The 113,371-nt window shown below is 66.0% G+C and carries 97 protein-coding genes, 1 tRNA gene and 1 pseudogene (2 of these 99 cut by a window edge); 54 read left to right on the plus strand and 45 right to left on the minus strand.

All coding sequences use genetic code 11. The annotated features are described in order from the left end of the window. The 3 genes in view from N0B28_RS10775 to N0B28_RS10785 are tightly spaced (at most 13 nt apart) and all read right to left on the minus strand, a layout consistent with a single transcriptional unit that may run on beyond the window. Window positions 1–354 carry the 5' portion of a TetR/AcrR family transcriptional regulator gene (locus tag N0B28_RS10775; protein WP_043861757.1) on the minus strand. It extends 252 nt beyond the left edge of the window, so the window shows 354 of its 606 coding nt (coding positions 1–354); the start codon lies at window positions 352–354; its stop codon lies beyond the left edge, outside the window. 9 nt (window positions 355–363) lie between these two features. Further along, on the minus strand, window positions 364–1,212 hold the full coding sequence (locus tag N0B28_RS10780) for a 3-hydroxybutyryl-CoA dehydrogenase (protein ID WP_275731765.1): 849 nt from the start codon (window positions 1,210–1,212) through the stop codon (window positions 364–366). Between the two features lie 13 nt (window positions 1,213–1,225). Continuing rightward, window positions 1,226–2,410 (minus strand): acetyl-CoA C-acyltransferase family protein, encoded by a 1,185-nt coding sequence (locus N0B28_RS10785; RefSeq protein WP_043861759.1) that lies wholly within the window; start codon window positions 2,408–2,410, stop codon window positions 1,226–1,228. A 180-nt stretch (window positions 2,411–2,590) separates the two neighbouring features. Here N0B28_RS10785 and N0B28_RS10790 point away from each other — a divergent pair, with 180 nt between their 5' ends. Beyond that, window positions 2,591–3,601 carry an AraC family transcriptional regulator gene (locus tag N0B28_RS10790; protein ID WP_058540352.1) on the plus strand — a complete coding sequence of 337 codons (1,011 nt, stop codon included), beginning with the start codon at window positions 2,591–2,593 and terminating at the stop codon, window positions 3,599–3,601. On the opposite strand, the gene N0B28_RS10795 is transcribed toward N0B28_RS10790, so the two are convergent. Continuing rightward, window positions 3,543–4,466, minus strand: a complete 924-nt coding sequence (locus N0B28_RS10795) for a LysR substrate-binding domain-containing protein (protein ID WP_229590210.1) — start codon at window positions 4,464–4,466, stop codon at window positions 3,543–3,545. The two genes, N0B28_RS10790 and N0B28_RS10795, sit on opposite strands and share 59 nt — an antisense overlap. Before the next feature lie 113 nt (window positions 4,467–4,579). Between N0B28_RS10795 and N0B28_RS10800 the strand changes: the two genes are divergently transcribed. Genes N0B28_RS10800 through N0B28_RS10815 form a run of 4 tightly spaced genes read left to right on the plus strand, consistent with a single transcriptional unit; the run spans window position 4,580 to window position 7,211 of the window. Further along, window positions 4,580–5,224 (plus strand): ankyrin repeat domain-containing protein, encoded by a 645-nt coding sequence (locus tag N0B28_RS10800; protein WP_043864086.1) that lies wholly within the window; start codon window positions 4,580–4,582, stop codon window positions 5,222–5,224. Between the two features lie 19 nt (window positions 5,225–5,243). After that, a complete protein-coding gene (locus N0B28_RS10805; protein ID WP_078481169.1) occupies window positions 5,244–5,699 on the plus strand; it encodes a nucleoside deaminase in 456 nt (151 codons plus the stop codon). Then, window positions 5,699–6,916 (plus strand): cyanate transporter, encoded by a 1,218-nt coding sequence (locus N0B28_RS10810; RefSeq protein WP_275731768.1) that lies wholly within the window; start codon window positions 5,699–5,701, stop codon window positions 6,914–6,916. The genes N0B28_RS10805 and N0B28_RS10810 overlap by 1 nt, the downstream gene beginning before the upstream one ends. Before the next feature lie 55 nt (window positions 6,917–6,971). Next, the gene (locus N0B28_RS10815; RefSeq protein ID WP_078481167.1) at window positions 6,972–7,211 is read left to right on the plus strand and encodes a DUF2790 domain-containing protein; all 240 of its coding nucleotides are present in this window, start codon (window positions 6,972–6,974) and stop codon (window positions 7,209–7,211) included. On the opposite strand, the gene dkgB is transcribed toward N0B28_RS10815, so the two are convergent. Beyond that, window positions 7,212–8,015: a 2,5-didehydrogluconate reductase DkgB gene (gene dkgB, locus N0B28_RS10820; protein ID WP_275731769.1), complete on the minus strand. Its 804-nt coding sequence runs from the start codon at window positions 8,013–8,015 to the stop codon at window positions 7,212–7,214. Window positions 8,016–8,174: 159 nt separating this feature from the next. On the opposite strand from dkgB, the gene N0B28_RS10825 reads away from it, so the two are divergent. Further along, window positions 8,175–8,795, plus strand: a complete 621-nt coding sequence (locus N0B28_RS10825) for a TetR/AcrR family transcriptional regulator (RefSeq protein WP_275731771.1) — start codon at window positions 8,175–8,177, stop codon at window positions 8,793–8,795. 98 nt (window positions 8,796–8,893) lie between these two features. On the opposite strand, the gene N0B28_RS10830 is transcribed toward N0B28_RS10825, so the two are convergent. Together N0B28_RS10830 and metH are read right to left on the minus strand one after the other, a co-directional pair. Beyond that, window positions 8,894–9,112 carry a DUF2970 domain-containing protein gene (locus N0B28_RS10830; RefSeq protein ID WP_043864080.1) on the minus strand — a complete coding sequence of 73 codons (219 nt, stop codon included), beginning with the start codon at window positions 9,110–9,112 and terminating at the stop codon, window positions 8,894–8,896. A gap of 54 nt (window positions 9,113–9,166) precedes the next feature. Continuing rightward, a complete protein-coding gene (metH, locus tag N0B28_RS10835) occupies window positions 9,167–12,874 on the minus strand; it encodes a methionine synthase (protein WP_058540347.1) in 3,708 nt (1,235 codons plus the stop codon). Window positions 12,875–13,030: 156 nt separating this feature from the next. Between metH and N0B28_RS10840 the strand changes: the two genes are divergently transcribed. The 3 genes from N0B28_RS10840 (at window position 13,031) to nfuA (ending at window position 17,116) form a co-directional block, all read left to right on the plus strand. Beyond that, window positions 13,031–15,328, plus strand: coding sequence for a fatty acid cis/trans isomerase (locus N0B28_RS10840; RefSeq protein ID WP_275731774.1), 2,298 nt, complete (start codon window positions 13,031–13,033; stop codon window positions 15,326–15,328). Between the two features lie 111 nt (window positions 15,329–15,439). Beyond that, on the plus strand, window positions 15,440–16,474 hold the full coding sequence (locus N0B28_RS10845) for an acyltransferase (RefSeq protein WP_058540346.1): 1,035 nt from the start codon (window positions 15,440–15,442) through the stop codon (window positions 16,472–16,474). A 57-nt stretch (window positions 16,475–16,531) separates the two neighbouring features. Then, window positions 16,532–17,116 carry a Fe-S biogenesis protein NfuA gene (gene nfuA / locus N0B28_RS10850; protein ID WP_043864076.1) on the plus strand — a complete coding sequence of 195 codons (585 nt, stop codon included), beginning with the start codon at window positions 16,532–16,534 and terminating at the stop codon, window positions 17,114–17,116. A gap of 220 nt (window positions 17,117–17,336) precedes the next feature. Here nfuA and N0B28_RS10855 read toward each other — a convergent pair whose 3' ends face one another. From N0B28_RS10855 to N0B28_RS10875, 5 genes are all read right to left on the minus strand, one after another. After that, the gene (locus N0B28_RS10855) at window positions 17,337–18,761 is read right to left on the minus strand and encodes a TolC family protein (protein WP_043864075.1); all 1,425 of its coding nucleotides are present in this window, start codon (window positions 18,759–18,761) and stop codon (window positions 17,337–17,339) included. Further along, entirely contained in the window at window positions 18,758–21,937 is a 3,180-nt protein-coding gene (locus N0B28_RS10860; RefSeq protein WP_054914324.1) for an efflux RND transporter permease subunit, read from the minus strand. The genes N0B28_RS10855 and N0B28_RS10860 overlap by 4 nt, the downstream gene beginning before the upstream one ends. 12 nt (window positions 21,938–21,949) lie before the next feature. After that, on the minus strand, window positions 21,950–23,182 hold the full coding sequence (mexE, locus tag N0B28_RS10865) for a multidrug efflux RND transporter periplasmic adaptor subunit MexE (protein WP_043864073.1): 1,233 nt from the start codon (window positions 23,180–23,182) through the stop codon (window positions 21,950–21,952). Window positions 23,183–23,378: 196 nt separating this feature from the next. Beyond that, the gene (locus tag N0B28_RS10870; RefSeq protein WP_058540344.1) at window positions 23,379–24,692 is read right to left on the minus strand and encodes an MFS transporter; all 1,314 of its coding nucleotides are present in this window, start codon (window positions 24,690–24,692) and stop codon (window positions 23,379–23,381) included. 70 nt (window positions 24,693–24,762) lie between these two features. Next, window positions 24,763–26,073: an L-fuconate dehydratase gene (locus N0B28_RS10875; RefSeq protein WP_043864071.1), complete on the minus strand. Its 1,311-nt coding sequence runs from the start codon at window positions 26,071–26,073 to the stop codon at window positions 24,763–24,765. A gap of 101 nt (window positions 26,074–26,174) precedes the next feature. On the opposite strand from N0B28_RS10875, the gene N0B28_RS10880 reads away from it, so the two are divergent. The 8 genes from N0B28_RS10880 (at window position 26,175) to N0B28_RS10915 (ending at window position 35,712) form a co-directional block, all read left to right on the plus strand. After that, complete coding sequence (locus tag N0B28_RS10880) at window positions 26,175–27,122, plus strand: LysR substrate-binding domain-containing protein (protein ID WP_100632624.1); 948 nt, start codon at window positions 26,175–26,177, stop codon at window positions 27,120–27,122. A 38-nt stretch (window positions 27,123–27,160) separates the two neighbouring features. Beyond that, complete coding sequence (locus N0B28_RS10885) at window positions 27,161–28,132, plus strand: LysR family transcriptional regulator (protein WP_043864069.1); 972 nt, start codon at window positions 27,161–27,163, stop codon at window positions 28,130–28,132. Between the two features lie 158 nt (window positions 28,133–28,290). Beyond that, entirely contained in the window at window positions 28,291–29,841 is a 1,551-nt protein-coding gene (locus N0B28_RS10890) for an altronate dehydratase family protein (RefSeq protein WP_043864068.1), read from the plus strand. A gap of 36 nt (window positions 29,842–29,877) precedes the next feature. Continuing rightward, complete coding sequence (locus N0B28_RS10895) at window positions 29,878–31,464, plus strand: aldehyde dehydrogenase (NADP(+)) (RefSeq protein ID WP_104573182.1); 1,587 nt, start codon at window positions 29,878–29,880, stop codon at window positions 31,462–31,464. Continuing rightward, window positions 31,457–32,515: an Ldh family oxidoreductase gene (locus tag N0B28_RS10900; protein WP_275731778.1), complete on the plus strand. Its 1,059-nt coding sequence runs from the start codon at window positions 31,457–31,459 to the stop codon at window positions 32,513–32,515. The genes N0B28_RS10895 and N0B28_RS10900 overlap by 8 nt, the downstream gene beginning before the upstream one ends. 26 nt (window positions 32,516–32,541) lie before the next feature. Continuing rightward, window positions 32,542–33,759, plus strand: coding sequence for a fumarylacetoacetate hydrolase family protein (locus N0B28_RS10905; protein ID WP_275731780.1), 1,218 nt, complete (start codon window positions 32,542–32,544; stop codon window positions 33,757–33,759). An 86-nt stretch (window positions 33,760–33,845) separates the two neighbouring features. After that, entirely contained in the window at window positions 33,846–35,159 is a 1,314-nt protein-coding gene (locus N0B28_RS10910; protein WP_054914329.1) for an MFS transporter, read from the plus strand. 172 nt (window positions 35,160–35,331) lie between these two features. Next, a complete protein-coding gene (locus N0B28_RS10915) occupies window positions 35,332–35,712 on the plus strand; it encodes a hypothetical protein (RefSeq protein WP_043864065.1) in 381 nt (126 codons plus the stop codon). 46 nt (window positions 35,713–35,758) lie between these two features. Here the strand turns inward: N0B28_RS10915 and N0B28_RS10920 are convergent, their stop codons facing one another. From N0B28_RS10920 to N0B28_RS10945, 6 genes are all read right to left on the minus strand, one after another. Further along, entirely contained in the window at window positions 35,759–36,979 is a 1,221-nt protein-coding gene (locus N0B28_RS10920; RefSeq protein ID WP_196932836.1) for a zinc-dependent alcohol dehydrogenase, read from the minus strand. A gap of 74 nt (window positions 36,980–37,053) precedes the next feature. Further along, on the minus strand, window positions 37,054–37,848 hold the full coding sequence (locus tag N0B28_RS10925) for a DUF3618 domain-containing protein (protein ID WP_275731782.1): 795 nt from the start codon (window positions 37,846–37,848) through the stop codon (window positions 37,054–37,056). Continuing rightward, window positions 37,845–38,273, minus strand: coding sequence for a phage holin family protein (locus N0B28_RS10930; RefSeq protein WP_078481157.1), 429 nt, complete (start codon window positions 38,271–38,273; stop codon window positions 37,845–37,847). Before N0B28_RS10930 ends, N0B28_RS10925 begins: the two co-directional genes overlap by 4 nt. Beyond that, on the minus strand, window positions 38,273–38,854 hold the full coding sequence (locus tag N0B28_RS10935) for a hypothetical protein (RefSeq protein ID WP_116053692.1): 582 nt from the start codon (window positions 38,852–38,854) through the stop codon (window positions 38,273–38,275). The genes N0B28_RS10930 and N0B28_RS10935 overlap by 1 nt, the downstream gene beginning before the upstream one ends. A gap of 185 nt (window positions 38,855–39,039) precedes the next feature. Beyond that, window positions 39,040–39,513, minus strand: coding sequence for a hemerythrin domain-containing protein (locus N0B28_RS10940; RefSeq protein WP_043864060.1), 474 nt, complete (start codon window positions 39,511–39,513; stop codon window positions 39,040–39,042). Window positions 39,514–39,738: 225 nt separating this feature from the next. Beyond that, window positions 39,739–41,529, minus strand: a complete 1,791-nt coding sequence (locus N0B28_RS10945) for a thiamine pyrophosphate-requiring protein (RefSeq protein ID WP_275731785.1) — start codon at window positions 41,527–41,529, stop codon at window positions 39,739–39,741. A gap of 176 nt (window positions 41,530–41,705) precedes the next feature. Here N0B28_RS10945 and N0B28_RS10950 point away from each other — a divergent pair, with 176 nt between their 5' ends. Further along, window positions 41,706–42,746 carry a GlxA family transcriptional regulator gene (locus N0B28_RS10950; protein ID WP_229590272.1) on the plus strand — a complete coding sequence of 347 codons (1,041 nt, stop codon included), beginning with the start codon at window positions 41,706–41,708 and terminating at the stop codon, window positions 42,744–42,746. 124 nt (window positions 42,747–42,870) lie between these two features. After that, window positions 42,871–42,945, plus strand: a tRNA-Gln gene (locus N0B28_RS10955). 153 nt (window positions 42,946–43,098) lie between these two features. On the opposite strand, the gene N0B28_RS10960 is transcribed toward N0B28_RS10955, so the two are convergent. Continuing rightward, the gene (locus tag N0B28_RS10960) at window positions 43,099–44,328 is read right to left on the minus strand and encodes a DUF3422 domain-containing protein (protein ID WP_054914334.1); all 1,230 of its coding nucleotides are present in this window, start codon (window positions 44,326–44,328) and stop codon (window positions 43,099–43,101) included. Window positions 44,329–44,333: 5 nt separating this feature from the next. Further along, on the minus strand, window positions 44,334–44,936 hold the full coding sequence (locus N0B28_RS10965; RefSeq protein WP_054914335.1) for a TetR/AcrR family transcriptional regulator: 603 nt from the start codon (window positions 44,934–44,936) through the stop codon (window positions 44,334–44,336). Between the two features lie 97 nt (window positions 44,937–45,033). On the opposite strand from N0B28_RS10965, the gene N0B28_RS10970 reads away from it, so the two are divergent. The 9 genes from N0B28_RS10970 to N0B28_RS11010 all read left to right on the plus strand — a co-directional run bounded on the left by N0B28_RS10970 (window position 45,034) and on the right by N0B28_RS11010 (window position 56,974). Further along, a complete protein-coding gene (locus N0B28_RS10970; protein WP_043864056.1) occupies window positions 45,034–45,783 on the plus strand; it encodes an SDR family oxidoreductase in 750 nt (249 codons plus the stop codon). Further along, window positions 45,776–46,534 (plus strand): SDR family oxidoreductase, encoded by a 759-nt coding sequence (locus N0B28_RS10975; protein WP_275731787.1) that lies wholly within the window; start codon window positions 45,776–45,778, stop codon window positions 46,532–46,534. Before N0B28_RS10970 ends, N0B28_RS10975 begins: the two co-directional genes overlap by 8 nt. Before the next feature lie 160 nt (window positions 46,535–46,694). After that, window positions 46,695–48,770 carry a hydantoinase/oxoprolinase family protein gene (locus N0B28_RS10980; RefSeq protein WP_275731789.1) on the plus strand — a complete coding sequence of 692 codons (2,076 nt, stop codon included), beginning with the start codon at window positions 46,695–46,697 and terminating at the stop codon, window positions 48,768–48,770. A 40-nt stretch (window positions 48,771–48,810) separates the two neighbouring features. Then, window positions 48,811–50,463 (plus strand): hydantoinase B/oxoprolinase family protein, encoded by a 1,653-nt coding sequence (locus N0B28_RS10985; RefSeq protein ID WP_236171901.1) that lies wholly within the window; start codon window positions 48,811–48,813, stop codon window positions 50,461–50,463. A gap of 3 nt (window positions 50,464–50,466) precedes the next feature. Continuing rightward, window positions 50,467–51,669 (plus strand): aminotransferase class I/II-fold pyridoxal phosphate-dependent enzyme, encoded by a 1,203-nt coding sequence (locus N0B28_RS10990; RefSeq protein WP_043864052.1) that lies wholly within the window; start codon window positions 50,467–50,469, stop codon window positions 51,667–51,669. A gap of 33 nt (window positions 51,670–51,702) precedes the next feature. Beyond that, window positions 51,703–52,515 carry an NAD(P)-dependent oxidoreductase gene (locus N0B28_RS10995; protein WP_104572562.1) on the plus strand — a complete coding sequence of 271 codons (813 nt, stop codon included), beginning with the start codon at window positions 51,703–51,705 and terminating at the stop codon, window positions 52,513–52,515. 33 nt (window positions 52,516–52,548) lie between these two features. Continuing rightward, entirely contained in the window at window positions 52,549–53,745 is a 1,197-nt protein-coding gene (locus N0B28_RS11000; protein WP_275731793.1) for an FAD-dependent oxidoreductase, read from the plus strand. Between the two features lie 27 nt (window positions 53,746–53,772). Then, a complete protein-coding gene (locus N0B28_RS11005; RefSeq protein WP_102063820.1) occupies window positions 53,773–55,458 on the plus strand; it encodes a thiamine pyrophosphate-binding protein in 1,686 nt (561 codons plus the stop codon). 64 nt (window positions 55,459–55,522) lie between these two features. Further along, entirely contained in the window at window positions 55,523–56,974 is a 1,452-nt protein-coding gene (locus N0B28_RS11010) for an NAD-dependent succinate-semialdehyde dehydrogenase (RefSeq protein WP_275731796.1), read from the plus strand. A 27-nt stretch (window positions 56,975–57,001) separates the two neighbouring features. Here N0B28_RS11010 and N0B28_RS11015 read toward each other — a convergent pair whose 3' ends face one another. Then, a complete protein-coding gene (locus tag N0B28_RS11015; RefSeq protein WP_043864047.1) occupies window positions 57,002–57,727 on the minus strand; it encodes a FadR/GntR family transcriptional regulator in 726 nt (241 codons plus the stop codon). A gap of 363 nt (window positions 57,728–58,090) precedes the next feature. Between N0B28_RS11015 and N0B28_RS11020 the strand changes: the two genes are divergently transcribed. The 5 genes from N0B28_RS11020 (at window position 58,091) to N0B28_RS11040 (ending at window position 63,064) form a co-directional block, all read left to right on the plus strand. Then, window positions 58,091–59,239, plus strand: coding sequence for a branched-chain amino acid ABC transporter substrate-binding protein (locus N0B28_RS11020; RefSeq protein ID WP_052504315.1), 1,149 nt, complete (start codon window positions 58,091–58,093; stop codon window positions 59,237–59,239). Between the two features lie 143 nt (window positions 59,240–59,382). Next, entirely contained in the window at window positions 59,383–60,321 is a 939-nt protein-coding gene (locus N0B28_RS11025; protein WP_043864046.1) for a branched-chain amino acid ABC transporter permease, read from the plus strand. Between the two features lie 12 nt (window positions 60,322–60,333). Further along, complete coding sequence (locus N0B28_RS11030; RefSeq protein ID WP_043864045.1) at window positions 60,334–61,575, plus strand: ABC transporter ATP-binding protein; 1,242 nt, start codon at window positions 60,334–60,336, stop codon at window positions 61,573–61,575. Then, window positions 61,572–62,345, plus strand: coding sequence for an ABC transporter ATP-binding protein (locus tag N0B28_RS11035; RefSeq protein ID WP_043864044.1), 774 nt, complete (start codon window positions 61,572–61,574; stop codon window positions 62,343–62,345). The genes N0B28_RS11030 and N0B28_RS11035 overlap by 4 nt, the downstream gene beginning before the upstream one ends. Before the next feature lie 2 nt (window positions 62,346–62,347). Beyond that, on the plus strand, window positions 62,348–63,064 hold the full coding sequence (locus tag N0B28_RS11040) for an ABC transporter ATP-binding protein (RefSeq protein ID WP_043864043.1): 717 nt from the start codon (window positions 62,348–62,350) through the stop codon (window positions 63,062–63,064). A gap of 7 nt (window positions 63,065–63,071) precedes the next feature. Here N0B28_RS11040 and N0B28_RS11045 read toward each other — a convergent pair whose 3' ends face one another. Beyond that, the gene (locus tag N0B28_RS11045; RefSeq protein ID WP_078481144.1) at window positions 63,072–63,746 is read right to left on the minus strand and encodes an SOS response-associated peptidase family protein; all 675 of its coding nucleotides are present in this window, start codon (window positions 63,744–63,746) and stop codon (window positions 63,072–63,074) included. 92 nt (window positions 63,747–63,838) lie between these two features. Beyond that, window positions 63,839–65,023: an acyl-CoA dehydrogenase family protein gene (locus N0B28_RS11050; RefSeq protein WP_100632636.1), complete on the minus strand. Its 1,185-nt coding sequence runs from the start codon at window positions 65,021–65,023 to the stop codon at window positions 63,839–63,841. A gap of 255 nt (window positions 65,024–65,278) precedes the next feature. Between N0B28_RS11050 and N0B28_RS11055 the strand changes: the two genes are divergently transcribed. Both N0B28_RS11055 and N0B28_RS11060 read left to right on the plus strand, forming a co-directional pair. After that, on the plus strand, window positions 65,279–66,235 hold the full coding sequence (locus N0B28_RS11055) for an ABC transporter substrate-binding protein (protein WP_275732047.1): 957 nt from the start codon (window positions 65,279–65,281) through the stop codon (window positions 66,233–66,235). A 14-nt stretch (window positions 66,236–66,249) separates the two neighbouring features. Next, window positions 66,250–67,212: pseudogene (locus tag N0B28_RS11060) on the plus strand (aliphatic sulfonate ABC transporter substrate-binding protein). Between the two features lie 163 nt (window positions 67,213–67,375). On the opposite strand, the gene N0B28_RS11065 reads toward N0B28_RS11060, so the two are convergent. Next, a complete protein-coding gene (locus tag N0B28_RS11065) occupies window positions 67,376–68,959 on the minus strand; it encodes a rhodanese-related sulfurtransferase (RefSeq protein ID WP_275731798.1) in 1,584 nt (527 codons plus the stop codon). Next, complete coding sequence (locus N0B28_RS11070) at window positions 68,956–69,564, minus strand: cysteine dioxygenase (protein ID WP_088514431.1); 609 nt, start codon at window positions 69,562–69,564, stop codon at window positions 68,956–68,958. The genes N0B28_RS11065 and N0B28_RS11070 overlap by 4 nt, the downstream gene beginning before the upstream one ends. A gap of 253 nt (window positions 69,565–69,817) precedes the next feature. Here N0B28_RS11070 and N0B28_RS11075 point away from each other — a divergent pair, with 253 nt between their 5' ends. The 4 genes from N0B28_RS11075 to N0B28_RS11090 all read left to right on the plus strand — a co-directional run bounded on the left by N0B28_RS11075 (window position 69,818) and on the right by N0B28_RS11090 (window position 74,008). Then, on the plus strand, window positions 69,818–70,900 hold the full coding sequence (locus N0B28_RS11075; RefSeq protein WP_275731800.1) for an LLM class flavin-dependent oxidoreductase: 1,083 nt from the start codon (window positions 69,818–69,820) through the stop codon (window positions 70,898–70,900). Between the two features lie 83 nt (window positions 70,901–70,983). Then, window positions 70,984–71,484, plus strand: a complete 501-nt coding sequence (locus N0B28_RS11080; RefSeq protein ID WP_235384379.1) for a tripartite tricarboxylate transporter TctB family protein — start codon at window positions 70,984–70,986, stop codon at window positions 71,482–71,484. Between the two features lie 10 nt (window positions 71,485–71,494). Continuing rightward, window positions 71,495–72,997: a tripartite tricarboxylate transporter permease gene (locus tag N0B28_RS11085; protein WP_043864035.1), complete on the plus strand. Its 1,503-nt coding sequence runs from the start codon at window positions 71,495–71,497 to the stop codon at window positions 72,995–72,997. 36 nt (window positions 72,998–73,033) lie between these two features. Then, window positions 73,034–74,008 carry a tripartite tricarboxylate transporter substrate binding protein gene (locus N0B28_RS11090; protein ID WP_054914351.1) on the plus strand — a complete coding sequence of 325 codons (975 nt, stop codon included), beginning with the start codon at window positions 73,034–73,036 and terminating at the stop codon, window positions 74,006–74,008. Window positions 74,009–74,047: 39 nt separating this feature from the next. On the opposite strand, the gene N0B28_RS11095 is transcribed toward N0B28_RS11090, so the two are convergent. The 4 genes from N0B28_RS11095 to N0B28_RS11110 all read right to left on the minus strand — a co-directional run bounded on the left by N0B28_RS11095 (window position 74,048) and on the right by N0B28_RS11110 (window position 80,172). After that, window positions 74,048–74,938, minus strand: coding sequence for a LysR family transcriptional regulator (locus N0B28_RS11095; RefSeq protein WP_054914352.1), 891 nt, complete (start codon window positions 74,936–74,938; stop codon window positions 74,048–74,050). Window positions 74,939–75,027: 89 nt separating this feature from the next. Further along, the gene (locus N0B28_RS11100; RefSeq protein ID WP_275731805.1) at window positions 75,028–77,427 is read right to left on the minus strand and encodes a response regulator; all 2,400 of its coding nucleotides are present in this window, start codon (window positions 77,425–77,427) and stop codon (window positions 75,028–75,030) included. 9 nt (window positions 77,428–77,436) lie between these two features. After that, entirely contained in the window at window positions 77,437–77,898 is a 462-nt protein-coding gene (locus tag N0B28_RS11105) for a response regulator (protein WP_043864031.1), read from the minus strand. A gap of 18 nt (window positions 77,899–77,916) precedes the next feature. After that, on the minus strand, window positions 77,917–80,172 hold the full coding sequence (locus N0B28_RS11110; RefSeq protein WP_275731807.1) for an ATP-binding protein: 2,256 nt from the start codon (window positions 80,170–80,172) through the stop codon (window positions 77,917–77,919). Between the two features lie 295 nt (window positions 80,173–80,467). Here N0B28_RS11110 and mqo point away from each other — a divergent pair, with 295 nt between their 5' ends. Then, entirely contained in the window at window positions 80,468–82,114 is a 1,647-nt protein-coding gene (mqo, locus tag N0B28_RS11115; protein ID WP_058540324.1) for a malate dehydrogenase (quinone), read from the plus strand. Between the two features lie 35 nt (window positions 82,115–82,149). On the opposite strand, the gene N0B28_RS11120 is transcribed toward mqo, so the two are convergent. The 8 genes from N0B28_RS11120 to N0B28_RS11155 form a co-directional block, all read right to left on the minus strand. Continuing rightward, the gene (locus N0B28_RS11120; protein WP_100632642.1) at window positions 82,150–83,517 is read right to left on the minus strand and encodes an ATP-binding protein; all 1,368 of its coding nucleotides are present in this window, start codon (window positions 83,515–83,517) and stop codon (window positions 82,150–82,152) included. Then, on the minus strand, window positions 83,514–84,176 hold the full coding sequence (locus N0B28_RS11125; protein ID WP_054914356.1) for a response regulator: 663 nt from the start codon (window positions 84,174–84,176) through the stop codon (window positions 83,514–83,516). Before N0B28_RS11125 ends, N0B28_RS11120 begins: the two co-directional genes overlap by 4 nt. A gap of 11 nt (window positions 84,177–84,187) precedes the next feature. Continuing rightward, window positions 84,188–84,832, minus strand: coding sequence for a tetratricopeptide repeat protein (locus N0B28_RS11130; RefSeq protein WP_100632643.1), 645 nt, complete (start codon window positions 84,830–84,832; stop codon window positions 84,188–84,190). Further along, on the minus strand, window positions 84,829–85,638 hold the full coding sequence (locus N0B28_RS11135; RefSeq protein WP_058540321.1) for an SDR family oxidoreductase: 810 nt from the start codon (window positions 85,636–85,638) through the stop codon (window positions 84,829–84,831). Before N0B28_RS11135 ends, N0B28_RS11130 begins: the two co-directional genes overlap by 4 nt. Then, window positions 85,625–86,296: an iron-containing redox enzyme family protein gene (locus N0B28_RS11140; protein ID WP_058540320.1), complete on the minus strand. Its 672-nt coding sequence runs from the start codon at window positions 86,294–86,296 to the stop codon at window positions 85,625–85,627. The genes N0B28_RS11135 and N0B28_RS11140 overlap by 14 nt, the downstream gene beginning before the upstream one ends. After that, on the minus strand, window positions 86,293–87,774 hold the full coding sequence (locus tag N0B28_RS11145) for an AMP-binding protein (protein ID WP_058540319.1): 1,482 nt from the start codon (window positions 87,772–87,774) through the stop codon (window positions 86,293–86,295). The genes N0B28_RS11140 and N0B28_RS11145 overlap by 4 nt, the downstream gene beginning before the upstream one ends. Next, complete coding sequence (locus N0B28_RS11150; RefSeq protein WP_100632645.1) at window positions 87,764–88,441, minus strand: thermostable hemolysin; 678 nt, start codon at window positions 88,439–88,441, stop codon at window positions 87,764–87,766. Before N0B28_RS11150 ends, N0B28_RS11145 begins: the two co-directional genes overlap by 11 nt. A 119-nt stretch (window positions 88,442–88,560) precedes the next feature. Beyond that, a complete protein-coding gene (locus N0B28_RS11155) occupies window positions 88,561–89,379 on the minus strand; it encodes a LysR family transcriptional regulator (protein ID WP_054914362.1) in 819 nt (272 codons plus the stop codon). A 101-nt stretch (window positions 89,380–89,480) separates the two neighbouring features. Between N0B28_RS11155 and N0B28_RS11160 the strand changes: the two genes are divergently transcribed. Beyond that, complete coding sequence (locus N0B28_RS11160) at window positions 89,481–90,206, plus strand: SDR family oxidoreductase (RefSeq protein WP_043864027.1); 726 nt, start codon at window positions 89,481–89,483, stop codon at window positions 90,204–90,206. A gap of 18 nt (window positions 90,207–90,224) precedes the next feature. Here N0B28_RS11160 and N0B28_RS11165 read toward each other — a convergent pair whose 3' ends face one another. The 6 genes from N0B28_RS11165 to N0B28_RS11190 form a co-directional block, all read right to left on the minus strand. Then, window positions 90,225–92,729: a TonB-dependent receptor gene (locus N0B28_RS11165; protein WP_157811392.1), complete on the minus strand. Its 2,505-nt coding sequence runs from the start codon at window positions 92,727–92,729 to the stop codon at window positions 90,225–90,227. A 126-nt stretch (window positions 92,730–92,855) separates the two neighbouring features. Further along, complete coding sequence (locus N0B28_RS11170) at window positions 92,856–93,836, minus strand: FecR domain-containing protein (protein ID WP_054914364.1); 981 nt, start codon at window positions 93,834–93,836, stop codon at window positions 92,856–92,858. Between the two features lie 55 nt (window positions 93,837–93,891). Beyond that, window positions 93,892–94,389 carry an RNA polymerase sigma factor gene (locus N0B28_RS11175; protein ID WP_104572552.1) on the minus strand — a complete coding sequence of 166 codons (498 nt, stop codon included), beginning with the start codon at window positions 94,387–94,389 and terminating at the stop codon, window positions 93,892–93,894. Between the two features lie 147 nt (window positions 94,390–94,536). Then, on the minus strand, window positions 94,537–95,067 hold the full coding sequence (locus N0B28_RS11180; protein WP_078481125.1) for a cupin: 531 nt from the start codon (window positions 95,065–95,067) through the stop codon (window positions 94,537–94,539). A gap of 92 nt (window positions 95,068–95,159) precedes the next feature. Next, entirely contained in the window at window positions 95,160–95,990 is an 831-nt protein-coding gene (locus tag N0B28_RS11185) for an alpha/beta hydrolase (RefSeq protein ID WP_275731813.1), read from the minus strand. Window positions 95,991–96,136: 146 nt separating this feature from the next. Further along, window positions 96,137–97,996: an ABC transporter ATP-binding protein gene (locus N0B28_RS11190; RefSeq protein ID WP_275731815.1), complete on the minus strand. Its 1,860-nt coding sequence runs from the start codon at window positions 97,994–97,996 to the stop codon at window positions 96,137–96,139. Window positions 97,997–98,216: 220 nt separating this feature from the next. Here N0B28_RS11190 and N0B28_RS11195 point away from each other — a divergent pair, with 220 nt between their 5' ends. Together N0B28_RS11195 and N0B28_RS11200 are read left to right on the plus strand one after the other, a co-directional pair. Beyond that, window positions 98,217–99,002: a PhzF family phenazine biosynthesis protein gene (locus N0B28_RS11195; RefSeq protein WP_275731817.1), complete on the plus strand. Its 786-nt coding sequence runs from the start codon at window positions 98,217–98,219 to the stop codon at window positions 99,000–99,002. Between the two features lie 81 nt (window positions 99,003–99,083). Then, on the plus strand, window positions 99,084–99,302 hold the full coding sequence (locus tag N0B28_RS11200) for a hypothetical protein (RefSeq protein ID WP_043864019.1): 219 nt from the start codon (window positions 99,084–99,086) through the stop codon (window positions 99,300–99,302). Between the two features lie 45 nt (window positions 99,303–99,347). On the opposite strand, the gene N0B28_RS11205 is transcribed toward N0B28_RS11200, so the two are convergent. Then, on the minus strand, window positions 99,348–100,223 hold the full coding sequence (locus N0B28_RS11205; RefSeq protein WP_052504313.1) for a helix-turn-helix transcriptional regulator: 876 nt from the start codon (window positions 100,221–100,223) through the stop codon (window positions 99,348–99,350). A 218-nt stretch (window positions 100,224–100,441) separates the two neighbouring features. Between N0B28_RS11205 and N0B28_RS11210 the strand changes: the two genes are divergently transcribed. From N0B28_RS11210 to N0B28_RS11240, 7 genes are all read left to right on the plus strand, one after another. Continuing rightward, entirely contained in the window at window positions 100,442–101,296 is an 855-nt protein-coding gene (locus N0B28_RS11210; protein WP_275731820.1) for a hypothetical protein, read from the plus strand. 163 nt (window positions 101,297–101,459) lie between these two features. Then, window positions 101,460–102,695 carry an MFS transporter gene (locus tag N0B28_RS11215; RefSeq protein ID WP_229590189.1) on the plus strand — a complete coding sequence of 412 codons (1,236 nt, stop codon included), beginning with the start codon at window positions 101,460–101,462 and terminating at the stop codon, window positions 102,693–102,695. 186 nt (window positions 102,696–102,881) lie between these two features. Next, window positions 102,882–103,712, plus strand: a complete 831-nt coding sequence (locus N0B28_RS11220; RefSeq protein ID WP_043864016.1) for a dihydroorotate dehydrogenase electron transfer subunit — start codon at window positions 102,882–102,884, stop codon at window positions 103,710–103,712. Further along, window positions 103,712–104,647 (plus strand): dihydroorotate dehydrogenase, encoded by a 936-nt coding sequence (locus N0B28_RS11225; RefSeq protein ID WP_043864015.1) that lies wholly within the window; start codon window positions 103,712–103,714, stop codon window positions 104,645–104,647. Before N0B28_RS11220 ends, N0B28_RS11225 begins: the two co-directional genes overlap by 1 nt. Continuing rightward, entirely contained in the window at window positions 104,644–105,900 is a 1,257-nt protein-coding gene (locus tag N0B28_RS11230) for a Zn-dependent hydrolase (protein ID WP_275731823.1), read from the plus strand. Before N0B28_RS11225 ends, N0B28_RS11230 begins: the two co-directional genes overlap by 4 nt. Further along, complete coding sequence (locus N0B28_RS11235; protein WP_123753119.1) at window positions 105,897–107,255, plus strand: dihydroorotase; 1,359 nt, start codon at window positions 105,897–105,899, stop codon at window positions 107,253–107,255. Before N0B28_RS11230 ends, N0B28_RS11235 begins: the two co-directional genes overlap by 4 nt. A gap of 26 nt (window positions 107,256–107,281) precedes the next feature. Beyond that, window positions 107,282–107,611 (plus strand): hypothetical protein, encoded by a 330-nt coding sequence (locus tag N0B28_RS11240; RefSeq protein ID WP_054914373.1) that lies wholly within the window; start codon window positions 107,282–107,284, stop codon window positions 107,609–107,611. Window positions 107,612–107,650: 39 nt separating this feature from the next. Here the strand turns inward: N0B28_RS11240 and N0B28_RS11245 are convergent, their stop codons facing one another. Next, the gene (locus N0B28_RS11245; RefSeq protein WP_058540305.1) at window positions 107,651–108,553 is read right to left on the minus strand and encodes a LysR substrate-binding domain-containing protein; all 903 of its coding nucleotides are present in this window, start codon (window positions 108,551–108,553) and stop codon (window positions 107,651–107,653) included. Between the two features lie 148 nt (window positions 108,554–108,701). Here N0B28_RS11245 and N0B28_RS11250 point away from each other — a divergent pair, with 148 nt between their 5' ends. The 4 genes from N0B28_RS11250 to N0B28_RS11265 all read left to right on the plus strand — a co-directional run. Next, window positions 108,702–110,285: a hypothetical protein gene (locus N0B28_RS11250; RefSeq protein ID WP_058540304.1), complete on the plus strand. Its 1,584-nt coding sequence runs from the start codon at window positions 108,702–108,704 to the stop codon at window positions 110,283–110,285. Window positions 110,286–110,379: 94 nt separating this feature from the next. Further along, window positions 110,380–112,116, plus strand: coding sequence for an amidohydrolase (locus N0B28_RS11255; RefSeq protein WP_043864009.1), 1,737 nt, complete (start codon window positions 110,380–110,382; stop codon window positions 112,114–112,116). 14 nt (window positions 112,117–112,130) lie between these two features. Beyond that, window positions 112,131–113,132: a GTP-binding protein gene (locus tag N0B28_RS11260; RefSeq protein ID WP_275731827.1), complete on the plus strand. Its 1,002-nt coding sequence runs from the start codon at window positions 112,131–112,133 to the stop codon at window positions 113,130–113,132. A gap of 186 nt (window positions 113,133–113,318) precedes the next feature. After that, window positions 113,319–113,371, plus strand: the beginning of a protein-coding gene (locus tag N0B28_RS11265; protein ID WP_275731828.1) for a 5-guanidino-2-oxopentanoate decarboxylase. 1,549 nt of this gene lie beyond the right edge of the window; only the first 53 of its 1,602 coding nucleotides appear in the window; its start codon is at window positions 113,319–113,321; its stop codon lies off the right edge, out of view.

Genomic DNA, 113,371 nt, shown 5'->3' on the forward strand with positions numbered 1-113,371 from the left:
TTGTTCCTCGCTCAGGCAGCACAGGTCACGCTCGGCCAGGCGAAACTGCAACGGGCGCTCGGCATGCAGCGCCCAGTGTGCCTTTATCACCCGGCTCAACGCCGTGGCCTCGGGCTTGCCGCGCCCACGGGGCTGCAGGGTGGCCAGCAACTCCTCGAACAGCTCTTCGATCAGGTCGAACAGCAGGTGCTGCTTGCTCGGGAAGTGGTGATACAGCGAGCCCGCCGTCAGCCCCAGGTGGCTGGCCAGTTCACGCATGCTGACCTGGCCGAACCCCTTGACCGCAAAGAGTTCGAGTGCCTTGTCCCGACGTTCTTCAAAGTTGGCGCAACGTTCGGCGCAGGTCTGCGGCATGCCCGTACCTCAGTAGGTGAAGAAGCCGCGGCCGCTCTTGCGCCCCAGGTAGCCGGCGGCGACCATTTCCTTGAGCAGGGCAGCGGGGCGGTACTTGCTGTCGTTGAAGCCGTCGTGGAACGACTCGATGATCGCCAGCAGCGTGTCCAGGCCGATCAGGTCGGCCAGGGCCAGCGGGCCGATGGGCTGGTTGCAGCCCAGGCGCATGCCGGTGTCGATGTCATCGGCGCTGGCCAGGCCTTCCTGCAGCACCATGATCGCCTCGTTGATCATCGGCACCAGGATGCGGTTGACCACGAAGCCCGGGCGGTTGCCGGCACTGATGGCGGTCTTGCCCACGCGCTCGGTCAGGGCCATGGCGCTGGCGTAGGTGGTGTCGCTGGTCTGCAGGCCGCGAATGATCTCGACCAGCGCCATCATCGGCACCGGGTTGAAGAAGTGCACGCCGATGAAACGTTCGGGCTGGCTCACCGATGCGCCCAGCTGGGTGATCGACAGCGACGAGGTGTTGGTGGCGATGACGCAGTCGTCGGCCACGCTGGCGGCCACCTGCTGCAGAATCTTCACCTTCAGGGCGAGGTTCTCGGTGGCTGCCTCGATCACCAGCTGCGCGCCCTTGAGCTGCGCGTAGTCGGTGCTGGTGGCGATGCGCGTCAGGGCTGCCTCGGCTTGTTCGGCCTGCAGGGTCTGCTTGCTGACCTGGCGCTCCAGGTTCTTGCGCAGGGTGGCCAGGCCACGCTCCAGCGCGGCCTCGGACACGTCGATCAGGGTGACCTGGTAGCCGGCCACTGCACACACCTGGGCAATCCCGTTGCCCATGGTGCCGGCGCCGATCACGGCGATGTTTTCAATACTCACGGTTAACTCCGACTCAAACACGTTCGAACACGACGGCGATACCCTGACCGCCGCCGATGCACATGGTGGCCAGCGCGTAGCGGCCCTGGATACGTTGCAGCTCATGGATCGCCTTGGTGGCGATGATGGCCCCTGTGGCCCCCACCGGGTGGCCCAGGGAAATGCCCGAGCCGTTGGGGTTGACCTTTTCGGGGTCCAGGCCCAGTTCCCGCGACACGGCGCAGGCCTGGGCAGCGAAGGCTTCGTTGGACTCGATCACGTCCAGGTCGGCGACGCTCAGGCCGGCCTTTTCCAGCACCTTGCGCGTGGCCGGCACCGGGCCCAGGCCCATCAGCTCGGGCTCGACGCCTGCATGTGCATAGGCCACCAGGCGCGCCAGCGGGCGCAGGCCCAGGCGCTCGACCATTTCGCCGGTGGCCAGCACCAGGGCGCCGGCGCCGTCGTTGAGGCCGCTGGCGTTGCCGGCGGTGACGGTGCCGTCCTTCTTGAAAGCAGGCTTCATGCCGGCCAGTTGCTCGGCACTCACATCGCCACGCACATGCTCGTCCACCTCGAAACGTACCGGACCTTTGCGGCTCGGGATCTCGATGGGCACGATCTGGCTGGTGAAGCGGCCTTCGGCGATGGCGCGGGCGGCGCGCTGCTGGCTGGTCAGGGCCACCTCGTCCTGCATCTGGCGCGTGATGCCGTTTTTCGCCGCCACGTTCTCGGCGGTGATGCCCATGTGAAAGCCTTCGAACGGGTCCTGCAGAATGCCCAGCATGTAGTCGACACCCTTCAGGTCACCCATGCGCGCGCCCCAGCGCGCCTGCGGCAGCAGGTACGGGCCGCGGCTCATGGATTCGGCGCCGGCGGCAATCACCGCCTCGGCCTCGCCCAGCAGCAGGCTCTGCGCGGCCGAGACGATGGCCTGCAGGCCCGAGCCGCACAGGCGGTTGACGTTGAATGCCGGGGTTTCCTTGGGCACGCCGGCGTTCATCGCGGCCACGCGGCCCAGGTACGCGTCACGCGGCTCGGTGGGGATCACGTTGCCCATGACCATGTGGCCGATCTGTTCGGGGGCAATGCCGGAGCGTTCGATGGCGGCGCGGGTCACCTGGGTGGCCAGGTCGGCCAGGGGCAGGTCCTTGAGCGAGCCGCCGAAGGTGCCGATGGCCGAGCGAACGGCGCTCACTACATAGATTTGCGGGGTGTTCATACGCGACTCCAGTGTGCGAAAGCGTGGCGGGGCGCTGCCTGGCTCTGCCAGAATGGCGCCCGGGGCCACGCTCGGGATGGGTTCGAGTCTAGGCAAAGGTCACGCCTGGGCCTATGCCATAACTGCCCAGCGAGGCTGGCACTTTTTGCCATATTCTTACGCTGCATAGCGGAAACAGTCATGCGGGAAAACGATTCGGTCGCGGTGTACTTCGTGCACATCATGCTGCACACACTGCGCCAACAGCCGGCGCGCGCCAGTGCGTTGCTGGTGCAGGCGGGCATCGACCCGGCGGTGGTGGACGCACCCGATGCACGGGTGCCGGCCAGGGCGTTCGCACGGCTGTGGCTGCTGCTCATTGAAGACCTGGGCGACGAATTCTTCAACCTCGACAGCCACGGCATGCCGCTGGGCAGTTTCGCCCTGATCTGTCGTGGGCTGATCCAGGAGCCGACGCTGGAAAAGGCCTTGCGCCAGTGCCTGAGCAACTTCGGCCTGTTCCTGCGTGACGTGCGCGGGCGCCTGGTGGTGCGTGGGCAGCGTGCGGTGATCAGCCTGGAGTCGCATTTCGACGATGCGCAGACTCGGGTATATGCAGAGGAGACCTTCCTGGTGCTGGTGGTCAGCCTGCTGTGCTGGCTGGGGGGGCGGCGCATCGCCATCGACCGTACCGAACTGCGCGACGGGCGTGCGGTGCTGGAGGACGACGCGTTGCTGTGGGGGCCGAACCTGCAGTTGGGCAGTGGCCGCACCCAGGTCGAGTTCTCGGCGCACTACCTGCGCTTGCCGGTGGTGCAGGACCTGGGTGCGCTCAAGACCTTCCTGCGCAGTGCGCCGCAGTGGCTGGTGGTGCGCTACCGCAACCAGAACGGATTGGCGGCGCGGGTATACCGGCATCTGCGCGGGCGTCAGTACGGGCAGTGGCCAACCTTGCTGGGCATGGCGGCAGCCGAGGGCCTGAGCCCGAGCAGTTTTCGCCGGCAGTTGGAGCGTGAAGGGTGTTCGTACCAGCAGATCAAGGACGAGGTGCGCCGTGCACTGGCGTTCGAATGCTTGCGCGATGGTGTGTTGAGCGTGGCGCAGATTGCCGAGCAGACCGGCTTCCAGGAGCCCAGCGCGTTTCATCGCGCGTTCAAGAAATGGACGGGGGAGAGCCCGGGGAGCTACCGGGCGCGGGTGGCGGGGGAGTAGGGGGCTGGCCCCCTCGATACCCTGCGCGCTGCTCGCACAGGGCCTGTAGCAGCTCGCGCAGCGCCAGGCCATCGGCGTCCAGCCCCTTGCGCCCGTACAACGCCAGCTCCAGGCCCTGGACCGGGGTAAACCCCTGCGCCTCACCCAGCACCCGATGGGTCGGCAACACGCTGCGGGTCGGTATCAGGCTCACGCCCAACCCCGCACTCACCGCCGCCCCCAGGCTGGCCAGACTGGTGCTCGAATAGCTGATACGCCAGCTGCGCCCACGGGCCTCCAGCGCATTGATCATTTCCTGCCGGTACAGCGCCCCCACCGGAAACACCACCAGCGGCACCGGGTCGGCCAGCTGCGTCTGCCCGGCACTGCACACCCACGACAACGGCTCGTGCCAGCCGGCATGGCGGTCGCGGTCCGCACCCCATTGCTTGACCAGCAGCAAGTCCAGCTCGCCATCACGGTACAGGCGCAGCAGCGGGCTGCTCAGCCCGCTCTCGACCTCCAGGCGCACATGCGGGCGCTCGCCGATGAACCGGCTCAATGGCTCGGTCAGCACTTCCCCGGCCAGGTCTTCCGGCACCCCCAGACGTAGCGCCCGTTGCGCCTGCACCGGGCTGAACGCCTGGCGCGCCTCTTCGTCCAGGCGCAGCAGGCGCCGGGCATACCCCAGCAGGCGCTCGCCGTCTTCGGTCGGCCACACCTGGCGCTGGCTGCGATCCAGCAGGCGCACCCCCAGGTGCTGCTCCAGCCGGATGATCTGCTGGCTGATGGTCGACTGGGTCAGGTGCAGGCGCTCGGCGGCGCGGGTGAAATTGCCGGTTTCCACCACGGTCACGAAGCTGCGCAGCAGTACAGGGTCAAGCATTCGATTACCCACTGGTATGCATGAAATCAATTAATTTCATGCTACACCCCAAGCCTCGGATAATCCCGCTTCATTGCACCAAAGGAGGCGCCATGTCATTGCTCAGACACTGGATGTACGGGGTTGCCGGGCTGTGCGCCAGCCTCGGCATCGCCGGGGCCGCCGGGGCGGCCGACACCTTGCTCGAAGCCGCCGCCAGCGGCAACCCCACCCGCGTCGGCGCCTTGCTGGCCCAGGGTGCCGACGTCGATCAGCGCGACTCGCGCAACAATACGCCGCTGCTGCTGGCCACTGCCGGTGGGCATGTGGCGGCGGCGCGCCGGTTGATCGACGCCGGCGCTGACGTCAACGCCAGCAACTGGATGCACGACAGCCCGTATCTGCTGGCCGGCGCCGAAGGCCAGTTGCAGATTCTGGAGATGACCCTGGCCCATGGCGCGGACCTCAAGAGCACCAACCGCTATGGCGGCACGGCGCTGATCCCCGCATGCGAGCGCGGCCATGTCGAGGTGGTCGCCCGCCTGCTGGCCGCCGGCGTTGCACCCGACCACGTGAACTCGCTGGGCTGGACCGGGCTGCTCGAAGCCATCCTGCTCAGCGATGGCGGCCCGCGTCACCAGGCCATCGTGCAACTGCTGATCGACGCCGGTGCCGACGTCAACCTTGCCGACCGCCAGGGCGTGACGCCCCTGCAGCACGCCCGGGAACGCGGCCAGCAGCGGATCGTCGAGTTGCTGCTGGCCCACGATGCCCATTGAACCTGACAGGAGCCTGACCATGGCCAACGAACATTTCATGCAGCAAGCGCTGGGGCTGGCCCGGGCGAACATCCAGGCCGGCGGCCGCCCGTTCGCGGCGGTGCTGGTGCACCAGGGCCGGGTGATCGCCGAGGCGGTCAACCAGATCCACCTGACCCAGGACCCGACCGCCCACGCCGAACTGCAGGCCATCCGCCTGGCCAGCCAGGTACTCGGCAGCCCGCGCCTGGAGGGCTGCGAAATCTACGCCACCGGCCACCCCTGCCCGATGTGCCTGGCTGCCATGCACCTGTGCGGTATCGAGCGCGCCTGGTTCGCCTACAGCAACGAAGACGGCGAGCCCTATGGCCTGTCGACGGCAGCGGTGTACGCGCAGATGGCACGCCCGCCGCAGCAGCAGTCGCTGCCCCTGGCACCCCTGAAGCCAGCCGGCGAGCAGGGCCTGTACGCTGCCTGGCAGCAGGTGCAGGGGTGATGCGCGAGCAGGCTCGCAGTACCTTGCTGCTGTTGCTGGTGGTGGTGATGGCGCTGAACCTGCGGCCCATCCTCACCAGCATCGGCCCATTGCTGGAGGCCATCCGCCAGAGCACCGGCATCGGCTACCAGCAGGCCGCGCTGCTGACCGCCTTGCCCGTGCTGTGCATGGGGCTGGTGCCCTTGCTGCAACCCTGGTTGCGCCGCTGGGTCAGCGAGCAGGGCGCGATGCTCGCCGGGCTGGCCGCCATCGCGCTGGCCTGCGCCTGGCGCCTGACCCTCGACTCCGCCGCTGCGCTGATCGCCAGCGCGGCATTGGCCGGGCTTGGGGTGGCCTGCATTCAGGCGTTGATGCCGGGGCTGGTCAACCGCTGGTTTCCTCACCGCCTGGCCATGGCCATGGGTGTGTATTCGGCAGCCCTGATGAGCGGCGGCGGGGCCGCCGCCGTGCTCGGGCCGCGGGTGGCCGAGCAGTTCTCGCACTGGCAGGCAGGCCTGGGCATCTGGCTGTTGCCGGCCTTGCTGGCGTTCGCGGTATGGGCCTGGGTGCGCCCGCAGCTCGAAGCGGCGGTCGGCGGCGCAGGTGCCAGCGGGCACCCGTTCGGCAGCCGTCGGGCATGGCTGCTGGCGGTCTATTTCGGGCTGATCAATGGCGGCTACACCAGCATGGTGGCGTGGCTGCCGGCCTACTACCAGCAGGTCGGCGGCAGTGCCCAGGGCGGTGGCGAGCTGGTGGGGCTGATGACCGTGTTCCAGGTGGCCGGCGCCCTCGGGCTGCCCTTGCTGCTGCGTCGCCTGGTGGATCGGCGCCCCGGCCTGTGGCTGGCGTTGACCGTGCAACTGGCAGGCTTTGTCGGCCTGCTGCTGGCCCCGGCGATCGCCGGGCTATGGGTGGCCCTGATCGGCTTCGGCCTGGGCGCGTGCTTCAGCCTCAGCCTCACGCTGACCCTCGAACACCTCAAGGCCCCGGCCAGTGCGGGGGCGCTGGCGGCGTTCGTGCAAGGCGTGGGCTTCATCATCACCGGCATCGTGCCTTACGTCACCGGCTGGTTGCGCGACGTCAGCGGCGACTTCCAGGCCTCCTGGCTGCTGCTGAGCGTGACGGTGCTGCTGATGCTGCTGGTGACCTGGCGCTTCGCCCCCAGCGGCTATGCGCAGGCGATGGGCATGCCGTTGATCCGCGAAAGCGACGCCAGGGCAGGCATGGCACCACACTGAAAGGGTCGGCGCGCGCCGGTGCCGGGCGTGCCTTCCATTTCACGGGAGAACTGTCATGACGCTGCGAACGCTGCTGCCCCTGGCGCTGTTGCTGGCCGGTGCCGCCCAGGCCCAGACGACCACGGTCTATCAGTACGGCATGCCACTGGACGTGGCGCGCGTGGTGCAACTGGACGAGCCGGCCACCGAGGTCTGCGACGTGGTGAAGGCGTACATGACCTACGTGGACTCTGCCGGCCGGCAGCACACCGTGCAGTACCTGAAACTGGCCAAGGTGTGCACCGACCGCGGTTGATCAGTCCCAGGCGGGTGCAAGCGACTCGGGGTCGACCAGGCGCTCGCCCTTGTCCAGGCCGGCAATCTGCGCCATGTCCTGTTCGCTCAGGCGCAGCTGCGCTGCCTTCAGGTTGCTGGCCAGGTTTTCACGCCGGGTCGAGGAGGGGATCACCGCATAGCCCAGCTGCATCGCCCAGGCCAGGGCCACCTGTGCCGGGGTGGCGCCATGACGTTCGGCGATCTGCTGGATCAGCGGATCGTGCAGCACCTTGCCATAGCCCAGGGTCATGTAGGAGGTCACCGCGATGCCCTGTTCGTGCATGAAATCCACCAGCGTGCGGTTCTGCAGGTAGGGGTGCAGCTCGATCTGGTTGGTGGCGATCTGTTCGGCACCCACCACCTCGATGGCCTGACGCAGCAAGGCGATGGTGAAGTTGGACACGCCGATCTGGCGGGTCAGGCCCTGGCGCTTTGCTTCGAGCAGGGCGCCCATGAACTCGGCCACCGGCACGGCGCCCTTGGGCGACGGCCAATGGATCAGGGTCAGGTCCAGATAGTCGGTGCCCAGCTTGTGCAGGCTTTCTTTCAGGCTGGGGATCAGCTTGTCGGCGCCCAGGTTCTCGGTCCAGATCTTGCTGGTCAGGAACAGCTCGTTGCGTGCAACGCCGCTGGCGGCGATGGCGTGCCCGACGTCGGCCTCGTTGCCATAGATCTGCGCAGTGTCGATGGCCCGGTAGCCCAGTTCGAGGGATTGGCTGACCGAGTCGATGACCACCTGGTCCTTGAGCCGGAAGGTGCCCAGGCCGAGCAGGGGAATAGTCATGGAGTGCGTCCTCTTGTGTGGGATGTAATGCGGTGAGGCGCAGTATCGGACAGCGCACGGCGCTGAAAAACACCGCCCGCGGCACAACTTTTTTGAGCGTGCGGCACGAATCGCCCTGGCGGTGGTAGCCTTGCAGGGTCATCCGTAACGGACCCGCCCATGGCCGCGCACAAGCACAGCATTCGCCAACGCAATGTCGACAGCATCCTGCTGGCAGCAGAAAGGGTCTTTGCCGAGAAGGGCTTTGCCGGCACGGCCATGGCCGACATCGCCGAGGCCGCCGCGCTGCCGCGCAGCAACGTGCACTATTACTTCAGCACCAAGGCCGAGCTGTACCAGGCGGTGCTGTTCGGCTTGCTGGAAGTGTGGAAGCAGGACGCCCTGTGCTTCGAGCTCTACGATGACCCGCGCATCGTGCTCAGCACCTATATCCGCGCCAAGATGAACCATTCCTGGACCCGCCCGCACGGTTCCAAGGTGTGGGCGAACGAGATCATCCATGGTGCGCCGCACCTGGGGGCGGCGCTGGATGACAGCCTGTACGGATGGGCCAAGCTCAAGGAGGGCAAGATTCGCCAGTGGGTCGAGGACGGGCGGATTCTGCCGGTGGAGCCCTCGGGGCTGCTGTACATGATCTGGGCCTCGACCCAGCACTACGCCGACTTCAGCCACCAGGTGAACCTGCTCAACGCGCACCAGCCGCTGAGCGAACCGCAGTTCGAGCGGGCGTTGCAGACGGTGACCAGTGTGATACTGCGCGGGATCGGGCTGGAGCCCTGAGGCTGTACCGGCCTTTTCGCCGGCAAGGCCGGCTCCCACAGGGCCACACATGACCTGTAGGAGCCGGCGTTGCCGGCGAAGGCGCCAACGCGGTCGCCTCAGCGGGCGGTGAGGTGCATCGCCAGCTGAACCAGCCCTATCAGCACCAGGATGAACACCAGCGTGAAGGCCGTGCCCAGCGCAATGAAGTGCGCGGGCTTGCCGTGGGTGAAGTCGCGGGCGCGGTTCTTGCCGGTCTGCACGCCAAAGGCTGCAGCCAGCACGCTGTGCAGCATTTGCCAGAAGGTCGGCGGTTTGTGTTCGGCCGGGTCTTCCATGATCTGCTCCTGTAAAAGGCTTCAGCTCAGTGTAGACCCTTACCTCACCAGCGCTTAGTTGTCGTACCCCAGGTTGGGCGCCAGCCAGCGCTCGGTTACCGCCAGGTCCTGCCCCTTGCGCGCGGTGTAGCTCTGGACCTGGTCCTTGTCGACCTTGCCCACGGCAAAGTACTGCGCCTGTGGGTGGGCAAAGTACCAGCCGCTGACCGCCGCCGCCGGGAACATCGCGAAGTGCTCGGTGAGGAACACGCCGCTCGGGCCGGTCTCGCCGATCGCCGTGCCGTCGAGCAGGCGGAACAGGGTTTCCTTCTCGGTGTGGTCCGGGCACGCCGGGTAGCCCGGGGCAGGGCGGATACCCGCGTACTGCTCCTTGATCAGCGCCTCGTTGTCCAGGTGCTCGTCCTTGGCATAGCCCCAGTACTCCTTGCGCACCTGCTCGTGCAGCCACTCGGCGCAGGCCTCGGCCAGGCGGTCGGCCAGGGCCTTGACCATGATCGAGCTGTAGTCGTCGCCCTTGTCCTGGTAGGCCTTGGCCACTTCCTCGGCGCCGATGCCGGCGGTGGTGATGAAGCCGCCCACGTAGTCGGTGATGCCGCTGTCCTTGGGCGCCACGAAGTCGGCCAGGCAGAAATTGGGCTTGCTGTCGGGCTTGATCGTCTGCTGGCGCAGGTGGTGCAGCAGGGCCAGGGGCTGGCCGTCATCGCCGTACACCTCGATGTCGTCGTGCGCCACCTGGTTGGCCGGCCAGAAGCCGAACACCGCGCGGGCACTGATCAGCTTCTCGTCGATCAGCTTGGCCAGCATTTCCTGTGCATCGGCGAACAGGGCGGTGGCCGCTTCGCCCACCACCTCGTCGTTGAGGATGCGCGGGTACTTGCCAGCCAGGTCCCAGGAGATGAAGAACGGCGTCCAGTCGATGTACTCGGCCAGCACCTTGAGGTCGATGTTCTCCAGCACGCGGGTACCGGTAAAGGTTGGTGCCACCGGCTGGTAGGCAGACCAGTCGTATTTCGGCTTGGCCTCGATCGACTGCGCATAGCTCAGGCGCTCGGTGCGCGCGCTGCGGTTGGCGGTGCGTTCGCGCACCTCCACGTAGTCCTCGCGGGTCTTGTGCACGAAGGCCGGCTTGAGCTCTTTGGACAGCAACTGCGTGGCCACGCCCACCGCACGCGAGGCGTCGGTCACGTAGACCACCGCGTCGTTGCTGTACTTGGGCTCGATCTTCACCGCGGTATGCGCCTTGGAGGTGGTTGCCCCCCCGATCATCAGCGGCAGGTGGAAGTCCTGGCGCTGCATCTCGCGGGCCACGTGCACCATTTCGTCCAGCGACGGGGTGATCAGCCCCGACAGGCCGATGATGTCGCACTTCTGCTCGCGCGCCACCTGCAGGATCTTCTCGGCCGGTACCATCACGCCCAGGTCGACGATGTCGTAGCCGTTGCAGCCGAGCACCACGCCGACGATGTTCTTGCCGATATCGTGCACGTCGCCCTTGACCGTGGCCATCAGGATCTTGCCCTTGGCCTCGGGCTTGTCGCCTTTTTCCAGTTCGATGAACGGGATCAGGTGAGCCACCGCCTGCTTCATCACCCGCGCCGACTTGACCACCTGGGGCAGGAACATCTTGCCTGCGCCGAACAGGTCGCCCACCACGTTCATGCCGCTCATCAGCGGCCCCTCGATCACCTCGATGGGGCGCGCGCACTGCTGGCGGCACTCCTCGGTGTCCTCGACGATGAACGCGGTGATGCCTTTGACCAGGGCGTGCTCGAGGCGCTTGTCCACCGGCAGCGAACGCCACTCCTCGTTCTCGACCTCCTTGACCGCGCCGCCGCCCTTGTAGTCGTCGGCAATCGCCAGCAGCGCATCGGTGCCGTCGGGGGTGCGGTTGAGCACCACGTCCTCGACCTTCTCGCGCAGCAGCGCCGGGATCTCGTCGTAGATCTCCAGCTGGCCGGCGTTGACGATGCCCATGGTCAGGCCGTTCTGGATCGCGTGGTAGAGGAACACCGAGTGGATCGCCTCGCGCACCGGGTTGTTGCCACGGAACGAGAACGACACGTTGGATACCCCGCCGGAGGTCAGTGCATACGGCAGGTGGTCGCGGATGTAGGCACAGGCCTCGATGAAGTCCACCGCGTAGTTGTTGTGTTCCTCGATGCCGGTGGCCACGGCGAAGATGTTCGGGTCGAAGATGATGTCTTCGGGCGGGAAGCCTACCTCATCAACCAGGATGTCGTAGCTGCGCTTGCAGATCTCGCGCTTGCGGGCGGCGGTATCGGCCTGGCCGACCTCGTCGAAGGCCATCACCACCACGGCGGCGCCGTAGCGCTTGCACAGGCGGGCATGGTGCTTGAACGCCTCGACACCTTCCTTCATCGAGATCGAGTTGACGATGCCCTTGCCCTGGATGCACTTGAGGCCGGCCTCGATCACTTCCCACTTGGAGGAGTCGATCATGATCGGCACCCGGGAGATGTCGGGTTCGCCGGCGATCAGGTTGAGGAACTTGACCATGGCCGCCTGGGAATCGAGCATCCCTTCGTCCATGTTGATGTCGATCACTTGGGCGCCGGCCTCGACCTGCTGCAGCGCCACTTCCAGCGCCTCGGTGTAGTTCTCTTCACGGATCAGCCGCGCGAAGCGGGCGGAACCTGTGATGTTGGTGCGTTCGCCGACGTTGACGAACAGCGAGCTGCGGTCGATGGTGAACGGCTCCAGGCCCGACAGGCGGCAGGCCCTGGGAATCTCGGGGATCGCCCGTGGCGGGTACTTGGCCACTGCCTCGGCGATGGCCTGGATATGCCCCGGGGTGGTGCCGCAGCAACCGCCGATGATGTTCAGAAAGCCACTGGCGGCGAACTCTTCGATCACCGCGGCGGTTTCGGCCGGGGTCTCGTCGTACTCGCCGAAGGCGTTCGGCAGGCCGGCGTTGGGGTGCGCCGAAACGTGGGTGCCGGCCTTGTTCGACAGCTCTTCGAGGTAGGGGCGCAGGTCCTTGGCGCCCAGTGCGCAGTTCAGGCCCACCGAGATCGGGTTGGCGTGGCGCACCGAGTTCCAGAACGCCTCGGTGGTCTGGCCCGAGAGGGTACGGCCCGAGGCGTCGGTGATGGTGCCCGAGATCATGATCGGCAGCTCGATGCCGTCGTCCTCGAACACCTGCTGCACGGCGAAGATCGCCGCCTTGGCATTGAGGGTGTCGAAGATGGTCTCGATCAGGATCAGGTCGGCGCCGCCCTCGATCAGGCCGCGGGTGGCCTCGATGTAGTTTTCCACCAGCAGGTCGAAGGTGACGTTGCGGTAGCCGGGGTCGTTGACATCCGGGGAGATCGAGCAGGTCCGGCTGGTGGGGCCCAGCACCCCGGCGACGAAGCGCGGCTTGTCGGGGGTTTCGAGGGTCTTGGCATCGGCCACCTGGCGGGCGATGCGCGCACCTTCCACGTTGAGTTCGTACACCAGCGATTCCATGCCGTAGTCGGCCTGGGATACCTGGGTGGCGTTGAAGGTGTTGGTTTCGAGGATGTCGGCGCCGGCATCCAGGTAGGCTTTCTCGATGGCCGCGATCACGTCGGGGCGCGAAAGCAGCAGCAGGTCGTTGTTACCCTTGACGTCGCTAGGCCAGTCGGCAAAGCGCGTGCCACGATAGTCGTGTTCCTCCAGGCGGTAGCTTTGGATCATAGTACCCATGCCGCCATCGAGGATCAGTATGCGCTCTTTGAGGGCTTGCTGAAGTGCTTGGTAACGGGCGCTGCGGTCAGACATAGGACTACCTGGTCGGGCAAATACAAAAGTTGCGGAATAATAACAAACCTGCGCGGTTTTTAGGCGTGTTGCCGGTTTGCATGAATTTGATTCATGTTGGCACGCTGCCGCCACCGGTAGAATCGTGAAGCTATCAATACCCAGGACATTCGGCACATGGTGCATCGTTTACTTGCCGGCGCCTTCGCACTGCTCATCAGCGGCGCGGCGCTCGGACAAGCCCCCGTCACAAGCCCGGCTATTTCCTATACCCGGGACATCCAACCGATCTTCACCGAGAAGTGCGTTGCCTGCCATGCCTGCAACGACGCGGCCTGCCAGCTGAACCTGGGCAGTGCCGAGGGCGCCGCGCGCGGTGCCTCCAAGGTGCCTGTGTATCAGGGCGACCGCAGTACGGCGGTCGCGCCGACCCGGCTGTTCTACGACGCGCACAGCGTCGAGGCCTGGCAGCGCAAGGGCTTCAGTTCGGTGCTCGACAGCCAGGGCAGCCAGGCCGCGCTGATGGCGCGCATGCTCGAGCTGGGCCACAACACGCCGCTCACCCCCAATGCCAAGCTGCCCGAGGAGATCGTGCTGGGGCTCAACCGCAACAACATGTGCCCGCTGCCCGGCGAGTTCGACGCCTACGCCGGCGCCCACCCCAGGGAGGGCATGCCGCTGGCCGTCACCGGCCTTACCGATGCCGAGTACCAGACCCTGCAGCGCTGGTTCGTCGCCGGTGCGCCGGTGGAGTACAACCCGATCCAGCCAAGTGCCAGCGAGGCCGCGCAGATCACCGAGTGGGAGGCGCTGCTCAACCGCCCCGGGTCCACCGAGGCGCTGGTGGGGCGCTGGCTGTACGAGCACCTGTTCCTGGCGCACATCTACTTTGTCGGCGGCGAGCAGGGCCACTTCTTCCAGTGGGTGCGCTCGCGCACGCCCAGTGGCCAGCCGATCGACCTGATCGCCACACGCCGCCCCAACGATCCGCCCGGCACCGACTTCTACTACCGCCTGATGCCCGTGCAGGGCGTGATCGTGCACAAGACCCACATCACCTACCCGATGGGGCCGAACAAGCTCAAGCGCGTCAAGCAGCTGTTCTACAGCGGCGACTGGCATGCCACGGCCTTGCCCGGCTACGGCCCGCGCCACCGCGCCAACCCGTTCGAGACCTTCGAGGCGATCCCGGCGATAGCGCGCTACCAGTTCATGCTCGATAACGCCGAGTATTTCGTGCGCACCTTCATTCGCGGCCCGGTATGCCGTGGGCAGATCGCCACCGACGTGATCCGCGACAACTTCTGGACCCTGTTCCAGGAGCCGGCACACGACCGCTACATCACCGATGCCGAGTACCGCGGCAAGGCCACGCCACTGCTGGCGATGCCCGGTCAGATCGACGACGTGGGCAGCATCCTGACCCTGTGGCACGCCTACCGCGACAAGCGCAACGAGTACGAAAAACTGCGCCGCGACGCCTATGCCGACCTGCCGCCACCGAGCTGGTCGAGCCTGTGGGCCGGCAACGACAACGCCTTGCTGACCATCTTCCGCCACTTCGACAGCGCCTCGGTGAGCAAGGGCCTGATCGGCGATGTGCCCAAGACCCTGTGGCTGTTCGACTACCCGCTGTTCGAGCGCACCTATTACCAGCTGGCGGTGAATTTCGACGTGTACGGCAACGTCTCGCACCAGGCGCAGACACGCCTGTACTTCGACCTGATCCGCAACGGGGCCGAGGTCAACTTCCTGCGCCTGATGCCGGCCAAGCAGCGCAGCGACATCCTCGGCGACTGGTACCAGAACAGCGGCAAGGTCAAGATGTGGCTGGACTACGAGGCGATCGACAGCAAGACCCCGACCGCCCTCAAGCTCGACCCGCGCGACCCCAAGCGCGACTTCGGCCTCAAGCTGGTGGAGCGCACCGGCAGCCTGAACGCCGCGCCCGACCCGATCAACCGCTGCCAGGGCGCGTACTGCTCGCTGCCCGGCAGCGAGGAGTTCCGTGACGTGGAGCAGGCCCTGAGCCGGCTGGCCTCGCGCCCGGCGGCCGGGCTCAAGGTGATCGGCCAGCTGCCCGAGGCGACCATGCTGCGCATCGAAGGGCAGGGCGGCCAGCGCAAGGTCTACAGCCTGCTGCGCAACCGCGCCCACAGCAACGTGGCCTTCATGCTCGGCGAGGCCTACCGCTACCAGCCGGGGCTGGACACCCTGACCCTCTACCCGGGGGTGATGAGCAGCTACCCCAACTTCATGTTCAACATTCCGGCCAGCGACGTGCCCGAGTGGGTCGAGGACATGGAGGCGGCGCGGGACGATCCGGCCCGCTTCGAGCGCATCGTCATGCGCTGGGGCGTGCGCCGCAGCCACCCGCAGTTCTGGCAGTACTTTCATGACCTGAGCCGCTACATCCAGCAGACCGATCCGGTGGAGGCCGGCGTGCTCGACATGAACCGCTACGAGAACCTCTGAAGCAACCGCCGGGCAGATCGGGCTGATCTTTCCCGGCCTTTCGTAGTCCCACCCGCAAGCGGTCCCGATTTGTGCGGGGCCAGGGTGGGGTAACGAGAGACGGGAATCGACATGCTGTTTTCGCTTCAGGCATTGAGGGCGCTCGCCGCCTGGGTGGTGGTCTGTCACCACTTCATGCAGATCTTCTTCGACTTCAAGGCCAGCGGCCCGGTAGGGCAGTTTCTGGCCGATCGCGGTGCGGTCGGGGTGGACATCTTCTTCGTCATCAGCGGGCTGGTGATCTACCTCTCGACCCGCGACAAACCCATGGCGCCCAGGCGCTTTCTGCTCAACCGGGTGCTGCGCATCGTGCCGGCCTACTGGTTCTATACCGGCCTGATGGCGCTGCTGCTGGTGGTGGCCAGCCAGTGGATGCCGCATCAGACCCTGGAGCTGTCGCACCTGCTGCTGTCGCTGCTGTTCATTCCGGCGGAAAACCCCGGCGGCTACGGCCTGTACCCCACGCTCAACGTGGGCTGGACGCTGAACTACGAGATGTTCTTCTACCTGCTGTTCTCGCTGGTGTTCCTGGTGCGCCAGCGCCATCACCTGTGGCTGGTGGCGCTGGCGCTGTTCGCGGTCAGCGAGGTGCTCACCGGCCTGGGCGTGCTGGGGCGGTTCTACAGCAACAACATCATCTACGAGTTCCTGCTGGGCGTAGCCATCGGCGTGCTCTACCGACGCGGCTGGATTGCCCAGGGGCTGTGGCTGCCGTTGCTGACCCTGGCTGCCGCATCGGTGGCGATCTACCGCCTGGATGCCTCGTCACGCCTGCTGCACTGGGGCCTGCCGAGTGCGCTGATCGTGCTGGCGTGCATCTCGCTGGAGCCGTATTTCAAGGGCAACCGGGTGCTCAAGGCCCTGGGCGACTGCTCCTATTCGGTGTACCTGATCCATGTGCTGGTGCTGTACGGCGGCTGGTTTGCCAGCGAGCGTCTGGGGCTCAACCCCTACCTGGTGTTCGCGCTGTGCGTGCCGCTGATCGGCGGGGCGTCGTGGGCCAGTTACCGCTGGTTGGAAAAGGGCCTGTACCGGCGCATGAGCGGCTGGTTCGAGGCGCGTCTGGGCCCGGCGGTGCCGGTGGCACTTTCCCGACAGAATTACTAGGACTTTGTTCGCCGGCCGTGTTGGCGTAAACTGCGCACAAGTCTGTGAGGAACTTACATGAGCGCCATAACGATTACCGACGCCGCGCACGATTACCTGGCCGATCTGCTGGAAAAGCAGAATACCCCAGGCATTGGCATTCGCATTTTCATTACCCAGCCGGGTACGAGCTACGCCGAAACCTGCATTGCCTACTGCAAGCCAGGTGAAGAAAAGCCGGAAGACGAAGCGGTGGGGCTCAAGTCCTTCACCGCCTACCTGGATGCGGTCAGCATCCCGTTTCTGGAGGATGCTGTGGTGGACTACGCCACCGACCGCATGGGCGGCCAGCTGACCATCAAGGCGCCGAACGCCAAGGTGCCAATGGTCAATGCCGACAGCCCGATCAACGAGCGCATCAACTACTACCTGCAAACCGAGATCAACCCGGGGCTGGCCAGCCACGGCGGTCAGGTCAACCTGATCGAAGTGGTCGAGGACGGCATTGCGGTGCTGCAGTTCGGCGGTGGTTGCCAGGGTTGCGGCCAGGCCGACGTTACCTTGCGCGAAGGCATCGAGCGCACCTTGCTCGAACGCATTCCGGAGCTCAAGGGCGTGCGTGACGTGACCGACCATTCGCAGAAAGAAAACGCCTACTACTAAGCAGTTGTAGCGTTCTGGCGGGCCCCTTCGCCGGCAAGGCCGGCTCCTACAGGTTTACCGTGACCTGTGTAGGAGCCGGCCTTGCCGGCGAAGGGGCCCGCTGCATTTCAAGGGCCAAGAAGGCAGATGTGCCGGCGAAGAGGCCCGCAAGGTCACAAAAAAAAGCCCCGCCAATGGCGGGGCAAAGTGGTCGGTGCTAACCAACCAAAGGAGCTCTGAATCAGTTCGCCGCAGCCACGCTGTCGGTTTGCCAGCCACCACCGAGTGCCTTGTAGATCGCCACGATCCCGCGATACAGGTCCACCTCGCCCAACGCCTGCGCGTCCTCGGCAGTAAGCCGTTCACGCTCGGCATCCAGCAGCACCAGGTAATCCACCGTACCCTCGCGGTAACGAATCGACGCCAGGTCCGCGGCCTTGCGGCTCGCCTCGCTCTGGCGCAGCAGCGCCATCAGCCGTTGCTGACGCTTGGCGTAATCGCTGAACGCATTCTCCGACTCTTCCAACGCCAGCAGCACCTGCTGCTCATAGGTCGCCAACGCACCCTCGGCCTCGGCATTCGCGCCGCGCAGACGCGCCCGCACACTGCCCAGGTCGAACGCCGCCCAGGTGATGCTCGGGCCCAGTGCCCACGCCTGCGCCGCACTCGACCCCAACTGCGAACCACGCCCTGCGGTAAAGCCCAGGAAGCCGCTCAGGCTCACCCGCGGGAACAGGTCGGCCGTGGCCACCCCAACATTCGCCGTGGCCGCCGCCAGCTGGCGCTCGGCACTGCGCACATCCGGGCGACGCTTGAGCAGTTCGCCCGGGTCGCCAATCGGCAGGGCCTTGGCAATCGCCGGCAACTGCGCCGGCGACAGGTCGACACTCAACGCATCCGGCCGCTGCCCCAGCAAGGTGGCGATGCGGTTGCGCGCACGCACCTGCTCGGCCTGCAGCTGCGGCACGCTGGCCTCTACCGCCGCCAGGCGCGCATCGGCGCGCACCACGTCCAGTTCGTTGCCAACCCCTGCATCACGCAGGGTTTCGGTAATGCCGCGCGAATCCTGCTGGGTCTTGAGGTTGGCCAGGGCTATCTTCTCGCGCAACTGCGCACCGCGCAGTTGTCCATAAGCATCAACCAGCTCGGCAATCAGGCTCACCTGCAATTGTTGCAGGTCGGCCTGGGCCGCGGCCTCCTGCGCCTCGCTGGCTTCCAGCTGGCGCTGAATGCGGCCGAACAGGTCAAGCTCCCAGGCCATGTCCAGGCCCAGGTCGTAGCGCTCGCTGTTGACCCGGCGGTCGGTCTGGCCAGGTATCTGACCCTTGCCCAGGTCGCTGCTGGCGCGGCTGGTGACGGTGGGCAGCGCATCGTTGCTCACATCGTCACGAATCGCCCGCGCCGCCTTCAGGCGCGCAAACGCCACGCGCAGCTCGCGGTTGTCGGCCAGCGACTGGCTCACCAGCTGGTTGAGGACCGGGTCGTCGAACTGACGCCACCAGATCGCATCGAAGCGGGTGCGGTCGAAGGCCGCCTTGGCCTCCTGCGCATCGGCCGCCGCCAGGTGCGCGGCGTCGGTGTGCGGGGCCTGGTAGTCCGGGCCGACCGCACAGGCGGCCAGGGCCAGCACCAGCAGGCTCGGTGCCCACAGTTTCAAGTGGTTCATGCCTGGTTCTCCAGCTGCAGCTGGCGGGCCGCCTTGCGGGCCTCGCTGCGCTCTACATAACGACGGATCAACACAAAGAACACCGGGGTCAGCAACAGGCCGAAAATCGTCACCCCGATCATCCCGGAGAACACCGCCACACCCATGGCATGGCGCATTTCGGCGCCGGCCCCGGAGGAGAACACCAGCGGCACCACACCCATGATGAAGGCGAACGAGGTCATCAGGATCGGGCGCAGCCGCAGCCGGCAGGCTTCCAGCACCGCAGCCAGCGGGTCGAGCCCTTCGGCCTGCTTGTCCTTGGCGAACTCGACGATAAGAATCGCGTTCTTGCACGCCAGCCCCACCAGTACGATCAGGCCGATCTGGGTGAAGATGTTGTTGTCGCCACCGGACAGGATCACCCCGGTAATGGCCGACAGCAGGGTCATCGGCACGATCAGGATCACCGCCAGCGGCAGGCTCCAGCTCTCGTACTGGGCAGCCAGTACCAGGAACGCCAGCAGCACGCACAGCGGGAACACGAACAGCGCGGTGTTGCCGGCCAGGATCTGCTGATAGGTCAGCTCGGTCCATTCGAAGGTCATGCCGTTGGGCAGCTCTTCCTTGAGCAGTTTTGCCATGGCCTGTTCGGCCTGGCCGGAGCTGTAGCCGGGTGCTGCGCCACCGTTGATCTCGGCGGTGATGAAGCCGTTGTAGTGCATCACGCGGTCCGGCCCGGAGGTGTCGCTGACCTTGATGAAGGTCGCCAGCGGGATCATCTCGCCCTGGTTGTTGCGCACCTTGAGCTGGCCGATCTGCTCGGCATCCAGGCGGAACTGCTGCTCGGCCTGCACGTTGACCTGGTAGGTACGGCCAAAGCGGTTGAAGTCGTTGGCGTACAGCGAGCCCAGGTAGATCTGCAGGGTGTCGAAGATATCGTTGATCGCCACACCGTGGGTCTTGGCCTTCTCACGGTCGATGGCGGCATCCACCTGCGGCACATTCACCTGGTAGCTGGTGAACAGCCCGGCCAGCTCCGGCACGTTGTGGCTCTTGGCGATGATGTTCTGGGTTTCCTTGTACAGCGCCTCGTACCCCAGGTTGCCACGGTCTTCGATCTGCAGGCGGAAACCGCCGATGGTACCCAGCCCCTGAACCGGTGGTGGCGGGAAGATCGCGATGTAGGCTTCCTGGATGTCGGCGTACTGCGCGTTCAACGTGGCGGCAATCGCCGCGGCCGACTGGCTGGGGTCCTTGCGCTGGTCGAACGACTTGAGTGCGACGAACACGATGCCGCTGTTGGGGCTGTTGGTGAACCCGTTGATCGACAGGCCCGGGAAGGCGATGGAATCGGCCACACCCGGTTGCTTGAGGGCGAACTCGCTCATCTTCTTGATGACCGATTCGGTGCGGTCAAGGCTGGCCGCATCCGGTAGTTGTGCGAAGGCCACCAGGTACTGCTTGTCCTGCGCGGGCACGAAACCGGTCGGGGTGGCGGCAAAGCCCATCCAGGTCAGCACCATCAGCCCGGCGTACACGAACAGGGCGATGCCGCTGCTGCGGATCACGCGTCCCACGGTGCCCACGTAGCCATGGCTGGCACGCTCGAAGAAGCGGTTGAACGGCTTGAACAGCCAGCCGCCGAGCAGGCGGTCGAGCAGTTTCGAGAAGCGGTCCTTGGGGGCGTGATGGCCCTTGAGCAACACCGCAGCCAGCGCCGGCGACAGGGTCAGCGAGTTGAACGCCGAGATCACCGTGGAAATCGCGATGGTCAAGGCGAACTGCTTGTAGAACTGCCCGGTCAGGCCGGAGATGAACGCCGCCGGGATGAACACCGCGCACAGCACCAGCGCAGTGGCGATGATCGGCCCGGTCACTTCGCTCATGGCGCGCTTGGTCGCCTCCAGCGGGTTGAGCCCCAGCTCGATGTTGCGCTCCACGTTCTCCACCACCACGATGGCGTCGTCCACCACGATACCGATGGCCAGCACCAGCCCGAACAGCGACAGCGCGTTGAGCGAGAAGCCGAACAGGTGCATCACCGCAAAGGTGCCGATCAGCGAGACCGGTACCGCCACCAGCGGGATGATCGAGGCGCGCCAGGTCTGCAGGAACAGGATCACCACCAGCACCACCAGGATCAGCGCCTCGAACAGGGTGTGCACCACCGCTTCGATCGAGCCGCGCACGAACACGGTGGGGTCATAGACGATGCTGTAGTCCATGCCCTCGGGGAAGTCCTTCTTCAGCTCGGCCATCTTGGCGCGTACTTCGTCGGAGATCTCGATGGCGTTGGAGCCAGGGCGCTGGAAGATCGGGATCGCCACCGCCGGCTGATTGTTGAGCAGCGAACGCAGGGCGTACTGGCTGGAGCCCAGCTCCACCCGGGCGATGTCCTTGAGGCGGGTGATTTCACCGTCGGCGCCGGAGCGGATGATGATGTTCTCGAATTCCTCTTCGCTCACCAGGCGGCCCTGGGTGTTGACCGACAGCTGGAAGCTGGTGGCCCCGGGGGCGGGCGGCGAACCGAGCTGGCCGGCGGCCACCTGGCGGTTCTGCTCGCGAATGGCAGCCACCACGTCGCTGGCAGTCAGGTTGCGCGAGGCGGTCTTGTTCGGGTCCAGCCACACGCGCAGCGAGTAGTCGCCCATGCCGAACAGCTGCACGTCACCCACGCCACCCAGGCGAGCCAGCTCGTCCTTGATGTTGAGGATCGCGTAGTTGGACAGGTAGAGCATGTCGTAGCGGTTATCCGGCGAGGTCAGGTGCACCACCATGGTCAGGTCGGGCGAGGCCTTGTCGACGGTGATACCGATACGCGTGACTTCCTCGGGCAGCTTGGGCTGTGTGCGGGTCACACGGTTCTGCACCTGCACCTGCGCGTTGTCCAGGTCGGTGCCCAGGGCGAAGGTGATGGTCAGGGTGATCTTGCCGTCGGCGGTGGACTGCGAGGACATGTACAGCATGTTCTCGACACCGGTGATGGCCTGCTCGAGCGGCGCGGCCACGGTTTCGCCGATCACCTTGGGGTTGGCACCGGGGAAGTTGGCGCGCACCACCACGGTGGGCGGTACCACCTCGGGGTATTCGCTGATCGGCAGCTGGAACAGCGAGATGCTGCCGGCGATCAGGATCAGCAGCGACAGCACGGCGGCGAAGATCGGCCGGGTAATGAAGAACTGGGAAAAATTCATCGGTCTGGTCCCTTAACCGCGTGGTGCCGCGGCACTGGCGAGCTTGACCGTGACCGGCTTGCTCGGGGTGCTGGCTTCCAGGGCCTGGCGTTGCTGGGCGAGGGCGGCGAGGGTGGTGTCGCTGGCCATCGGGGTTTCTTCAGGGCTGACCGGCGAGCCAGGGCGTACACGCTGCAGGCCCTTGACCACGATGCGGTCTTCCTTGCTCAGGCCGCTGCGCACGATACGCAGGCCTTCGAGTTTGGGGCCCAGCTCCACGGCGCGGTAATCGGCCTTGTTGTCCTTGTCCATCACCAGCACGAACTTCTTGCCCAGGTCGGTGCCCACGGCCTCGTCGTTGATCAGCACGGCCGAATAGGTGGCGCTGCCGACCAGTTTCAGGCGCGCGTACAGCCCGGGGGTGAACTGGCCGTCGCTGTTGTCGAACACCGCGCGACCGCGAATGGTGCCGGTCTTGGGGTTGACCTGGTTGTCGACGAAGTTCATCTGGCCCAGGTGCGGGTTGCCGGTTTCGTTGGACAGGCCCAGGTACACCGGGGTGCTCTGGCCGCGCTGGCCGTCGCGGGCCAGCTGGGTGTACTTGAGGTACACGCGCTCGTCGGCGTCGAAGTAGGCGTAGACCTTGTCGGTGGACACCACGCTGGTGAGCGCGGTGACATCGGCGGTGACGATGTTGCCGGCGGTGAACTCGGCGCGGCTGACACGGCCGCTGATGGGCGCGGTAACGCGGGTGAAGCTCAGGTTCAGCCTGGCCAGGTCCAGTTGCGCCTGGATCGCGGCCACCCCGGCGCGGGCTTCGGCGGCGGCGCTGGTGCGCGACTCGGCGAGTTCGGCGGAAATCGCATTGCTGCTGCGCAGGCGCTCGCCGCGCTGGGCTTCGGTCTGGCTGCGGGTGGCGGTGGCGCGGGCTTGTTGCAGTTGGGCTTCAAGTTGGCGTACCTGAGCCTGGAACGGGCGCGGATCGATCTGGAACAGCAGGTCGCCTTTCTTGACCTGGGCACCTTCGGTGAAGGCTACCTGGTCGATCTGGCCGGAAACGCGCGGGCGTACTTCGACGGTTTCGGGGGCTTCGAGGCGGCCGGTGAACTCGTCCCATTCGTTGATGGGCTGCTCCAGCACCTTGGCCACCGTGACTTTCGGTGCACCGGGCGCTTGCGGGGCCTCCGGGGTACGACCACAGGCACTCATCACCACCAGTGCCAGGGCAGCAAGGGGATAGCGCAAGGGTTTGAGTGAGTGTTCCATGGATAGATCCGCCAATGTATTGAGAGTGGGCGGATTCTGCGATTTGTAACTATTAACAACGAATCGAATGGGGCGAAGGTAACTATCATTCGGAATGATATGAACGCCATTCGCCGGCAAGGCCGGCTCCTACATGCAGATGCACAACCCGTAGGAGCCGGCCTTGCCGGCGAATGAGCGCGTTACCGATACCCGATCAGGCCTTAACCTTCTCCTCCTGCCCCTGACGCAACCGCGTGCTGATCAGCGCCGCCAGCACCAGCAGGCCGGCGATCACCCACAGCCCGTTGCGCGTGCTGCCGGTGGTCTGCTCGATCAACCCCATCACCGACGGCCCGACGAACCCGCCGAACAGCCCGCACATGGTCACGAACGCCAGCCCCGCCGCCAGTGCACTGCCGCTCAGACGGCTGGACGGGAACACGAAGATGATCGATTGCACCACGAACAGCATCAGCGCCGTCAGCGAAAAGCCCACCAGCCCGATGAACGAGTTGGAGAACGAGGCAATCACCAGCCCCGCCGCCATGGTCAGCAAGCCGAAGAACATGATCATCCGGCAGCGGGTGGGGGTGGTGGCCAGGCGCGGGAAGGTCGCGGCGCCAATGGCGGCGGCAATCCACGGTACCGAGGTCAGCAGGCCGATCTGGAACGGCGACAGGTTGCCGTAGGTGCCGATGATGCCCGGCAGAAAGAAGATCACCGTGTAGATGGTGATCTGGTGCACGAAGTACACCGCGATCGCCAGCCAGATCTGCTTGTCGCGAAACATCTGGCTCAGGCGGGTCTGTGGCGGCGCGGCGGCTTTTTCGGCGCTCAGGCGCTGCTCGATATCGCGCTTGTCGGCCTCCGACAGCCATTTGGCCGAGGCCGGCCCGTCAGGCAGTTTCTTCCACACCACATACGCCAGCGCCACTGCCGGCAGGCCTTCGATCACGAACAGCCACTGCCAGCCATGCCAGCCCAGCAGACCGTCCATCTGCAGCAACGCACCGCCCAGCGGCCCGCTGAGGATGTTGGCCAGGCACACGCCCAGCAGAAAGTAACCGGTGGCGCGTGCCCGCTGTTCGCGGTCGAACCAGTAGGTCAGGTACAGCATCACCCCCGGGAACAGCCCGGCCTCGGCCACGCCCAGCAGCAGGCGCATGATGTAGAACGAGGTCTCGCCCTGCACGAACGCCATGCCTGCCGACAGCAGGCCCCAGGTGATCATGATGCGGGTGATCCAGAAACGTGCGCCCACCCGGTGCATGATCAGGTTGCTTGGCACCTCGGCCAGCGCGTAGGTCAGAAAGAACAGCCCGGCGCCCAGGCCGTAGGCAGCGGCCGACAGCCCCAGGTCGATGCCCATGCTGGCCTTGGCCAGGGCAATGTTGGTGCGGTCCAGAAAGCTCATCACGTAGACGATGACCAGCAGCGGCAGCAGTTTGCGCAGCAGCAGGCTGTTCAGGCGTTGTTCGGCAGGCACGGCGGGCGCGGCCGCCGCTGTCGCGGTATTGAGGATTGTCATTATTGTTAACCCCGGTATTGATGGTGCGGCCCGCCGACGCGCAGGTCGCGGCGGCGGGCTTGGGTGTCGATCAGGTGCGGGCGATGTCCAGCCACACCGGGCCGTTCGGGTACTGGTAGCGCTCCAGGGTGTCGGCGTGCATCTCGATGCTGTAGCCGGGGCGCAGTGGTGGCATGTAGCGGCCGCGGCGGATCACCACCGGGTCGATGAAGTGCTCGTGCAGGTGGTCGACGTATTCCAGCACGCGGTTGTGCAGCGAGGCCGAAACGCCGATGTAGTCGAACAGCGCGATATTCTGCACGTATTCGCACAAACCCACACCCCCGCCATGCGGGCACACCGGCACGTCGTACTTGGCCGCCATCAGCAGCACGATCAGCACCTCGTTCAGCCCGCCCAGGCGCGCCGCGTCGAGCTGGCAGAAGTCCAGCGCACCGGCCTGGAACATCTGCTTGAACATCACACGGTTGTGGCAGTGCTCGCCGGTGGCCACGCCGATCGGCGCGATGCGCTGGCGAATGGTGGCATGGCCGAGGATGTCGTCGGGGCTGGTCGGCTCCTCGATCCACAGCGGTGCGAAGGCGGCCAGGCGGCGCATGTTCTCGATCGATTCGTCCACGCCCCACACCTGGTTGGCGTCCATCATCAGGGTGCGTTCCCAGCCCAGCTCGTCACGCAGGATACCGGCGCGGCGAATGTCGTCTTCCAGGTTGGCGCCGATCTTCTGCTTCACGTGGGTCCAGCCATCGGCCACGGCCTCGCGGGTCAGCTGGCGCATCTTCTCTTCGCTGTAGCCCAGCCAGCCCGGTGCGGTGGTGTAGCCCGGGTAGCCTTCGCGCAGCATCTGCGCCTCGCGCTCGGCCTTGCCCGGCGCATTGCGGCGCAGCAGGGCGATGGCTTCCTCGGGGGTGATCACGTCGGTGACGTAGCTGAAGTCCAGGCAGCGCACCAGCTGCTCGGGGCTCATGTCGGCCAGCAGCTTCCACACCGGTTTTTCTTCGTGCTTGGCCCACAGGTCCCACACGGCATTGATGATGGCGGCGGTGGCGAGGTGGATCACGCCTTTTTCCGGGCCCAGCCAGCGCAGCTGGCTGTCGCCGACGGTGAAGTTGTGCCAGAAGGCGCCCATGTCGGCGGTGATCTCTTCCAGGGTCAGGCCCACCACCATCGGTGCCAGCGACTGGATCGCGGCCACGCAGATCTCGTTGCCGCGGCCGATGGTGAAGGTCAGGCCGTGGCCTTCCAGGGGGCTGTCGGTGTGCAGCACCACGTAGGACGCCGAATAGTCCGGTGCGCTGTTCATCGCGTCGGAGCCGTCGAGCGACAGCGAGGTAGGGAAACGGATATCGCGAACGCTCAGGTGGGTAATTCGAATGCTCATGGCGGGCTCTTGTTCTCGGTGACCACTTGGAGACCCGACTGTAGGTTGCCGAGCGATACGTGCATAATCGCGGTTTCCTAACCAGGGATACCGAATTCGATATGTCAGCGACCCCTGAAGCCGATCCGCTGCTGCCACGCAGCCTTGGCGCGCTGAAAATTTCCAGCCGCCAGATCACCTTGCTCAACGCCCTGGGCGAGTTCGGCAACCTGCGCCGCGCCGCAGCGGCCATGCACACCACCCAACCGGCGGCGAGCCTGCTGTTGCAGCAGTTGGAGGAACGCCTGGGCGTGCGCCTGTTCGAGCGCCTGCCCCGGGGCATGCAGCCCACCCTGTATGGCGAGGTGATGATCCGCTATGCCCAGGGCGCGCTGCACGAGTTCGAGCACGCCCAGGCGCAGATCGCCGAACTGGCCCGCGGTGCCATGGGCCTGGTGCGGGTGGGCACGGTGATGGGCCCGGTGCCGCGCCTGCTGACCGGCGCGGTGCTGGCCTACAAGCGCGACCACCCCAAGGTGCGCATCAGCATCGAGGTGGGCACCAGCGACACCTTGCTGCCGGCGCTGCTGCGCGGCGACTTCGACGTGGTGCTCGGGCGCCTGCCCGACCAGGGTGACAGCCAGGACCTGGACATCGAGCTGTTCGACATCGGCGAGCAGATGCGCGTGATCGCCAGGGCAGGGCACCCGCTGGCCGGCGCCGCGGCGCTGCAACTGGCCGACCTGGTCAGCCTCACCTGGATCCTGCACCCGCTCGGCAGCCCCATGCGCCGGCGCGTGGAAAGCGCGCTGCAGGCCGGCGGCATGGTGCAGTCGCTGGACATCGTCGAGACCGCCTCGATCCTGGCCACCACCGCCATGCTCGAAGCCTCCGACATGATCGCGGTGGTGCCCAACGACGTGGCCGAGCATTATGCGCGCTATGGCATGGTCGCCATCCTGCCGGTGGAGCTGCCCATCAGCATGGTCAACCTGGGCCTGCTGACCCTGCGTTCGCGCCCACGCTCGGTGGCGCTGAACACCCTGCTGCATTACCTGCGGGCGCAATGACATGACCTGCGCCGCCACCTTCAGGAGGCACTGAGCCGATGCCCTCGGACATTACCCATTCCAGCTTCTGCAACTGGGTGCGCTTCAAGCACCTGGTGCTGATCGACACCCTGGCGCGCACGCGCAACATGCACGCCACCGCCTCGCGCATGAACCTCAGCCAGCCGGCCCTGAGCAAGATGCTGCGCGACCTCGAGGAGCAGTTCGGCTTTGCCCTGTTCGAACGCCTGCCGCGCAGCATGCCGCCCACCGAGCTGGGCGAGTACGTGGTGCGCTATGCGCAGAACGCGCTGGCCGACTCGCACACCTTCGTCGACCAGGTCAATCGCCTGCGCAAGGGTGGGCACGGCTTCATCAAGGTGGGCGGCATCTTCGCCGCCACCTCGGTGGTGCTGCCCCAGGCCATTGCCGCGATCAAGGCGCGCAGCCCGCTGCTGTCGATAGAAGTGGTGGAGCAGTCCAGCGACTACCTGCTGGCGATGCTCGAACAGAACAAGCTCGACCTGATGATCGGGCGCTTCACCGAACCGCGTTTCGCCCAGTTGTTCGACTTCCAGGCACTGGAGCCCGAGCCCTTCTGCCTGGTGGTCAACAGCAGCCACCCGCTCAACCAGCTCGAGATCACGCCGCTGGAGGCCCTGGGCGACTGGCCGTGGGTGCTGTACCCGGTCGGCACGCCGATCCGCGACCGCCTGGAGCGGGCGTTTCGCGCTGCCAACATCGCCACCCCCGCCGACAGCGTGGATACCATCTCGATGCCGATGTTCCTGCAACTGCTGCAGTCGGGGCCGATGATCGCCATGCTGCCGCGCTCGATGGTGGCGGCGCAGCTGGCCAGCGGTCAGTTTCGCGAGCTGCAGACCCCGCTGCACCTGGCACCGCTGGAGTACGGCATCATCACCCGCAAGGACCAGCCGCTGACCGGCTCGGCGCAGGTGTTCGCCGATATCCTGCTGGACTTCGCCCGTCAGCGCCGTCAGGCCGAGGGTCATAAAACGATCTATAAATGAAACGAGAATTCGCACTTCGATAACCCAGGGTTATCGCTTGATCGGATCATCTCATTGGGAATACGCCGGCCGGCTCCTTACAGTTGGTGCAGATTCGCCCGCACAAGACGGGCGTGATGCCATAACAAGAAGCTTGCCGTAGCGCCCTGAGAGGTCCCATGCACCTGATTGCCAGAACCCGCAGCAGCGAAGACCCTGCGGTCATCCGCCTCAACCCGCTGGACAACGTGCTGATTGCCCGCCAGGTGCTGCCCGAGGGCCTGCACCTGGACGCCGAGGCGGTCACCGTGCGCCAGTCGATCCCTTCGGGGCACAAGGTGGCCAGCCAGCGCGTGGAGCAGGGCGAGGCGCTGCGCCGCTATGGCCAGATCATCGGCTTTGCCTCGCAGCCCATCGAGGCCGGCGAACACGTGCATGTGCACAACGTGGAGATGGGCGACTTCGCCCGTGACTACGCCTTTGGCGAAGACGCCCACAGCGTGCCGGCCAGGGAAGCCTTCTTCGAAGGCATCGTGCGTGCCGACGGGCGGGTGGCCACCCGCAACTACGTGGGCATCCTGACCTCGGTGAACTGCTCGGCGACCGTTGCCCGTGCCGTGGCCGACCATTTTCGCCGCGATATCCACCCCGAGGCGCTGGCCGACTACCCCAACGTCGATGGTGTGGTGGCCCTGACCCACGGTGCCGGTTGCGCGGTCGACCCCAGCGGCGAAGCCCTGGGCCTGCTGCGCCGCACCCTGGGCGGCTACGCCGTGCACCCCAACTTCGCCGCCGTGCTGATCATCGGCCTGGGCTGCGAGACCAACCAGATCGAAAGCCTGATGCAGACCCAGGGGCTGACCGCCGGCGCCCAGTTGCGCGCGTTCACCATCCAGGGCATTGGCGGCACCTCCAAGACCATCGCCGCCGGTATCGAGCAGGTCAAGGCGCTGCTGGCCGACGCCAACCAGGTGCGCCGCGAGCCGGTCAGCGCCCGGCACCTGATCGTGGGCCTGCAATGCGGCGGTTCCGACGGCTATTCGGGCATCACCGCCAACCCCGCGCTGGGCAATGCGGTAGACCGCCTGGTGGCTGCGGGCGGCACCGCGATCCTGTCCGAAACCCCGGAAATCTACGGTGCCGAGCACCTGCTGACGCGCCGTGCGGTCAGCCGCGAAGTGGGCGAGAAGCTGATCGCGCGCATCCACTGGTGGGAAGACTACTGCCAGCGCATGAACGCCGAGCTCAACAACAACCCCTCGGCCGGCAACAAGGCCGGTGGCCTCACCACCATTCTCGAAAAATCCCTGGGCGCCGTGGCCAAGGCCGGCTCCAGCAACCTGGTGGACGTGTACCAGTACGCCGAGGCCGTGCGCGCCAAGGGGCTGGTGTTCATGGACACCCCCGGCTACGACCCGGTGTCGGCCACCGGCCAGGTCGCCGGCGGCGCCAACCTGATCGCCTTCACCACCGGTCGCGGTTCGGCCTACGGCTGCGCCCCGGCGCCGTCGATCAAGCTGGCCACCAACAACCGGGTGTTCGAGCACCAGGAAGAAGACATGGACGTGAACTGCGGCGGCATTGCCGACGGTTCCACCAGCATTGAAGAACGCGGCGCCTACATCTTCGAACAGATGCTGCGCATCGCATCGGGCCAGCGCAGCAAGAGCGAGCAACACGGCTACGGGCAGAACGAGTTCGTGCCGTGGCAGATCGGCGCCGTGACCTGATTGACCTTTCCGCACCCTTATAGAGGCGAAATGCACATGAGCTTTTCCGGACACAACTTCATCGCAGGCCAGCGCAGCGCCCTGGGCGACACACTGGTCTACAGCGTCGACGCCCACACCGGCGAACGCCTGCCGGGCGGTTTCCACCAGGCCACCCTGAGCGAAGTCGACAGTGCCGTTGCCGGTGCCAGCGCGGCCTTCCCGGTGTTTCGCAGCCTGCCGGCCGTGCGCCGGGCCGAATTTCTCGACGCCATTGCCGATGAACTCGACGCCCTGGGCGAGGACTTCGTGGCGCTGACCTGCCGCGAAACCGCGCTGCCAAGCGCACGCATCCAGGGGGAGCGCGGTCGCACCAGCGGCCAGATGCGCCTGTTCGCCAAGGTGCTGCGCCGTGGCGACTTCTACGGTGCGCGCATCGACCAGGCGCTGCCCGAGCGCACGCCGCTGCCACGTCCGGACCTGCGCCAGTACCGCATCGGCGTGGGCCCGGTGGCGGTGTTCGGCGCCAGCAACTTCCCGCTGGCATTCTCCACCGCTGGCGGCGACACCGCCGCAGCGCTGGCAGCCGGTTGCCCGGTGGTGTTCAAGGCCCACAGTGGCCACATGGCCACTGCCGAGCGCGTGGCTGAAGCGCTGCTGCGTGCGGCCGACAAAACCGGCATGCCGGCCGGCGTGTTCAACATGATCTTCGGTGGCGGGGTGGGCGAGGCGCTGGTCAAGCACCCCGGCATCCAGGCCGTGGGCTTCACCGGTTCGCTCAAGGGCGGCCGTGCCCTGTGCGACATGGCGGCGGCGCGGCCGCAGCCGATCCCGGTATTTGCCGAGATGTCGAGCATCAACCCGGTACTGGCGCTGCCGCAGGCACTGGCCAGCCGTGGTGCGCAGATGGCCAGGGAACTGGCCGCCTCGGTGGTGCAGGGCTGTGGCCAGTTCTGTACCAACCCGGGCCTGGTGCTGGGCATCCGCTCGCCGGCCTTCACCACCTTCATCGAGCAACTGGGCGGCCACCTGGCCGAACAGGCGCCGCAGACCATGCTCAACGCCGGCACCCTGGCCAGCTATGGCAAGGGCCTGCAGGCACTGCTGGCGCACCCTGGCATCCAGCACCTGAGCGGCCAGGCACAAGCCGGCAACCAGGCCCAGCCGCAGCTGTTCGGCGCCGATGTCAGCCTGCTGCTGGAACACGACGAACTGCTGCAGGAAGAGGTGTTCGGCCCCTGCACCATCGTGATCCAGGTGGCCGACGACGCCGAGCTGCTGCGCGCCGTCAGCGCCCTGCGGGGCCAGCTCACCGCCACGCTGCTGGCCGACGGTGACGACCTGCCGGCCTTCGCCCAGCTGTTCGGCGTGCTCGAAGACAAGGTCGGCCGCGTGCTGGTCAACGGCTACCCCACCGGTGTGGAGGTGTGTGACGCGATGGTGCACGGCGGCCCGTACCCGGCCACCTCCGATGCCCGCGGCACCTCGGTCGGCACCCTGGCCATCGACCGCTTCCTGCGCCCGGTGTGCTACCAGAACGTGCCCGACGCGCTGCTGCCGGACGCCCTGAAGGACGCCAACCCGCTGGGTATCCAGCGCCTGGTCGATGGCCAGTACAGCCGCCAGGGCCTGGGCGATGTCTGAGGCCCGGCGCTACGACACGGCCACGCTGACCCGGTTCGTCGAACAGTTGTTCGAGGGTGCCGGGGCCGACGCCGAGGTGGCCCGGGTGGTGACCCGCGTGCTGCTCGAGGGCGAGCTGCTGGGGCACCGCACCCACGGCCTGAACCTGGTCAGCCGCTATGTCGCTGGCGTACAGCGCGGTGAGGTCAAGGCACGTGCCGCCGACCTCGAACACCTGCAGGGCAGCGGCATCGCCACGCTGTTCGACGGCCACTACGTGCTCGGGCCGTACTGCGTGGAGCGTGCCCTGGCATGCGCCGCGCAGGGTGCCCAGGCGCAGGGTATCGGCATCTCGGTGGTGCGCCGTGCCTCGCACATCGGCTGCCTGGCGGCCTACCTCAAGCCCTACACCGACCGTGGCCTGGTGGCCCTGCTGTATTCCTCCGACCCGTCGGTGGGGCTGGTGTGCGCCCAGGGCGGCATCGACCCGATCTACACCCCCAACCCGATTGCCGCGGGTATCCCGACCCAGGGCGAGCCGATCCTGCTGGATGTGAGCATGTCCAGCGTCACCCTGGGCCTGGTGGGCCAGTGCCGCGATGCCGGCACCACCTTGCCCCACGCCGTGCTGATGAGTAACGACGGCACGCCGAGCAACGACCCGCGCGACTTCTTCACCACGCCCCAGGGCAGCCTGCTGCCATTGGGCGGGCAGGCCTTCGGGCACAAGGGCTTTGCCCTGGCCCTGCTGGTCGAGGCGCTGACCTCGGGCCTGGCCGGGCACGGGCGCAAGGACGCGCCGCAGCAGTGGGGCGCCTCGGCCACCGCAGTGGTGATCGACCCGCGCTTCTTCGGCGGGCTTGAGGCCTTTACCGCCGAGAGCAGCTTCCTTGGCCAGTTGGTGCTGGCCAGCCGTCCGCTCGACCCGCAGCGCCCGGTGCGCCTGCCGGGCCAGGCCGGGCTGAAACTGCGCGAGCAGGCGTTGCGCGAGGGCCTGGGCCTGTCGCCGGCGGTGCTCGATGCGCTGAACCAGACCGCTGCGCAGTTGCAACTTGCGCCGCTTTCGCAATGACCGACCACCACAACAAGAGTGCACACATGACCAACCAGAACCAGGCGCACGCGCCTCTCGCACTGAGCAACGATCTCACCGTGTTCGCCACCGGCAGCTGGGTAGGGCGGGTGTGGCTGCCCGAGCAGGGCCCGGCCGTGGTGCTGGTCAGGGCCGGCGCCGTGCATGACATCAGTGCCCATGTGGCCACCGTCTCGGCCCTGCTCGAACAACCCGACCCGGCCGCCTACCTGCGCGCACTGCCGCTGGGCGAGGCGTTGATCGAGCTGCCCGCGCTGCTGGCCAACAGCGACCCGCAGCAGCGCGATGCGCGCCTGCCATGGTTGCTGGCCCCCATCGACCTGCAGGCGGTCAAGGCCGCCGGCGTGACCTTCGCCGCCAGCCTGCTGGAGCGTGTGGTCGAAGAGCAGGCCAAGGGCGACCCGGCCAAGGCCGACGCGATTCGCGACACCCTGGTCAGCCGTATCGGCGCCGACCTGTCGCGTATCGTGCCCGGCTCGGCCCAGGCCGAAGAACTGCGCGTGCTGCTGGTGGAGCAGGGCATGTGGTCGCAGTACCTGGAAGTGGGCATCGGCCCGGACGCCGAAGTGTTCACCAAGGCCCAGCCGTTGTCGGCGGTCGGCCACGGCGCCGATATCGGCCTGCACCCCAAGTCCAGCTGGAACAACCCCGAGCCCGAGGTGGTGCTGGCGGTGTCGAGCAACGGCACCATCCACGGCGCCATGCTGGGCAACGACGTGAACCTGCGCGACTTCGAGGGGCGCAGCGCGCTGCTGCTGTCCAAGGCCAAGGACAACAACGCCTCGACCGCCCTCGGCCCGCTGCTGCGCCTGTTCGACGAGACCTTCAGCCTGGAGGACGTGCGCGCCGCCGAAGTCGACCTGCGCGTCGAAGGCCGGGATGGCTTCGTGCTGCAGGGGCGCAGCTCGATGCGCCAGATCAGCCGCGACCCGGTCGACCTGGTACAGCAGACCCTCAACGAGAACCACCAGTACCCCGACGGCCTGGTGCTGTTTCTGGGTACCCTGTTCGCGCCCAAGCAGGACCGTGACCAGCCCGGCAGCGGTTTCACCCACAAGCTGGGCGATGTGGTCACCATCAGCAACCCGCTGCTGGGCAGCCTGTGCAACCGCGTGACCACCAGCGACCAGGCGCCACAATGGGCATTCGGCCTGCGTGCGCTGATCGAAAGCCTGAGCCGTCGTGGCTTGCTGGAGGTGGCAGTGACTGCACGCCAGCCCTGAGCGGGCGTGCGTATTCCAGGGATGACGTGTGGATGAAGGATCGCCTCGGCGTTTGACGCTGCAACAACAATAATAAAGGCCATCAGATGAACGCACTGAAGAAGTACCAACGCATCACCGTCGTGTTTCTGCTGTTGATCGGCATCGTCAACTATCTGGACCGCAGCGCGCTGTCGATTGCCAACACCTCGATCCAGCGCGACATGCTCATCAGCCCTTCGCAGATGGGCATCCTGCTGTCGGCCTTCTCCGTGGCCTATGCCTTTGCGCAGTTGCCACTGGGCCTGATCATCGACCGCCTGGGCAGCAAGATCGCCCTGGGCGCCTCGTTGCTGGCCTGGTCGGTGGCGCAGTCGCTGTGCGGGCTGGTCAACAGCTTTGGCGGCTTCATGGGCCTGCGGGTGCTGCTGGGGATCGGCGAGGCGCCGATGTTCCCCTCGGCGGCCAAGGCGCTGTCGGAATGGTTCGACGCCAACGAGCGGGGCACGCCGACCGGCATCGTGTGGTCGTCGACCTGCCTGGGGCCGTGCCTGGCGCCACCGTTGCTGACGCTGTTCATGGTCAACTTCGGCTGGCGCGGGATGTTCATCATCACCGGCGTGATCGGCATTGTGCTGGCGCTGTGCTGGTTGACGTTCTACAAGAGCAAGGCCAGGTACCTTGCCGAACTGGCGGCGCAGGGCCAGGCGCTGCCAAGCGAACAGCCGGCGCCGCGGGCTGACGCGGTGCAGGCGCCCAAGGCGTCGTACTTTGCCGGCTGGCTCGACCTGTTCAAGCATCGCAGCACCTGGGGCGCGGTGCTGGGCTTCATGGGCGTGATCTACATGCTGTGGCTGCACCTGACCTGGCTGCCGGGCTACTTCGAGCGCGAGCACGGGCTGAACCTGTACGACACCGCGTGGGTGGTATCGCTGGCCTATGGTTTCGGCGCGGTGGGCACCATCGTGGCGGGGCGGTTCTGCGACCTGCTGGTACGGCGTGGCATGAGCGTGCTGGCCAGCCGCAAGTTCAGCGTGATCACCGGGCTGGTGCTGGCGGCGCTGTTCACCTTGCCGCTGTCGTATGTGAGCGGGTTGACCGGGTGCGTGATACTGCTGTGCCTGGCGCTGTTCAGCATCAACATGGCCAGTGCCACGGCGTGGATGATCGTCAACACCATCGTCGACAGCCCGCGGGTGGCCTCGTTTGGTTCGATCCAGAACTTTGGCGGCTACATTGCAGGGTCCGTGGCGCCGATCGTGACCGGGTTCAGCATCCAGTATTCGGGCTCGTTCAATACCGCGTTCATGATCAGTGCGGTGGTGGCGCTGTGCTCGGCGCTGGCGTACTTCCTGTTGCTCAAGGCGCCGATCGGCGGGGCGGATGAGCCGGCGGGGCAGATGGCCGGGGCTACCCAGTAGGACAGGTGGCGAGCGCTTCGCGCTCGTTCGCTGGCGTGCCAGCGAAGAGGCCGGTGGTCTTCGCTCCTCTGCCATTCATCCACCCAATCGCACCCTGGCGCACGCGCGCCCTCAAACCCCCTGAATGGCCCGTGACACGGGCCCGCATTCAACCGGATCGAGGGTGAGCACCATGCCCCAGGGAAGCAAAGCCAAGTACACCGCCGAGCAGAAACGCAAGGCGCAGCACATCGAAGAAAGCTACGAGCAAAAAGGCACGCCCAAAGCCGAGGCCGAGGCGCGTGCCTGGGCCACGGTGAACAAGCAGTCTGGCGGGGGCGAGAAAAAGGGCGGCTCAGGTCGCAGCACCCCGGCCGGCGAAAAGCACGCCGCTGCCTCCGACTCGGCCAAACGCGCCGCCAGCACCCGCGCCGGCCACGCGCGCACCTCCACCACCTCGTTGGCCAGCCAGACCAAGCAAAGCCTGCTCAAGGAGGCGCGCAGCAAGGACATCAAGGGGCGCTCGAGCATGACCAAGGCGCAGCTGATCGAAGCGCTGCACGCCCACCACTGAACCCGCCCGACGCTGACCGGCGAGGCTGCCGGCCAGCGTCACGGGCTCAGGCCACCACGCCGTCGTCGACGATGGCCATCGGCAACTCGATGCTGCTGTCGCCAGGCGTGAGGATGACCTTGCGGCACTCCTGCTCCTTCTTGTCGAAGATCCTGTAGCCCTCGGCCGCCTGCTCCAGCGACAGGCGGTGGGTGATGATGGTTTCCGGCGTGAGCGCGCCGGTTTCGATGTAGCCCAGCAGTTCCGGCAGGTAGCGCTGCACGTGGGTCTGGCCCATGCGAAAGGTCAGGCCCTTGTCGAACGCATCGCCGAACAGGAAGCCGTGGATGAACCCCGAATACACCCCCGGCACACTGACCACACCGCCGCGCCGTGCTGCCGCGATGCACTGGCGCAAGGCCTTGCCGCTGCTGCCCTCGAGCTTGAGCGCGGCCAGCACGGTTTCGGTGGTGCTGCCCTTGGCCTCGAAGCCCACCGCATCGACCACACCATCCACCCCGCGCATGCCCGGGGTCTGGCGGATGATGGTATCGGCCGGGTCGTCGTCATCGTCGAAATTGATCGGGATCACGCCATACGCCTGCTGCGCATAGGCCAGCCGGTAGGGGTGGTGGTCGACCATGAAGATGCGTTCGGCGCCGAGCATCCGCGCCACCGCCGCGCACAGCAGCCCGACCGGCCCCGCGCCGTAGATGGCGAGGCTCGAACCCTGGCCGATCTCGGTGTTCTTCACCGCCTGGAAGGCCGTGGGCAGGATGTCGGACAGAAACAGCACCTTCTCGTCGCTCAGCGTGCCGGGCACGCGGAACGGCCCGGTGTTGGCCTTGGGTACGCGCACGTACTCGGCCTGGCCGCCGGGTACGCCACCGTACAGGTGGCTGTAGCCGAACAGCGCTGCGCCAGAGGGGATGAGCTTCTTGTTGAGGATCGCCCCGCGCCCGGTATTGGTGGTCTCGCACGCGGCGAACAGGTCCTGCTGGCAGAAGAAACAGCTGCCGCAGGCAATCACGAACGGGATCACCACGCGATCGCCCGGCTGCACTGCGGTCACCCCGGTGCCGACTTCCTCGACCACGCCCATGAACTCGTGACCGAAGATGTCGCCGTCTTCGACCGCCGGGATCTTGCCGCGGTACAGGTGCAGGTCCGAGCCGCAGATGGCGGTGGCGGTCACCCGCAGGATCAGGTCGTCGGATTCTTCCAGAATGGGGTCGGTAACGGTATCGACCCTGACGTCGTGGGCGCCGTGGTAGGTGAGTGCTCTCATGGTCTCTCCAGCTTCGCGTAGGTAGGTGCAACACAGAGGGGCGTGCCCCGGCGCGCAGGGCGCCGGGGCGACACTCAGGGCCTGAAGCCCAGGCCGTCGGACAGGTCGGCAGGCCCCTCTCGGGGGGCCTGCGCGGCAGCTGCCGGCGCGTTGGCGTCGGCGTTGTGCACGGCCTGGGTGGCGTCGGCGTACAGCGCCTTGCCGGTGCGGGTCACCTTGTCGGCCAGGGCATCGCGGGTTTCGCCCATCAGTTCGTCCTCCTTGCGCGTGCCGGGCAATGCCGCGCCCAGGGCCGCGCCGAGGGCGATGCCGATGGCGGCCAGCACCAGCGGCTGGTCCTTGAGCAGGTGGTCGAACTGGCCCTTGAGCTGCGCGGCCTGGGCCTGCACCCGGTCGCTGGCGTGGTGCGCGGCCTGGCGCACCTTGTCGGCCGAGCTGCCCAGGCTGTCGCCGGCGTCGCGCGCCTTGTCGTGGGCCACGTCCGAGGCATGGTGCAGGTGCTCGCCGGCCTGGGCCATGGCGCCCTTGATGCCGCTGGCAGCGTCGCCCAGCGTGTCGGCCAGGCCGCTGCCGCCAAAGGTCGGCGAGCCGGGTGAGAAGGGGCGGTTCTGGTTCAGCGCCAGCCACGCCAGGCCCACGCCGGTGAGCACGGTGGGCACCGGGTTGTTCTTCAGGGTGGTGCCCAGGTTCTGGAAGAACTCGCCGCCGTTGCCCTTGAAGTACGCCATGCCCTGGTCGATCAGCTGGCCGGGGGTGAGGCGGTGTTCCAGCGAGTCCACCAGGTGGCTGATGCTGGCGCGCTTGGCGTCGATCTCCTGCTCCAGGGTTTCCGGGCTCTTGTGCGATTCGGCTTCGAATGAGGTGCTCATGAGACTTTCCTCTTCAGTGCGTCCTTGTCCTGTTGCAGGGCATGCAGGGTGCGGTCAGGGGTGAGGTTGGACGGGTCGAACTGCTTCTTGCCGGCCTGCAGCATCATGAAGCCGATGACCAGGGTCACCGCGCCCACGATCAGCGCCGCCAGCCAGGGCGCGACCACGTAGGCCAGGCCGTACACCGCCGCCATCAGCAGGATGATCAGGCCCGCCAGCAGCACCATGGCGCCGCCGGCCACGGCGGCTGTACCGGCCTTGAGGGTGGTCAGGCTGCGTTGCAGTTCGGCCTTGGCCAGTGCCAGCTCCTTGGTGAACAGCTCGGGCACTTCACGGGTGAGCTGGCGCAGCAGGCTGCCGATGCTGGTGTTGTCGTGCTCGCCCGGTGGCGCGGGGGGCAGGGTATCGAGTGGGTCGCGTTCCATCACACACCTCCCTTGAAGCTGTCCTGGGTGTTGGGGCCATCGGCCAGGGTGCGGCCGAGCGGGTCGGCGGGCACGGGGTTGTCGCGCAGCGGCGGTACCGAGCTCTGGTAGGGCGTGCTGGCACCGTAGGCCTGCGTGGGGGTGCCCGACGCGGTCGGGTGGCTGCTGCTGGCGCGCAGGAAGCGCGACAGGCCAAAGCCGATGGCGACGCTGCCGGCCAGGAACAGCGTGGGGTTGTCGCGGGCCAGTTGCGCGCCCTTGTGCACCAGGTCCTCGATGCTGTTGTCGCGGACCTGGTCGGCAAAATCGCCCAGCCCGCTGGCCAGTTGCGCCATGTACTGGGCCAGCCCGAGGGAATCCTTGCCTTCAAGGGCCGAGGCTGCCGACTGGGCGCCTTCGACCAGCGAGTCGAGCTGTTCGGCGGCCAGGTCGCGATACTGCTCGTACTGTCTGGCGCCGTGTTCCCTGGCGTCGTCGAGCAATGCCCCGGCGTCTTCGGCCAGGGTGTGCAGGTGTTCCTGCGGGGTGCCCTGGGGCGACTGCGAGGCGTCGCCGTGGGCCGACTGATCAGTCCCGTTCATTGTGGTTCTCCCTTACGTTCGGATAAACGCCGGGCACACTGCGCTGATTGCCAAGCACTGTTTTATGGACTCTCAGGCGGATGACGATGGACGTGGCGGCAGAGTTCAAGGCAAGTGACAGGTGACTGCCAAGGGCACGACCAAAGGTGGGACGGGCCCGCCCGGCGGCGGGCCTGGGGAAGGGGTCAGTGGCTGGTGGTATTCTTGAGGGCCTTCATGTAGTTGGCCTTGAACGCCTGCATCTGTTCGCCAAGGGCCTCGAGTTCGGCTTTTTTCAGCAGCTTGCGAGCCTGCGGGAACATCTCGGACTCTTCTTCCTCGATATGGTGTTCGAGCAGCTCCTTCACCACCTTCACGCGGCCGGTGAACTCCGGGGTCGACGGGTCGGTGGTCTTGAGGTCGGGCAGCACCAGGGAGTCGACGGTGCGGTGCTCTTCCTTGGCCTCGTAGTACATCACGTCCTGTTCCTTGCCGCCGGCCTGCTTGAACGCCGGGTAGAGGATCTGCTCCTCGATCTCGGTGTGCACGGTGATTTCCATCTCCAGTTCGGCAAGCAGCTGGGTGCGCGTCTTGACGCCGCGCTCGGTGGATGCGCTCAGTTTTGCCAACAGGGCCTTTACGCGCTTGTGATCGGCTTCGAGCAGTTCAATGGCATTCATGGTGATCTCCGGTGGCGGGTACGGTGGCGTGTTCGCCTCGGTAGTCGTTGCATCAACGATGCCAGCCTGCACCGCTGGAAAAACCTCGTTGAATCAACGGCGTCGCCAGCGCATGGGCAGCGTCAGGCTTGCAAATTGCCCGAAACGGCCACCGGATCATGCAGTTTGGATGAAGGCACACTGCCCACGCCCACGCCGCCTCAGCGAAGTGGCGTGGGCATGCAATCAGCGCTTGCGCTTGGGCAGCACCGCGCTGAGCACCTGCTTGGCGGTCTGGGTGATCACGCCGGCTTCGTCGGGGTCGCCCTTGAGCAGGGTGGTGGCGAAGTTCTTCGCCTGTTGCACGGTGATGTGCGGCGGCAGGGGCGCCACGTCGGGGTCGGTCTTGAACTCGATCAGCACCGGGCAGTCGCTGGCCAGGGCCTGCTCCCAGGCGGCGGCAACGTCTTCTTCACGCTCGACGAAAATGCCCTTGAGCCCGATGGAGATGGCAAACAGGTGGTAGGGCACGTCGGGAATGTTCTGCGACGCCTCGAACTTGGGGTCGCCCTCCATTACCCGCTGCTCCCAGGTGACCTGGTTGAGGTCCTCGTTGTTGAACACCGCGCAGATCCAGTTCGGGGTCTGCCACTGACGCCAGTACTTGGCCACGGTGATCAGCTCGGCCATGTTGTTCATCTGCATGGCGCCGTCGCCCACCAGCGCGATCACCGGGCGCTCGGGGTGGGCGAACTTGGCCGCGATGGCGTAGGGCACGGCCGCACCCATCGAGGCCAGGCCGCCGGACAGCGAGCACTGCATGCCGCGGCGGATCTTCAGGTCGCGGGCGTACCAGTTGGCGCACGAACCCGAGTCGCTGGTGATGATGGCCTGGTCGGGCAGCCGCGGGGACAGCTCGTGCACCACCCGCTGCGGGTTGATCGGGTTGGCGCTGACCAGGGCGCGTTTTTCCAGGGTCTTGTCCCAGCGGGCGCGCCAGCCTTCGACCTTCTTGCGCCAGCTGCGGCTGGTCTTGCTGTCGAGCAGCGGCAGCAGGGTGCTCAGGGTTTCGGCCGCATCGCCCACCAGGTTGACCTCCATCGGGTAGCGCAGGCTGAGCATGTCGGGCTGGATGTCGATCTGCACCGCGCGGGCCTGGCCCTCCTTGGGCAGAAACTCGGCGTAGGGGAAGCCCGAGCCGATCATCAGCAGGGTGTCGCACTCCTGCATCAGCTTGTAGCTGGGCTCGGTGCCGAGCAGGCCGATGGCGCCGGTGACCCAGGGCAGTTCGTCGGGCAGGGCGGCCTTGCCCAGCAGCGCCTTGGCCACGCCGGCGCCGAGTTTTTCGGCCACGGCGATGACCTCGTCGGTGGCGTTCAGCGCGCCCGCACCAACCAGCACGGCGACCTTCTTGCCCGCATTGAGGATGTCGGCGGCGCGCTGCAGGTCGGCCTCGTAGGGCACCACCCTGGGCTTGCTGTAGCCGACGCCCGAATGCAGGGTGCCGTGGGCGCGAGCGGGTTCTTTATAGGGCAGGTCCTGCAGGTCGTTGGGCAGGATCACCGCCGTGACGCGGCGCTCGCCCACCGCCGTGCGCACGGCACGGTCGATCAGGTGGCGTACCTGGGAGGGTTCGGAGGCCTGCTGCACGAAGGCGCCGGCCACGTCCTTGAACATCGACAACAGGTCCAGTTCCTGCTGGTAATGGCCGCCCAGCGCGGTGCGGGCCTGCTGGCCGACGATGGCGAGCACCGGCATGTGGTCCATGCGCGCATCGTAGAGGCCGGTGAGCAGGTGCGAGGCGCCGGGGCCGGAGGTGGCGATGCATACCCCCAGCTCGCCGGTGAACTTGGCATGGGCTGCGGCCATGAACGCGGCCATTTCCTCGTGCCGCGCCTGGATGAATTCGATCTTGCCCCGGGCCCGGTCGAGCGCGCCGAACACGCCGTTGATGCCATCGCCAGGGTAGCCGTAGATACGTCGCACGCCCCATTGATACAGCCGCTCAACCAGGAAGTCGCCCACTGTCGTCGTCATTCGATCCCTCACGTTTACAAGTGATAGTCAGAGGTCTGGACCGGGCGTGCGCGCAGAAAGTTTCAACTGTCGAGCGTGGCGACGACTATCGCGGCGGGGGCATTTGAAGGCATATTGCCGTGCCACCCGGCGTGCTCTGCACGCTTTACCAGAACAACCAGAAGAGGCAGAACGTGGTGCAACGGCGGCAGTTCAGCGGTGCCCTGCAGGGCTCGAACCTGCGTTTTGTAGGCGGGCAGGGTCACGGCAGCGGGCCCCGGGCGCGGGTGGGCTTTGTGCTGCTCGAACATTTTTCGTTGCCGGCCTTCACCCAGGCGCTCGATACCCTGGTCACCGCCAACCTGATCCAGGCTGATGCCTTCGCCACCACCACCTTCAGCCTTGACGGTGCCTCGGTGGTCAGCGACCTGGGGCTGGTGATCTGCCCGGATGCGCCGCTGGGGCTGAAGACGCTCGAAGGCCTGGACCTGCTGGTGGTGTGCGGTGGCCTGCGCACCGTGCTGCGCCCGCTGCCGGAGCTGGCGCTGTTGCTGCAACGGGCTGCGCAGGCGGGGGTGGCGTTGGCGGGGCTGTGGAATGGTGCCTGGTTTCTGGCCCAGGCCGGCCTGCTCGATGGCTACCAGTGTGCGGTGCACCCGGAAAACCGTGCGGCGCTGGCCGAGCTGGCCAGGCATAGCCAGGTGACAGGGGAGAGCTACACGGTGGACCGAGACCGCCTGACGGCGGGCAGCCCGGCGGGGGCGTTCAACATGGTGCTGGAATGGATCGGCCAGCGTCATGGGCGTGGCCTGGTGGATGCCGTGGTCGATATCCTGGCCTACGAGGCCTCGCGCTTTCGCCGGGTGCAGCCGACCGTGCACCAGAACATGAGTGCGCCGCTGCGCGAGGCGATCAAGCTGATGGGGGCCAACCTTGAAGAGCCGCTGAGCCAGGTGCAGTTGGCGCAGTATGTGGGGTTGTCCCGGCGTCAGATCGAGCGGCTGTTCCAGTCGCAGCTGGGGACCACGCCGGTCCGTTACTACCTGGAGTTGCGCATTACCGAGAGTCGCCGGTTGTTGCAGCACTCGGACCTGGCATTGATCGATGTGGCCCTGGCGTGCGGCTTTGTTTCGCCCAGCCATTTCAGCAAGTGCTACACCTCTTTTTATGGGTACGGCCCGTCGAAGGAGACGCGATTTGGCTGCGTGAACGGGCCGCAAAAGCCGGACATGCCGTAAGCCATGCGGTAACCACCTGTTTTTTCGTTATTTTTTATCGTTGGGGGCTTCCCTGGCGAAGCGAAAGTTGGTACATTTCCGCTCATTCCTGCCGAGGCCTTTCATGGGCTTCCAGTTGCATCACAGGGGCGTCGCCAAGCGGTAAGGCAGCAGGTTTTGATCCTGCCATGCGTTGGTTCGAATCCAGCCGCCCCTGCCATTTTTTCCCGTATCAACCTCCCCAACTATCAAAAGCTGCTTGATTGCGGTTGGCTTCCGTTCGTGCTGCGTTTCGCTGCCGGGCCAGCGGCGCCAAGGCTGCAGGCCATGGCGCTCGGTTTAAACAACGTAGGTTCAAACGCTGGTCGCAGGGCTAGTGATCGTTGTGCTTGACCTTGCGCACCCGCACCAGAATCAACCCCAGCACGCCGATGGCCAGCGGCGCCATGCCCAGCAGTGCGTCCCGTGCGCTGACCTGCAGCCCCATCACCGTCAGGCCTGAATAGATCAGCTTGAACAGGTTGAGCAGGTAGTAGGTGATGGCGATGATCGACAACCCTTCCACTGCGCGCTGGATCTTGATCTGGGTGTCGGCGCGGGTGCTCAGGCTCTTGAGGATCTCCGCGTTCTGCTCCTCCATTTCCACCTGCACCCGTGCCTGCAGCAGGTCGCCCAGGTTGGCCACGCTCTTGGCCAGCTGGTCCAGGCGCTGTTCGGTCACGGCGCAGTAGCGCACCGTGGGCTTGAAGCGCCGTTCGATGAAGATACCCAACCGCTGGCAATCGCCCAGGTGGCTTTCGCGCAGCTCGCCCAGGCGCTCGAACACCAGTTGCGCATAGGCCTGGGTGGCGCTGAAGCGGTGGCGGGTCTTCGCGGCGCTGCGCACCATCTGCGCCGACAGCCCGGCAATGTCGCCCAGCAGTGCCTTGGCGTTGCCCGGCTGCGGGTCGGCGTTGCGCTCGGACAGGCTCACCAGGGTTCTGTCGTAGGCATTGAGCTCCACGCTCAGGGCCTTGGCGGTGTCCAGCGACAGCGAGGCCATCATGCGGTAGGTCTCGATCTCCAGCAGGCGCCGGATCATGCGGCCCTGGCGGTAGGCATTGAGGCGCCTGTTGACGAACAGGAAGCGGTTGGTGCCGTCCTCGCCCAGGCGAAAATCGCTCCATACCCGCGCATCGCCCCCGCCAATGCACGAGCCGCACGGGTCCTTGAAGCCGTAGCGCGACAGCTCGCCGGCAAATGCCGCGTCGTTGTGCACCATGATCTGCACGGCATTGATCAGGTACGGCAAAAAGGCATCGACCCTGTCCATCAGCAGCGCGGGCAGGGGCTGCCAGGCCGGCGTCTGCTCGGTGGTGGTGACCACCAGGGTGAGGGTGACGAACTCGGCGTGCCGTTCCCATTTCAGGGCGTGGCCTTGCAGTCGGGTGATGCCTTGCACGGCGCCTGGGCTCACCGGCTCAGGGCAGCACTGCTGCAGCAGCGCCTCGCAACGTGCGTCGTCGCTGAGAAAGGCCAGGTGGTAGACGTGGGCGGGCTCGTCGAAGTACAGCGAGGGGCGGGCGTGCAGCTCGTTGTGCAAGGTCTTGCGCTGTGGGTGCATGTAGATCAGGCCATGTTGGAATTGTTCTTGGCGCTTTCGATGATGCCCGTGACGAAGGTGATCAGGGCCTGGGTCAGGCCCTGTTCGCTGACCTGCACCCCGCGCCACTGCGCGTGCCCGTACAGCATGCCGATGACGGCATGGGTGACGAGGCCGATCGCGCCTCCCTGGCGCCCGTCGCGTGCACACTCGCTAGCAATGATGCCGCTCAGGATCGACGCATGGCTGCGGTTGAGCGCGTCGATCTGCAACTGCTGTTCGTGGGACAGGTTGACGTACTCGCGAGTCACCAATTGCACGCGATGGGCGTGCGCCAGGTTGAACCGCACAAACGCCTGGACGAAGCGCTGCAGGCGTTCTTCGGGGGTTCTGGCGCCTTTCATGCAGCGTTTTGTGTCGAACACCAGGTCGGCCAGGGTCGACTCGATCAGCTCGAACAACAGGCACTGCTTGTTCTCGATGTGGTGGTACAGCGAGCCGGCACGCAGGCCCAGATGGCTGGCCAGGTCGCGCAGGCCGATGGCCTGGTAGCCGCGGGTGGCGAACAGTTCGGTGGCCGCGTCGAGCAGGCGGTCCCGGGGCGAGCAGGCAGTAGCGGCAGCGGGCATGGCGCAGTCCTGTATGGGCATCGAGCGGGGCAAATTCGGTTTGACCAAATGTAAGACAACAGGCATCTTACGTAAAGACTAATGCGCGGAGGTGGTTATGGAAGGTCAGACGGTCGTAATCGTTGGCGGGGCTTCGGGTTTGGGCCTGGAGACCGCCAGGTTGATGGTCAAGCGTGGGGCACGAAAAATCGGCTTGATCGATCGCAATGAGCAGTTGATGGCCGAGGCGGCAAGCACCTTGCGCGCCCTGGATTGCGAGGTGGCCACGGCGGCGGCGGACATTTCGCGCCAGGCCAGCGCCCATGCAGCCTTCGGGCAGGTCGTCGAGGCACTGGGGCGGGTGCACTGCCTGGTCAACAGCGCGGCGATCTACCCGCGCCAGGACATCTTCGAGATCACCGACGAAGAATGGGACCTGGAAAACGCGGTCAACATCAAGGGCACCTACCACATGATGGTCGCCGCCGTGCGCCACATGCAGGGCTTCGTCGCGGCGCCGCAGGTGACCGGGCGCATCGTCAACGTGACCTCGGTGGACGCCTTCAAGGCGCACCCGCAGAACGCCCACTATGCCGCCACCAAGGCGGCGGTGGTGAGCCTGACCAAATCCTTCGCCCAGGCCTGTGCCAAGGACCAGATCCTGGTCAACTCGGTGGCGCCGGCCGGCTTTGCCACCGAGCGCGCCCGCCAGCTGGGTTTTCTCGGCGAGCTGGCCGCCGCCAACCCGCTGGGCCGCGCGGCGGAACCTGCAGAGATCGCCGAATGGATCGTGATGATGGGCAGCAGCCGCAACAGCTATGCCACGGGTGAGAACGTGATTGTCAGCGGGGGTTACATCTATGCCTGAAGCAACCGCATTACCGGCGTCCTACCGATGTGCACTGGTGACCGGTGCCACCAGCGGCATCGGCAAGGCCATCGTGCTGGCCCTGCGCGATGCCGGCCTGCAGGTGATTGCCGTGGGCCGCAGCCGTGAGGCGCTGCAGGCGTTGGGCCAGGAGCAGGGCGTGGTGACGGTGGAGGCCGACGTGCGCCAGGCCGACGCCTTTGCCCAGGTGCTGAGCCAGTACCCGGTGGACGTGCTGGTCAACAATGCCGGGGTGCTGTCGAGCCGAGCCGCGTTCCAGGACATGGACCCGGCCGAGATCGACACCATGCTCGACATCAACCTCAAGGCGCCCCTGCACCTGACCCGTCAGGTGCTGCCGGGCATGGTGCAGCGCGGCCATGGCCACCTGTTCTTCATCGGCTCGAGTGCCGGGCGTGCGCCGCACCCCGGGGCGGCGGTGTATGGTTCGTCGAAGGCCGGCATCAGCCTGTTCTGCGACGCGCTGCGCTGCGATCTGCTGGGCAGCGGGGTGCGGGTGACCGAAATCGCCCCGGGTCGCGTGCAGACCCAGCTGTACCGCACTGCCATGGGCATGCAGGCCGCGGGCAGCGAGCTGTATGACGGCTACGCCTCGATCATGCCCGAGGACATCGCCCAGCTGCTGCTGGCGGCCTTGCGCCTGCCCGAGAAGGTGGACGTTTCGCGTCTGGAGGTGTTCCCCACGGCCCAGGCCGTGGGCGGCGCGCGGATGGTCAAGACGCTCGGCTGAGGCAGGCGGTGCCGGTGCGCACGGCGCATCGGCACGCCAGCCCGGGCGAGGGTGGAAAAGCGTGGTGTTAGTGCTTGACCACCTGTAAGACAACATATAACTTACATTAAGCCCGCCAACCAGTCGGGTGTGACAAGCACAAGAATTCAGGGGAACGACGATGACTGCTACAGCATGCCGAGTCGGCGTGGACATAGGTGGGACCTTTACGGATATCGCGCTGGATGTCGGCGGGGTGTTGCACTCGACCAAGATTCTGACGGACTACGCATTGCCCGAGCGTGCGATCCTCACGGGTGTGCAGGCGGTCGTCGACGCGGCAGGCCTGAAGCTGTCGGATATCGAGCAGCTGATCCACGGCACCACCCTGGCCACCAACGCCCTGATCGAGCGCCGCGGCGCCCGCACTGCGTTCATCACCACCGAAGGTTTTCGCGACACGCTGGAGATGCGCACCGAAAACCGCTTCGAGCAGTACGACATCAACATTGCCCTGCCACCGCCGCTGATCGAGCGCGAGCACCGCTACACCCTGCGCGAGCGCCTGGACGTACGCGGCAACGTGCTGATCGCCCCGCAACAGGCCGATATCGACGCGCTGGTGCAGCGCATCGGCGAGGGCGACTACCAGAGCGTGGCCATCGGCCTGATCCACAGCTACATCAATGGTGCCCACGAGCGCCTGTTGCGCGACGCCCTGCAGGCACGCCTGCCACACCTGTCGATTTCGATCTCCAGCGAAGTCTCGCCGCAGATGCGCGAGTTCGAACGCTTCAACACCGTGTGCGCCAACGCCTACGTCAAACCCCTGATCAAGTCGTACCTGGACCGCCTGGTGGTCACCCTCAAGGCCGCCGGCGCCGATTGCCCGGTGTTCATGATCCATTCCGGCGGCGGCATCATCTCGGTGCAGAGCGCCGCCGAGTTTCCGGTGCGCCTGGTGGAGTCGGGCCCGGCGGGCGGGGCGATCTTCGCCGCCGACATTGCGCGCAAATACGCGCTCGACGCGGTGGTGTCGTTCGACATGGGCGGCACCACTGCCAAGATCTGCCTGATCGAGAACCAGGTGCCCAAGACCGCCAAGACCTTCGAAGTGGCGCGCACCTACCGCTTCAAGAAGGGCAGCGGCATGCCGATTTCCATCCCGGTGGTGGAGATGGTCGAGATCGGCGCCGGCGGCGGTTCCATCGCCAGCATCGACAGCATGCGCCAGATTCGTGTGGGCCCGCACAGCGCGGCGTCCGAGCCGGGCCCGGCCTGCTATGACCGCGGTGGCCTTGAGCCGACCATCACCGATGCCAACCTGCTGCTGGGCCGCCTGGATGCCGACAATTTTGCCGGCGGCGCGCTGCGCCTGTCGGTCGACAACGCCGCCAGCGCGGTGGACCGGGTGATCGGCCAGCCGCTGGGCATGGACCCGCGCACCGCCGCCTTCGGCATCTGCGAAGTGGTCGACGAGAACATGGCCAACGCCGGCCGGGTGCACGCGGTGGAGAGCGGCAAGGACATTGCCGACTACACCATGATCACCTTTGGTGGCGGTGGCCCGCTGCACGCCGCGCGTCTGTGCGAAAAGATGGGTGTGTCGCGCTTTCTGGTGCCGGCCGGCGCCGGGGTAGGGTCGGCCATCGGTTTTCTGCGTGCGCCGTTCGGCTATGAAGCGGTACGCAGCGCCTTCGTGCGCCTGGCCGAGTTCGAGGCGGGGCAGGTCAATGCACTGATCGACGACATGAAGGCCGAGGCCCTGGGCTTCCTGCGCCAGGGCATGCCCGAGGGCGAGCCGGAGATGGAGTGCACCGCGTTCATGCGCTACGTCGGCCAGGGCTGGGAGATCCCCGTGAGCCTGCCGTTCAAGGCTTTCAGCAACAGCGACACGGCGCAGTTCAAGACGCTGTTCGAGGCGGCCTACACGGTGTTCTTCGGTCGCCCGATCGAAGGCCCGGACGTGGAGATCGTCAGCTGGTCGGTCAAGGCCAGTTCGCCCTTGCCGCCCGTGGCGCTGGCCAGCCAGGTCAAGGCCTCGCACCGCGCCCACGAAGTGGCGCGTCGCCAGGTGTTCGACGTGGTCGCCGGCGGTTTCGTCGATGCCGGCATCTACCAGCGCGAAGCGCTGCAGGTCGGTGCGCGCATCGATGGCCCGGCGATCATCGCCGAGCGCGAAACCTCGACCTTCGTGTCGTCCTCGTTCACCGCCACGGTCCAGCCCGACGGCTGCCTGCTGGTCGTCCGGCGCTAAGCCGCATTCGTTTGGAAGGCGATAACCCATGAGCGAAACAATGATCGATATTCAAATGCAGGTGATGTGGAACCGCCTGGTGTCGGTGGTCGAAGAACAGGCCCTGACCCTGATCCGCACCGCGTTCTCCACCAGCGTGCGCGAAGCCGGCGACCTCTCGGCCGGGGTGTTTGACCGCGCCGGCAACATGCTGGCCCAGGCAGTCACCGGCACCCCCGGCCACGTCAACACCATGGCCGAGGCGGTGGTGCACTTCATCAACGACATCGGCCCGGACAACATCTTCGAAGGCGACGTGTACGTCACCAACGACCCGTGGAAGGGCACCGGGCACCTGCACGACATCACCATCGTCTCGCCCTCGTTCTACAAGGGCCGGCTGATCGGCTACTTCGCCAGTACCGCCCACGTGGTGGACATCGGCGGGCGCGGTTTCGGCCCGGATGCCCGCGAGGTGTACGAGGAAGGCCTGTTCATCCCGATCATGAAGCTGTTCGAGCGCGGCCAGGTGAACCGCGACCTGATCAACATCCTGCGCAACAACGTGCGCGAGAACGACCGCGTGGTCGGCGACTTCTACGCACTGTCGGCCTGCAACGAGACCGGGCACAAACGCCTGCTGAGCATGCTCGACGAGTTTGCCCTGGACGACCTGGAACACATCGGCGGGTTCATCCTGGAGCACAGCCGCCGCGCCACCCTGGAATGCTTCAAGTCGCTGCCCCATGGCACCTACCACAACAGCATGACCCTGGACGGCTACGACGTGCCGGTGACGCTGGCGGTGACCCTGACGGTGGGCCCGGACGGCATTCTCACCGACTTCAGCGGTACCTCGGGCATGAGCCAGTTCGGCATCAACGTGCCGCTGGGCTACGCCAAGGCCTATGCCTGCTACGGGCTCAAGTGCATCGTGGCGCCGGAGATCCCCAACAACAGCGCCTCGCTGGAGCCCTTTGCGGTCACTGCGCCCGAAGGCTGCATTCTCAATGCCAAGCACCCGGCGCCGGTATCGGTACGCCATGTACTGGGCCACTTCGTGCCCGACCTGGTGCTGGGTGCGCTGCACAAGTGCCTGCCCGGCCAGGTGCCGGCCGAGGGCGCCAGCGCACTGTGGAACCTGCACCTGAGCGTGCGCCCGCTGGACAGCAACCCGACCGGGCGCAACGCCGAGATGCTGATGTTCAACAGCGGCGGCATGGGCGCGCGCTCCGGCATGGACGGCCTGAGCGCCACCGCGTTCCCCAGCGGCGTGCACACCATGCCGGTGGAAGCCACCGAACAGGCCGGCCCGGTGGTGGTGTGGCGCAAGGAACTGCGCGAAGGCTCTGGCGGTGCCGGCCTGCTGCGCGGCGGCCTGGGCCAGGAAATCGAGGTGTCGGCCGCCGAAGGCTACAGCTTCCGCTTCAGCGCCATGTTCGACCGCATCCAGTACCCGGCGCGTGGGCTCGAGGGGGGCAAGGAGGGGGCCCAGGGCTACGTGGGCCTGGACGACGGCACCCTGCTGCGCGGCAAGGGCCAGCAGTTCGTGCCGGCCGATCGGCGCCTGGTGCTGCGCCTGCCGGGTGGCGGCGGTTACGGCGACCCGCGCCAGCGGCCACGCCACGAGGTGGCGCGCGACCTGCGCTTTGGCTACATCAGTGCCAGCCAGGCACGCGACGACTACGCCTTCGAACCCGGCCAGGAGGGCTGACCCATGGACTTTCAGAGTGCCCGTGTGCGGGCGGTGAAAAGCTCGCCGAGCATGGCGGTATCGGTGCTGGCCAAGCAGATGCTGGCCAAGGGCGAGCCGGTGATCAACCTGAGCCTGGGCGAACCGGACTTCAACACCCCGGCCCACGTGATCGAGGCCGCGCACCAGGCGATGCTCGAGGGCAACAACCACTACACCGCGCCCAATGGCCTGGAGGTGCTGCGCCAGGCCATCGTCGACAAGTTCGAGCGGGAAAACGGCCTGCGCTACGCACTGGACGAAATCTGCGTGGGCAATGGCGCCAAGCAGCTGCTGTTCAATGCGTTTCTCGCCACCCTGGAGCAGGGCGATGAAGTGCTCACGCCAGCGCCGTACTGGGTGTCGTACACCGACATGGCGATGCTCAACGGTGGCGTGCCGAAGGTGGTGCCGTGCGGCGCCGAACACGGCTTCAAGCTGGATGCCGCGCGCCTTGAGGCCGCCATCACCCCGCGTACCCGCTGGCTGATGCTGAACTCGCCGAACAACCCCTGCGGGGCGATCTACAGCCGTGAAGAGTTCGCGGCCCTGGGCGCCGTGCTGGAGCGCCACCCCCGGGTGCTGGTGATCTCCGACGAGATCTACGAGCACATCGTGCTGGGCAGGCAGCCGTTCGTGTCGTTCGTCAGCGCCTGCCCGCACCTGCGCGAGCGCACCCTGCTGATCAACGGCGTGTCCAAGGCCTACGCCATGACCGGCTACCGCCTGGGCTATGCGGCCGGGCCACGCGAGCTGATCGTGGCAATGAACAAGACCCAGTCGCAGACCACCACCTGCCCGTCGACCATTTCGCAACTGGCGGCTGCTGCGGCGCTCAATGGCCCGCAGGATTTCGTGCGCCAGGCCAATCGCGAGTACCAGGCCCGAGGGGCGCTGGTGGTCGAGGGCCTGGCGGCCATCGAGGGGCTGAGCCTGCAGATGCCCGAGGGCGCGTTCTATGCCTTCCCGCAGTGCGCCGCGTTCATCGGCAGGCGTACGCCGGACGGGCAGGTGATCGAAACCGACGCCGACCTTGCCAGCTACCTGCTGCGGGTGGGCAAGGTGGCCACGGTGCCGGGCTCGGCCTTTGGCCTCGAACCCTACATTCGCCTGTCGTTCGCCACCTCGCGCCAGGAGCTGGAGCAGGCCCTGGGGCAGCTGCGCGATGCGTTCGCGGCGCTGGCCTAGTAACGACAAACCGACTTTCACGAGGTTTCAAGCATGAGCAAGCCGTTCAAACGTTTGTTGATCACCGGTGCAGCCGGCCGCCTGGGCAGCGTGTTGCGCAAGCACATGCAGGCCTTTGCCGACGAGCTGCGCCTGACCGATATCGCCGACATGGGCAGCGCCGCGCCGCACGAAGAGCTGGTGCGCTGCGACCTGGGCAACCTGGCCGATGTGCTGCCGCTGGCCGAGGGCGTGGATGCCATCATCCATGCCGGCGGCGTGCCGGTGGAGGACACCTTCGCGGCGATCCTCAACGGCAACATCGTGGGCACCTACAACATCTATGAAGCGGCGCGCCAGCATGGCGTCAAGCGCGTGATCTACACCAGCTCCAACCACGCCATCGGCTTCTATGACCGCACTGAAACCATCGACGCCAGCGCAGCGCACCGCCCCGACAGCCTGTACGGGGTGAGCAAGTGCTTTGCCGAGGACCTGGGCCGCTACTACTGGGACAAGTTCGCCATCGAGTCGGTGAACCTGCGCATCGGCTCCTCGTTCCCCGAGCCGCTGGACCGGCGCATGCTCGCCACCTGGCTGTCGTTCGCCGACTTCGCGCAGCTGTGCGAGCGCTCGCTGCTGGCGCCACGGGTCGGCCACATGATCGTGTACGGCATGTCCGACAACCGCGAAACCCTGTGGGACAACCGCCTGGCGTCCTCCCTCGGCTACGTGCCCACGGACAGCGCCGACGACTACCGCGAGAAGGTCCTGGCCGAGCACCCGCCGCTGGACCCGAACGAGCCGGCGGCGCGCTACCACGGCGGCAACTTCGCCGGCGCCGGCCACTTCGAAGACCCGAAATGACCTTTTCCGAGCACTTTTGAAGAGACCCCAGCCATGGCTTCGACAGCAACAAAGCAGCATTACGATGTGGTGATCGTCGGCGGTGCGGTGAATGGCAGCGCCACCGCGTACTTTCTGGCCAGCAACCCGGACTTCACCGGCTCGGTGCTGGTGGTGGAGCGCGACTGGACCTATGCCCAATCGGCCACGGCGTTGTCCAGCAGCTCTATCCGGGTGCAGTTCTCCAACCCGATCAACATCCAGATCTCGCGCTTTGGCGCGCAGTTCATCCGCGACTTCCCCGAACTGATGGCGGTCAATGGCGACAGGCCCGACCTGGCCTTCAAGGAGAACGGCTACCTGTTCCTGGCCGACCAGAAAGGCTTCGACGTGCTCAGGCGTCTGCACCAGACCCAGCTGGACAACGGTGCCGACGTCACGTTGCTGGACACCGAGGCGCTGATCCGCCGCTTCCCGTGGGTCAACCCCGACAGCCTGGCCGGCGGCACCTATGGCGAGAAGGACGAGGGCTGGTTCGACAACTACGGGATCATGAACGGCTTTCGCAGAAAGGCCCGCAGCCTGGGCGTGGAGTATGTCGAGAACGAAGTGGTCCAGGTGCTGCGCGAGGGTGATGTGATCACCGGTGTGCGCCTGGACGATGGCCAGTTGATCGGCTGTGGCCAACTGGTCAACACCGCCGGCACCCGTGGACGCCAGGTGGCGCGCCTGGCCGGGCTGGACATTCCGGTGGAGGCGCGGCGCCGTTCGCTGTTCGTGTTCGACTGCCATACGCCGCTGCCCGGCACCGTGCCGCTGACCATCGACCCCACCGGGGTGTTCTTCCGCCCCGAAGGCCACCTGTACCTGGGCGGCACCTACCCACGCCACGACCCGGAGGTGGATTTCAGCGACTTCGACGTGATGCACGACGAGTTCGAGGAAGAGGTGTGGCCGGTGCTGGCCGAGCGTGTGCCGGCGTTCGAGGCGATCAAGGTGGTCAACTCCTGGGCCGGGCACTACGACTTCTGCGTGCTCGACCACAACGCCATCGTCGGCCCCCATGACCAGGTGCGCAACTTCCTGTTCTGCAACGGTTTCAGTGGCCACGGCCTGCAGCAGGCGCCGGCCATCGGCCGCGGCCTGAGCGAGCTGATCATCTACGGGGGCTACCGCACCCTGGACCTGAGTGCCCTGAGTTATCAACGGGTGATCGAGAACCGTCCTTTCCTGGAAGACTCGGTCATCTGACCGCGCCGCCTGATGGAGAACAACAAGATGAACACTGACAACAACGGGCTGCGCACGGGCGGGCAGGTGCTGGTCGATGCCTTGCGCATCAATGGCGTGGAACGCGCGTTCTGCGTGCCCGGCGAGAGCTACCTGGCGGTGCTCGATGCCTTGCACGATGCCAGGGACGATATCGAGCTGATCGTGTGCCGCCAGGAGGGCGGCGCCGCCTACATGGCCGAAGCCTACGGCAAGCTCACCGGCAAGCCGGGTATCTGCTTCGTCACCCGCGGGCCGGGGGCGACCAATGCCTCGGTCGGCGTGCACACCGCCTTCCAGGACTCCACGCCGATGATCCTGTTCATCGGCCAGGTGGCCCGCGACCAGGTGGAGCGCGAAGCCTTCCAGGAGATCGACTACCGCCGCATGTTCGGCCAGATGGCCAAGTGGGTGGTGGAGGTCGACGATGCCGCGCGCCTGCCCGAGCTGCTCAGCCAGGCGTTCCACCGCGCCACCAACGGCCGCCCCGGCCCGGTGGTGGTGGCCCTGCCCGAAGACATGCTGACGGATCGGGTGGCAGTGGCCGATGCCGGCCCGGCCCGGCGGATCGAAGCGGCGGCGGCATCTGCCGACCTGCAGCGCCTGCAGGCTCTGCTGGGCGAGGCACAGCGCCCGTTGGTGGTGCTGGGCGGTGGCGGCTGGACCGCCGCGGCGGTGGCCGATGCGCGGCGCTTCATCCAGGCCCAGAACCTGCCTGTAGCGGCCTCGTTCCGCTGCCAGGACCTGTTCGACAACACCTTGCCCCAGTACGCCGGCGACCTGGGCCTTGCCGCCGGCCCCGAGCTGGTGGAGGCGGTGAAAAGCAGTGACCTGCTGCTGGTGATCGGTGCACGCCTGGGCGAGATGAGCACCGGCGGCTATGCCCTGGTGGACATTCCGGTGCCCAGGCAGGCGCTGGTGCACATTCACCCCGGCATCGAGGAACTGGGCCGGGTGTACCAGCCGACCCTGGCGATCAACGCCGGCATGCCGACCATCGCCGCGCAACTGGCGGCGCTGGCGCCGGTCAAGCCGCAGGCATTCGCCGAGTGGGTACAGCGCCTGAACAGCGGCTACCGGGCCAACTTCGAATGCCCGCGTTCGCCCGGCGCGGTGCAAATGAGCGAGGTGATCGCCTGGCTCAACCAGCACCTGGCCGCCGACAGCATCATCACCTGCGGTGCCGGCAACTACACCGGCTGGGTGCACCGTGGCTACCAGCACCAGGCGTTTCGCACCTTGCTGGGGCCCACCAACGGCTCGATGGGCTATGGCGTGCCGGCGGCGATTGCGGCCAAGCTCACCGCGCCGCAGCGCAGCGTGGTGGCGTTCGCCGGTGATGGCTGCTTTCTGATGAACGGCCAGGAGCTGGCCACTGCCGCGCACTATGACGCACGGGTCATCGTGGTGGTGGTGAACAACGGCATGTACGGCACCATCCGCATGCACCAGGAGCGCAGCTACCCGGGGCGGGTGTCGGGTACCGACCTGCACAACCCCGACTTCGCCGCGCTGGCACGGGCCTATGGCCTGCATGCCGAAACGGTGAGCGCCACCGAGCAGTTCGCGGGTGCGTTCGAGCGTTGCGAGGCATCGGGCAAGCCGGCGCTGATCGAGGTGCAGATCGACCCCGAGGCGCTGACCCCGCGCATGACCCTCAGCCAGATCCGCGAAAAGGCCCTGGCGTCGCGTTGACCCTCCAGGCGGGGGCAGGGTCTGCCTCCCGCCGTTTCCTTCATTCCCCTGCGAGCCCATCAGCATGAACCTTGCCGATCCTGATCTGCTGCGTGAACGTTGCTATATCGATGGAACCTGGGTGGGCGCCGACAGCGCCCGCAGCATTGACGTGACCAACCCGGCCACCGGCCAGCGCCTGGGTGGCGTGCCGCGCATGGGCGCCGACGAAACCCGCCGCGCCGTGCTCGCCGCCCAGGCGGCGCTGCCGGCCTGGCGCGCCCTCACCGCCAGGGAACGCGCCAGCCGCTTGCAGGCGTGGTTTCGCGAAATTCTCCTGCACCAGGAAGACCTGGCGCGCATCATGACCGCCGAGCAGGGCAAGCCCCTGGCCGAGGCCCGTGGCGAGATCGCCTTCGCCGCAGCCTATGTGGAGTTCTATGCCGAGGAGGGCAAGCGCCTGTATGGCGACGTGATCCCCTCGCCGCAGGCCGACCGACGCCTGCTGGTGACCAAGGAGCCGATTGGCGTGTGCGCGGCGATCACGCCGTGGAACTTCCCGGCGGCGATGATCACGCGCAAGGCCGCCCCGGCCCTGGCGGCCGGCTGCACGCTGGTGCTCAAGCCCGCCTCGCAGACCCCGTTCAGCGCCCTGGCGCTGTGCGTGCTGGCCGAACGCGCGGGCATACCGCGTGGCGTGCTCAACGTGGTGACCGGCGACTCGGCCGCCATCGGTGGCGAACTGACCGCCAACCCGGTGGTGCGCAAGCTGTCGTTCACCGGCTCCACGCCCATCGGCATCCAGTTGCTGCAGCAAAGCGCGGCCACGGTGAAGAAGGTGACCCTGGAGCTGGGCGGCAACGCGCCCTTCATCGTGTTCGACGACGCGGACCTTGAAGCGGCGGTGGAGGGCGCACTGGTGGCCAAGTTCCGCAACAGCGGGCAGACCTGCGTGTGCGCCAATCGCTTCTACATCCAGGACGGCATCTACGAGCGCTTTGTCGAGCGTTTTGCCCAGCGGGTCGGCGAGCTGGTGGTGGGCGAGGGCAGCCAGGCCGGCACCACCGTCGGCCCGCTGATCGATGCCAAGGCCGTGGCCGGGGTCGAGGCGATGGTGAGCGAAGCACTGGAAGGCGGCGCGCGACTGGTCGCCGGTGGCCGGCGCCACCCCCTTGGCGAGGCGTTCTACCAGCCCACCGTGCTGGCCGAGGTGACACCGGACATGCGCGTGGCCCGCGAGGAAATTTTCGGGCCGGTGGCGCCGCTGTTTCGCTTTCACTGCGAAGAACAGGTCATCGCCCAGGCCAATGCCACCGAGTTCGGCCTGGCCTGCTACCTGTATGCACGGGATGTGGGGCGGATCTGGCGGGTCTCGGAGGCCCTGGAGTACGGCATGGTCGGCGTCAATGTCGGCGTGCTGGCCACCGAGGTCGCACCGTTTGGCGGTGTGAAGTCATCGGGGCTGGGGCGCGAAGGCTCGCGCTACGGGATCGAGGATTACCTCGAGATCAAGTACGTGTGCCTGGGCCTGGGCTGACCCGCCAGGGCAGGGCGACAGCGCCGCTCAGTCGCCGCTGTCGACCAGGCGCTGGTAACGCGACAGGCTTTCTTCCAGGTGCTTGCGCACCGCCGAACGGGCGGCGTTGACGTCGCCCATGCTGATGGCCGAGAGAATCGCGCCGTGTTCGCGGCCGATCTTCTTGATGTGCGCCAGGCGGTTCTTGCCGGTGGACTGGCCGTGCTTGAGGTTGAGGTCGAAGATGATGTCCGGGCCCAGGGCTTCGAGCAGCTGCGGGAAGTGCGGGTTGTTGGTGGCGCGGGCAATCGCCAGGTGGAACTCGAAGTCGGCACGGGCCTCTTCCTCGAGGTTGGAGCCGTCCAGCGCGTTGAAGCGGTCGAAGGCCTCGGTGATCTGCGCCACGCTGGTGGGGCTGCGGCGCTCGGCGGCACGCGCGACCGACTCGGTCTCGATGCCCAGGCGCAGTTCCAGCACGTGGGCGGCGGCGCGCACGTCATCGACTGCGGTACTCAGGGCAAAGCCCAGGCGCTTGACGTCCTGCTCGACCACGAACACGCCTACACCCTGGCGGGCGATCAGCCGACCGCCCAGACGCAACGAGGCCACGGCCTCGCGAATCACAGGGCGGCTGACGCCGAATTCCTTGCACAGCTCCTGTTCGGACGGAAGCTTCTGCCCCGGCCCGTATGTGCCATTGTCGATCCGGTTGGACAGCTCGTGGATCACTGTCTCCGCCAGATTGGCCCTGCGCGTTCCAAACGACGCATTCATAGTTGTGTAGCTCCTGAAACTGATGTGCTCATCACGATGGATTGAATGGTTGAACAGGTTGGCGCATCCGTCAAACGCGATCTGCGTCGATTTCACCCGACCCGCTAAAAACCCGAAGTAGCGGCGAAAATGTAGCCATATGTTATCAAACATCTGACTTGTTATGGTGCAAGCGCCTGATTCTACTGCAATCCCATGCCTCGTTAAGGTGCATGGATCAAGGCGTGCGTGGCTTTTGTCAGCATTTTCATTTTCCTCAAGCATACACCCATTGACAGTTGCCTGCTGACTGTTATCTTACAAGTGCGCCGGCGAGGTTGGCCAGGCGTGTGCAGTTCGTCCAATGATTACTGGGAGCTGAGAATGAATAAGAACAACCGGGGTTTGACCGCCCTTGCTGCACTGATGGCAACACTGATAGGGGCTGGCACGGCGAACGCGGCGGACACCCAGCTGGTACGGATCGGCTTTGCCGGCCCGCTGACCGGGCCCTCTGCGCACCAGGGGCTGGATGTGGAACATGGCGTGAGCATCGCCATCGAAGAGGCCAACCAGCAGCAGTTGAAGCTGGGCGACAAGGTGGCCCAGTTCAAACTGGTGTCCGAGGACGATGTGGCCGACCCGCGTACCGGTACCGCCGTGGCGCAACGCCTGGTGGATTCGAAGGTGGCGGTGGTGATCGGGCATTACAACTCGGGCACCAGCATCCCGGCCTCGAAGATCTACGCCGATGCCGGCATCCCGCAGATCTCGCCGTCGGCGACCAACCCGGCGCTGACCCGCCAGGGCATCAAGACCGTGTTTCGCGTGGTCAACGACGACGCCACCCTCGGCCGCTATGCCGGCAACTACCTGGTCAAGACCCTGCAGGCCCAGCGCATCGCGATCTTCGACGACCGCACCGCCTACGGCCAGGGCCTGGCCGACGAAGTGACCAAGGCGGTCAAGGCCGCCGGTGGCAACGTGGTGGTACGCGAATACACCAACGACAAGTCCACCGACTTCAATGCCATCCTCACCACCGCCAAGTCGCAGAAGGTCGATGCGGTGTTCTTCGCCGCCCTCGACTACCAGGCCGCCCCCATGGCCAAGCAGATGAAGAACCTGGGCCTGAAGGCCAGGTTCATGAACATCGGCAACCTGCCCAACGACGAGTTCAAGAAGATGGCCGGCAGCGCCGCCGAGGGCGTGTACGCCTGGAACTACGGCACCCCGTTGCTGGAGATGCCCAAGGGCGCGGCGTTCGAGCAGAAGCTCAAGGCCAAGTTCGGCACGGGCGTGGTGCAGTCCTCGCCGGCGGCGTACGACGCCACCTGGGCGGCGATCACCGCCATGGTCAAGGCGCAGTCGGCCGACCCTGCCGTGTACCTGCCGGTACTCAAGAGCGAAAGCTACGAGGGCGTCACCGGCACCATCGCATTCGATGAATTCGGCAACCTGAAAAGCCCGGCCGCCACGGTGTTCCAGTTTGCCGACGGCGGCTGGAAAACCCTCTCGGTCGAGCGCGACTGAGCCGTTGCTCTACCTCGAATAACAAGCGGGCCGCCCGGCTCGCAACAATAAGAAGCGTTCATTTCTGACCTGCCAGGCATGCCGCCGCGTCGCTGTTGCCAGCGCACGCGGTGAGCGACAACGCAGTTTTGAGGATTCAGCTCGTGGAAGGCAATTTCGATATCTTGTTGCAGCAGGTCCTCAACGGCCTGGTGCTGGGCAGCATCTATGCCCTGGTAGCCCTGGGCTACACCATGGTCTACGGCATCATCGGCCTGATCAACTTCGCCCACGGCGAGGTGGTGATGGTGGGCGCCATGGTGACCATCTCGGTGCTGAGCATGCTCGCGGGCATGGGCTTTGCGCCCGGCATCCTGACCCTGCTGCTGGCGATCATGGTGGCGGCGGCGGTGTGCATGCTGATGGCCCAGGGCATGGAGAAGTTCGCCTACCGGCCCTTGCGCAAGGCCCCGCGCCTGACCCCGCTGATCCTCGCGATCGGCATCTCGATCGCCTTGCAGAACCTGGCGATGATGATCTGGGGGCGTGGCTACAAGACCTTCCCCGAAGTGGTCGAAACCCGCCCGATCGAGGTGTTCGGCGCCACCGTCACCAACGTGCAGATGAGCATCATGATCATTTCGGTGGTGATCATGCTGGGGCTGTGGCTGCTGGTCGACAAGACCCGCCTGGGCAAGGCCATGCGCGCCACCGCGCAGAACCAGGAAGTGGCCGGGCTGATGGGCATCAACATCAACCGGGTGATTTCCGCGACCTTCCTGATCGGTGCCGGGCTTGGCGCCATCGCCGGGGTGATGCGCGCGGTCAACTACGGCCAGGCCGACGCCTACATGGGCCTGCTGCTGGGGCTCAAGGCCTTCTCGGCGGCGGTGCTGGGCGGCATCGGCAACCTGTTCGGGGCCATGGCCGGCGGGCTGCTGCTGGGCCTGATCGAGTCGCTGGCCGCCGGCTACACCGGCCACCTCACCGGGGGCTTCCTGGGCGCCAACTACCAGGACATCTTCGCGTTCGCCGTGCTCATTCTGGTGCTGCTGTTCCGACCCAACGGCCTGATGGGCGAACGCCAGGCCGACCGGGCCTAGGAGGCAACGCACATGAAAAACCAAACCGCACAGTACCTGCTGCTGATCCTGGCGTTCGTGGCCTTGCCCTTCGTCGTCGACAGCATTCCGTTCCTGGGGCCCACCTGGGTACGCATCCTCGGCTTTGCCATGCTCTACGTGCTGCTGGCACTGGGCCTGAACATCGTGATCGGCTACGCCGGCCTGCTCGACATGGGCTACATCGGCTTCTACGCCATCGGCGCCTACCTGTATGCCTTGCTGGCCTCGCCGCACCTGAACATGGCCGGGCTGGTGGACGGCGTGCTGAACTGGCCGCTGTGGGTGATCATCCCGCTGGCGGCGATTGCCGCAGCCATCTGCGGGGTGCTGATCGGCGCCCCGGTGCTCAAGCTGCGCGGCGACTACCTGGCCATCGTGACCCTGGGCTTTGGCGAGATCATCCGCATCTTCATGAACAACCTCGACCAGCCGGTGAACATCACCAACGGACCGCAGGGCATCAGCAACATCGCACCCTTGCACATCGACGGTGGGGCCTGGTCGCATGCCGCAGGGCAGGCGCCCGAGGCGCTGCTGTCGCTGCAGACCTCATGGAGCCTGTTCGGGCTCAAGGTCACCCCGGTGATCAGCTACTACCTGTTCTTCCTGGTGGTGGTGATCTTCGCCATCGTGCTGTCCAAGCGCCTCGAAGTCTCGCGCATCGGGCGGGCCTGGATGGCCCTGCGCGAGGACGAGGTGGCGGCCGAGGCCATGGGCCTGAACAAGCGCAACCTCAAGCTGCTGGCATTTGCCATGGGCGCGACCTTTGGCGGGGTGTCCGGGGTGCTGTTTTCCAGCTACCAGGGCTTCGTCAGCCCCGAGTCATTCACCCTGATGGAGTCGATCATGGTGCTGGCGATGGTGGTGCTCGGCGGCATGGGCTCGATTCGCGGCGTGGTGCTGGGGGCGTTGATCCTGTCGGTGATGCCCGAGGTGTTCCGCGACCTGGTCAACTGGATACAGCCGTTCGTGATGGACAACGTGACCTTCGTCAGCCGCGAGGTGCTGCGCAACGTGCTGGATGCCTCGACCCTGCGCATGCTGGTGTTCGGCCTGGCGCTGATTCTGGTGATGCGCTACCGGCCCGAGGGCTTGTGGCCGTCCAACCGGCGCCGCGCCGAGCTGCATGACGGCGACCCCGAGCCCACCCCGGCGGCGACCGCGCTGAGCACCACGGTGCCCGCGAGCACGCCGGCCTTCGATCACCCGGCCCAACAGGCGGACAAGGTATGAGCGACGTATTACTGGAGCTGCGTTCGGTCAGCAAGTTCTTTGGCGGCCTGCAGGCCCTGCACGGCATCGACCTGTCGATCCGGCGCGGCGAGATCCGCGGCCTGCTGGGCCCCAACGGCGCGGGCAAGACCACCCTGTTCAACGTGCTTACCGGGCTGTATCGGGCCGAAGAGGGCAAGGTCGAATTCGACGGCAAGCCGCTGAACATCAGCAAGCCGCACAAGGTGGTGGAGGCGGGTATCTCGCGCACCTTCCAGAACATCCGGCTGTTCCACAACATGACCGCGCTGGAAAACGTGATGATCGGTCGCCATGTACGCACCCGCTGCGGGGTGTTCGGGGCCGTGTTCCGCACCCCGGCCTGCGTGCGCGAAGAGCGCGAGATTCGCCAGGCTGCGCGGCACTGGCTGGCCTACGTGGGCATCGCGCACCTGGCCGGGGAGCTGGCCAAGAACCTGTCCTACGGCGACCAGCGGCGTCTGGAAATTGCCCGCTCGCTGGCCACCGAACCCTTGCTGATTGCCCTGGACGAACCGGCGGCCGGCATGAACGCCTCCGAGACCGAAGGCCTGCGCCAGCTGATGTGCAAGATGAAGGCCGACGGCAAGACGGTGCTGCTGATCGAGCATGACGTGAAGCTGGTGATGGGCTTGTGCGATCACGTCACCGTGCTGGAATTCGGCAGGAAGATCGCCGATGGCCTGCCGGCCGATGTGCAAAGGGACCCTCGGGTAATCGAGGCCTATCTGGGTTCGGAGGCGGTGGCCTGAACATGAAGAACATTCTTGAAGTACGCGACCTGCAGGTGGCCTACGGGGCCATCCAGGCGATCAAGGGCATCGACCTGCACATCCGCGAGGGCGAAATGGTCGCGTTGATCGGCGCCAACGGCGCCGGCAAGACCACCACCCTCAAGACCCTGGCCGGCCTGCTCAGCCCGGTGGCCGGGCAGATCACCTTCGATGGCAAGGCGCATGCGGCGATCAAGAGCTACGACCTGATCCGCCAGGGCCTGGCGCTGGTGCCGGAAGGCCGCGGGATCTTCCCCAAGCTGACGGTGTACGAGAACCTGGAGATGGGCGCGTTCTCGCGAACCGACGGCAAGGACGCGATCCAGGCCGATATCGAACGGATGTTCGGCATCTTCCCGCGGCTCAAGGAGCGCGCCTTTCAGCTGGCCGGCACCATGTCGGGCGGCGAGCAACAGATGCTGGCGATTTCCCGGGCATTGATGGGCAGGCCCAAGCTGCTGTTGCTCGACGAGCCGTCGATGGGCCTGGCGCCGATCATCGTGCAGAAGATCTTCGAAACCATCGTCGAGGTGGTCAAGGGCGGCGTGACCCTGCTGCTGGTGGAGCAGAACGCCAGGCTTGCCTTGCAGACCTGCCAGCGCGCCTATGTGATCGATGGCGGGCGCATCGCGCTGGAAGGCCAGGCCAGCGACCTGCTGCACAACGAGCAGGTGCAGAAGGCGTACCTGGGCGAGTAGGCGCCGTTCAGGGGTGCCGGCGCTGCACCAGGGCCGGGCCCTGGTTGCGACTGTTGCCCACGGCGCTGTCCACGGGGTACCACTCGAACACCTGGGCGGGCTCGGCGAGGTCCAGCAGCAGCTGTTCGGCGTATGCCTTGGAGGTGGCGGGGTCCAGCCAGTGGCGTGCGGCGTCTGCGGCCAGCACCACCGGGCGCCGGTCATGCACATCCAGCAGGCCGCCCTGGCTGTCGGCCGTGATGATCACGCAGCCGTCCTGCTCGCCGGGTGGGTCGCCCAGCTGGCCGATGGCCGCACACAGGGCAGGGCGTCCATCGCGGCGGCGGATCAGGTAGGGCTGCTTCTTCGGCCCGCCTTCATCGACCCATTCGAACCAGTTGTCGACCGGCACGATCAGCCGGTGCGGCCAGATGGCGCGAAAGAACGGGCCGTGGGCCACCTTCTCGACGCGGGCATTGATCGGTGCCGGCTTGTCCTGCGCCCAGTGTGGCCGCCAGCCCCAGCGCAGCAGGTCGGCGTGCAGGGTGTCATGCTGCACGCCGAGTACCGCCAGCTGGGTGGTGGGGGCCACGTTGTAGTGCCCAAGCGGCGCATCGCCCACGCGGTTGACCAGTGGGTTGGGCATGCTCAGGGCGTCCACGAACTCGTGGATGCCGTGGTACTGGCTCAGTCGTCCGCACATGTGCACCTCCGCCGGCAGGCCTGTTTGAGCATAGGCCGATTTGGTGGGCGGCGGTGCGTGGCCGGTCGGCCGCTGTCAGCCGGGGGCGAGGGTCACGGCGCTTCCTGGCTCAGCGCCGAGCGCCCGGCACTGTGGAACACCACGTCATCCTGCGGGGTGTGGATGCGGCTGCACAGCACGTTGCGGTAGTGCCGCTCCAGCGGGTTGTGCCGCGAAAGCCCTGGGTTGCCGCTGGCCTCGATGGCCAGCTCCACGGCCTGGATGGCGTTGTGCGTGACCAGTTGCTTGAGCTGCCCGGCGTGCTGCGCGGTGACCTGGCCGCTGGCCGCGGAGTCGAGCAGGTTGCGGTTGGCGAACAGCAGGGTATCGATGCGCCCGACCCGCTCCTGAAAGCGCGGCAGGCTGGCCAGCGGCTGGCCGAGGTTGGACGGCACCCGCTCGCGCAGGAAGCTCACCAGCCAGTCGCGTGCGGCCTGGGCCACGCCGTCGTAGAGGCTGGCCAGCAGCACCGCCATCCACAGCTGAGCTTCGCCATCGAGCTCGGCGCGCGGTGCGCTGGCCGGGCTGACGGCCACGGCATGCTCCAGCGGCAGCAGCACATCGTCGAACTCGACGCGGTGGCTGCAGGTGGCACGCATGCCCAGGTGATCCCACTCATCGACGATGCGGATGCCGGGGCTGTCCTTGTGCACCAGAAAGCCACCCACCAGCGGGTCGGCATCGTCGCTGCGCGCCCACACCAGGTACCAGCTCAGGCCGTGGCTGCCGGTGGAGTAGAGCTTGGTGCCGGACAGGCGCCAGCCTTCGGCGGTACGCCGCGCGAGGGTCGCGGGCAGGCCGCCACGGGCCGGGGTGCCCAGCTCGGGTTCGACCCTGAAGGCATTGATCAGCGCGCCGTGCTCCACCGCTTCGCGGGCCAGGCGCTGGCGCAGCGACAGCGGCCAGCGCTGGTCGTCCTGCAGGCGCACGTGCTGCAGGTACTGCATGACCAGAATCAGTGCGGTGGAGGGCTCGCCCTTGGCCACGGCGGCCACCACCTTGCGCGCGGTGGCGAGGTCGGCACCGGCACCCCCCAGCTCGCGCGGCACGGTGAGCGCGAGCAGGCCATGGCGTTGCAGCAGGGCAAAGTTGGCGGCGGGGAAGGCACCGCTGCGGTCCACCTCGGCGGCGCTGGCGGCCAGCTCGCGGGTCAGGGTAAACAGCAGTGGGTCCAGGTCGGCCAGGGCAGGGGCCGACTCGATCGAACGGTACGGCGCGGCAATAGAAGACAGGCTCATCAGGCACTCATCGCAGAAAATCCAGGGAGCACCCGGGGGTGCCGTCGTCCCGCCCTGAGTTGTGTGTGCAGATCGGCGGGCTTATGACCGTATGCGTTAAATTTTCTGATGTAAAATTCTTTATGGTTATAAGCTAATGGCGATAATTAAACGCTATTTGCATATTAGGATATTCATAAAATGCACTTCACTGATTTATGGCGAGCCGGTAGAGTCGCTCTACAATCGCCTTCAGGAGTGCACTGCATGCCACCCATTTCACGACTTCTCGCCCTCGCTGGCGCCTTGCTGCTGGCCGGGCAGGTGCTGGCCGAACCGCGTATCGAACTGCGCATCGGCGACCAGAAGGGCAACATGCGTGCCCAGCTGGAGGCCGCCGACGGGCTGCGCGACCTGCCGTATGACATCAAGTGGGCGGAGTTTCCGGCTGCCGCGCCGCTGGCCGAGGCGCTCAATGCCGGCGCGGTGGACGCCGGCATCATCGGTGATGCGCCGCTGCTGTTCGCCCTGGCGTCCGGCGCGCAGGTCAAGGCGATTGCCGTGGACAAGTCCGACGCCTATGGCACAGCGGTGCTGGTGGACCCCGGGTCGGCGCTGCACGCGGCGGCCGACCTCAAGGGCAAGCGCATCGCCACCGGGCGCGGCTCGATTGGCCATTACGTGGCGCTCAAGGCGCTGGCCAGCGCGGGGCTGAGCGAGAAGGACGTCGAGTTCCGCTTCCTTGGCCCGGTGGATGCCAGGATGGCCCTGGCCAACGGTTCGGTGGATGCCTGGGCGACGTGGGAGCCCTACACCGCGCTGGCCGAAACCACCGGCCAGGGCCGGGTGCTGGTCAATGGTCGCGGCTTGTCCAGTGGCAACAGCTTTCTGGCGGCGACCGACAAGGCGTTGGCCGACCCGGCCCGGCGCGCGGCCCTGCAGGACTACCTGGCGCGCCTGGCCAAGGCCCAGGTGTGGGCCAACCAGAACCTGGACAGCTACTCCAAGACCCTGGCGCAGATCATCGGCTTCCCGCAGGACGCGGCCCGGCTGCAGTTCGAGCGTCGCCAGTTGCGCTGGCAGGTCGTGGACGCCGGCACCATCGCCGAACAGCAGGAAACCGCCGACTTCTACCAGGCCCACGGCCTGATTGCCCAACGTCTGGACGTGGCGCCGACCTTTGCCGGCGGCTTCGTGCTGCCCGCCAGCGACGCCGTGACCCAGGCCCACTGACAGGAGCTGACCCCATGCAACCGTTCAAACGTCTGCGACAACTGGCCATCGGCGCGCTGCTTGGCGCCAGCCTGATCGGTAGCGCCAGCGCGGGGCAAACCCTGCGCATCGGTTACCAGAAATCCTCGACGCTGCTGATTCTGCTCAAGGCCCAGGGTACGTTGGAGCAGCAGCTGGCGCAGCAGGGCATACAGGTCAGCTGGCATGAGTTCGCCAGCGGCCTGCCGCTGCTGGAGGCCCTGAACCTGGGCAATGTCGATGTGTCGGCGGATGTGGCCGACACCGTGCCGGTGTTCGCCCAGGCGGCGGGGGCGCGGCTGACCTATTTTGCCCGCGAGACGCCATCGCCACTGGCCCAGGCCATTCTGGTGCCGGCGGATTCGCCGCTGCACAGCCTGGCGGATCTCAAGGGCAAGAAGGTGGCGGTGACCAAGGCCGCGGGGAGCCATTACCTGTTGATACAGGCCCTGGCCAGGGCCGGGTTGACCTTCAGCGATATCCAGCCGGCCTACCTGATCCCGGCCGATGGCCGTGCGGCGTTCGAGAACCGCAAGGTCGATGCCTGGGTCACCTGGGACCCGTTCGTGGCCAGCGCCCAGCGCCAGCAACATGCGCGGGTGCTGAGCGACGGGCAGGGGCTGGCCAGTTACCAGCGTTACTACCTGGCGGGCAGCGATTACGCCAAGGCGCATCCGCAGGTGCTTGAGACCGTGTTCGGTGCGTTGCAGAAGGCGGGGTAGTGGACCAAGGCCAACCCCACGCAGGCGGCGCAGGTGCTGGGGCCGTTGTGGGGCAACCTGGATGTGGCCACGGTGGAGCAGGCCAATGCGCGGCGCAGTTACGACGTGCAGTTGGTGAAGCCGGAGCATCTGGCCGAACAGCAGCAGATTGCCGATGTGTTCTTTGCCCAGGGCCTGTTGCCGCGCAAGGTGGATGCGGCGGCGGTGTCGTTGTTCGAGCCGGTGGCAGGGCGCTGATTGCGGCTCGGCGGGTGGGGGCTGCCTGATCCACGGTGGGTTCAGGTTGTACGAGCGCTTCGCGCTCGATTCGCCGGCAAGGCCGGCGCCTACTGTGCTTGTGCCCGCTCCTGCGTATGCAGCCTGTCGGCCAGGAGCAGACCATACGGTCTGCTCAGGAGGTTCAGATCACCCGGAACCCATGGGTGCCATCACGCCCCAGCTGCGCCACCAACCCGAACTCCCAATCCAGGTACCCCTGCATCGCCTCACGCGGGTTGTCGGTGCCTTCATACGGCCGGCGGTAACGGTCGCTGCGCGGCACCGCCAGGTGCGTCTCGCCCGACTCCAGCGGCCGCCCCTCGGCAATCCAGCGGCCCGTACCACCCTCCAGCACGAACACCGGCACTCGGGTCAGGCGTTGCAGGTCCTGCGCCGCGAACCGCGCCAGCAAGCTGCTGCCGCAGGTCAGCACGTAACGTCCCGCCACCGGCAAGCGCTCCAGTGCCTGCTCCAGCTGTGCCCTGATCGCCCAGTGCGCACCCGGTATGTGCCGCTGCACGTAATTGGCACTGGTGGTGAAGTCGAGCAGCACCGTGTCGGCGTCGGCCTGCCACTGCACCAACTGCTCGGGGTCGATGGTCGAAGGCTGCGGCAACGCCGGCAACGGCGGCTGCCAATCACCCGTTTCGCTGAAGTCGCCTGCGCCCAAGCCATCGAGCACCGCCACCTCCCAACCCATCTGCGCCAACCACGACGCACTCATGTTGGCACGCACGCCATCGTCATCGATCAGCACGATGCGCGCCCCGCGCACACTGGCCACATGGTCGGTTTCCTGCACCAGCTGACCACCCGGCGTCGAGCGGCTGCCTGGCAGGTGGCCCCGGGCAAATTCCTCGGGGGTGCGCACATCGAACACATAAGTACTGCGATCGGCCTGGGCGCGCCACGCCGCCAGCGTCTGGCTGTTCGCACGCACGACGCCGGCCTTGTCGGCCACGGCCCGGGCCTGTTCGGCGGCGCGCTGCCGGTTGGCCGGGCTCACGTCGCCAAAGCGCCGCGATTGGCCATGGGCCAGGGTCTGCCCCGCCAATGTCCAGCCAATGGTGCCGTTGCGCAAAGCCGATACCGGGTTGGGAATGCCGGCGTTGACCAGCGACTGGGTGCCGATGATGCTGCGGGTGCGCCCGGCGCAATTGACGATCACGCGGGTGGCCGGGTTCGGTGCCAGCTCGGCCACCCGCAGCACCAGTTCGGCACCCGGCACGCTGATGCCGCCCGGAATGCTCATGGTCTGGTATTCGTCGAAGCGACGCGCATCCAGCACCACCACGTCGGCCTTTTCGTTCAGCAGTGCGTGCACTTCTTCGGCCGCCAGCGAAGGGGTGTGGCGCTGGCTTTCCACCAGTTCGCCAAACGCCTTGCTCGGTACGTTCACATCCTGGAACAGCTCGCCGCCGGCCTCGCGCCAGCCGGCCAGGCCGCCTTCGAGCAGGGCCACGTCGCTGTAGCCAAGTTGACCCAGGCGCTGGAGCGCAATCTGCGCCAGGCCCTCGCCATCGTCATACACGGTGATCGGTGTATCGCGCCGCGGCACTCGCGCGTAGATTTCGATTTCAAGCCTGGACAGCGGGATGTTGGCCGCGAACAGCGGATGTTCCACGGCGAAGGGCGCTTCTTCGCGCACATCGATCAGGGCCAGTTCATGCCTGGCCAGCAAGTGCTGGCGCAGGTGGGCGTAGGTGCGGGTGGTCGGGGTGCTCATGGCGCAAGGTTCTCTTTTGACAGGTCCCACAGATTGGGCAGTTGGGTGTTGGAATAACCGGAAATGAAGGGTTTCTCGCTGCCGTCGGCCAGGTACACGGCACGCCTGACCGCGCCGATGTTGGCGCCGTACACGTGGATGCTGATCGACACCTGGTCGTCGAAGGCATTGCTGACCTGATGGATGTCGCCGATGCGCGGCGACACCGCCTCGACCTGGCCGCGCTCGAGGCGCACCGGGCTGCCGGACGGCAGCAGCGCGCCGTGCTCGCTGCGGGCAAAACCCTGGGCGTACTCGGCGCCGCGCAGCATGCCGATCAGGCCCCATACCCGGTGGTCGTGGACCGGCGTGGTCTGCCCCGGCCCCCACACGAAGCTGACGATGGAGAAGCGCTGGCGCGAATCGCAGTGCAGCAGGTACTGCTGATAGCGTTCGGGGCTGGGCTGGGCCAGCTCTGGCGGCAGCCAGTCGTCATGGGCCACCAGTTGCTGCAACAGGCGCTGGCCATCATCGAGAAGGGCCGCTTCATCGGTTTCTCGGTCGAGCAGGCTGGCCAGTTCGTCGATGAACTGACGCAAGCGGTCCAGGCGAAGGGGGTCGGTCATGGTCGGGGCTCTGGCTACGGTTTCGAATCACCCTAGCAACCGCCTGATGATTCTCAAAATTCAAATTGAGCATAAGCTAATATGCGTAAAGTGAATTTTAAAGCTGTTTCGATATAAATCATTTTTTATATTAGGTTATGCCTAAAATGAATTTCACAAGGGGTGGCGGGCTCGGTAGCTTATAAGCGTTCGTTTTGAAGAAAGAACCTTCTATAACCAATAAGCTTTCTTCGCCCTCTTCAAGGAGCCCCCCATGAGCGTTCAATTCATCGGCATGATCGGCCACCGCCTGTCTTCGGAGACCCTCGATCCGACTGGCCCGATCTTCGACAAGGCGTACATCACCCGTTTTGCCCAGGTGCACGAGCAGGCAGGCTTCGACCGGATTCTGGTGGGGTACTGGTCGGATCAGCCCGACGGCTTTCTGGTCACGGCCCTGGCCGGGCTGGCGGCGCCGCGTATCGGCTTTCTGCTGGCGCATCGCCCCGGCTTCGTGGCGCCGACCCTGGCCGCTCGCAAGCTGGCAACCCTCGATCACCTGCTCGACGGACGCCTGGCGCTGCACGTGATCAGTGGCGGCAATGACGGCGAGCAACGCAAGGACGGCGACTACCTCGACCACGACCAACGCTATGCGCGCAGCGACGAGTTTCTGGAGGTGGTGCGCAAGGTCTGGACCGAAGACACCCCCTTCGATCATCACGGCACCTTCTACCAGGCGCAGAACGCCTTCTCCGCCATCAAGCCTGTGCAAAAGCCGCACGTGCCGGTGTTCTTCGGTGGTTCTTCGGCGGCGGCCCTGGAAGTGGCCGGCAAGCATGCCGATGTGTTCGCGCTGTGGGGCGAGTCGCTGGAGCAGACCCGCGAAACCATTCAGGCAGTACGTGCCCAGGCGGCCTTGCACGGGCGCCAGGTGCAGTTCAGCGTGTCGTTCCGGCCGATCATCGCCGATACCGAAGCTGCGGCCTGGGCCAAGGCCGATGCCATTCTCGATACCGCTCGCCAGCGCCTGGAGCGCGCCGGCCCGGTGGTGGCCAACAAGCCGCAGAGCGTCGGTGCGCAGCGCCTGCTGGACACCGTGGCGCAAGGCGAGCGCGTGGATGAGCGCCTGTGGACCGGTATGGCTGCACTGGTTGGCGGTGGGCACAACTCCACCGCGCTGGTGGGAACCCCCGAGCAGGTGGCCGATGCCTTGCTGGCGTACTACGACCTGGGCGTGACCACCTTTCTGATTCGCGGGTTCGACCCGATCAACGACGCCGCCGACTACGGCCGCGAGCTGATCCCGCTGACCCACGCCAAGGTCGCGGCGCGCCAGGCACAACGCAGCGCCTGAACGGCGCAGCAACCCCAACCCCACCCCGAGACCGCACGCGCGGATCGCCTTGCCTTGTGCCGTACCGGCACCTGGAGACCTGCGTGCGAGATGCTCTGCAACGGGCCGCCACTGCGCGCCCGCATTCCCTGACCCTGAACCTCGATGCCCGCGAAGTGCTGGCCGGCTGCCTGTTCCTGGGCTTCGGCCTGACCGGGCTGCTGGTGGGCAGCGCCTATGCCAGCGGCACGGCGATGCGCATGGGCGCAGGCTACTTTCCCTGGCTGGTGAGCCTGGCCCTGTGCGGGCTGGGCGTGGCCTTGCTGGTGCGCGGCCTGTGGCTGGGCCGCGAGAAGGTCACGCTGGACGGGTTGTTCATCGTCCGCCCGGCGCTGGCCATCAGTGCCAGCGTGGTGGCGTTCGCGCTGCTGCTGCCCAGCCTTGGCCTGGCGCTGGCGACCCTGTGCATGACGCTGCTCAGCGGCCTGGGCCGGCACAAGGCGCACCTGGGCGAACTGCTGGCGGTGGGCAGCGCGCTGGGGCTGTTCAGCGTGCTGGTGTTCGGCTACGGGCTGGGCCTGAACCTGCCGGCCTGGCCTGTCTGAGGAGTGACCCATGGAGCTGTTGGCACACCTGGGTATCGGCCTTGAAGCCGCCTTCACCCTGAACAACCTGCTGTACTGCCTGATCGGTGTGACCCTGGGCACGCTGGTGGGGGTGCTGCCCGGCCTGGGGCCGGTGGCCACCATCGCCATGCTGCTGCCGATCACCTACGGCCTGAGCCCGGCCGCGGCATTGATCATGCTGTCGGGCATCTATTACGGCGCCCAGTACGGCGGCTCGACCACGGCGATCCTGGTCAACCTGCCGGGCGAGTCGTCCTCGGTGGTGACCTGCCTGGACGGCCATGCCATGGCACGCAAGGGCCGGGCCGGGGCGGCCCTGGCCATTGCCGCGATCGGTTCGTTCATCGCCGGCAGCCTGTCGATCCTGCTGCTGGCCGCTGCTGCCGCACCGCTGGCCGAGGTGGCGCTGAAGTTCGGCCCGGCCGAGTACTTCTCGCTGATGCTGCTGGGCCTGGTGGCCGCCGTGGTGCTGGCCCAGGGCGACGTGCTCAAGGCCGTGGCCATGACCCTGCTGGGCCTGCTGCTGGGCCTGGTGGGCACCGACGTGAATTCCGGGGTGGAGCGCTTTACCTTCGGCCTGCCCCAGTTGAGCGACGGCATCAGTTTCGTGGTGATCTCGATGGGCATCTTCGGCATCGCCGAAATCATCGCCAACCTGGAGCGCAGCCGCGGCCAGCCGCCCCAGGTGGCGCGGGTGGGCAGCCTGATGCCGACCCGCGAAGACTACCGGCGCAGCTGGAAGCCGATGCTGCGCGGCACCGGCCTGGGCGCGGTGCTGGGCGTGCTGCCGGGGGGCGGGGCGATGCTGGGCGCGTTTGCCTCGTACATGGTCGAAAAGCGTATCGCCAGGCACCCCGAGCGCTTCGGCCAGGGCGCCATCGAGGGCGTGGCCGGGCCGGAGTCTGCCAACAACGCCGGGGCGCAGACCTCGTTCATCCCGATGCTGGTGCTGGGCCTGCCTTCCAACGCGGTGATGGCGCTGATGGCCGGGGCCATGATGATCCACGGCATCGTGCCGGGCCCGCAGGTGATCGACGAGCGCCCCGAGCTGTTCTGGGGGCTGATCGTGAGCATGTGGATCGGCAACCTGTTGCTGCTGGTGCTCAACCTGCCGCTGGTGGGGATCTGGGTGCGGCTGCTGTCGGTGCCGTACCGCCTGCTGTACCCGTCGATCCTGCTGTTCTGCTGCATTGGTGTGTACAGCGTCAACAACAGCCTGTTCGACGTGCTGCTCACGGTGGCGTTCGGGTTGCTGGGCTACCTGTTCATCAAGCTGCGCTGCGAGCCGGCGCCACTGCTTCTGGGCTATCTGCTCGGCCCGTTGATGGAGGAGAACCTGCGCCGGGCGATGCTGCTGTCGCGGGGCGACCCCACGGTGTTCGTCACCCGGCCATTGAGCCTGACCCTGTTGATTCTGTGCGTGCTGGCGGTGGGGCTGATGCTCATCCCGCGGGTGCGCGCCACGCGCCATGTGGCCTTCAGTGAAGACTGAGGGCTGCTTCAACCCTGACTGTTCCAGGACCTTTGCATGAAAATCATCCTACCGCTCAAGTTTGCCCTGGCCGCACTGGCCCTGGGCGTTGCCGCACTGGCCCAGGCCGATGCCTACCCGAGCCGCGCCGTGACCCTGGTGGTGCCGTTCCCGCCGGGCGGCGCTGCCGATACCGTGGGGCGCTACTACGCCGAGCAGTTGTCGGCCTCGCTGGGCCAGCCGGTGGTGGTCGACAACAAGCCCGGTGCTGGCACCGCAATCGCCGCCGAGGCCGTGGCCAAGGCCAAACCCGATGGCTACACGCTGTCGCTGGCCACCGCCGGGCAGCTGACCATACTGCCCAACCTGCAGAAGGGCCTGCGCTACGACCCGCTGCAGGACTTCACGCCCGTGGCGGTGCTGGCCTCGGTGCCCAACGTGGTGGCCGTACCGGCTGCCAGCAAGGTCGACACGCTGCAGGCGCTGATCGACCAGGCCAAGGCGCGCCCTGGCGCGTTGAGCTATTCGTCGTGCGGCAACGGCACCCTGTGCCACCTGTCCGGGGAGTTGCTGAAGAACCTGGCGGGCATCGACCTGCTGCACGTGCCGTACAAGGGCAGTGCGCCGGCGGTCACGGCGGTGCTGGGCGGCGAGGTGGATGTGGCGGTGGATACCCTCACCGTGCTGGCCCCGCAGATCCAGGCCGGCAAGCTCAAGGGGCTGGTGCTCAGCAGCGCGCAGCGCTCGCCGTTGCTGCCAGGGGTGCCGAGTGCCAGCGAGGCAGGCCTGCCAGGGTTCGAGGCATCGGGCTGGTTCGGCCTGGTGCTGCCCAAGGGCGCTTCGCCGCAGCTGGTCGAGCAACTGAGCGCGGCGATTGCCGCGATTGCCCAGGCGCCGCAGACCGCCGAGCGGTTCGCGCAGAACGGGATCAGCGTCGAGCACAGTACCCCGGCGGGGTTTGCCAAGCTGATCGCCGATGACGGCGCACGGTGGGGCGAGGTGATCCGGGCGGGCAACATCACGCTGGAGTGAGGCCCGCTGCCTTGGCTGATGCGGGGCAGGGCGGGGCTGCTACAGCGCCAGCCGCTGCGCCGTGACGCTGCCGAACAGCTCCACCGGCTCCTGCAGGTTGCCCAGGTAGCTGGGGTGAAACAGCCACAGGTCGACCTGGGGCTTGAAGTCGCTGACGTTGACCACTTCAAGCAGGTCGCGATGACGGCTGGCGGCCAGCAGCGGCTCGGGCACCAGCCCCAGGCCCTGGCCGTTGGCGACCAGGCCCAGTTGCAGTTCGGTGCCGAAGGTTTCCAGGTTGATCTGCAGCGACAGCCCCTGCTCGCTCAAGGCGCGCTGCAAGCCGGCGCGAAACCCGCAGCCGTCGGGGTTGAGCACCCAGCCCTGGCTGTAGCAGTCCTTGAGCTTGTAGCTGCGCTTGCTGGCGCTGCCCTTGGCGGCCACCACCCGCAGGTGCATGCGGCCGATGGAACGGCTGGCGATGCCTTCGGGGAAGATCTTGCCGGAGGGGAACAGCGCGGCGGCCGCATCCAGCTCGCCGTTTTCCATCCTGGCGATCAGCGCGCTGCCCCAGCCGCTGGCGACCTGGGTCCGCAGCTCGGGGTAGGCCTGGCGAATCTGCGCCAGGGCATCGAGCAGCACCACATCGCCGATGGTCTGCGGCACGCCCAGGCGCAGGGTGCCGCTGGGCGAGCCGTGGCTGGCCACCAGCTCGCGCAGGGTGTCGATCTCGCGCAGGATGGCCTTGCACTGCTCGTACACGCGCCAGCCCATGGGCGTGGGCTTGAGCGGCTTGGTGTTGCGGTCGAGCAGGTTGGTGCCCAGGTCTTCCTCGAAGTTCTGCACGCGTCGTGTGATGGCCGGCTGCGTCAACTGCAGCGACTGCGCCGCAAGGTTGGTCGACTGGCAGCGGATGACGGCGACGAAGGCGTCCATGTCATCGATCTTCATATTCGGCTCTCACATAGTCTGGCGTTGAAAAATGTCTTTCAAGAATAATCTTTTTTGCTCGGCCAGGTAGAAAGCGTGTACAGGTTTTTTCAACGCGCCAGCGCTGCCCAGATCTTGCTGCGCAAGTCGCGCTCGCTGAACGGCTTCTGGATCACCGTCGAATGGCTCAGCCCCAGCACGTCGGTATTGGCATAGCCAGTCACGAACACCACCGGCAACTGCGGGTAGGAGCGCTTGACCAGGGCCGCCAGCTCGCCGCCGGTCATGCCCGGCATGGCGTAATCGGTCAGCAGCAGGTCGATCTCGGGGCTCAGCATGTTCAGTGCATCCGGGCCGTTGCGCGCCTGCACCACCTTCAGGCCAAACGATTCCAGCAAGGTGGCCGTGAGGGAACGCACGGTGCTGTCATCGTCCACCAGCAGGATGGTCGAGCCCAGCGGCTGATGCGGTTCACTCACCGGCGCAGGGCTGGGCAGCACGGCCACGGCGTCGCCCTGGATCCGCGGCAGGTACACGCTGACCGTGGTGCCGACATCCAGGGTGGTTTCGATGCGCACCCCGCCACCGGACTGCTTGGCGAAACCGAACACCTGGGCCAGCCCCAGCCCCGATCCATGCCCCACCGGCTTGGTGGTGAAGAACGGCTCGAAGGCCCTGAGCAGGGTGTCCTCGTTCATGCCGCTGCCCGAGTCGACGATGGAGAACACCACGTAGTGGCCGGGTTCCGGGTCTTCGGGCCGCAGGGGCGCGGCCTCCACGGTGACGTTGTGGGTACGCAGCAGCACCGAGCCGGGCCCGTTGGCCATGGCGTCGCGGGCGTTGATGATGAGGTTGAGGATGATCATCTCGGTCTGGGTCAGGTCCGCCGAGGCGGTCCACAGGTCCGGGGCCAGCGACATCTCTACCCAGATATTGGCCCCCAGCGCCTTGTTCAGCAGGCTCTGCATGCCGCGCACGGTGGCGTTCAGGTCCACCGGGCGCGGTTGCAGGCGCTGGCGGCGCGAGAACGACAGCAGCTGGGCCGTGAGCCGGGCGCCACGTTCACCGGCATCGGTGATGTGTTCCAGCCGGGTGCGGGCCTTGTCCAGGTTGCCGCGGGCAATGTCGCGCGTGGCAAAGGTCGCGCTGGTGAGGATCACCGTGAGCAGGTTGTTGAAGTCGTGGGCCACTCCAGCCGTCAGCTGGCCGACCACTTCCAGGCGCTGCATCTGCTGCAGCGTGGCTTCCACGCGTTCCTTCTCGTCGATCTGTTCGCGCAGGCGCTTGTTGGTGGCGGCCAGTTCCTCGACCACCGCACGCTCATCGGTGATGTCGCGCACCGCGGCGTACATCAGGCCGTTCTCCGGCACGATGGTCCAGGACAGCCACCGGTAGTCGCCGTTGGCGTGGCGCATGCGGTTGACGAAGCGGGTCGATACGTTGCCGCTGGCGATGCTGCGGGTTTCCTTGATGGTGGCGTCCAGATCGAGGGGGTGGATCAGCTCCCACAGGCGCAGGCTGCCGATCTGGTCCCGCGACCAGCCCAGCGCCGCCTCCCAGGCCGGGTTGAAGTTGATCGGGGTCATGTCGAAGCGCAGCACCCCCAGCAGTTCACGCGACAGCTCCCAGGTGCGGTCGCGCTCGCGGGTGCGTTGCTCCACGCGCTCGCCCAGGGTTTCGGTCAACTGCACCAGGGCCTGGGTGGCGACCTTGCGCTCGCTGATGTCCTGCATCACCCCGCTGAAACGCACGCAGCGGCCATCCTTGAACAGCGAACGGCCGTTGGAGTTGATCCAGCGCAGGCGACCGCCCGACAACTGCACGCGGTACTCGGCATGGAACACCGATTCGCAGCTCAGGGCCTGCTCGACCTTGGCCCGCAGCATAGCCCGGTCGTCGGGGTGGCAGTGCTCCAGCACCTGGTCAAGGTGCAGGTTGCAGCTGGGCGTGACTTCGTACAGGGCGCGGCAGCGCTCGTCCCACAGCACCGAGCCGCTGGGTACGCTCAGTTCCCACACGCCCATCTCGGCAGCCTGGATGGCCAGGCGGGCGCGGGTCTCGACCTCTTCGAGGGCGTTTTCCGCAGCGCGGCGCTTCTCGCGTTCGCGCACTTCGAGCACGGCGCGGCGGATGGCCTTGGGCAGCACCTTGAGGTTCTGCTTGAGCACGTAGTCGACCGCGCCCAGGCGCATGGTCTCCACCGCCTGCTGTTCGCCGAAAATGCCGGACAGGAAGATGAACGGCGTTTCCGGGGCCGCCCGCTGGGCCACCTCGAGCACCTGGATGCCCGACGAGGAGGGCAGCAGGTAGTCGCACACGATCACGTCGAAGGTGTGCTGCTGCATGGCCTCGCAGGCGCCGATGTGATCGTGCACCACCACCGGGTCGACCTGCAGGCCATAGCGCTCCAGCGTCAACAGCGTGAGCTCGACGTCGTGGGTGCTGTCTTCGATCAGCAGCAGCTTTATTCTGGGGAGCGGCGTCGGCGCTCCGGGCTCTCGTCTAGGCATGTCTTGTCATCATGACTTGGGGCGACGCACGACCCGGGTGGAACCGGGCGGTGGCTCGTTGAGCACGGCCCAGAAAATCCCCAGGTCGGAGATGGCGCCGACGAACTCCTTGAACTCCACGGGTTTGACCACGTAGGCATTCACGCCCAGCTGATAGGCGCGGTCCAGGTCCGGCTCTTCGCGGGACGAGGTCAGCATCACCACCGGAATGCTGCGCAGGTCGGCCGAGTCGCGCACCTGTTCGAGCACCTCCAGGCCATCGACCTTGGGCAGCTTGAGGTCGAGCAGCAGCACTGCCGGGTTGCCTTGCGGGCGGTCGGCATGGCTGTTCCTGCGGAACAGGTAGTCCAGCGCCTCGGCGCCGTCGCGTACCACGATCACCTCGTTGGCCAGCTGGCTGCGCTCGAGCGCGAGCAGGGTCAGTTCGAGGTCGTTGGGGTTGTCTTCTACCAGGAGTATCGGTTTGAGCATGGAGCGCCCTCGTGTGGGTCATGCAGTGGGCATGAGGGTTTTCTTTGGAAGTGAAAAATAGAACGTCGCGCCCTGGTCCGGGACACCGTGGGCCCATACCGTGCCGCCATGGCGCTCGATGATGCGCCGCACATTGGCCAGGCCGATGCCGGTGCCTTCGAACTCCTCCATGCGGTGCAGGCGCTGGAACACGCCGAACAGCTTGTTGGCGTACTGCATGTCGAAGCCGACGCCGTTGTCGCGCACGCTGATCACGTGGGCGTCGTCGCGTTCCTGCACGTCGACCTCGATCAGCGCCACCGGCCGGCCGCGGGTGTACTTGATGGCGTTGGCGATGAGGTTGCGCAGGGCCAGGTGCAGGAAGGCCGGGTCGGCCACCACGATCGGCAGGGCGTTGAAGGTCCAGCGGATGTCGCGGCCCTCGTAGTCGGGCAGCATCTCCAGCTTGATGGAGGCGACCATCGCCGACAGGTTGACGTCGGACAGGTGCATGGCGCACCGGCCCATCTGCGAGAAGCTCAGCAGGTTGTCCACCAGGGTGCCGGCGAACTTGGCGGAGTTCTCGATGGTGCCCAGAAAGCGCAGGCTGCGCTCGGACATGTTGGCGCCTTCGGCATCGCTGAGCAGCTCGGCGTAGCCGGCGATATGCCGCAGCGGCGCGCGCAGGTCGTGGGAAACGCTGTAGGAGAAGGCTTCCAGTTCCTTGTTGGTCTTTTCCAGGGATTCGGACAGTTGCGCCAGTTCTTCGGCCTTGCGCAGCACGATGCCGAGGATGGCCTGGCGCAGCTCCTGCACGCCCTCGATTTCGCTGGGGTCCCAGGGGGTCGAGAAACCTTCGACGATCTGCTGCCACTGCTCGAAGCTTTCGCGCGGGTTCAGCGAGCCGCTCTGGGCGATGCTTTTTTCCGGGCGGCCGGCCCAGTGCACCACCTGGGACTGCTGGGGTTTGAACCAGATCAGGTAATGCGGGTGCAATTCGGAAATGGACACGGCAAGGATGCCGCTGGCCATGTCGGCCAGCCCCGTCAGGTGCGGGATATCGCGCCCGGCGTTGTCGGTATGGAACACCTCGGCGTCGCCGCGGGCGGTCAGCCAGCCCACCAGGGCCATGATCCGCGACTGGGGCGGGGTGTGCCCGTAGGTGTCGCAGCCGGTGCTGGACACCACTGCGGCACCGGCGGCGCCGACGAAGTCGGTGAAGATGTCGGGCAGGGCGCGCAGGCCCAGGCGCACGCTGTCCTGGTCGGCGATGGCGCCCAGCAGCTGCACGATGCGCTGGCGGATCTCGAGCATGCGCGCGTGGCGCAGGTGGGCTTCGCGGGTCTCGATCTGCAGCGACAGCACCCGGCCCAGCAGTTCGCAGGCAGTACGCACCTGAAAGCTCACGCTGCGCGGGGTACGGTGATGACACGACACCAGCCCCCATAACCGGCCCTCGACCACGATGGAAACCGACATCGAGGCCCAGGTCTGCATGTTGCGCATGTATTGCAGGTGCACGGGCGATACGCTGCGCAGGGTCGAGAAGCTCAGGTCCAGGGGTTGGCCGGTGAGCAGGTTGGCGGCCGGCAGCAGGCGCGCCGGCTGATAGTCGGCATCCTCGATCACGCGGATGCGGTTGGCACAGTACAGCGCCCGGGCCTGCGCCGGGATGTCCGAAGCAGGGAAGCACAGGCCCTTGTAGCTGGGGTAGTCGTCGTCGACCAGTTCGGCGTTGACCAGCCCGTTGCCCTCGGTGTCGAAGCGGTAGGACTTGACCCGGCCGAACCCGGTCAGGCGCTTGATCACGCGCACCGCCCGCTCGCACAGCTCGTCGATGCTCTCGCTGTCCGGTGCGCCGCCAACGAAGGAGCGCACCAGCGGGTACAGCCGCGAGCTTGGCGCCGGCACGGCGGCCGGGCGCTGGAATTCGGCGATCAGCACCTGGTCGTGGCGGTGCAGCATCATCGGCAGGCGCTGCGCCTGCTGGCCGATCAGAAACTGTACGTCGGCCACGTGATAGGGCTGGGACTGGTCTTCGTCGAGTTCGCCCAGCTGCTCGACGAAACTGCAACCGTCCTGCACCACCGCATCGAAATGCACGCCCAGCAAGGCGTCGATCTCCACCCCCAGCCAGTCCGGCAGGTTCTCGCTGACCTGGCGGATCAACATGGCCGGCTCCTGCACCACGACCATGAACCCCTGGGGCTGAATGCTGCCGGGGGTACGGATCTGTTCACGGGCGCAGTTGGCCAGGGCGATCTGGAAAGCGTCGCTGGGGTGGGTGGTGGTCACAAGATCCCTCCTGAAGGCGTGTTGGCAGGCCGTGCAGGGGAAGGGCACAAGCGATCCCGGCCAAGTGTAGAAAGCGCGGACAAGGTATCAAATCCTGTGGTTTCACGATGCTAAAACTGATCCTTAGCTGATGAATTGGTTCAGTTTGATAGCGTTTTGCCCGTGCCCTGGCGCCGCCGCGGCCCGATCCAAGGGAACCCCACTGACCGCATCGGGTCGCTTGTACGGCTTGTCATGCGCGATCCATGAGCCACACTCACTGGATCGTCTCGTAATGCAATTGGGGGGATATGCCATGAAGTTCGCAAGGAACGTGGCCACATTGGGCCTGGCCGTGTCACTGGCGGCCGGCCAGGCGCAGGGGGCGGAATCGAAGAAGGTCGATGTACTGCTGGTGGGGGGCGGCATCATGAGCGCCACGCTGGCAATCTGGCTCAACGAGCTGGAGCCGGGCTGGTCGATGGAGATGGTCGAGCGCCTGGACGGGGTGGCTGAGGAAAGCTCCAACGGCTGGAACAACGCCGGCACCGGGCACTCGGCGCTGGCCGAGCTGAACTACACGCCCGAGGACAAGGACGGCAAGATCAACATCACCAAGGCGGTCGAGATCAACGAGGCGTTCCAGGTGACTCGCCAGTTCCTGGCCTGGCAGGTCAAGAACGGGGTGCTGAAGAACCCGCGCTCGTTCATCAATTCCACGCCGCACATGAGCTTCGTGTGGGGTGACGACAACATCAGTTTCCTCAAGCGCCGCTACGAGGCGCTGCAGGCCAGCCCCCTGTTCCGGCCGATGCAGTACTCCGAAGACCCGGCGCAGATCCGCAAGTGGGTGCCGCTGATGATGGAGGGCCGCGACCCCAACCAGAAGATCGCCGCCACCTGGACGCCGATCGGCACCGACGTGAACTTCGGCGAGATCACCCGCCAGTTCGTGGCGCACCTGCAGCAGCAGGAGAATTTCTCGCTCAAGCTGTCCAGCGAGGTCGAGGACATCCGTCGCAATGACGACGGCTCCTGGCATGTGGAGTACAAGAACCTCAAGAGCGGCGAGAAGTCGACCGCCGATGCCAAGTTCCTGTTCATCGGTGCCGGCGGCGCGGCGCTGCCGCTGCTGCAGAAGTCCGGCATTCCCGAGGCCCAGGACTACGCGGGCTTCCCGGTGGGCGGCTCGTTCCTGGTCACCGACAACCCCACCATCGCCCAGCAGCACATGGCCAAGGCCTACGGCATCGCCGCCACGGGCGCGCCGCCGATGTCGGTGCCGCACCTGGATACCCGGGTACTCGATGGCAAGCGGGTGATCCTGTTCGGGCCGTTCGCGACCTTCTCCACCAAGTTTCTCAAGGAAGGCTCGTACCTGGACCTGTTCTCCAGCATGACCACCCATAACCTGTGGCCCATGACCAAGGTGGGGATCGACCAGTTCGACCTGGTGCAGTACCTGGCAGGCCAGCTGATGCAATCGGACGACGACCGCTTCGAGGCGCTGCAGACCTACTTCCCCCAGGCCAAGAAGGAAGACTGGCGCCTGTGGCAGGCCGGGCAACGGGTGCAGATCATCAAGCGCGACAAGGAAAAGGGCGGGGTGCTCAAGCTGGGCACCGAGGTGGTGAGCGCGGCCGATGGCAGCATTGCCGGGCTGCTGGGCGCATCGCCCGGCGCATCCACGGCGGCGCCGATCATGCTCGAAGTGCTGCAGAAGGTGTTCAAGGACAAGGTCGCCAGCCCGGCCTGGCAGCAGAAGCTGCACCAGATCGTGCCCAGCTACGGCACCCACCTGAACGACGACCCGGCCCGGGTGCAGCAGGAGTGGGCCTACACCAGCGAGATACTGCAGCTTGCGCCGCCACCGGGCATCGATACCCAGGCGCCGCAGCAGTCGCCGGCCACCGACCCGATCGGCCAGAAGCACAGCGACTCGGACCCTGACCTGGCGCCATGACCGTCGATGGCTACCTGTCAGCGGGGGCGGCGGGTTCAGTCCAGCGCAATCTCCAGGGTTGCGCACAGCCCGCCGGTGGCCATGTTCTCCAGCCGGACCTGACCGCCCAGCCGCATGGCGACCGCTTGGACGATGGCCAGGCCAAGGCCGGCGCCCTGTGCATTGCCACGACTGTAGAAGCGTTCGAACAGGCGCTCGCGTTCAGCTTCGTCGATACCAGGCCCCTCGTCCTGTATCGACAGCACGAAATGCGTCGGCTGGCGGCTCAGGCGAACGCTGATGATCCCTCCCTCGGGGGAGAAGTTCGCGGCATTGGTCACCAGGTTGTTGAGTGCGATATCGATCGCGCCGCCATCCACTCGGGCAAGGTAGTTGCCCGGGGCGGCCTCGAACACCAGTTCAAGGCCCTGGTCCAGTAGCCATGGGGTCATCTGCACCAGGCTGTCGCGCACAGTGTTTTCAAGGTCGATTCGCGGGGCATGGGCATGACCCGGCTGCGGTTCCAGGCGTGCCATGGTGAGCAGCTGGTTGACCAGCCGGCTGGCGCGGTCCACCCCGTGTATCAGGTGCGCCAGCGATTCACGGTGCTCCTGTTCGGTCCCGGCCTCCTGCAGGTTTTGCGCGTGCACCCGCAGGACCGCCAGGGGCGTGCGCATTTCATGAGCCGCGTCGGCAATGAAGCGGCGCTCGCGTTCCAGCACTTCCTGGATCTGCGCCAGCATGCGGTTCAGCGCGGCCTGCATCGGTTCGAGTTCTGCAGGCAATGGCATCAGTTGCAGAGGTTCAAGCGACCCTGAATGACGGGCACGCAGGGTGGCTGCCATGTTGGCCAGGGGTTTGAGCCCCCAGCCAATGGCCAGCCAGACCATTGCTGCCAGGATCAGGCTGCCGAGCATATTGGGCCACAGGGTGTGGCGTACGATGCGGTCGACCAGGTCAGTGCGTACGTCGTCGCGCTCGCCCACCCAGATCCGCACCTGGTTGATTTTGTCTTCGAGCAGGAAGGCGCGCCACTGCCGGCCATGCAGGTCATGCACGTCACTGAAGCCCGGTGCCGACGGTGGCGAGGTGAAGGCGGGGGCGCTGTTGGTATGTACCAGCACCTGGCCCTGCGCATCCCACACCTGAAACGCGATCTTGCTTTCATAAGGGTGGCCGTCAAGCCTGGGTGTGGCTTCGCTCAGGGCCTGGTTGAACGCCTGGTACAGTTCGGTGTGTTGGTCGCCAGCCAGCGGCATGCGCATGACGCCCTGCAGCAGCCGCGCATTCTGGGCCAGTTGTGCGTCATACACCTCGGCTATTTCATGGTTGCTGTCATGCAGGTTGAAGGCGCTGAGAATCATCAGGCCGGTAAGCATCAGGCCGATGATCAGGGTCAGGGTACGGCGGCGGATCGACATCATCGGCGCTCCTCCACCAGATAACCCACGCCGCGTACGGTTCGGATCAGGTCGGCGGAGAATTTTCTGCGCAGGTGATGGATGTGCACCTCCAGGGTGTTGCTTTCTGCTTCTTCGTTCCAGCCGTAAAGCAACTGGGTCAGCCGCTCGCGGGTCATGACACGCCCCGGCGGTGAAAGCAGCTCATGCAGCAGCTGATACTCCTTGGGCGTCAGGGGCACGTTCTGCCCATGGAAGGACACCTGCTGAGTGCCGGGGTCCAGGCTGATGCCTGCATGCTCGATTCTTGCCTTGGCCCGCCCGGCGCTGCGGCGCAGCAGGGCCCGCAGGCGCGCCTTGAGCTCCGCCAGGTCGAAGGGTTTGATCAGGTAGTCGTCGGCACCGGCATCCAGCCCGGCAATGCGGTCTTCGGTGGCATCGCGCGCGGTGAGTATCAGCACCGGCAGGGTGGAGCCGCTATGACGCAGGCGACGCAGCACCTGGAGGCCGTCCATACGCGGCAGCCCCAGGTCGAGCACCGCCAGGTCGAAGGTTTCACTGAGCAGCGCATGCAGGGCGCTGCTGCCGTCCCGGAGCCAGTCGACGGTGTAGCCTTCGCGCCCCAGGGCCTGATGAATGCCTTCACCCAGGGCCACGTCATCTTCTATCAGCAGCAAGCGCACGGTGACTCCTGTCAGTCGAGTTTCTTGTCGATGTCCGCCAGCAGCGCGTTGATTTCATGGCGACGTCCGCTATCGGCGATTTCACGCCCTGGCCTCGGGGTGGCTTGCAGTGCCTTGAGCAAGGCTGCCCTGGCCTCGGGGTAACGCTTTTGACGGTAGAGGTGATCGCCCCAGAAGTACAGGCTGTCGATGCCATCGGGATTGATCAGCAAGGCCTGCTTGAACAGCTGCTCGGCCTTGTCGGCGTCACCAAAGCCGATTGGCCAGCCTGGTACGCGATCATACAGGGCTGCAAGGCTGGTGTAGGCGGAGCCCTGCAGCGCCCTGGGGTCCAGCGTCAGCGCCTTTTCAAGGTCGGCCTTGGCCGTCTTGGCCTTGCCCAGCGCGCCCAGCCCGCCCTGCGCACCGGCCCAACTGCTGGTGACGATGCCCGACCAGATCCAGGCTTCAGCCGTGGTCGGACGTTCCCGGGTAAACGCCGAGGCCTGGCTGGACAATTGCTCGAAGGCTGTCGCGCGTTGGTCTGGCGGCAATTGGTATTGGATGTGTGCCCAGCTGTGCTGAAGCATGTTCAGGCGTTGCTGGTCGGCATTGTCCAGGGCCCAGGCGCCTTGGCTCAGGCCCCAGACCAGCAGGCAGGTGGCAATCTTTTTCATGGTTTGGGCGGCTCGCGGTCGGTCTTGTGGCTGAGGCGGCGGATCAGTGGCAACTGCTTGCGCAGACCGCGGTCCACCAGGTGCGGCAGCAGGTTGTTCAGGCGCACGAAAAAACGCTCCTGCCAACCCAGGTAAAGGTCGCGCCGATCACCGGCAATGGCGTGAATCACGGCGCTGGCCACGGTTTTCGGATCATCGACATTGGCCTTGAGGGCAACGTTCAGGGCCTGCGCCGCCGGGCTGTTCATGGGGGTGCGGGTGGCCCGCGGGGCGACGTACAGGACGTTGACCCGGGTGTCGGCCAGTTCCCGGCGCAGCGCTTCGGAAAACCCGCGCAGGGCGAACTTGCTCGCGCAGTAGGCCGCGTAGCCGGGGTAGCCGATCGAACCGTAGGTAGATCCGACATTGACCACCATGGCGCTGTCGGCCTGTTTGAGCAGCGGCAACAACAGCCTAGTCAGGCACATGGGGGCACTGATGTTCACTGCCAGCATGGCATTGATGTCACTGTCGTCCAGTTGCTCGAACATGGCGAAATGGTTCACGCCCGCAGCATTGATCAGCAGGTTCGCGCCGCCCAGGGCCTGGGCGGCGTTGAGCACCTTGCGCCTGTCCACGAGAAAGGTCAGGTCGGCGCCCATCCAGGTCAGTTGCGCGGGGTACTCTTGCAGCAGCGATTGCAGGGGTTCGGCATGCCGGGCCACCGCCAGCACGCGGGCGCCGTTGGCGCAAAGGGCGGCGGCTATGGCCAGGCCGATCCCGCCACTGGCACCGGTCAGGACCACGCGGGCGTCAGACAGGCGCATGCTGTGCTCCATCGTGCGGCAGGCCGCGAAACATGTCGGCATACAGGCGGTAGACCACGCGCGACGCATCGATCACCGCGGCCTGGTCATCAGGGGCCTGCAGGGTGTTCATCAAACGGCGATAGGTCTGCATGTGCTCGAGGTCCAGCGAGCCATGGGAACTGAGGTAGCTGAAGGCGGCCTCCGGCAGCGCCAGGCGCGCGCGGATGCTGTGCGCGGCATGGGTGGCCAGGGCGATACTGGTACCTTCCAGCACATTGACCATGCCGAACAGCCCTACCGGGTTGCCCCGCGCGATCAGGTCGTAGAGGTAGGCGACCATCAGCTCGATTGGCAGTGAAGGCCGACCTTCGCGCACGGCATCCCTGTCACCGCCGCAGGCAGCAATGTCGTTGAGTATCCATTGCTCGTGGCCATACTCCTCTTCGATGTACTCGCACACGGCTTTGCGCAGCCACTCCAGCCGCGAGGGCAGGCGGGCGCCGCATGCCATCATCAAGGGTACGGTGTGACGCACATGGTAGTAGGCCTGGGCCAGGAAGGCCTGGTAGCTATCCAGGCTGACCTTGCCTTCGAGGGCATCGCGAATCACCGGCAGGCTGAACAGCGCATGGCGTTGCTGATGGGTTGCTTCTTGCAGCGTGTCGAAAAAGCTCATGGTCGGGTAGCCTCGCAGGCAAGGGGGTCGGTGAGTTGGGAGCGGTAGCGCTCGACGATGGCATCGCGGCGCGGGCGGCCATTGGCCGTGAGCAGGCCATTGGCGGTCGTGAACGGTTGTTCCAGGCGCGTCCAGCGATGCACCTGGGCGTAATCGGGCAGGGCCTGATTGGCCTGGGCCACGGCCGCTGCCAGTTCGGTGTCGGTGCAGCCCGGTTGATGTGGCCACAGCAATGCGTGGTTGTGAGCCATGGCTTCGCCATAGACGAAGGCCTGGGCGAACACCCCTCGCTGGGTCAGTTCGGCTTCGACCCATTCGGGGTTGATGTTGCGGCCGAAGCTGGTGACGAACTGGTGTTTCTTGCGCCCCTTGATGTACAGGAACCCTTCGGCGTCCAGCTCGCCCAGGTCACCGCTGGGCCACCAGGCGTCGGTGTGCGGCGGTTGGCCCAGGTAGCCGAGCAGGGCCGAGCCCTTGATCAGCACCTCGCCGTCTTCGGCCAGCCTGACCTGCAGGTGGGGCAGTGGCTGACCCACGCTGCCGGGGCGATGGGCCTGTGGCCGGTTCAGGCACACCACCGAGGCGCATTCCGACAGGCCGTAGCCTTCATACACCGGCAGGCCGATGCGCTGCGCGCGGATCAGCAGTTCGGTGGCGACCCTGGCCCCGCCCACCGCGGCAAAGCGCAACGTGCGCGGGTCGAAGGCGCGCTGTTCAGCGGCGCTGACCAGCACCAGCAGCAGTTGCGGCACCAGGATCAGGCTGTGGGGCGCACGGTCGGCGAGGGTGCCGAGCAGGCGCGCAGCATCGACGCCACTTGCGCCCTGGATGCCCAGAGCCGCCAGGCTGGGGACACTCACCGTGGCCCCGGCCATCAGCGCGGCGTAGCCACCCAGGTTCTCCAGCAGGATCGCCAGCGGCAGCAGGGTCAGGTGGTGCTGTGGCGCGGTGATTCGGCTGGCCTGCTCCAGCGCCCGGGCAACGCGCAGCATGCTCTCGGCGCCCAGGCATACGCCCTTGGGGGTTCCGGTGGTGCCGGAGGTGAAGGTCAGCTTGGCGGTGCCCTCGGGCATCAGGTCGGGCCCCGACCATTGCCTGCGCCAGAACGCGCCGTCTTCGACATAGCCGCACGCCAGCAGTTCGGGGGCCAGGGCCGGCTCGGCAATCACCAGGCTGGCCTGGCTCTGCGCCAGGCAATGGCTGCGCTGTGCGGGGCTGAAAAAGGGCGGCAGCAGCACGCAGGTCACGCCTGCAAACAGCAATGCCAGATCCCACAGCATGGCTTCCACACCGTTATCCAGGGCCAGTGCCACGACCCTGGCCGACTCATCGCGCAGGCGTTGCTGGCGGTACTGCACCTCGGCCTGCAGCGTGGCGTAGTCCAGCTTCAACTGGTCGCCCCACAACGCAATGGCGTTGGGCGTGTGTTCGGCGTGCCTGCGCAGCACCTGTTCGAAATGCTGCAGTTCAGGCGACATGACAGGCCTCCCCGACGGCGGTAGGCAGGCCCAGGCGTGTGAACACGCCCATGTTGCGCAAATGGATGAAGCCTGCACGGATGTTGCCAACATGCACCTGGGGCTGGCTCTGGTAGTAGCTGCCCCAGTTATGGCGTTCTTCGCCCAGGCGCAGGGGGTCGGCCGTGCACAGCCTCACTGGCTTGAGCCCAAGGCGGTGGAAGCTGTTTACCAGGCCGATGCTGCCGGTGAACGCTACCCACTCCAGACCGCCCATGGCCAGCAGGTAGGTAACGGCAATGATGCTCAGGCGCGCGCTGCCGGTATCGGCGGCCGCCAGGTTGCCGACCTCGACGATGGCGCTGCGATCGACAGGGTTGTTCTCGGTGGCGCTGATCAAGGGGGCGATCGGCTCGTCCAGGTAGCGCTCCAGAAACAGCGCCTCACTGCTGGCCAGCCGCACACCGGCCACGGCGCACAGCGCGCCGGAGGCATCGCTGATGCCGAACAGCTGCGGCATGAACTGTGCGATATGCGCACCATGGGCCTTGCGAAAGCGCTGCTGGATGAAGGCCTCGTAGGCCGGGCGCAGGCTATCGCCGGGCAAGGCCCTGGCAAGGCTCATCACCGAACCGCCTGCGGCTGCGAAGTGCAGGGGCAGGGGGATGTTCCAGTCAGAATCGGGCATCGATCACGCCTCCCGGGGTGTGTGTCGGGAGGAGTATCCGAGGCAATTCTTAACGGAGTCTGAAGATCGCGAAAACAGCCAGCGGTCTGTTCAGACCGCGGCTTTCGATGCCTGTCGCATCATTGCCAGGTACCGGCCGGGGCGTCGCGCAGCGCGGCGTGCAGCAGGCGCAGCACCGGGTGCTCCAGCGCAGTGCCGCTGTAGCACAGGCCCACCCGGCGACTGGGCAGCGGGCTGTTGAGCGCATGCACCTGCACCCCTTGTGCCGCGCTCACCAGCGAGTGCGGCAGCGCCGCCACGCCGACCCCGGCCGCCACCAGCAGCAGCGACTGTTGCAGCGAGCCGCTGCTGGCCACCGCCGACGCGGTGGAGTTGCCATACAGCGCCATCAGGCGCTGGTGGGAGGGGTGTTCGGGGCAGATGACCCAGGGGTACAGGCTGGTGACCGTGCCCGGCTGCCTGCCGGCTGCGCTCACCAGCACGAACGGGTCGTCCCACACCGGCAGGAACAGCTCGTCTTCGCAGCACTGTTCTTCCACCGCCAGGCGCGCATCGCCGGCACAGCCCTCGTGCAGCGTGATGTACAGGTGCGCCACCACCTGGTGGGCAAAGCGCAGAAACGCAGCGACCTGCGCGGGGCTCAGGTCCGGCTCGATGCCCAGGCTCAGGTGCTGGCGCGCATCGCTGGTGCGAAAGCGCTGGCGCAGGGCCTCGGCCTCGCTGACCAGCGCGCAGGCCTGCGGGTACAGCGAACGCGCCGCCTCGCTCACCTCCACCCCTCGCGACTGGCGGTTGAACAGGGTGGCGCCCAGGGCTTCTTCGAGCTGGCGGATGGTCACCGACAAGGTCGGCTGGCTGATGCACAGGCGCTGGGCGGCGCTGGTGATGTTGCGTTCTTCGAACACCGCCACAAAGGCTTTGAGGTGCCGGATATCCATAGGTAAGGCCGATGTCTGCAAGAGGAATTAAGCATTTTATCTGCTGTGGCCGGCACTATACGCTTTGCGTTATCTGATAAACCAATGACGGAAGCACTTTCATGAACAAACCCCTGATCATCGTGACCGGCGCCAGCTCGGGCATCGGCGAAGCCGTCGCGCGCCTGTTCTCTGCCCAGGGCCACCCCCTGCTGCTGCTGGCCCGGCGCGTGGAGCGCCTGCTCGCACTGGGCTTGCCCGCCACCCTGTGCAAGGGTGTCGACGTCACCGACCGCGAGGCGCTGCTGGCTGCGGTGAAGGAGGCCGAGGCGCAGTACGGCCCGGCCGATGCGATCGTCAACAATGCGGGTGTGATGCTGCTGGGTGATACCGCCACCCAGGCCCCCGAGCAGTGGGAGCGCATGCTGGATGTGAACGTCAAGGGCCTGCTCAACGGCATCCATGCGGTACTGGGCGGCATGATCGAACGCAACCACGGCACGGTGATCAACGTCGGCTCGGTGGCCGGGCGCAAGACCTTCCCCAACCATGTGGCCTACGTGGGCACCAAGTTTGCCGTGCACGCGATCTCGGAAAACCTGCGCGAAGAAGTGGCGGCGCACAACGTGCGGGTCATCACCATCGCGCCGGGTGCGGTGGAAACCGAGCTGCTCGGCCACACCACCGATGAGGCGATCAAGTCCGGCTACCAGGACTGGAAGGCCGGCATGGGCGGCGTGGTGCTGTCGGCGGACGATGTGGCCAATGCGATCCGCTACGCCTACGAACAGCCTCAGGGCGTGTGCATCCGCGAGATCGTGCTGGCGGCGACCCGCCAGCAGGCCTGATGGCGTGCGCGTTGCGCGTCAGAAACTGTACCTGACGTTGAACATCACGTTGCGCGGGTCGCCGTAGTAGACCGAGTAGTAGTTGCCGATGCCGCTGTAGTACGTCTTGTCGAACAGGTTGTTGAGGTTGGCCGACACCTTCAGTTGCTTGCTCACGTCATACGCGGCCATCAGGCCGACCACGCCGTAGGCGTCCTGGAAGAACTTGTGGCTGGGCAGCGCCACGTCGTTGACGTCGTCGTAGAAGGTGTCGTCGACGAAGTAGGTGCGGCTCTGCCACTGCCAGTTGCCGCCCACGGTGAGCTTGTTCAGCTCGGCCGGCAGGCGGTAGCTGGTGGCGACCTTGAGCAGGTGCTGGGGCTGGTTGGTCGCCACGCGCCGGTGATCGGCGTCGTAGGAGGCCTGATAGACGTAGCCGGCGTTGATGTTCCAGTCGGGCAGGATCTGGCCGGACATTTCCAGCTCCACACCGCGGGTGGTGGCGCCCTGCACGGCGCGCATCACTTCATTGCCGAACTCCCCGGTGGTGCCGGTCGACTGCGCGAGGTTGTCCTGCTTGAGCTCGAACAGCGCCAGGCTGGCATTCAGGCGACGGTCGAAATACTCGCCCTTGATTCCCACTTCGTAGCTTTGCCCGGTGAGCGGGTCCAGCGGCTTGTTGTCGGCACCCCGGTTGTAGGGCTGCGGCTTGAAGATGTCGGTGTAGCTGGCGTACACGGTGTGCTGGTCGTCGAGGTCGTAGGTGATGCCGGCATAGGGGATCACTTCACCGGTGTCGCGGGTGGCGGTGCGGCTGCTGCGCGGCAGCGCGTTGATGCTGTCCAGGCTCCACGCGTAGTCGGTGACCCGCGCCCCCAGCACCAGGTTGAGTGCGTCGGTGGGCTTGAGCACGACCGCAGCATAGCCGACCTTCTGCGTGGTCTTGATATCGAAGGTCGACCACCAGGCCCAGTCGGTGGGGTAGGCGGCGTTGTTGTTCCAGTCGAAGGCATCGGGTGCCACGGCGTCGGTGCTGCCGTCGGTACGGTCCGATTGCGCGGTGGTGTGGGCATAGGTGTAGCCCACCACCAGGTCGTGGCTTCTGCCCAGCAGCGAGAACGGGCCCTTGGCGTAGATATCGAAGGACTTCTCGTCGGTATCGGTGTTGAACTTGGCCGCACCGCCCGGGTAGTAGCCGTGGGCGACGCTGTTGTCGTTCGGGTCGACATGGGCGGTGGCCAGGCCTGCGATGATCTCGCGCGAGGCATAGTTGCGGTAGCTGGCGGTGGCCTTGAGCGACCACTCGTTGTCGAACTGGTGATCGATGCTGGCGAATGCACGCTGGGTGCGATGGTTGCGGTAGGCCCACTTGTCCGCCGGGTTGGTGGAGCGCGAGAAGCGTACCGGCGTGCCGTTCTTGTAGAAGGCCGGCAGGTGGGTGGTGGAGGACGCGTCGTTGTCGTTCTGCTGGTACTCGTAGCCCACGCTCAGCACGGTGGCGTCAGACAGGTCGCCGTCGAGCACGCCGTAGAAGATGTCCTGTTGCTGCTTCTGGTAGTCGATGAAGGTGTGCTGCTGTTCACGGGCCGCGACGAAACGCCCGCGCAGGGCGCCGCTGTCGAGCAGCGGTCCGGACACGTCCAGCTCGGTGCGGTAGTGATCCCACGAGCCTGCGCCGGCGGACACATGGCCCTGAAACTGGGCAGTGGGCCGCTTGCGCACCAGGTTGATCACCCCCGACGGGTAGCCGATGCCGTTGACCAGCCCGGTGGCGCCCTTGAGCACCTCGACGCGGTCGTAGATCACCGAGTTGGTGATGCTGTAGTTGTCGCGCAGGTTGCCGGCGTCGGTGCTCAGGCTGGGCACGCCGTCGTACTGGAAGTTCTGGATCTCGAAGCCGCGCGAGTAGAAGGTGAAGCCTTCGGAGTTCTCGCGGTTGACGGTGATGCCCGGGGTTTGCTGCATCACCTCGGACAGGTTGTTCAGGCCCTGGTCGTCCATCTGCTGGCGGGTGATCACGCTGATCGACTGCGGGGTCTTGCGCAGCGACATGTCCAGGCGCGTGGCGGTGCTGGTCTGCCCGGTGGTGTAGGAGCCGCTGCCCTCGGTGGTGCTGCCCAGGCTCCAGGCGCTGTTGATGGTGGTGGCGCCCAGTTCGATGTTGTTGCCGGCGCTGTCTGGCAGCGGTACCAGGTACAGGGTCGAGGCGTCACTGCGCCCGAAGGTGAAGCCGCTGCCGGCCAGCAGTTGGGCCAGGGCCTGATCGGCGGAGTAGCTGCCCTTGACCGGTGCGCTGCGCAGGCCGGCGTCCAGGTTGCCGTCGAGCATCACGTTCTGCCCGGTCTGCTGGCTGAACACCAGCAATGCCTGGCGCAGTTGCTGGGCGGGGATATCGAATGCCGTGTGCACGCTGACCGCCCCTGTACCGGGCGCGGGCAGCTGGGCCTGGGCCGGTTGTGCCAGCAGCGCGCAACTGATCGCGGCGCCCAGCGCCGACATGCGCCAGCACGAACCCTGGGGGAACAACGTCTGGGGTGTTGCCATTTCCTTGACTCCTCGGCAGAACGACTTCGCCTGTTTGCGAATGGGTTTCATCTGCTGGTGATGACGCACGAGGAGTGCAAATGTCTGATGGGTACTGCAAATAATTTTCAATCAGCCATCGGCGGGTCAGGCAGGGCGGATGATGGTCACCAGGTCGGTGTAGCGGCTCAGGCGAATCGGCAGGGTGCGTGCCAGCACATCGAGCATCTGCTCGGGGTGCTGGCGATTGAGGATCAGGCTCACCGGGCGTGCCGCCAGGCGCTCGTCGGCGATGAAGATGCGGCCCTCGCGCCAGCGCTGCAGGTGATTGACCACCTTGGCCAGGGGCGTGTCGAAGAACACCAGGCTGCCGTTGCGCCAGGCCAGCACCTGGTCGAGTTCGGCGCGCTGCACCGGGCCGAGCCCGGCGGCGCCGAAGGTCACGGCCTCGCCCTGGCCCAGTTGTGCCTGCTGGCCGGGGATTTGCACCCCGGCATTGTGCTCACTGACGGCCAGGTCGGCGCTGCCGGCGTCGCAGGACAGGCAGAACGCACCCTGGTGGCTGACCACGGTGCCGGCCTCGGTGTCGATGCGCAGCGGGCGGGTATCGGCGGCCACCTTGAAATAGGCCTGACCACGCAGCATGCGCAGGCGCCGCGTGGTGCCGGAAAAGTCGAGGTCCAGGGCGGTGTTGCCGGCCAGTTCGATCACGCTGCCATCGGGCAGGCGCTCGGTGCGGGTTTCACCCACGCGCGTGTGCAGGTCGGCAAACGACAGGCCGTCGCCCTTGAGCCACAGCGTGGCCGAGCCGGTGGCCACTGCGGCGGTGCACGCCGCCATGGCCAGTTGCATGAAGCGCCGCCGCGAGACGCCGCGGGCCTTTGGGGCAGGCGGCGCCTGCACGGCAGGCAGCTCGGCGGCCAGGGCCCACAGCGCTTCGAGTTCCAGGTAGGCCTTGGCATGGCGCGGGTCGGCCAGCATCCACTCAAGCCACTGCTCGTGCTCGGCCTGGCTGGCCGAGCCTTCGAAGATCAGCGCGAACCAGGCGCAGGCCTGCTGCGAGATGGGGTCGGCCTGGGGCTCGTCGGGCGAGGCCGGGGCCGGCGTGGGGAAGGGCGGTTCAGCCATGGGTCGGGTCACTGTGCGGGCGGTGATGTGTACAGGGGCGCATGATAGTCCACTCTCACTCGGCCATGCCCAACTTGAGCAATTCCAGTGCCCGCACCATGCGGCTGTAGGCGGTCTTGGGCGAAATGCCCAGGCGTTCACCGATCTCCACGTAGGTCAGGCCTTCGCCGCGCGCTAGCAGAAACACCTCGCGGCAAGGCTCGGGCATGCGCTGCATCACGCGGTTGAGCGTGGCCAGCTGGTCCTGGGCGATCACCGTGCGTTCCAGGCTCGGGGTCTTCTGCTCCAGCGCCTGCAGCTCGGTGGGCTCGACCACCTCGCCCTTGCGGTGGCGCTCGCGACGCAGGTAGTCGATGAACAGGTTGCGCGCGCATAGAAACAGGTATGCGCGAAAGTTGTCGATGGGCGTGCGCCCCAGCTGTTCGGACAGGCGGATGAAGGTTTCCTGAGTCAGGTCTGCGGCGGTGTCCTTGCAGCGCACCTGACGATTCAGGTAGTCCTGAATTTCTTCACGGTGGGCAAGGTACAACGCCTTGAGGTCTGCGCTTGACACGAAACACCTGCGAGCTGGGGGTCAGGGAGCGCAGGAAGATAACAGGAATTAATATCATTTAAAACAACGCGGCCGAGGCGCTGGGGTAGCGTCTCTAGCGGTTCGGGAGCAATCGGGCCTGTGCCCTCTGGAGCCAGACGCTGCCCTTCAACGCTGGTTGAGCCAATGCTGCTGGTAGGCCCCTTGCGGGTCCTGCACCGGGCCGTGATCGGGAAAGGGCAGGTTGGCGATACACGCAAGCTGGGCCTGGGTTGGCGCTTCGCGTCGGATGTCTGCGTGCTGCCCGGGCGGGTAGGCCCCCACCACCAGAAAGCCCGGGCTGCAATCGAGTTTGCAGTGGCCCGTGCCGGCGGGCAGCAACAGCACATCGCCTGCACTCACCTGTACTTCGCGGCCCCGCGGGCCGCCCAGCATCAGCCTTGCCTGGCCACATACCACGCCGAGCGCTTCGTGGCCCTCGGTGTGGTAGTGGTGGTAGGCGTAGATGCCATCGCGCCATTGCGCCGGCCAGCCATTGGCCTCGAAAGTGCGTTCGATTTGCGCCGCCGGATCACTGCCATGCAGCGCAATCGCGTGGGGGTAGATCAGCACCGGCAGCCGGGTGTTGTTGGGCACCCAGTCGTCGGGTTGCAGCCTCAGTACCTGCGAGGCTGTTGAAGGTGTGTGTCGAGTGTTCATGGTCGACCCTCGGCGATGAAGCCGGGGCGGCATCGGGTTGCCAGCCCGGCGTGGTGACAGGGAAGGGGCAGGTGGATGCCTGCCCCGGTCGTCTAGCTTCGCAGGAACGCGAGCAGATCGGCGTTGATCGTGTCGGCGTCGGTGGTCGGCATGCCATGCGGCAAGCCCGCATAGGTTTTCAGGGTGCCGTTCTGCAACAGCTTCGCTGACCGCGGCCCTGAGTTTTCATAGGGCACGATCTGGTCATCGTCCCCGTGCATCACCAGGACGGGAATCGTGATGCGCTTGAGGTCGTCGGTGAAGTCGGTCTGGGAGAAGGCCACGATCCCGTCAAGGTGTGCCTTGGCGCAGCCCATCATGCCCTGGCGCCACCAGTTCAGGATGGTGCCCTCGCTGGCGTTTGCGCCTGGGCGGTTGTAGCCATAGAACGGGCCTGACGGCAGGTCATGGTAGAACTGTGCGCGGTTGGCCTTGAGCTGCGCCTGCAAGTCATCGAATACCGACCTGGGCAAGCCGTCCGGATTGTTCGGGGTCTGGACCATCAGCGGTGGCACGGCACTGATGAGGGCAGCCCTCGACACACGCTCCTGGCCATGGCGAACGATGTAGCGGATCACCTCGCCGCCGCCGGTGGAGTGCCCCACGTGGGCTGCACCCTGCACGCCAAGATGGTCGACCACGGCCGCAACGTCGTCCGCGTAGTGATCCATGTCGTGCCCGTCCCACACCTGGCTGGAGCGCCCGTGGCCGCGGCGGTCGTGTGCGACGACCCGGTAGCCGTGATCAAGGAAGAACAGCATCTGCGCATCCCAGTCGTCGGCACTGAGTGGCCATCCGTGGTGAAAGACGATCACCGGGGCATCGCGTGGGCCCCAGTCCTTGTAGAAGATCTCGACACCGTCCCGCGTAGTGACATACCCCATGTTCGTGGCTCCCGAGTGAAGTGGAGGGCGTGGTCAGTATCGTGTTGTGATCATGACCAGGTGAACAAAGTGCAGATCAGTGGATGAACGGCCTGCGCCGACGCTGCGATAGCCGTTGACCACGGACCATCGCAGGCTTGTACGGCTCAGTCCTGGTGCATGGCCTGTGCTACCCCCTGATCCTCACCCAGGAACCCGCCACTCTGGTGGTGCCACAGCTGCGCATAGGTGCCATTTCTGGCAAGCAACTCGGCGTGGGTACCCTGCTCGATGATGCGCCCGTCATCCATCACCACCAGCCGGTCCATGGCCGCAATGGTGGACAGACGGTGGGCGATGGCGATCACGGTCTTGCCCTGCATCATCTCGTCGAGGCTTTCCTGGATGGCCACTTCGACCTCGGAGTCCAGTGCGCTGGTGGCTTCGTCCAGCAGCAGGATCGGGGCGTTCTTGAGCATTACTCGGGCGATCGCGACGCGCTGGCGCTGGCCCCCCGACAGCTTGATGCCGCGCTCGCCCACCAGGGTGTCGTAGCCGCTATGGCCTTGCTGGTCGCTCAACTGGCTGATGAAACCGTCGGCCTGGGCACTGGCGGCTGCGCTGCGGACCTGTTCGTCGGTGGCGTCGGGCCGGCCATAGGCGATGTTGTCGCGAATGGAACGGTGCAGCAGCGAGGTGTCCTGGGTGACCATGCCGATGGCGCTGCGCAGGCTGTCTTGAGTCACATGGGCGATGTCCTGCCCGTCGATGCGGATCTGGCCGCTGTCGACGTCATAGAAGCGCAGCAGCAGGTTGATGAGCGTGGACTTGCCCGCGCCGGAGCGCCCCACCAGGCCGATCTTTTCACCCGGGCGAATGCTCAGGCTCAGGCCGTCGAGCACCTGGCGCTCGCCGTTGTAGTTGAAGCTCACCTTGTCAAAGGTGACCGCGCCGCCGCGGGTCTGCAGCACCTTGGCGTCCGGGGCATCCTTGACCTTGGGGCCGCGGGTCAGGGTGGCCATGCCGTCCTGCACGGTGCCGATGTTCTCGAACAGCGAGGTCATCTGCCACATGATCCAGTGCGACATGCCATTGATGCGCAGCGCCATGGCGGTGATCGCCGCCACGGCACCTGCGCCGACCTCGCCCTGGTGCCACAGCCACAGGGCATAGCCGCCGGCGGCCATGATCAGGGCCACCACCAGTGCCTGGTTGACGATCTCGAACTGGCTGACCAGGCGCATCTGGCGAAAGCCGGTCTGCTTGAAGTCTTCCATCGCCGCACGGGCGAAGTGCGCCTCGCGGTTGGAGTGGGAGAACAGCTTCACCGTGGTGATGTTGGTGTAGGCGTCGGAAATGCGCCCGGTCATCATCGAGCGGGCGTTGGCCTGCTCCTGTCCGACCTTGCCCAGGCGCGGCACGAAGTACAGCATGGCCAGGCCGAACAGCACCACCCAGGCAACGAAGGGCAGCATGAGCTTGAGCGCGAAGCCGCCGGCCAGCGCGATGATCGCGATGAAGTACACCCCGATGCCGGGGGCGATCTCGATCAGGGTGAACAGCAGGTCGCGCACCGCCAGTGCGGTCTGCATGACCTTGGTGGTGACGCGCCCGGAGAATTCGTCGGAAAAGAACGACAAGCTCTGGCGCAGCATCAGGCGGTGGAAGTCCCAGCGCAGTCGCAAGGGCAGGTTGATTGCCAGTATCTGGTGCTGAACCATGGTGCGCAGGGCCACCAGCCCGACGCTGCACAGCATCACGATGCCGATGCCCCACAGCACGCGGCGTTCCTGCGCTGCCGCATCGCCCCCGGCCTGCCAGGTGGAGAGCAGGTCCACGACCTGGCCCAGGAACGAAAACAGCCAGGCTTCATAGATGGACACCGCAGCGCTGAGCAGTGCGAACGCCAGAATGTAGCCGCGCGCACCCCGCATGCACGCCCACAGAAAGCGTGCCAGGCCCACGGGCGGCGGGGGCACCTCGTCAGGAGGGAAAGGGTCGAGCCTTCGTTCAAATGCACGAAGCATGGTGGTCTCCAAAACGATCGAATGGGGGCAATTCTGACATCGAACGGCGGGCTTGCGGGATTTGTGGGGAGTGAAGAGGCGGTGGTGGTTTGCTGCGCTGGTTGAGAGAAAGCCGCAATCGACCCAACGCGGGTTCCCGCTTCAGGATTTCAACAATAAATTGATAATTCAACGCCTGGTTGATATTTTCTAGGCCAGACGATCATTACTTGGGTGCCCGATGCAACTCGATATTTTCCAGGTGGACGCTTTTTCTTCCGAGACGTTCGGCGGCAACCCGGCGGCTGTGTGCCCGCTGGACGCCTGGCTGCCTGATGCAACGCTGCAACGGATCGCAGCAGAGAACAATGTGTCCGAGACGGCCTATTGGGTACGCAACGGTGAGTTGTTCGAGCTGCGCTGGTTTACCCCCGCAGTGGAGGTCGATCTGTGCGGGCACGCCACGTTGGCCGCCGCCTGGGTGCTGTTCGAACAGCTTGGTGAATGCCGCGACACGCTGCGGTTTTCCACCCGCAGCGGTGAATTGCGAGTGCGCCGCGAAGGCGGTCGCCTGGCCATGGACTTTCCGGCCAAGCAGCCTGAAGCCGTAGCCCTGCCGCCTGGCCTGCTGCAGGCCCTGGGGCTGCAAGAGGCCGAGGCGCTGTATCGCACGGACGATTACCTGGTAGTGGTCGAGGATGAAAGCATCGTCGCCGGGCTCGACCCCGACTTTGCCGCCCTGGCCGCATTCGAGGTGCGCGGGGTTGCCGTGACCGCGCCGGGTCGTCACATGGACTTCGTCTCGCGCTGGTTCGGGCCGCGAGTGGGGGTCAACGAAGACCCTGTCACCGGCTCGGCCCACACTTCGCTGGCGACCTACTGGGCCCAACGCCTGGGCAAGCGCAGCCTGAGTGCCGAGCAGGGCGGGGCGCGCAAGGGCCAACTGCACTGCGAAGTCCTGGACAACGACCGGGTCATCATCAGCGGTCACGCGGCGCTCTACCTGCGCGGCACCATCTTCATCTGAGACCGGCCGGCCAAATCACTTCAAACTTTTCCTACCTCACGGGTTCTGCTTAGTAACACCCCGCACTTGAAGGAGAACCCGATGAAACCCACCGATACCAAGCAGGGCGACAAGGTCCCGCGGCCACTCTCGTCGGACCAGGCGCAGAAGGGCACGCCATCCCCCGACCCGGTGCTGGAACAACCGGACCCGGATACCGAGGCAGTGGACAAGGTGATCACGCCGACGTCCATCAAGGAGCAGGAAGAAAAGACCCGCGAAATCCAGCGGCGCCTGGCCGAGGCGCAAAGGAAGGGCTGAAAGCGGCCCTGCCGGGCCCTGCGTGCCTTGGCGTGCCAGCGCCAGTCACAGCTTGGCGAGCAGGTGCTGCAGTTTTTTCGTGGCTTCGCGCCCGGAACAGGCGCGGCTGAGCAGGTCGCTGGACATGTTCTTGTACATGTCCACGGCCTGGGCAGAGGAGGTGACGCTGGCAATGCCCACATGCAGGTTGGGCAGCTCCCCTAGCCGGTAAGGGCTCACCGCCACGTAGCTGGTGGTCTTCTGCTCGAAGATCTGGAAGGTGGCGCTGGGCAGTGCCTCGTCGATCAGGTAGATACCCGGGTGATCGCTGTTGGTCTCGACGATGGAGATCAGGTTCTCGATTTCCTTGCGTGCCAGCAGGGCGCGCTCCATTCGCACGCTGGGGGGCAGGTCCAGGCGGCCTACCAGGCCGATGTGCAGGTAACGCTCGATCTGACGCAGGCTGACAATCGACCTGACCTGGAATTTTTCGCGAAAGAAGGTGGATTTGCGCTCGTCCAGAATGCTCAGAATCTGGCTCTCCATCGCTTCCTGTGCCGGGCTGAAGCCCTGCGGTCGAGCCTCGTGGAGCATGGTCTGAAACAGCGCCGAGTATTCGGGCGTGGTCAGCAGGTAGGAAAACGGGTCGAAGTAGGAGATGACGCTGCTGGAACGGGCCTCCAGCTGGCGCATGCGCTCGAAGTAGCCGAGGGCGTTGTCGAAGTACTCCGTATCGGAACCCAGCAGGCTGGTCAGCGACACCTTCAGCAGGTCGGCCAGGCGCTCCAGTGTGTCGAGTTTGACGATCTTGCCCAGTTCCAGGCGGTACACCGCAGCCCGCGAGATGCCGAGCTTGTCGGCCACCTGGTCGGCGTTGAGCTGGCGGCCGATGCGAAAGGCCCGGAGGCGCTCGCCGATTGCCTGGTAATCAATCTGGTTCACTGGGGGATCCTTGTCGTTTTTCGTGGTGGCATGTTCTACCAGATCGGCTTGACGAGGCCATGGCGCGAGTGTATCAATATTTAGACATGAACTGTTGCTTGTCCAAAAAATATAAAAAAGGCCGACACATGTCCACACCACCCTGCAGCTGCTGCGGCATCGCCTGCGCTGCCACCTGATACCACAACTCCACCCCCCACCTGATAGGAGCTTCCCTGATGAAGACTCGCATCGGCGCGCCCGCGTTCGCGCTTTTCATGACCCCTATGGTGATGGCTGGCCCGCCGCCAGCCTTCAGCGATACCTTTATCGGCTATCGCTACAGCAGCCATTTCTCGGACCCGGGCAAGCGCCAGGACATAGCCAAGCACATTGTCCAGCTTGCCCATGTGAGCAGCTACGCCCTGGGCCAGCAGTTCGCCAACGTGGATGTGTTCAAGTCCGACCGCGATGACCCGCGCAAGGACAGCAGCAGCGGCGCCACCGAGGTCTACCTGACCTACCGCAATCAGTTGCAGCATGCACGGGTGTTCGATGGGCCGCTGGCGTTCGGGCCGGTGAAGGACGTCGCGCTGACCCTGGGCCTGGACTGGAACACCAAGAACAACGCGTTCCAGTCGCGAAAGCGCATGATTTTGATAGGCCCGACCCTCAAGTTCGCGCTGCCGGCAGGGTTTCTCGACCTCAGCCTGTTCTATGCCAGGGAATGGAACCACTGCGGGCTCGACAGCTGCCGCCAGCCGGGCAACCATTCGCGCATGGCGTTCGACCCGTTCTACCAGTTGAACCTGACCTGGGGCATACCGTTCGCGCTGGGCAGCCTGCCGATGAAGTTCCAGGGCTTCTACAGCTACAGCGGCGAGAAGGGCGATGACTACCGGCGCAACCCGACGGCGGATGAACAGCTGATGCGCACCTCGCTGATGCTGGATGCAGGGGCTGTGCTGGGCGGCGCAAGAAACACGCTATGGATCGGGCCCGGATACGAGTACTGGCGCAACAAGTTCGGCAACCGCCGTGGCGACGGGATCGACGTGGACGCCTTGTCGATCAACCTGGAGTGGCATTTCTGAGCGCGGCGTTTTTTTTTGCGAGCCAGCAATCTAAATATTTAGACAATCGCGCAGGCTGGCAGTACGCTTTGTGAAGCCTTGCACGGGCGGACCGGCGGCGATCCTGGGCGGGTTCAGGCGTCAGCTGTCTAAAAAACCATACAAAAACAAGAGGTAAACCAAGATGGCTTCTTCCGAAAAGCGTCCGAAGAAGGACGCGTCACCCAAGAAGGCCCTGATAGCCAGCGTGACCGGCTATGCGATGGACGGTTTCGACCTGCTGATTCTCGGGTTCATGCTGCCGGCGATCACCATCGGTCTCGGTCTGAGTTCCTCGGAGGCTGGCTCGCTGGTGACATGGACGTTGCTGGGCGCCGTGGCCGGGGGGCTGATCTTCGGCCAACTGAGCGACCGCTATGGCCGGGTACGCATGCTGACCCTGTGCATCCTCACCTTCTCGATATTTACCGGGCTGTGCGCATTCGCCCAGGGCTACTGGGACCTGCTGATCTATCGAACCCTGGCCGGGTTCGGCCTGGGCGGGGAGTTCGGCATCGGCATGGCACTGATCGCCGAAACCTGGCCGGCCAACCGGCGCAATCGTGCTTCTTCCTATGTGGGCATGGGGTGGCAGGTCGGCGTGCTCGCCGCTGCATTGCTCACGCCATTGCTGCTGCCCTACATCGGCTGGCGCGGCATGTTCCTGGTCGGGTTGCTGCCGGCGTTCGTCTCGCTCGTGGTTCGCCATACCATGAGCGAGCCGGCAGAGTTCGTGAAGGCCGCAGCCGACCCGGTGCCTTTCGCACGGCGCTTCACCGACCTGTTCAAGGACCGGCAGACCAGCAAGGCGAGCCTGGGGGTGATGGTGCTCACCTCGGTGCAGAACTTCGGCTACTACGGGCTGATGATCTGGATGCCCAGCTACCTGTCGAACAAGTTCGGCTTCTCGCTGATGGCCTCCGGAACCTGGACCGCAGTGACGGTGCTGGGCATGGCGTTCGGTATCTGGCTGTTCGGGCACCTGGCCGACCGTTTCGGACGCAAGCGCATGTTCCTGCTGTATCAGGCCGGCGCAGGGTTCATGGTCATCGCCTATGCCAACCTCGACAACCCCACGGTCATGCTGTTTGCCGGCGCGATCATGGGCATCTTCGTCAACGGCATGATCGGTGGCTACGGCGCATTGATCTCCGATCTGTACCCCGCGCAGATCCGTGCCACGGCGCAGAACGTGCTGTTCAACGTGGGCAGGGCCGCCGGTGGCTTCGGGCCGCTGGTGGTGGGCGCCGTAGCGCTGCACTACTCGTTCTCGGCGGCCATCATGCTGCTTGCCTCGTTGTATGGGGTGGCGATGCTCGCGACGGTGTTGCTGCTTCCCGCCTGCCAGGCCCATGACGTGCCGAAGCCGCAGCCGGCCTAGCCCGGCGGGATGGTTATGAATTTGCCCTGGCTTATTCGTATCAAAAATTAGACAGTAACACCGAGCTGCAGTACAGTCAGCTTAAGCAATCGCTGAAACACCGCTTCATCTGCCGCTTCATCACTGAGGCGGCATTTACTTTTGACCGTGCTGTATAAAAATTTAGACAAATGCGAGGCCACCTCAATGAACGTGATTTCCGGCTGCTGCCAGGCGAGTGCCCTGACTCCCCCAGACGACACCTTGGCGGTCGTGATTTCCAACCAATGGGTCAACGATGAATACAAGCGCCTGGTGCTACAGGCCGACGGCGCCGCCAGCCAGTCGCTTCCGGGGCAGTTCTTCAACCTGCTGTGCCCGAGTGAAGGCGAGCACAAGCCGTACTTCCGTCGCCCCATGAGCACCTACAAGGCCGACCCGGCCACGGGCCAGGTGGAGTTTCTGTACAAGGTGACCGGCAAGGGCACCTATGGCCTGGAGACGCTTGGCCAGGCGCAGACCGTGGAGATCCTAGGCCCGCTGGGCAAGGGCTTCGACCTGCAGCCGGGGTGGCAGCACATGATCATCGTGGCCCGGGGCGTGGGGCTGGCCACCCTGGCGCCGCTGGCCGAAGCGGCGCATCGGCTGGGCATCCGCCTGACCGCAGTGCTGAGTGCCCGCAGCGAGAAGAGCCTGCTTTCGCGCGAGCGCTTCGCCTCGCTGGGGGCCGACGTGCGGGTGGTGCTGGATGAGGATGGCAGCAGCTCGCCCGAACGGCTCGAACCGCTGCTGCGCCAGATCATCGCCCGTGAAGGCACCGATGCGCTGTTCACGTGTGGCTCCAGGCGGCTGACCCAGTTGCTGAAGAAGCTGAGCGCCGAGCTCGGCCTGGTGGGCCAGGTAGCGCTGGAGCAACAGATGGTGTGCGGCCTGGGCATGTGCCAGTGCTGCGTCGAGGTGTTCGAGGTGGACGGGCTCAGGGTGGGCAAGCGGGTATGCCTCGAAGGCCCTGTATTCGACCTGGCGGAGGTGGTGTGATGATCAATCTGAGCGTACAGGTCGGCGGGTTGCGCCTGAAGAACCCGGTGATGCCGGCATCGGGCACCTTTGCCGAAGAGCTTGCCCACCTGCTGGACTTCAACCAGCTGGGTGCACTGGTGACCAAGACCATCACCACCGAAAAGCGCAGCGGCAACCCGATGCCGCGGGTCTGCGAGCTGAATGACGGGATGATGAATGCCATCGGCATTCCCAGCAAAGGCGCGCAGCTGTTCATCGACAAGGTGGTGCCGTTCTACCGCGACTACGACGCGCCGTTGATCGTGAGCATTTCGGCGCCCACGGCCCAGGGCTTTGCCGACCTGGCGGCGCGGCTGAGCGATGTGCCAGGCGTGGCCGGCATCGAGGCCAATATCTCGTGCCCCAACCTGGAAGCGCATGGCCAGTCGTTCGGCATGCAGGCTGAAAGTACCCGCGACGTGGTGGAGCTGATGCGCCAGGTCACCTCGTTGCCGCTGTGGGTCAAGCTGACCCCCAATGCCGGCGAGGTGGTGCCGGTTGCCCTGGCTGCGCAGGAGGCCGGGGCCGATGCCGTCGTGGTGGGCAACACGCTGCTCGGGTTGTCGGTGGACATCGAGCGAGGCCGCGCGCGGCTGGGCAACTTCATGGGCGGCATATCCGGCGCCGCCATCCGCCCGCTGATGGTGCGCCTGACCTATCAATGCGCCCAGGCGCTGGAAATTCCGGTGATTGGCTGCGGTGGCATTGCCACGGCCGACGATGCGCTGGAGTTCATCTATGCCGGTGCCTCGGCGGTGCAAGTGGGTACGGCCACCTTCCTGCACCCGAAAACCATGAACACCATGGTGTCTGAACTGGAGGCCTACTGCCGGCGCAAGGGCGTTGCCTCGATCAGCACCCTGATCGGCGCCCTCGACGATTTGCCCGCCGAGCCGTTTGGAGCCTTGCCATGATCGCGCAATGGCCTGAACAGGCCGCCAGACTGTTCGACACCATCGCCGCCTTGTCACGCGATGCCCAGGTGGGGATCACCCGCGAAAGCTACGGCCCCGGCGAGAGTGACGCCATCGCCTGCCTGAGCGACTTCGCCTTGACCCAGGGGCTGGAGGTGGCAACCGACCGTGCGGGCAACGTGATCTTCACGCGCAAGAGCGACAATGGCCAGCCCGCACTGTGGTACGGCTCGCACCTGGACTCGGTGCCCCAGGGCGGCAACTACGACGGCCTGGCCGGCGTTGTGGCGGGCCTGCTGTGCCTGTGCCGGCTCGACCGCGAGGGCGTGGCCACGGCGCAGCCGGTGCGGGTCATCGGGCTGCGTGGCGAGGAGAGCGCCTGGTACGGCAAGTCGTACATAGGTTCGCGTGCGCTGGTCGGCGGGTTGAGCGAGCACGACCTGCAGCTGACCAACCGCTTCAGCCAGCGCACCCTGGGCCAGGCCATGCAGGCCGTGGGCGCCGACCTGGCAGCGATTGGCCGTCGGCAGTGGCTGGTCGATCGCACCCAGTTTGCCGGCTATCTGGAAGTGCATATCGAGCAGGCGCAGTCGCTGGAGCGCATGGGGCAGGCCGTGGGGATCGTGCCCGGCATCCGCGGCAACCTGCGCCATAACCAGGTTCGCTGCCTGGGCGAAGATGGCCATTCGGGCGCCGTGGCTCGGGAGGACCGCCACGACGCCGTGTTTGCCGTGAGCGAGCTGGTGGCCCGCATCGACCAATGCTGGCGTGAGTACCTCGCGGCCGGGCGAGACCTGGTGGTTACCGTCGGCACACTGGGGACCAACGCGGCGCACCATGCCGTCTCGCGTATTCCCGGCGAGGTCAGCTTCAGCCTCGAGATGCGCAGCCTCGACATGGCCACGCTCGAGGCCTTTCACGCGGTTGCGCTGCACGAGGCAAAGGCCATCGAGCAGGCCCGCCAGGTTCGCTTCGAGTTCGACCTGCGTATCGACACGGCCCCGGCGGCCATGCACGCCCCCTGGGTCGAGGCGCTGGTGCGCCAGGCCCGCCAACAAGGCTGGCAGGGCGTGCTCACCCCCAGCGGGGCCGGCCATGACGCTGCGGTTTTCGCCAACGTCGGCATCCCCAGCGCCATGCTGTTCATCCGCAACCAGCACGGCTCGCACAACCCCCACGAGGCCATGGCCCTGGACGACTTTCTGGTGGCCACCGAGGTGCTCTACCACACGACACTGGAGCTGACACCATGAGCGTACCCCGCAATGCCTGGTTGATCCGCAACGCGACCCTGGTGAATGAAGGCCGCACCTGGGCGGCCGATGTGCGGCTGCGCGAGGGCCGCATCGACTGTATCGGGCAGGCCCTGCAGCCGCTTGCCGGGGAGGGCGTGATCGAGGCGCACGGCCTGTGGCTGCTGCCGGGAATGATCGACGATCAGGTGCACTTCAGGGAGCCCGGCCTGACCCACAAGGCGGACATCGCCAGCGAGTCGCGGGCCTGTGCAGCGGGCGGCATCACCAGTTTCATGGAGATGCCCAACACCAACCCGCCCGCGCTCGATCGGGCCAGCCTGGAAGCCAAGTACGCCATCGCCGCCGCATCGAGCGCGGTCAACTACGCCTTCTACATGGGGGCAAGCAACGACAACCTGGCCGCCATTCGCGCCATCGACCCGGCCAGCACGCCAGGGCTGAAGGTGTTCATGGGGGCCTCGACCGGCAACATGCTGGTGGACGACCCCGAGGTGTTGAACGAGATCTTCCGGGTTTCGCCGGTGCCGATCATCACCCATTGCGAAGACACGCCCATGATCAATGCCGAGCTGGAAAAGGCCAGGGCGCGCTTTGGCGAGGACATTCCTGCCCGCGAGCACCCGCTGATCCGTTCGCGCCAGGCGTGCATCAGGTCCACTCGGCTGGCCATCGAGCTGGCGCGCAAGCACGGCACGCGCCTGCATGTGCTGCACATCTCCACGGCAGAAGAGCTGCAGCTGTTCGAGCCCGGCCCCCTCAGCGGCAAGCGCATCACCGCCGAAACCTGCGTGCACTTTCTGCACTTCACCGATCACGACTACGAGCGGCTGGGCTTTCTGATCAAGTGCAACCCGGCGATCAAGTCGGCCAGCGACCGCGACGCCATCGTCAAGGCGCTGGCCGAAGGTCGGCTCGACGTGCTGGCGACCGACCATGCCCCGCACCTGCTCGAAGAAAAGCGCAGCACTTACGCCAAGGCGCCGTCAGGCATTCCGTTGGTGCAGTACGCGCTGCAGGCCGCCCTGGAGCGCGTCTTCTGCGGGGAGCTGAGCCTGGAGCGCCTGGTCGAGGTAGTCAGCCACGCACCGGCGCAGCTGTTCCAGGTCAGTGGCCGGGGCTACCTGCGCGAGGGTTACGCCGCCGACCTGGTGCTCGTCGACCCGCAGCGCCCGCACCGGGTGAGCAATGACCAGGTGCTGTCCAAATGCGGCTGGACGCCGTTTGCCGGTACCGAGTTCTCATCGAGCATCGTCGCCACGTTCGTCAATGGCGAACGGGTGTGGGACGGCGCCACGGTGAACAGTGCAGTCCGTGGGCAACGACTTTCCTTCAACCGCGCCACGCCTGCCTAGTGGCGCAACAAGAGGTACGAACAACGATGAATTTTCATGAAATGGTGCAACGCTTCGCCGCCGCGCTGCCGGGCACCGACTCGTTCAAGCAGGCCAACGCCGACTGTGAGGCCATCATCCGTGACCAGCCGTTCCAGGCCGGCGCGGCCTTTCTGGTCGCGGGCTTTTGCCGCAGCTACGTGCTCATCTACGAGGATCAGGGGCTGGAGCACGACTTCGCCCTGCGCAACCAGCGCCAGCTGCTCGAGTACATGAACAGCCTGCAGGCGGCCCTGGCGACGTGCGATCACGCGATTGCGCACCAGGCGCTGATCGAAGTGGTGACCCATTACGCCAGGAGCGAGCGGATTTTCTAGGGCGGCGGCTGGCGGCGCCAGCAGGCCGGAGCCAACGGCCTAGAGCGCCGTCCAGGACTGCCTCGAAGCCTGCAGCTGGTTCTTGATCCAGTTGGTAAAGGCCCGCACGGCGGGCCGCTCGCACTTCTGCAGGTCAGTGACCAGGTAGTAGCCGCGGTGCGAGTGGATGACGATATCGAAGGGGCGCACCAGCAGCCCCTTGGCCATGGAGTCGCCACACAGCAGGTTGTCGCCCATGGCAACGCCCTGGGCCGCGATGCACGCCGCCTGTGCGCAATGTGCATCGGAAAACAGGATGCCGGTGGCCACGTTCAGCTCCGGGGTGTTCGCCGCCGCCTGCCACACCCGCCAGTCGCTGTAGTCGCTCATGTGCAGCAATGGGAACGCGGCCAGGTCCTGCGGGGTCTTGAGCCCGCCCAGGGCGTTGATCAGCCGCGGGCTGCAGACCGGAAAGTAGTTCAGCGCCGCTATCTGTTCCACCTGCATGCCAGGCCAGTCGCCGATACCGTAGGAGATGAACAGGTCGGCGTTGTGGTTGCTCACGTCATCCGCCGTGGTCGGTGTGACCATGTGCAACTGGACCTGGGGGTATTCCTTCACGAAGCCGCCGATGTGATGGCACAGCCAGTAGGTGGAAAACCCCGAGCTGCAACTGATGGTCAACTTGCCATACACCTCCTGGTCATCGACCCGCCGGCCTGCATCCTCCAGGTTGGCCAGCAGGCGCTGGATCTCCCGGGCGTAGCGTTCGCCGCGAAACGTCAGCGAGATACCCCGGCCCTGGCGCTCGGTCAGGGCAAAGCCGAGGGTGTCCTCCATGCCCGTGATCTGATGGCTGATGGCGCTGCGGGTGAGGTTGAGCTCAAGCGCCGCGGCAGTCACGCTGCCCAACCGGGCAACCGCTTCCAGGGCACGTAACGCGGGCATCGAGGGTAGACGCATGGGGCGCTCCACTGACTTATTGTTGAGCAAATATAAACATTAATGGCGAAATAAATCGATTGTCGTATTTTCTGGTTCAACAATACTAGGCAGGCCCTGCGGGTCCGAGCCGCTCAGCGGGGTCACATACCAATAAGGAATGCCCTGCATGATCGAGCCCAAGGCCTTTGCCCAGAACTGGGTGGACCAACAGCAAACGACCCTGTCCGACTGGCACCAGGTGATCTGGCACTATGCCGAGCCGGCCTTTCGCGAGTACAAGTCCTGCGCCTGGTACGTCGAGCTGCTGCGCAGGCAAGGGTTCGAGGTGGAGGAGGGCAGCGGCGGCATGCCTACCGCTTTCTGTGCCACGTTTCGCAACGGCGACGGCCCTGTGCTGGCGACCTACGCGGAGTACGACGCGGTGCCGGGCAACAACCAGGCGGCGACCACCCGGCGCCAGCCGCGCGAAGGGCTGTCGCGTTTCGCCCCGGGGCATACCGACCCTCATTCGGCGCTGGGCATCAGTGCCCTGGGTGGCCTGCTGGCCGCCAAGGCCGCCATGCTCGAACATGGCCTCGCGGGCACGCTGAAATTCTTCGGCGAGCCAGCGGAAAAGCTGCGCGCCTCCAAGCCGGTGCACGCGGCCAAGGGCTATTACGATGACCTGGACGCGGCCATCAGCTTCCACCCCACGTACATGCTGCCGCTGAACAACACCACTACCTGGGATACGCACTGCGGCATCGCCTACGCCTACATCTATACCTTCACCTGCGATTCGCCCCAGGACTGGATCGCAGCGGACAAGTACAGCCCGATTCCGCAGAACCACCTGGCTGCCAGGGCGCCTGGGGCCAACGACGCGCTGGTGCACTTCTATACCCTGAACGAGAGCATGCGCCGCTCCACGTTGCCGTTCACCGGGCTGTGGAGCTACAACGAGGCGATCCTCACCGCCGGCCAGGCCACAGCCGACAACCTGCCGCCGCACATCGCGCAGATCCAGTACCTGTCGCGCTGCGACTCGCTCGAGCAGGCCGAGGCCATCTCCCAGGTGATGGACAACAACGCCGCCGCCGCCGCCCTGGCCACCGGCTGCCAGTGGAACAAGACCTGGGTGTGCAAGTCCCGTGGCGGGCTGCCCAACCATGTGCTGGCGCAGGCCACCTACGACAACCTGCAGGCCATCGGCGCCCCCACCTGGGACGACGAGGCCATCGCCATCGCGCAGCAGATCCAGGGCAACCTGGGGCTCGAGCCCATGGCCCGGCCGTTTCTGCCCGAAACCGAAACCCTGATCGACCCACAGGAGTGCGAGCGTCTGCTGCGCCAGCAGATGCCCGCCTGGCAAAAGCACCTGACCTCGGACGACTACCCCGAATACACCTGGCATTGCCCGACCGTGCGCCTGCTGGTGGCCCGCCCGATGCTCTCGGCACCGCCTGGCTACACCTACCCGGACTGGGTGCCCAATGCCCTGGGCGGCATCCGCCAGACCATCGACCCGATGATCCAGGTGGCGGCCAAGACCATCGGTGCCACCCTGATCGACCTGCTCACGCGGCCCGAGCTGCTGGCCGCCGCCCGCCAGGAATTCACCGAGCGTACCGGCGGCGGCATTGGCGGCACACGCTGGCAGGCGCCGCTGCTGCCCCGGGACTTCAAGGTCCCGCATGACTTCCGCTGGCCCGAATACATCCGCACCGCCCGTGGCGAGGAGTGGTGGATTCCGGCCCGGGCCGACGAATAGCCGACCGGCGACGGCGCCTGCGGCGCCTTTTACCCAAACCTGGTTTTCTTGGACTGGTGCCGCGCGGCGGTGCCATGCAAAGGTGTTCCCTGCGATGAGTGCGATGACCGATTACCGCTCCAGCCATGTGCCCGGCCCCCAAGGCGCCGCCGACCTGGTGTTTCTGAATGGCCGCATCTATACGGTCGATGAGTCTGCCCCCTGGGCCGAAGCCGTGGCCATTCGCAATGGCAGCTTCGTCGCGGTGGGCAGCAACGACGAGGCGAAGGCGTTCGTCGGCCCGCGCACCCAGGTGGTGGACCTGGACGGCCGTTTCGTGATGCCGGGTATCTACGACATGCACACCCACCCGGACCTCAAGCTTGCGCCCGGTTACTCCGGCTACCTCGAAGTCGGCGTCAGCGATCCGACCCCGGAGCAGGTGCGCCAGGCCATTCTCGACTATGCGGCCGAGCACCCGGGCGACGGCTGGGTGTATGGGCAGTACTTCGTGCGCTACACCTTCAAGCAGGCCGGGCTGGTGCCGTCGCGCCAATGGCTGGACAGCGTGCTGCCGGACCGCCCGGTGGCGATCCTGGATCGCTCCTGGGGCTGCATGATGGTCAACTCCAGGGCGCTCGAGATCGCCGGGATCGACGCCGACACCATCGACCCGCGCCACGGCTACATCGAGCGCGACAGCGTCACCGGCGAGCCGACCGGCATCCTGGTGGACGGTGCCTATGCACTGATGCACGCCGCCATGCCGCCCACGCCGCAACACGCCCTGAAGCGTGCCTATCGCGAAGGGGTGTGGTTCCAGAGCGGTCATGGGGTGGTGGGCACCAAGTATGTGCACGTGTGCGAGCACCGCCTCAATGCGCTCAAGGCCATCGACCAGGCGGGCGAGCTGTCGGTGCGCGTGGAGGCCGCGATCAGCTGGCAGGACGACATCTTCCCGGTCAAGCGTCGCTGGGAGCTGCTGGCGGGTGAGCGTCACTTCTATCGCAGCGCACGGCTCAACGCCAATGCGGTCAAGTTCCACTTCGACGGCACCCACGAATCGCGCTCGTCGTACCTGTCCAGCGCATGGCCGGGCGAGGAGCGCTGGCGCGGCCACCTCAACCTGACCCCCGAGCACATCACCGACATGGTGGTGGACATGGACCGCCGGGGTATCCGGGTCATCGCCCATTGCACCGGTGACGGCGCCTCCGACCTGTTCCTCGATGCCGTGGCCATGGCGCGGGCCAAGAACGGGCCCGACGGCGTGCGCCACCAGTGCGCCCACAGCACCACTTTGCTGGATGCCAACCTGCCGCGTTTTGCCGCGCTCAACGTCACCGCCGAGTTCTCCCCGGTGGGCTGGTTCCCTTCATCGTTCGCCAACGCCCGCGCCGTGTTCGGCGAGGACCGCATGCAGCGCGCCTACAACTTCAAGGGCGTGTTCGAGCATGGCGGCGTCGCGGTGATGGGCACCGACTGGCCGGTGTCCAGCATCAACCCCTGGATCGGCTTCGAGGCCATGGTCACCCGGCAGAACCCGTTCGGCGAGGAGCAGGGCAGTTTCTACGGCTCGCCCATCAGCCTGGAGCAGGCCATGCGCGTGATGACCATCAACGGGGCGTGGTGCATGGGTATCGAGGACAAGGCCGGCTCCATCGAGACGGGCAAGTCCGCCGACCTGATCGTGCTCGATCGCAACCTGTTCGAGGTGGAGCCCAAGGGCAACATCCACAACACCCAGGTGCAGATCACCGTGCTCGAAGGTGAAATCACCTGGGACCGCAACGGCGAGTTCGATGCCGGCACCCACGCGGCCACCTGGCGCCGTGAACTCCCCAACTTCTGAGGCGGGCCGTTTTGATGAACAAGCAGTCTCCCATTCCGGTGACGCTGGTGTCGGGGTTTCTCGGCTCCGGCAAGACCACCCTGCTCAACAAGATCCTGGGCAGTGATCACGGCTTGCGCATGGCGGTGATGGTCAATGACTTTGGCGCGATCAACATCGACAGCGAGCTGATCGTCAGCCAGACCCAGACCACCCTCAGCCTGGCCAACGGGTGCATCTGCTGCACGGTTGAAAGTGACCTGATCGAGCAACTGGGGCGCCTGCTCGGCGACCGGCAGAACCGCCCGGAGTACATTCTGATCGAGGCGAGCGGGGTGTCGAGCCCGGGCAAGATCGCCCGCACGCTGAAGTACCCGCAGTTTCGCGATGCGCTGTCGATCGACAGCATCATCACGGTGGTGGACACCGAGCAGTTCGGGCAGCTCGAGGGCGAGATGGCGCAGTTGGCCATGGACCAGCTGGACGTGGCGGACATCATCGTGCTGAACAAGGTGGACCGGGTCGAACGCAGCCAGATCGAGGCGCTCAAGAGCCGCTGGCTGTACCCCCGGGCGCGAATGCTCGAATGCCAGTATGGCGATGTACCGCTGGAGCTGGTGCTGGGCGTGGGGCGCGGCAACCCGCTGGCGTCCTTCACGCCGGTCAAGGCGGCCTCAGCGCCGAGCCTGGGTGGGCACTCGGCAGATCACGCCAGCGTGTTCGAGTCCTGGAGTTTCGCCAGCGACAGACCGATGGCGCTCGACACGCTGCGCGCGACGCTGGCGCAACTGCCGGCGTCGATCTATCGGGCCAAGGGCACGCTGCACATCGCCGAAGTGCCGGGCAAGCGGTTCATCATGCACCTGGTCGGCAGCCGCTGCGAGATCCTGCCCGACCGCGCCTGGGGCGATGAAACGCCCCACACCCGGCTCGTGTGCATCGGCAAGCGCGGCACCCTGGCCCCCGAGGCGCTCGAAGCCGGCTTCCAGGCGTGCGTTATCCACACAAATGACAAGCTTTATTCACATCATGGGTGAAGCTGAATTGGCGACGGCCTCCGGCAGGTTCAGCAATATGGGTGGTAGTGGCCTTCTGGCCTGTGCGGAGGGGGCAGGAGTGGTGAGCAGATATCAACAATCAGCCAAATTTAATTCGATTGTGGTTGCCCAGCATCTACTGAAAAATGCCTCGGCGGTCTGGTAAAAATAACAGGAGAAGACCCAATGACTAGTTGTGCTCAGGCGCTCGTCAAACTGCTTGAAGGTTATGGTGTGGA

Source organism: Pseudomonas sp. SD17-1 (assembly GCF_029201585.1).
Lineage (GTDB): Bacteria > Pseudomonadota > Gammaproteobacteria > Pseudomonadales > Pseudomonadaceae > Aquipseudomonas > Aquipseudomonas palmensis.

What these genes read in the sequence shown, in the direction of transcription:
- N0B28_RS10845 (WP_058540346.1), top strand. Translation starts at nt 15,440, where the DNA reads ATGCTGTTTTCGCTTCAGGCATTGAGGGCGCTCGCCGCCTGGGTGGTG.
- N0B28_RS10825 (WP_275731771.1), top strand. Translation starts at nt 8,175, where the DNA reads ATGGCCGCGCACAAGCACAGCATTCGCCAACGCAATGTCGACAGCATC.
- N0B28_RS10785 (WP_043861759.1), bottom strand. Translation starts at nt 2,410, where the DNA reads ATGAACACCCCGCAAATCTATGTAGTGAGCGCCGTTCGCTCGGCCATC.
- N0B28_RS10945 (WP_275731785.1), bottom strand. Translation starts at nt 41,529, where the DNA reads ATGACGACGACAGTGGGCGACTTCCTGGTTGAGCGGCTGTATCAATGG.
- N0B28_RS11185 (WP_275731813.1), bottom strand. Translation starts at nt 95,990, where the DNA reads ATGGGGTATGTCACTACGCGGGACGGTGTCGAGATCTTCTACAAGGAC.
- N0B28_RS10870 (WP_058540344.1), bottom strand. Translation starts at nt 24,692, where the DNA reads ATGACAATCCTCAATACCGCGACAGCGGCGGCCGCGCCCGCCGTGCCT.
- N0B28_RS11165 (WP_157811392.1), bottom strand. Translation starts at nt 92,729, where the DNA reads ATGGCAACACCCCAGACGTTGTTCCCCCAGGGTTCGTGCTGGCGCATG.
- N0B28_RS11220 (WP_043864016.1), top strand. Translation starts at nt 102,882, where the DNA reads ATGAACGTGATTTCCGGCTGCTGCCAGGCGAGTGCCCTGACTCCCCCA.
- N0B28_RS10885 (WP_043864069.1), top strand. Translation starts at nt 27,161, where the DNA reads ATGCCCTCGGACATTACCCATTCCAGCTTCTGCAACTGGGTGCGCTTC.
- N0B28_RS11095 (WP_054914352.1), bottom strand. Translation starts at nt 74,938, where the DNA reads ATGAAGATCGATGACATGGACGCCTTCGTCGCCGTCATCCGCTGCCAG.
- N0B28_RS11105 (WP_043864031.1), bottom strand. Translation starts at nt 77,898, where the DNA reads ATGCTCAAACCGATACTCCTGGTAGAAGACAACCCCAACGACCTCGAA.
- mqo (WP_058540324.1), top strand. Translation starts at nt 80,468, where the DNA reads ATGAAGTTCGCAAGGAACGTGGCCACATTGGGCCTGGCCGTGTCACTG.
- N0B28_RS10980 (WP_275731789.1), top strand. Translation starts at nt 46,695, where the DNA reads ATGACTGCTACAGCATGCCGAGTCGGCGTGGACATAGGTGGGACCTTT.
- N0B28_RS11260 (WP_275731827.1), top strand. Translation starts at nt 112,131, where the DNA reads ATGAACAAGCAGTCTCCCATTCCGGTGACGCTGGTGTCGGGGTTTCTC.
- N0B28_RS11120 (WP_100632642.1), bottom strand. Translation starts at nt 83,517, where the DNA reads ATGATGTCGATCCGCCGCCGTACCCTGACCCTGATCATCGGCCTGATG.
- N0B28_RS11235 (WP_123753119.1), top strand. Translation starts at nt 105,897, where the DNA reads ATGAGCGTACCCCGCAATGCCTGGTTGATCCGCAACGCGACCCTGGTG.
- N0B28_RS10800 (WP_043864086.1), top strand. Translation starts at nt 4,580, where the DNA reads ATGTACGGGGTTGCCGGGCTGTGCGCCAGCCTCGGCATCGCCGGGGCC.
- N0B28_RS11225 (WP_043864015.1), top strand. Translation starts at nt 103,712, where the DNA reads ATGATCAATCTGAGCGTACAGGTCGGCGGGTTGCGCCTGAAGAACCCG.
- N0B28_RS11075 (WP_275731800.1), top strand. Translation starts at nt 69,818, where the DNA reads ATGAGCGTTCAATTCATCGGCATGATCGGCCACCGCCTGTCTTCGGAG.
- mexE (WP_043864073.1), bottom strand. Translation starts at nt 23,182, where the DNA reads ATGGAACACTCACTCAAACCCTTGCGCTATCCCCTTGCTGCCCTGGCA.
- N0B28_RS10925 (WP_275731782.1), bottom strand. Translation starts at nt 37,848, where the DNA reads ATGAGCACCTCATTCGAAGCCGAATCGCACAAGAGCCCGGAAACCCTG.
- N0B28_RS10830 (WP_043864080.1), bottom strand. Translation starts at nt 9,112, where the DNA reads ATGGAAGACCCGGCCGAACACAAACCGCCGACCTTCTGGCAAATGCTG.
- N0B28_RS10815 (WP_078481167.1), top strand. Translation starts at nt 6,972, where the DNA reads ATGACGCTGCGAACGCTGCTGCCCCTGGCGCTGTTGCTGGCCGGTGCC.
- N0B28_RS11255 (WP_043864009.1), top strand. Translation starts at nt 110,380, where the DNA reads ATGAGTGCGATGACCGATTACCGCTCCAGCCATGTGCCCGGCCCCCAA.
- N0B28_RS10860 (WP_054914324.1), bottom strand. Translation starts at nt 21,937, where the DNA reads ATGAATTTTTCCCAGTTCTTCATTACCCGGCCGATCTTCGCCGCCGTG.
- N0B28_RS10890 (WP_043864068.1), top strand. Translation starts at nt 28,291, where the DNA reads ATGCACCTGATTGCCAGAACCCGCAGCAGCGAAGACCCTGCGGTCATC.
- N0B28_RS10895 (WP_104573182.1), top strand. Translation starts at nt 29,878, where the DNA reads ATGAGCTTTTCCGGACACAACTTCATCGCAGGCCAGCGCAGCGCCCTG.
- N0B28_RS10930 (WP_078481157.1), bottom strand. Translation starts at nt 38,273, where the DNA reads ATGGAACGCGACCCACTCGATACCCTGCCCCCCGCGCCACCGGGCGAG.
- N0B28_RS10790 (WP_058540352.1), top strand. Translation starts at nt 2,591, where the DNA reads ATGCGGGAAAACGATTCGGTCGCGGTGTACTTCGTGCACATCATGCTG.
- N0B28_RS11045 (WP_078481144.1), bottom strand. Translation starts at nt 63,746, where the DNA reads ATGTGCGGACGACTGAGCCAGTACCACGGCATCCACGAGTTCGTGGAC.
- N0B28_RS11195 (WP_275731817.1), top strand. Translation starts at nt 98,217, where the DNA reads ATGCAACTCGATATTTTCCAGGTGGACGCTTTTTCTTCCGAGACGTTC.
- N0B28_RS11135 (WP_058540321.1), bottom strand. Translation starts at nt 85,638, where the DNA reads ATGCGCCTGTCTGACGCCCGCGTGGTCCTGACCGGTGCCAGTGGCGGG.
- N0B28_RS11215 (WP_229590189.1), top strand. Translation starts at nt 101,460, where the DNA reads ATGGCTTCTTCCGAAAAGCGTCCGAAGAAGGACGCGTCACCCAAGAAG.
- N0B28_RS11170 (WP_054914364.1), bottom strand. Translation starts at nt 93,836, where the DNA reads ATGGCTGAACCGCCCTTCCCCACGCCGGCCCCGGCCTCGCCCGACGAG.
- N0B28_RS10855 (WP_043864075.1), bottom strand. Translation starts at nt 18,761, where the DNA reads ATGAACCACTTGAAACTGTGGGCACCGAGCCTGCTGGTGCTGGCCCTG.
- N0B28_RS10875 (WP_043864071.1), bottom strand. Translation starts at nt 26,073, where the DNA reads ATGAGCATTCGAATTACCCACCTGAGCGTTCGCGATATCCGTTTCCCT.
- N0B28_RS10985 (WP_236171901.1), top strand. Translation starts at nt 48,811, where the DNA reads ATGATCGATATTCAAATGCAGGTGATGTGGAACCGCCTGGTGTCGGTG.
- N0B28_RS11130 (WP_100632643.1), bottom strand. Translation starts at nt 84,832, where the DNA reads ATGAAAAAGATTGCCACCTGCCTGCTGGTCTGGGGCCTGAGCCAAGGC.
- N0B28_RS10795 (WP_229590210.1), bottom strand. Translation starts at nt 4,466, where the DNA reads ATGCTTGACCCTGTACTGCTGCGCAGCTTCGTGACCGTGGTGGAAACC.
- N0B28_RS11015 (WP_043864047.1), bottom strand. Translation starts at nt 57,727, where the DNA reads ATGAATGCGTCGTTTGGAACGCGCAGGGCCAATCTGGCGGAGACAGTG.
- N0B28_RS11005 (WP_102063820.1), top strand. Translation starts at nt 53,773, where the DNA reads ATGAACACTGACAACAACGGGCTGCGCACGGGCGGGCAGGTGCTGGTC.
- dkgB (WP_275731769.1), bottom strand. Translation starts at nt 8,015, where the DNA reads ATGACTATTCCCCTGCTCGGCCTGGGCACCTTCCGGCTCAAGGACCAG.
- N0B28_RS11200 (WP_043864019.1), top strand. Translation starts at nt 99,084, where the DNA reads ATGAAACCCACCGATACCAAGCAGGGCGACAAGGTCCCGCGGCCACTC.
- N0B28_RS10905 (WP_275731780.1), top strand. Translation starts at nt 32,542, where the DNA reads ATGACCAACCAGAACCAGGCGCACGCGCCTCTCGCACTGAGCAACGAT.
- N0B28_RS11035 (WP_043864044.1), top strand. Translation starts at nt 61,572, where the DNA reads ATGAGCGACGTATTACTGGAGCTGCGTTCGGTCAGCAAGTTCTTTGGC.
- N0B28_RS11180 (WP_078481125.1), bottom strand. Translation starts at nt 95,067, where the DNA reads ATGAACACTCGACACACACCTTCAACAGCCTCGCAGGTACTGAGGCTG.
- nfuA (WP_043864076.1), top strand. Translation starts at nt 16,532, where the DNA reads ATGAGCGCCATAACGATTACCGACGCCGCGCACGATTACCTGGCCGAT.
- N0B28_RS10900 (WP_275731778.1), top strand. Translation starts at nt 31,457, where the DNA reads ATGTCTGAGGCCCGGCGCTACGACACGGCCACGCTGACCCGGTTCGTC.
- N0B28_RS11010 (WP_275731796.1), top strand. Translation starts at nt 55,523, where the DNA reads ATGAACCTTGCCGATCCTGATCTGCTGCGTGAACGTTGCTATATCGAT.
- N0B28_RS11050 (WP_100632636.1), bottom strand. Translation starts at nt 65,023, where the DNA reads ATGAGCCTGTCTTCTATTGCCGCGCCGTACCGTTCGATCGAGTCGGCC.
- N0B28_RS11155 (WP_054914362.1), bottom strand. Translation starts at nt 89,379, where the DNA reads ATGGATATCCGGCACCTCAAAGCCTTTGTGGCGGTGTTCGAAGAACGC.
- N0B28_RS11065 (WP_275731798.1), bottom strand. Translation starts at nt 68,959, where the DNA reads ATGAGCACCCCGACCACCCGCACCTACGCCCACCTGCGCCAGCACTTG.
- N0B28_RS11190 (WP_275731815.1), bottom strand. Translation starts at nt 97,996, where the DNA reads ATGCTTCGTGCATTTGAACGAAGGCTCGACCCTTTCCCTCCTGACGAG.
- N0B28_RS10965 (WP_054914335.1), bottom strand. Translation starts at nt 44,936, where the DNA reads ATGCCCGCTGCCGCTACTGCCTGCTCGCCCCGGGACCGCCTGCTCGAC.
- N0B28_RS11150 (WP_100632645.1), bottom strand. Translation starts at nt 88,441, where the DNA reads ATGCCCGATTCTGACTGGAACATCCCCCTGCCCCTGCACTTCGCAGCC.
- N0B28_RS10940 (WP_043864060.1), bottom strand. Translation starts at nt 39,513, where the DNA reads ATGAATGCCATTGAACTGCTCGAAGCCGATCACAAGCGCGTAAAGGCC.
- N0B28_RS11160 (WP_043864027.1), top strand. Translation starts at nt 89,481, where the DNA reads ATGAACAAACCCCTGATCATCGTGACCGGCGCCAGCTCGGGCATCGGC.
- N0B28_RS11085 (WP_043864035.1), top strand. Translation starts at nt 71,495, where the DNA reads ATGGAGCTGTTGGCACACCTGGGTATCGGCCTTGAAGCCGCCTTCACC.
- N0B28_RS11210 (WP_275731820.1), top strand. Translation starts at nt 100,442, where the DNA reads ATGAAGACTCGCATCGGCGCGCCCGCGTTCGCGCTTTTCATGACCCCT.
- N0B28_RS11040 (WP_043864043.1), top strand. Translation starts at nt 62,348, where the DNA reads ATGAAGAACATTCTTGAAGTACGCGACCTGCAGGTGGCCTACGGGGCC.
- N0B28_RS11250 (WP_058540304.1), top strand. Translation starts at nt 108,702, where the DNA reads ATGATCGAGCCCAAGGCCTTTGCCCAGAACTGGGTGGACCAACAGCAA.
- N0B28_RS10920 (WP_196932836.1), bottom strand. Translation starts at nt 36,979, where the DNA reads ATGAGAGCACTCACCTACCACGGCGCCCACGACGTCAGGGTCGATACC.
- N0B28_RS11145 (WP_058540319.1), bottom strand. Translation starts at nt 87,774, where the DNA reads ATGTCGCCTGAACTGCAGCATTTCGAACAGGTGCTGCGCAGGCACGCC.
- N0B28_RS10910 (WP_054914329.1), top strand. Translation starts at nt 33,846, where the DNA reads ATGAACGCACTGAAGAAGTACCAACGCATCACCGTCGTGTTTCTGCTG.
- N0B28_RS10990 (WP_043864052.1), top strand. Translation starts at nt 50,467, where the DNA reads ATGGACTTTCAGAGTGCCCGTGTGCGGGCGGTGAAAAGCTCGCCGAGC.
- N0B28_RS10915 (WP_043864065.1), top strand. Translation starts at nt 35,332, where the DNA reads ATGCCCCAGGGAAGCAAAGCCAAGTACACCGCCGAGCAGAAACGCAAG.
- N0B28_RS11230 (WP_275731823.1), top strand. Translation starts at nt 104,644, where the DNA reads ATGATCGCGCAATGGCCTGAACAGGCCGCCAGACTGTTCGACACCATC.
- N0B28_RS10935 (WP_116053692.1), bottom strand. Translation starts at nt 38,854, where the DNA reads ATGAACGGGACTGATCAGTCGGCCCACGGCGACGCCTCGCAGTCGCCC.
- metH (WP_058540347.1), bottom strand. Translation starts at nt 12,874, where the DNA reads ATGTCTGACCGCAGCGCCCGTTACCAAGCACTTCAGCAAGCCCTCAAA.
- N0B28_RS11000 (WP_275731793.1), top strand. Translation starts at nt 52,549, where the DNA reads ATGGCTTCGACAGCAACAAAGCAGCATTACGATGTGGTGATCGTCGGC.
- N0B28_RS11140 (WP_058540320.1), bottom strand. Translation starts at nt 86,296, where the DNA reads ATGAGCTTTTTCGACACGCTGCAAGAAGCAACCCATCAGCAACGCCAT.
- N0B28_RS10805 (WP_078481169.1), top strand. Translation starts at nt 5,244, where the DNA reads ATGGCCAACGAACATTTCATGCAGCAAGCGCTGGGGCTGGCCCGGGCG.
- N0B28_RS10970 (WP_043864056.1), top strand. Translation starts at nt 45,034, where the DNA reads ATGGAAGGTCAGACGGTCGTAATCGTTGGCGGGGCTTCGGGTTTGGGC.
- N0B28_RS10995 (WP_104572562.1), top strand. Translation starts at nt 51,703, where the DNA reads ATGAGCAAGCCGTTCAAACGTTTGTTGATCACCGGTGCAGCCGGCCGC.
- N0B28_RS10810 (WP_275731768.1), top strand. Translation starts at nt 5,699, where the DNA reads ATGCGCGAGCAGGCTCGCAGTACCTTGCTGCTGTTGCTGGTGGTGGTG.
- N0B28_RS11020 (WP_052504315.1), top strand. Translation starts at nt 58,091, where the DNA reads ATGAATAAGAACAACCGGGGTTTGACCGCCCTTGCTGCACTGATGGCA.
- N0B28_RS10840 (WP_275731774.1), top strand. Translation starts at nt 13,031, where the DNA reads ATGGTGCATCGTTTACTTGCCGGCGCCTTCGCACTGCTCATCAGCGGC.
- N0B28_RS11100 (WP_275731805.1), bottom strand. Translation starts at nt 77,427, where the DNA reads ATGCCTAGACGAGAGCCCGGAGCGCCGACGCCGCTCCCCAGAATAAAG.
- N0B28_RS10960 (WP_054914334.1), bottom strand. Translation starts at nt 44,328, where the DNA reads ATGCACCCACAGCGCAAGACCTTGCACAACGAGCTGCACGCCCGCCCC.
- N0B28_RS11070 (WP_088514431.1), bottom strand. Translation starts at nt 69,564, where the DNA reads ATGACCGACCCCCTTCGCCTGGACCGCTTGCGTCAGTTCATCGACGAA.
- N0B28_RS11240 (WP_054914373.1), top strand. Translation starts at nt 107,282, where the DNA reads ATGAATTTTCATGAAATGGTGCAACGCTTCGCCGCCGCGCTGCCGGGC.
- N0B28_RS10880 (WP_100632624.1), top strand. Translation starts at nt 26,175, where the DNA reads ATGTCAGCGACCCCTGAAGCCGATCCGCTGCTGCCACGCAGCCTTGGC.
- N0B28_RS11030 (WP_043864045.1), top strand. Translation starts at nt 60,334, where the DNA reads ATGAAAAACCAAACCGCACAGTACCTGCTGCTGATCCTGGCGTTCGTG.
- N0B28_RS11090 (WP_054914351.1), top strand. Translation starts at nt 73,034, where the DNA reads ATGAAAATCATCCTACCGCTCAAGTTTGCCCTGGCCGCACTGGCCCTG.
- N0B28_RS10975 (WP_275731787.1), top strand. Translation starts at nt 45,776, where the DNA reads ATGCCTGAAGCAACCGCATTACCGGCGTCCTACCGATGTGCACTGGTG.
- N0B28_RS11245 (WP_058540305.1), bottom strand. Translation starts at nt 108,553, where the DNA reads ATGCGTCTACCCTCGATGCCCGCGTTACGTGCCCTGGAAGCGGTTGCC.